Source organism: Paenibacillus sp. P4_A9 (assembly GCF_056402415.1).
Genome location: NZ_JBFUHL010000023.1, coordinates 1 through 83,234, shown reverse-complemented (window position 1 = coordinate 83,234; position 83,234 = coordinate 1). Strand labels below are relative to the sequence as shown.

68 protein-coding genes and 1 rRNA gene are annotated in these 83,234 nt (G+C 46.2%); 53 read left to right on the top strand and 16 right to left on the bottom strand.

The window, feature by feature from the left end; genetic code table 11:
* Positions 1–284: 284 nt before the first annotated feature.
* Positions 285–1,064 (top strand): TetR/AcrR family transcriptional regulator, encoded by a 780-nt coding sequence (locus AC1DVJ_RS16480; RefSeq protein ID WP_477592321.1) that lies wholly within the window; start codon positions 285–287, stop codon positions 1,062–1,064.
* A gap of 228 nt (positions 1,065–1,292) precedes the next feature.
* Here AC1DVJ_RS16480 and AC1DVJ_RS16475 read toward each other — a convergent pair whose 3' ends face one another.
* Entirely contained in the window at positions 1,293–2,060 is a 768-nt protein-coding gene (locus AC1DVJ_RS16475) for an ABC transporter permease (RefSeq protein ID WP_477592324.1), read from the bottom strand.
* Between the two features lie 62 nt (positions 2,061–2,122).
* A complete protein-coding gene (locus AC1DVJ_RS16470; RefSeq protein ID WP_477592320.1) occupies positions 2,123–3,013 on the bottom strand; it encodes an ATP-binding cassette domain-containing protein in 891 nt (296 codons plus the stop codon).
* Positions 3,014–3,343: 330 nt separating this feature from the next.
* On the opposite strand from AC1DVJ_RS16470, the gene AC1DVJ_RS16465 reads away from it, so the two are divergent.
* The 3 genes from AC1DVJ_RS16465 to AC1DVJ_RS16455 all read left to right on the top strand — a co-directional run bounded on the left by AC1DVJ_RS16465 (position 3,344) and on the right by AC1DVJ_RS16455 (position 6,849).
* Positions 3,344–4,273, top strand: coding sequence for an ABC transporter permease (locus AC1DVJ_RS16465; protein WP_477592319.1), 930 nt, complete (start codon positions 3,344–3,346; stop codon positions 4,271–4,273).
* Positions 4,274–4,287: 14 nt separating this feature from the next.
* Positions 4,288–5,175: a carbohydrate ABC transporter permease gene (locus AC1DVJ_RS16460; RefSeq protein ID WP_477592318.1), complete on the top strand. Its 888-nt coding sequence runs from the start codon at positions 4,288–4,290 to the stop codon at positions 5,173–5,175.
* 114 nt (positions 5,176–5,289) lie between these two features.
* Entirely contained in the window at positions 5,290–6,849 is a 1,560-nt protein-coding gene (locus tag AC1DVJ_RS16455; protein ID WP_477592317.1) for a DUF3502 domain-containing protein, read from the top strand.
* 60 nt (positions 6,850–6,909) lie between these two features.
* On the opposite strand, the gene AC1DVJ_RS16450 is transcribed toward AC1DVJ_RS16455, so the two are convergent.
* From AC1DVJ_RS16450 to AC1DVJ_RS16440, 3 genes are read right to left on the bottom strand one after another with little or no spacing between them, the layout of a single operon-like run.
* Entirely contained in the window at positions 6,910–8,286 is a 1,377-nt protein-coding gene (locus tag AC1DVJ_RS16450; protein WP_477592316.1) for a hypothetical protein, read from the bottom strand.
* The gene (locus AC1DVJ_RS16445; protein WP_477592315.1) at positions 8,264–10,132 is read right to left on the bottom strand and encodes a hypothetical protein; all 1,869 of its coding nucleotides are present in this window, start codon (positions 10,130–10,132) and stop codon (positions 8,264–8,266) included. The genes AC1DVJ_RS16450 and AC1DVJ_RS16445 overlap by 23 nt, the downstream gene beginning before the upstream one ends.
* Complete coding sequence (locus tag AC1DVJ_RS16440) at positions 10,116–10,856, bottom strand: formylglycine-generating enzyme family protein (protein WP_477592314.1); 741 nt, start codon at positions 10,854–10,856, stop codon at positions 10,116–10,118. Before AC1DVJ_RS16440 ends, AC1DVJ_RS16445 begins: the two co-directional genes overlap by 17 nt.
* Before the next feature lie 144 nt (positions 10,857–11,000).
* Here AC1DVJ_RS16440 and AC1DVJ_RS16435 point away from each other — a divergent pair, with 144 nt between their 5' ends.
* The 15 genes from AC1DVJ_RS16435 (at position 11,001) to AC1DVJ_RS16365 (ending at position 26,967) form a co-directional block, all read left to right on the top strand.
* The gene (locus AC1DVJ_RS16435) at positions 11,001–12,692 is read left to right on the top strand and encodes a dienelactone hydrolase family protein (RefSeq protein ID WP_477592313.1); all 1,692 of its coding nucleotides are present in this window, start codon (positions 11,001–11,003) and stop codon (positions 12,690–12,692) included.
* 161 nt (positions 12,693–12,853) lie between these two features.
* Entirely contained in the window at positions 12,854–13,750 is an 897-nt protein-coding gene (locus tag AC1DVJ_RS16430; RefSeq protein WP_477592312.1) for an ABC transporter permease, read from the top strand.
* Positions 13,751–13,762: 12 nt separating this feature from the next.
* A complete protein-coding gene (locus tag AC1DVJ_RS16425) occupies positions 13,763–14,647 on the top strand; it encodes a carbohydrate ABC transporter permease (protein WP_477592311.1) in 885 nt (294 codons plus the stop codon).
* A 78-nt stretch (positions 14,648–14,725) separates the two neighbouring features.
* Complete coding sequence (locus tag AC1DVJ_RS16420) at positions 14,726–16,201, top strand: extracellular solute-binding protein (protein ID WP_477592310.1); 1,476 nt, start codon at positions 14,726–14,728, stop codon at positions 16,199–16,201.
* Between the two features lie 87 nt (positions 16,202–16,288).
* The gene (locus tag AC1DVJ_RS16415) at positions 16,289–17,446 is read left to right on the top strand and encodes an ADP-ribosylglycohydrolase family protein (RefSeq protein ID WP_477592309.1); all 1,158 of its coding nucleotides are present in this window, start codon (positions 16,289–16,291) and stop codon (positions 17,444–17,446) included.
* Between the two features lie 8 nt (positions 17,447–17,454).
* Complete coding sequence (locus AC1DVJ_RS16410) at positions 17,455–19,569, top strand: ADP-ribosylglycohydrolase family protein (protein WP_477592308.1); 2,115 nt, start codon at positions 17,455–17,457, stop codon at positions 19,567–19,569.
* A 120-nt stretch (positions 19,570–19,689) separates the two neighbouring features.
* Positions 19,690–20,709 (top strand): LacI family DNA-binding transcriptional regulator, encoded by a 1,020-nt coding sequence (locus AC1DVJ_RS16405; protein ID WP_477592307.1) that lies wholly within the window; start codon positions 19,690–19,692, stop codon positions 20,707–20,709.
* 4 nt (positions 20,710–20,713) lie between these two features.
* The gene (locus tag AC1DVJ_RS16400) at positions 20,714–21,622 is read left to right on the top strand and encodes an HpcH/HpaI aldolase/citrate lyase family protein (RefSeq protein WP_477592306.1); all 909 of its coding nucleotides are present in this window, start codon (positions 20,714–20,716) and stop codon (positions 21,620–21,622) included.
* A gap of 7 nt (positions 21,623–21,629) precedes the next feature.
* Positions 21,630–23,780, top strand: a complete 2,151-nt coding sequence (locus AC1DVJ_RS16395; RefSeq protein ID WP_477592305.1) for an acetate--CoA ligase family protein — start codon at positions 21,630–21,632, stop codon at positions 23,778–23,780.
* 10 nt (positions 23,781–23,790) lie between these two features.
* Complete coding sequence (gene rbsK, locus AC1DVJ_RS16390; RefSeq protein ID WP_477592304.1) at positions 23,791–24,726, top strand: ribokinase; 936 nt, start codon at positions 23,791–23,793, stop codon at positions 24,724–24,726.
* Positions 24,727–24,939: 213 nt separating this feature from the next.
* The gene (locus AC1DVJ_RS16385; protein ID WP_477592303.1) at positions 24,940–25,218 is read left to right on the top strand and encodes a hypothetical protein; all 279 of its coding nucleotides are present in this window, start codon (positions 24,940–24,942) and stop codon (positions 25,216–25,218) included.
* Between the two features lie 12 nt (positions 25,219–25,230).
* Positions 25,231–25,389, top strand: a complete 159-nt coding sequence (locus tag AC1DVJ_RS16380) for a diguanylate cyclase domain-containing protein (RefSeq protein WP_477592323.1) — start codon at positions 25,231–25,233, stop codon at positions 25,387–25,389.
* A gap of 160 nt (positions 25,390–25,549) precedes the next feature.
* The gene (locus AC1DVJ_RS16375) at positions 25,550–26,065 is read left to right on the top strand and encodes a hypothetical protein (RefSeq protein WP_477592302.1); all 516 of its coding nucleotides are present in this window, start codon (positions 25,550–25,552) and stop codon (positions 26,063–26,065) included.
* Positions 26,066–26,077: 12 nt separating this feature from the next.
* Positions 26,078–26,584 (top strand): DUF402 domain-containing protein, encoded by a 507-nt coding sequence (locus AC1DVJ_RS16370; RefSeq protein WP_477592301.1) that lies wholly within the window; start codon positions 26,078–26,080, stop codon positions 26,582–26,584.
* Positions 26,585–26,763: 179 nt separating this feature from the next.
* A complete protein-coding gene (locus AC1DVJ_RS16365) occupies positions 26,764–26,967 on the top strand; it encodes a hypothetical protein (RefSeq protein WP_477592300.1) in 204 nt (67 codons plus the stop codon).
* A 90-nt stretch (positions 26,968–27,057) separates the two neighbouring features.
* On the opposite strand, the gene AC1DVJ_RS16360 is transcribed toward AC1DVJ_RS16365, so the two are convergent.
* The 3 genes from AC1DVJ_RS16360 to AC1DVJ_RS16350 form a co-directional block, all read right to left on the bottom strand.
* Positions 27,058–27,594, bottom strand: a complete 537-nt coding sequence (locus AC1DVJ_RS16360; protein ID WP_477592299.1) for a hypothetical protein — start codon at positions 27,592–27,594, stop codon at positions 27,058–27,060.
* Between the two features lie 102 nt (positions 27,595–27,696).
* Entirely contained in the window at positions 27,697–29,016 is a 1,320-nt protein-coding gene (locus tag AC1DVJ_RS16355; RefSeq protein ID WP_477592298.1) for an FtsW/RodA/SpoVE family cell cycle protein, read from the bottom strand.
* Positions 29,013–29,345 carry a PadR family transcriptional regulator gene (locus AC1DVJ_RS16350; RefSeq protein WP_477592297.1) on the bottom strand — a complete coding sequence of 111 codons (333 nt, stop codon included), beginning with the start codon at positions 29,343–29,345 and terminating at the stop codon, positions 29,013–29,015. The genes AC1DVJ_RS16355 and AC1DVJ_RS16350 overlap by 4 nt, the downstream gene beginning before the upstream one ends.
* Positions 29,346–29,660: 315 nt before the next feature.
* On the opposite strand from AC1DVJ_RS16350, the gene AC1DVJ_RS16345 reads away from it, so the two are divergent.
* A complete protein-coding gene (locus AC1DVJ_RS16345) occupies positions 29,661–31,520 on the top strand; it encodes a hypothetical protein (RefSeq protein ID WP_477592296.1) in 1,860 nt (619 codons plus the stop codon).
* Positions 31,521–31,592: 72 nt separating this feature from the next.
* Here AC1DVJ_RS16345 and AC1DVJ_RS16340 read toward each other — a convergent pair whose 3' ends face one another.
* Together AC1DVJ_RS16340 and AC1DVJ_RS16335 are read right to left on the bottom strand one after the other, a co-directional pair.
* On the bottom strand, positions 31,593–32,372 hold the full coding sequence (locus AC1DVJ_RS16340; RefSeq protein ID WP_477592295.1) for a sporulation protein: 780 nt from the start codon (positions 32,370–32,372) through the stop codon (positions 31,593–31,595).
* A gap of 107 nt (positions 32,373–32,479) precedes the next feature.
* Positions 32,480–32,893: a hypothetical protein gene (locus AC1DVJ_RS16335; protein WP_477592294.1), complete on the bottom strand. Its 414-nt coding sequence runs from the start codon at positions 32,891–32,893 to the stop codon at positions 32,480–32,482.
* A 157-nt stretch (positions 32,894–33,050) separates the two neighbouring features.
* On the opposite strand from AC1DVJ_RS16335, the gene AC1DVJ_RS16330 reads away from it, so the two are divergent.
* The 8 genes from AC1DVJ_RS16330 to AC1DVJ_RS16295 all read left to right on the top strand — a co-directional run bounded on the left by AC1DVJ_RS16330 (position 33,051) and on the right by AC1DVJ_RS16295 (position 40,849).
* A complete protein-coding gene (locus AC1DVJ_RS16330) occupies positions 33,051–33,422 on the top strand; it encodes an iron chaperone (protein WP_477592293.1) in 372 nt (123 codons plus the stop codon).
* Positions 33,423–33,570: 148 nt separating this feature from the next.
* Positions 33,571–34,380 (top strand): DUF2935 domain-containing protein, encoded by an 810-nt coding sequence (locus AC1DVJ_RS16325; RefSeq protein ID WP_477592322.1) that lies wholly within the window; start codon positions 33,571–33,573, stop codon positions 34,378–34,380.
* 289 nt (positions 34,381–34,669) lie between these two features.
* The gene (locus AC1DVJ_RS16320; protein ID WP_477592292.1) at positions 34,670–36,163 is read left to right on the top strand and encodes a glycoside hydrolase family 32 protein; all 1,494 of its coding nucleotides are present in this window, start codon (positions 34,670–34,672) and stop codon (positions 36,161–36,163) included.
* Positions 36,164–36,262: 99 nt separating this feature from the next.
* Positions 36,263–37,390 carry a glycoside hydrolase family 88 protein gene (locus AC1DVJ_RS16315; RefSeq protein WP_477592291.1) on the top strand — a complete coding sequence of 376 codons (1,128 nt, stop codon included), beginning with the start codon at positions 36,263–36,265 and terminating at the stop codon, positions 37,388–37,390.
* 526 nt (positions 37,391–37,916) lie between these two features.
* A complete protein-coding gene (locus AC1DVJ_RS16310; protein ID WP_477592290.1) occupies positions 37,917–38,087 on the top strand; it encodes a hypothetical protein in 171 nt (56 codons plus the stop codon).
* Positions 38,088–38,172: 85 nt separating this feature from the next.
* Complete coding sequence (locus tag AC1DVJ_RS16305) at positions 38,173–38,397, top strand: hypothetical protein (protein WP_477592289.1); 225 nt, start codon at positions 38,173–38,175, stop codon at positions 38,395–38,397.
* Between the two features lie 500 nt (positions 38,398–38,897).
* Entirely contained in the window at positions 38,898–39,611 is a 714-nt protein-coding gene (locus AC1DVJ_RS16300; protein WP_477592288.1) for an ABC transporter ATP-binding protein, read from the top strand.
* Between the two features lie 17 nt (positions 39,612–39,628).
* Complete coding sequence (locus AC1DVJ_RS16295; RefSeq protein ID WP_477592287.1) at positions 39,629–40,849, top strand: ABC transporter permease; 1,221 nt, start codon at positions 39,629–39,631, stop codon at positions 40,847–40,849.
* A gap of 51 nt (positions 40,850–40,900) precedes the next feature.
* Here AC1DVJ_RS16295 and AC1DVJ_RS16290 read toward each other — a convergent pair whose 3' ends face one another.
* On the bottom strand, positions 40,901–41,533 hold the full coding sequence (locus tag AC1DVJ_RS16290) for a DUF2306 domain-containing protein (RefSeq protein WP_477592286.1): 633 nt from the start codon (positions 41,531–41,533) through the stop codon (positions 40,901–40,903).
* Between the two features lie 373 nt (positions 41,534–41,906).
* On the opposite strand from AC1DVJ_RS16290, the gene AC1DVJ_RS16285 reads away from it, so the two are divergent.
* The 4 genes from AC1DVJ_RS16285 to AC1DVJ_RS16270 all read left to right on the top strand — a co-directional run bounded on the left by AC1DVJ_RS16285 (position 41,907) and on the right by AC1DVJ_RS16270 (position 46,714).
* Positions 41,907–43,193, top strand: a complete 1,287-nt coding sequence (locus AC1DVJ_RS16285; protein ID WP_477592285.1) for a hypothetical protein — start codon at positions 41,907–41,909, stop codon at positions 43,191–43,193.
* Positions 43,194–43,198: 5 nt separating this feature from the next.
* The gene (locus AC1DVJ_RS16280) at positions 43,199–44,074 is read left to right on the top strand and encodes a sugar phosphate isomerase/epimerase family protein (protein ID WP_477592284.1); all 876 of its coding nucleotides are present in this window, start codon (positions 43,199–43,201) and stop codon (positions 44,072–44,074) included.
* Between the two features lie 178 nt (positions 44,075–44,252).
* Positions 44,253–45,095 (top strand): copper amine oxidase N-terminal domain-containing protein, encoded by an 843-nt coding sequence (locus AC1DVJ_RS16275; protein ID WP_477592283.1) that lies wholly within the window; start codon positions 44,253–44,255, stop codon positions 45,093–45,095.
* Positions 45,096–45,238: 143 nt separating this feature from the next.
* The gene (locus AC1DVJ_RS16270) at positions 45,239–46,714 is read left to right on the top strand and encodes a protein adenylyltransferase SelO (RefSeq protein ID WP_477592282.1); all 1,476 of its coding nucleotides are present in this window, start codon (positions 45,239–45,241) and stop codon (positions 46,712–46,714) included.
* A 249-nt stretch (positions 46,715–46,963) separates the two neighbouring features.
* On the opposite strand, the gene AC1DVJ_RS16265 is transcribed toward AC1DVJ_RS16270, so the two are convergent.
* The gene (locus tag AC1DVJ_RS16265) at positions 46,964–48,442 is read right to left on the bottom strand and encodes an oligosaccharide flippase family protein (RefSeq protein WP_477592281.1); all 1,479 of its coding nucleotides are present in this window, start codon (positions 48,440–48,442) and stop codon (positions 46,964–46,966) included.
* 257 nt (positions 48,443–48,699) lie between these two features.
* On the opposite strand from AC1DVJ_RS16265, the gene AC1DVJ_RS16260 reads away from it, so the two are divergent.
* The gene (locus tag AC1DVJ_RS16260) at positions 48,700–49,566 is read left to right on the top strand and encodes a phosphotransferase (protein ID WP_477592280.1); all 867 of its coding nucleotides are present in this window, start codon (positions 48,700–48,702) and stop codon (positions 49,564–49,566) included.
* A gap of 51 nt (positions 49,567–49,617) precedes the next feature.
* Here AC1DVJ_RS16260 and AC1DVJ_RS16255 read toward each other — a convergent pair whose 3' ends face one another.
* Positions 49,618–51,978: an immune inhibitor A domain-containing protein gene (locus AC1DVJ_RS16255; RefSeq protein WP_477592279.1), complete on the bottom strand. Its 2,361-nt coding sequence runs from the start codon at positions 51,976–51,978 to the stop codon at positions 49,618–49,620.
* Positions 51,979–52,250: 272 nt separating this feature from the next.
* Between AC1DVJ_RS16255 and AC1DVJ_RS16250 the strand changes: the two genes are divergently transcribed.
* Together AC1DVJ_RS16250 and AC1DVJ_RS16245 are read left to right on the top strand one after the other, a co-directional pair.
* Entirely contained in the window at positions 52,251–52,388 is a 138-nt protein-coding gene (locus AC1DVJ_RS16250) for a hypothetical protein (protein ID WP_477592278.1), read from the top strand.
* Between the two features lie 160 nt (positions 52,389–52,548).
* Positions 52,549–55,419 (top strand): golvesin C-terminal-like domain-containing protein, encoded by a 2,871-nt coding sequence (locus tag AC1DVJ_RS16245; RefSeq protein ID WP_477592277.1) that lies wholly within the window; start codon positions 52,549–52,551, stop codon positions 55,417–55,419.
* A gap of 59 nt (positions 55,420–55,478) precedes the next feature.
* Here AC1DVJ_RS16245 and AC1DVJ_RS16240 read toward each other — a convergent pair whose 3' ends face one another.
* Positions 55,479–56,453: an aldo/keto reductase family protein gene (locus tag AC1DVJ_RS16240; RefSeq protein WP_477592276.1), complete on the bottom strand. Its 975-nt coding sequence runs from the start codon at positions 56,451–56,453 to the stop codon at positions 55,479–55,481.
* Between the two features lie 643 nt (positions 56,454–57,096).
* Between AC1DVJ_RS16240 and AC1DVJ_RS16235 the strand changes: the two genes are divergently transcribed.
* Positions 57,097–57,771, top strand: a complete 675-nt coding sequence (locus AC1DVJ_RS16235; RefSeq protein WP_477592275.1) for a PDDEXK family nuclease — start codon at positions 57,097–57,099, stop codon at positions 57,769–57,771.
* Positions 57,772–57,932: 161 nt separating this feature from the next.
* Here AC1DVJ_RS16235 and AC1DVJ_RS16230 read toward each other — a convergent pair whose 3' ends face one another.
* Both AC1DVJ_RS16230 and AC1DVJ_RS16225 read right to left on the bottom strand, forming a co-directional pair.
* Positions 57,933–58,544, bottom strand: coding sequence for an SGNH/GDSL hydrolase family protein (locus AC1DVJ_RS16230; RefSeq protein WP_477592274.1), 612 nt, complete (start codon positions 58,542–58,544; stop codon positions 57,933–57,935).
* A 20-nt stretch (positions 58,545–58,564) separates the two neighbouring features.
* Positions 58,565–59,977 carry an FAD-dependent oxidoreductase gene (locus AC1DVJ_RS16225; protein ID WP_477592273.1) on the bottom strand — a complete coding sequence of 471 codons (1,413 nt, stop codon included), beginning with the start codon at positions 59,975–59,977 and terminating at the stop codon, positions 58,565–58,567.
* Positions 59,978–60,205: 228 nt separating this feature from the next.
* Here AC1DVJ_RS16225 and AC1DVJ_RS16220 point away from each other — a divergent pair, with 228 nt between their 5' ends.
* From AC1DVJ_RS16220 to AC1DVJ_RS16140, 17 genes are all read left to right on the top strand, one after another.
* Complete coding sequence (locus tag AC1DVJ_RS16220; protein ID WP_477592272.1) at positions 60,206–61,246, top strand: LacI family DNA-binding transcriptional regulator; 1,041 nt, start codon at positions 60,206–60,208, stop codon at positions 61,244–61,246.
* A gap of 129 nt (positions 61,247–61,375) precedes the next feature.
* The gene (locus AC1DVJ_RS16215; RefSeq protein ID WP_477592271.1) at positions 61,376–62,992 is read left to right on the top strand and encodes a response regulator; all 1,617 of its coding nucleotides are present in this window, start codon (positions 61,376–61,378) and stop codon (positions 62,990–62,992) included.
* A gap of 17 nt (positions 62,993–63,009) precedes the next feature.
* Entirely contained in the window at positions 63,010–64,890 is a 1,881-nt protein-coding gene (locus AC1DVJ_RS16210; protein WP_477592270.1) for a sensor histidine kinase, read from the top strand.
* A 105-nt stretch (positions 64,891–64,995) separates the two neighbouring features.
* Entirely contained in the window at positions 64,996–65,862 is an 867-nt protein-coding gene (locus AC1DVJ_RS16205) for a helix-turn-helix domain-containing protein (RefSeq protein ID WP_477592269.1), read from the top strand.
* 111 nt (positions 65,863–65,973) lie between these two features.
* Positions 65,974–67,233 (top strand): hypothetical protein, encoded by a 1,260-nt coding sequence (locus tag AC1DVJ_RS16200; protein WP_477592268.1) that lies wholly within the window; start codon positions 65,974–65,976, stop codon positions 67,231–67,233.
* A gap of 241 nt (positions 67,234–67,474) precedes the next feature.
* A complete protein-coding gene (locus AC1DVJ_RS16195; RefSeq protein WP_477592267.1) occupies positions 67,475–68,749 on the top strand; it encodes an FAD-dependent oxidoreductase in 1,275 nt (424 codons plus the stop codon).
* Positions 68,750–68,905: 156 nt separating this feature from the next.
* Positions 68,906–69,871 carry an ABC transporter permease gene (locus AC1DVJ_RS16190; RefSeq protein ID WP_477592266.1) on the top strand — a complete coding sequence of 322 codons (966 nt, stop codon included), beginning with the start codon at positions 68,906–68,908 and terminating at the stop codon, positions 69,869–69,871.
* Positions 69,872–69,884: 13 nt separating this feature from the next.
* The gene (locus tag AC1DVJ_RS16185) at positions 69,885–70,760 is read left to right on the top strand and encodes a carbohydrate ABC transporter permease (RefSeq protein WP_477592265.1); all 876 of its coding nucleotides are present in this window, start codon (positions 69,885–69,887) and stop codon (positions 70,758–70,760) included.
* Between the two features lie 75 nt (positions 70,761–70,835).
* On the top strand, positions 70,836–72,389 hold the full coding sequence (locus AC1DVJ_RS16180) for an extracellular solute-binding protein (protein WP_477592264.1): 1,554 nt from the start codon (positions 70,836–70,838) through the stop codon (positions 72,387–72,389).
* 155 nt (positions 72,390–72,544) lie between these two features.
* Positions 72,545–73,096: a hypothetical protein gene (locus AC1DVJ_RS16175; protein ID WP_477592263.1), complete on the top strand. Its 552-nt coding sequence runs from the start codon at positions 72,545–72,547 to the stop codon at positions 73,094–73,096.
* A gap of 130 nt (positions 73,097–73,226) precedes the next feature.
* Positions 73,227–75,017 carry a cache domain-containing sensor histidine kinase gene (locus AC1DVJ_RS16170; RefSeq protein WP_477592262.1) on the top strand — a complete coding sequence of 597 codons (1,791 nt, stop codon included), beginning with the start codon at positions 73,227–73,229 and terminating at the stop codon, positions 75,015–75,017.
* Positions 75,014–76,516, top strand: coding sequence for a response regulator transcription factor (locus tag AC1DVJ_RS16165; protein WP_477592261.1), 1,503 nt, complete (start codon positions 75,014–75,016; stop codon positions 76,514–76,516). Before AC1DVJ_RS16170 ends, AC1DVJ_RS16165 begins: the two co-directional genes overlap by 4 nt.
* Before the next feature lie 160 nt (positions 76,517–76,676).
* Positions 76,677–77,636: an ABC transporter permease gene (locus tag AC1DVJ_RS16160; RefSeq protein ID WP_477592260.1), complete on the top strand. Its 960-nt coding sequence runs from the start codon at positions 76,677–76,679 to the stop codon at positions 77,634–77,636.
* 18 nt (positions 77,637–77,654) lie between these two features.
* Positions 77,655–78,524, top strand: a complete 870-nt coding sequence (locus tag AC1DVJ_RS16155) for a carbohydrate ABC transporter permease (RefSeq protein ID WP_477592259.1) — start codon at positions 77,655–77,657, stop codon at positions 78,522–78,524.
* Between the two features lie 64 nt (positions 78,525–78,588).
* Positions 78,589–80,307, top strand: coding sequence for an extracellular solute-binding protein (locus tag AC1DVJ_RS16150; RefSeq protein WP_477592258.1), 1,719 nt, complete (start codon positions 78,589–78,591; stop codon positions 80,305–80,307).
* Positions 80,308–80,360: 53 nt separating this feature from the next.
* Positions 80,361–82,610 (top strand): glycoside hydrolase family 30 protein, encoded by a 2,250-nt coding sequence (locus AC1DVJ_RS16145; RefSeq protein ID WP_477592257.1) that lies wholly within the window; start codon positions 80,361–80,363, stop codon positions 82,608–82,610.
* Between the two features lie 386 nt (positions 82,611–82,996).
* A 16S ribosomal RNA gene (locus tag AC1DVJ_RS16140) occupies positions 82,997–83,234 on the top strand; the annotation flags it as partial.

Sequence of the window (83,234 nt, the reverse complement as noted above, 5' to 3'; positions counted from 1 at the left end):
TGCACATACTTTACAGCTTCACGTTTGAAAGTTTCATTATATCGTTGTCTTGAATCGCTCATGGACAGACACCTCTTAGTTATAGTTATGATTATTATTACTTCTACACTAAGAGACGTCCACTATTAATTCTAAGAGCAGTTTTCCAGTTAAACAACTCTGTAACCTACCTCAGAACGGACTACCTTCCCGGCCTTCATCCGAGCAGTGTAAAAGTGATTATGATATACTGTATACGATGTATACAAATTCGGAATTGCTAGGATGATGGAGGATGGGACAACATGGAGATCGGCGACGAAATCGATGAAGCAACGATTCAAAGCTTACCGTCAGGGGTAGCTCTGAGCTGGGGAATTGTAAAGCCGTCCCGCAGGGGGCCGAAGGGCGAGCTTAGCATAAAAAAAATTGTCGATGCGGCGATTGTCATTGCCGACAGCGATGGACTTGCAGCCGTGTCGATGAGCAGAGTGGCTCAATCGTTGGGATATACGACGATGTCCTTGTATCGCTACATCACAAGTAAGGAAGATCTGCTCGTACTGATGCAGGAGGCCATCTGCGATATTCCGATTCCTCCTGAAGTGGCGCGTAAACCGTGGCGCGAGGAGATGAGGGAATACGTCTGGGCTTGCGTGGAGGTGTTCCGTAAACATGCTTGGTATGGCGATATTCCGATTACGAGCGTTCCACTCACGCCAAACAATCTTCAAGTGATCGATTGGGCGCTTAGAATTATGCGGGATTTCCCGCTGAACGATTTTGAAAAGATGTCATTCCTATTGCTCGTAAGCAGCTATTCAAGAGCATGTGGTCTTATAGCACGGGATATGGAAAAGGCCATCCGCGATGGTGCGAGTCCGGAAGCGTTTAGCGGCATTCCCTATGGTGCAGCGCTTAAGCAGCTGGTTAAGCCGGATCGGTTTCCCAGTTTGTATCCGATCTTGATGGCAGGTGCATATACGGACGAAGTAGAAAATCCCATCGGCAACGATCTGGATTTCGGACTCGAGCGGATATTGGACGGGATTGAGCATTATTTGAAGCAGAAAAAAGAGGGTTAGGGGTAAGGGGCAGCCCTTTCCTAGAAATAAAAACAGCGTCTAGGCAATAGCCGGGGCGCTGTTTTTATTTCTAGAAAGGTTGAAGGCTATTCCTGTGATTAGCGCTATGCGATAGCGTTATTCAGGTATATTCCGAGTTTTTCCACGGTATAAGATGATAGCATAACGCTATCTAACTGAACATGCTATACGTTGGTTCAACCCAGTTTATGTTTGTGTTGGCATTACTCATTTCCCGCCATTCCTGCGGAAGGCAAGGATGCACCAGCCAATCGCAATCACCAGCAAAGCTGAGCACCAGCCGATGGCCCACCAGCCGTTATCCATCACCGGCGTACCCGTTAAAAGTCCGCGAATCGTCTCAATGACCGGCGTGATTGGCTGATGGTTAGCGAACCCTTGCATCCAAGATGGCATTGTGTTCGTCGGGACGAAGGCGCTGGACAGATAAGGGAGGAACAGCAGCGCGAAACCGTATCCGCTGGCAGCGGAGGGGCTGCCCGTGACGAGGCCAATCGCGGCGAACAGCCAGGTAAACGTCAGAATGAACAAGATGATAATGCCGATAGCTCCGAGCCATTCTATGAAAGTAGCATTCGGCCGAAAGCCAACGAGCAGGGCCACGCCGATGACCATACACGTAGCTAGCAAGTTTCGAGCTAGGCTTGCGGCGACATGACCGGTGATGACGCTGATGCTGCTGATCGGCATAGTTCGAAACCGACTGATAATGCCATTTGTCATGTCCGTTGCAACATCAACAGCCGTGCTGGATGAGCCGAAGCCAGCGCACAATAGGATGATGCCCGGCACAACATAGTTCACGTAGTCGCCGCTCGGATCGAGTGCACCGCCGAATATATAGGTAAACAGCAGCATTAACATAATGGGAAGCATGATGGCCATCATGAGCGACTCAATGTTGCGCAAGCTATGACGGATGCTGCGTCCGATGAAGACGGTGTTGGTTGCTGCGAAAGTAGCGGGCTTTGGCATAGACTGGAGATTGTTGTTGTTCATAGATTGCAGATTGTTAATGTTCAATGGTTGCGTATCATTCATGCGAGCGAAACCTCCTTCTGATCCGTTGTGGTTAACGCAAGAAAAACATCATCCATACTAGGCTTTCGAATGAAAATACGTGTATCTGGCGGGCACAAGTGGCCGATCTCGTTCAACGTGTGGCGAACATCCTGCACACTGCCGCTCGTCGGTATGGATTGAATGACTTCGTCCCTGTGGTTCCTGAGCTCGATAACTTCACCCCCAACACGTGCTTTCAAGGACTCGGCGGAACCGGATGCGACGATTCGTCCGTGATTCAGCACGGCGATTTCGTCTGCAAGCTGATCGGCTTCTTCTAAATATTGCGTCGTCAACAGAATCGTCATACCTTGCTGCTTAAGTTTTAATATTGTCTCCCAAAGGGAACGTCGGCTAACCGTATCCAGACCCGTTGTCGGTTCGTCGAGGAAAAGAACCGGCCGACTGACGACAAGGCTGACGGCCAAATCCAATCTGCGGCGCATGCCGCCGGAGTAGGTTTTTACACGCTTGCCTGCCGCTTCTTCGAGCTCGAATTGTTTCAGCAGCTCCGCTGCACGTATGCGGGACTCGCCCGCAGATAGTCCGGATAACCGGCACATCATGATGATATTCTCGTGTCCCGTCAGCACTTCATCCACCGCAGCGAATTGCCCCGTGAGAGAGATCGAGCCCCGGACCGCCTTGCGGTCAGCGATCACGTCGTAACCCTCGATGCGTGCACCCCCTGCGTCCGGCTCGGAAAGCGTCGACAGGATGTTGATCAGTGTGGTTTTACCAGCGCCGTTGGGCCCGAGCAAAGCAAAAATCGTTCCTTTCGTCACCATCAAATCAATGCCGTCCAACACGGTCTGTTTGCCGAAGCTTTTCCGTAAGCCGTTAACTTCAATGGAATAGTTATTCATGGTTATCTCCCCGTCCTTTAAATTGTGGATCATATAAACAGTGTATTATATACTCAGTTATTTATGATCATTCTCCAGACGGATATTGCACTCAGTCGTCCGCACTATTCACTCAGCCTCATAACCCTCCTTCAATCCGGAAACCCCCATTCCATAAGGGTTTCCGCCACCTTCCACTTATAAAGTAAAGTAAAAATTCCCCTGTTTTTCAAATCGTACAGTACATTTTAACCCCAGCAAAAATGAGCAGTATCCAATTCCCTACCTACTTTCGTATGATGAAATCGCAAAGAGGACGCAAGGCAACACAGATAGAAGGAGGTAGCATACTTGGGAATCTTCTCAGCCATACGTAAGGAATCGAAGCATTTCAGGAAGGCAAGAAGCTTATTTTTGATCGGATTGCCGGCCGTCATTGTTGTGTTTATCTTTTACTATTTACCCATGTACGGCATTGTGATCGCATTCAAGGACATTAATTATGCCAAAGGCATTTGGGGAAGCGATTGGGTAGGTCTGAATAACTTCAAGTTTTTCTTCAACTCGCAAGACGCCTTCCGAATTACACGGAACACGTTACTACTCAATGGATTGTTTATCGTGGTGGGCATGTCCTGCGCTTTAGTCGTCGGATTATTGTTGGCTGAATTGGGTAGGAGATGGGTGAAACTGTTCCAGACCATTCTGTTCTTTCCTTATTTTCTTTCGTGGGTTGTTGTCGGTTTCGTCAGTTACATCTTGCTGAATCCATCCTTCGGCGTGATCAATAAGACGTTGGAACAGTTCCATTTTGCCCCGATCGACTGGTATAGTAAGCCGGGTTATTGGCCCGTTATTTTAACACTCACCTACTTATGGAAAAATGTCGGCTACACCGCCATCATCTTCTTCACGGGACTGTTGTCGATCGACAACAGCTATTATGAGGCTGCTTCCATAGACGGAGCTTCGCGATTACAACAAATTCGGAAGATCTCCATCCCGCTCATAACGCCATTAATAACGATGCTGTTCATGCTCAATGTGGGCCGTATATTCTACTCGGATTTCGGATTATTCTACTTCGTACCCCGGGATGCGGGAATGCTTTACGCGACGACAGACGTCGTGGATACGTATGTGTTCCGCTCACTACGCGTAGTCGGAGATTTGGGCATGGCGTCCGCCGCCAGCTTGTACCAAGCGGTTGTAGGTCTGGTTTTAGTCGTAACGACCAACTGGCTGGTCAGGAAATTTAATAAAGAGAATGCAATGTTCTAGGGAGGAGGGTGGCGGTGAATTCATCTATCAAGAAAAAGTCAGAAAATAACTGGCTAATCATTCTATTCTTTATTGTTCTATCCATCCTGTTCATCTATCCGATGCTATACGTCATTTCGGTCTCGCTCTCCTTCGATGGGGACATTGCCAAGTATGGCTACCAGCTGATTCCGGAACGCATTACGTTTATGGCGTATTCGTATATTTTCCAAACGCCGAAGGCGCTGATTCAATCCTATATGGTGACGATTTTTGTGACGGTAGTCGGAACCGTGTTAAGCTTGATACTCACTTCTTCCCTGGCGTATATTATGACTCGGAAGGATTACCGATATAGCAGAATCACAGGCTACTTCGTCTTCTTCACGCTGCTCTTTAATGTAGGATTGGTTCCGTCGTATATGGTTATGACCAGTGTTTTACACTTGCAGGATACGATTTGGGCCTTGATACTTCCTTATGGCGTCAGCGCTTGGTTTACGATGCTTATGAAGGGCTTTATGGATGGTTTACCTTTTGAAATTATTGAGTCGGCCAAAATCGATGGATCTTCCGAACTGAGCACCTTCGTGCGAATCGTTCTTCCGCTTTCTAAACCAGCCCTAGCTACAGTAGGCTTGTTCTATGCACTGGCTTACTGGAACGATTGGTGGCTTGCCATGCTGTATATCCAAGATGAGAATCTGATTCCGCTTCAATACTACTTGCAGCGAATCATGTCTAATATCGAGTTTTTGACGAAAAATATGCAAGCGGGTATCAGCATTGATATGAGTGCGATTCCAGCTGAATCTTCCCGTATGGGGATTGCCATTCTGGCAGCAGGCCCGATGTTGTTCGCTTTCCCTTTCTTCCAGAAATACTTGATCAAAGGATTGACAGTTGGCGCCGTTAAAGGCTAACTGAGTGTAAGTTCAATAATATTTGTCAATCCGAATCCGGATCGGATGATAATAAATGGCTTCATTTGTACCATTAGTACCATTTTGACCATGAAATCAGGAGGGTTCGATCATATGAAAAATAGAACAATTAAAGCGTTGTCCCCCGTTATTGTAAGTTGCGTGTCCCTTTCCATGCTGCTCAGCGCTTGCGGTTCCAGCAATAATAGTGCATCTCCTTCTCCAGCTAGTAGTGCGGCAGCAACACCTGCAAGCAGTGCAGCTGCAAGTCCAGCAGCAGCGGAGCTTAAGCCATATGAAATTACCTGGTATTTGCCGCAAGCCGTATTCCCGGATGCAAAGCTAGTTCAGGATGCGATGAGCAAAATCACCAAAGAGAAAATCAACGCAACCCTGAACATTCAACTGGTTGATTGGGGTACTTATGATCAGAAGATGCAAGCGATTGCAGCTTCTGGAGAGAAAGCGGATCTGATTTTCACATCCAACTGGACGAATGACTATTTGCAAAACGTAAATAAAGGGGCCTTCCTCGACATTACGGAACTGTTGCCTAAATACGGTCCAGACATTCTGAAGCAAGTTCCTCCATCTGCGTGGGATGCGGCGAAAGTAAAAGGCAAGCTGTACGGTATCATTAATACCCAAGTTCTGGCTCGTACACCAGGTCTGCTGATGAACAAAACGACCTTAGACAAATATGGATTTAAAGCCGATCAGTTCAAGACGTTGGCCGATTTGACGCCGTTTTTTGAAAAAGTAAAAGCGTCTGAGCCAGACAAATATCCATTCAGCTTAAAAGGTGATACGGATGTGATGGGTAACTACGGCAGTGCCATCGGGCTTGAATATTTTTCGCAAAAGAACCCGGGTGTAGTTCGCATCGACGATGCATCCTCCAAAGTTGTGAATTTGTATGAGACGAAGGAATTCACGGCCTTTTTGAAACAAATGCGCGAGTGGTACTCCAAAGGCATTATTCGCAAAGACGCAGCAACGATTAAAGATACGAACTCAGATGAATTGGCAGGCAAATACGTATCCTCCACGTTCACGGTTATCAATCCAGATTCGGCAGCCAACCAAGCACAACGCTTCGGTGGTGGTGAAGCGGCGAATGTAGCAGCTATCGAATTCTCTAAACCTTATATGAGCACAGGCTCCATTATAGCGACAATGACAGCGATCTCCCGCACATCCAAGGATCCAGCAAGAGCGATGATGTTCTACAACCTGATGTACTCCAATGCGGAACTATTCAATTTGATGAGCTTCGGTATTGAAGGTAAGCATTATACGAAGGTTTCTGATGGTTTGATCAAAAAAGTAGACAATGCCGGCTATTGGATGGATTCCGGTTGGGAATACGGCAACATGTTCAATTCGTTCCGTACAAGTGCAACGCAGCCGAAATGGTTCCCAGCAGGTCCTGATAAGAATGCAGCAGCGATTCCTTCTAAAATTCTTGGCTTCTCCTTTGATCCAAGTAACGTGAAGAGCGAATTGGCGCAAACCGTATCGGTTGTGGATGAATTCTACGCTGGATTGATCACGGGTATTGCTGATCCAGATGCTACACTGCCAACGATGAACGCGAAGTTGAAAAAAGCAGGCTTGGACAACATTCTTGCTGAAATGCAGAAACAAATTGATGCTTGGAAAGCTACGAAATAACCGATAGGGTTGAAATACAAAAATGGCGTGCAAACTGTCACCAGTTTGCACGCCATTACTTTATTCAGACGTAGAATTACTGCGATTCCGATCGCGGCCTGCGCGAATTTCCTCAAGAAATACGGGCCACCATTGTTGATGATCGGAGTTGGAATCCAGCTTAGGGAATTCCTCGCTGAGTTTATCCATGATTTCTTTGCCTTTTTTTCGCAAGTTATCCAAACTGCCGATTTCGGGAACAAGCCATTTCCTGCCGATTTGTGCATGCAGCACCTCATCAGCCCAATCGTAGTCTTGAACCATTTTGGCGAGCGCGTTGTCCGATTCCTTAGCAATGAACCATTCTAAACGCTTTCCTGTATCCTTGGGCATGAGTCCTTGTTCGATATACCAGAGCACAATATGGGCTTCCAATGGCTCAAATACCGTGTTGAGCAGCAGGCTTGTTTTGAAGGAAATCGGATAGGTATAAAAAGGAACCCCGTCTTGATAGAGGGCCACCTCGCCTAGCATAGAATGACGTGTTTCATCCCACAGCTGCCTGCTCATGTCTTGATAGTATTCCCAAGGTTTTCCTTTGGTTTTATAGATGATTGGCCCCATCCACTCGGGTACATCCATTTCCTTCAATCTTTTGTATAGAAGCGCGTAGGTCCTCTCGTCGGTTGGTCGATTTTCGTCTAAATAATACTTATCCAACTTGGCGCTCATATTGTCGGTATCCACGAATCGGGCATCGCGGCGTGGTTCGACCCTCATTTCGTAGTGCTGATCTGCATCAGTTCTAGGTATCGGAGGTGCCCAATCGTGAGGCTTTTCCAAATCACCAGCAATACCGCCTGCACCGTATAAAAAATACGTTAGATGCTGCTGCCACTTTTGAGCGGAAATACGATCATCTTCTGTTAAAGTCAATGCCTGAATCGCATGTTCACCCCAGACGAGCATTTCTTCTTCTTCCATCAGGATGATTCTGAGAACACGACAAGTAGGATGATCTACTAGAGGGTTAGTTTCCGCCAAGTGTTTACGAAGGGAGCGAATGAGTTCAGGTTTGGCTACGGCATAAATCCCTATTAGAAGTTCAAGCGTCGTCTCTGAACGAATGAGTTCGCCAAAGAAAGCTTCAAGCCTTTCATCAGGTACTGTATCGAGATGCAGTGGAGGTTCCCGCATTTCAATGATTCTTTTCCGCAGCATGCTGCTATGTTCGGCATCCAACCAAATATGCAGCCCGGAAGCACATTTCGCTTCCCACTCCGGAACATGAGCGATATGAGCAGCGTAAATTTGAGTCAATTGACTTTCAGCGTAAACATATCTCTTAAGCAAGCTTACATTGTGATCAACGTCATATCCGATTGTGCACGCCTTCTCATAGTCACAGATACCTGCTAATGGCAGCATCCCTAGGTTATTCATTTGTGTGCGTTCCATGTGAATGTACCCTCCCCGCTTTAATCATCACGAGCTCCTTAGGCTTCACTTCCCCAGAGATCTTCCCCGACTCCACTTGGAGATGAACAAGCTGCCCGTGCCATAATTCAGAGATACCTTTTAATTCCGGGTAACTATGGACCAACAATTCACCTTCTATGGTCTCACTCGTATCGTTGTAAAGTGTGTAAATCACACTCGACTCATCGTCGCTAGGAAACATGTTGCAGTGTAAGCCAGCTCTCAGCGTTGGATAAAGCGGCAGGGGCTTGCTGCTTTGGTAGTTGGCTTTATGCGCCTTCCAAATCTGTTTCCATTTTTTAATTAACGCTTTGTGCTCGGCATGATAAGGTAACCAACTACCGAATACATCCTGCCAGATCAGAATACCTGTCCCGTTGAAAATAGCCCGTTTAATCAGCAAATCCTTCCGAACGCCGACGTGCCAACGAGAAATGATGGGGGAGAAATGCTCCGTCATGACGTACCGGAAAGCATCCACCTCGGGCATGGATTCTCGGTTCTTGAATTGATTCCAGGAGCCGGTGATCAGCTTGATCTGATTCCTTTTCTTCGGACGGACTTCGGAACAGAAGACAAAGCTCGGCTTGACTTCGTTGATCGCTTCACGAAAACCGTCTGGCACGCTGTCCATCGTATCAAGGAAAACACCGTCGATGTCTGTTTCCCGAACCACTTCAACGATGCTGAAGGTAGACTGTTTAGGCGATTCGTCAAATCCAATGTCCCACGGCTTAAAAGGGAGGAACACTTTCACTCCACGACGGTGGAACTGCTCCACAAGTTCCTTTAGTCCTGTCATCCCACCCGGAAAGTCCTCGAAAAACTGCCACTGGTTACGGCGATCTACGCCTAGGCGCGGATATTGGTGCCACAGCAGAACGGAATCATAGCCGCCGAATGCCTCACCGTCCTCCAAAAACCGGTCAACCTCAATCTCATTCGTCTCGAAATTGTAGATTTCTTTGCTATATAAATAAGTGAAATGCTGAAGGAACGTGTCTTTGTACCAATACAGCTCAGGACGCTTATATTCCTCGAAGTTGATGGGTTCACGAGCTTCTTTGCGCCACTCACTGAAAAACTCCGTCCAACCATGATCAATAGCTGTAAATTTGATTTCCATCACATCAGCCAACACCTGATCGGGGCGAAGCAGGAATTGATGCTGCTGTAATTCCTTTAAAGTCGTCCAAGGCTTCATGTCCATGTTGCGATTCTGGACCCAGATGAACCAATTTTCGTTCAAATTGGGAAAAGCTAAGCTGAAGCCTTGCTGTTGGTTCGGGTGGAAGATGCCAAGGGGCATTGTGAATTCAACATGCATTTGAACAATGCTGCTGCCATCTCGCTTGGATTGTGGATTAGAAGGGAAGAAGTAATGATTGTCTTCGCCTTCTACCAGCTGAAGTTGAGCAAGATAAGGCATGCGCATGTAGATCTCGCGCGGACCCCATTCATCCCATTCGGCTGCGAGCTGAATCAAGAAACGGATCGATTGTTCCCCAAGATGATGCAGGAAAATCACTTTCGCGTATAGCGAGTTCTGACCGACCTCGGTCTTCAGCTCCACGGAAATCATCTCTTCCGTAAGATCGGAAACCGTATCAACCTTGCCAACCTTCCACTTGCTTGCGGGCAAGGAATGACCGCCCTCCACATCCATCACGAACAATTCACGTTGTTCAACTGACAACGACTCGCGGACAGGAATCGCATGATGCTTCACTGCACACAAGGTAAGGTGATCAGAAATCTGCAGCGTGAAGCCCATTTTTTCGTTTTCAATGGTGATGCGGCCAGTAGAATTATCTGTTCGTATCATGGTTAGCCTCCTTCACGCAGCGGAATCCGACCGTTTCACAGCGATTCAAGCCTTCGTTCAGCAATTGAAATTTCAAATGGAAATCGGTTGGATGAGGCCCGCCTTCAGCGTGCCAAGTATGCTGAGCTTTGTAATAGGAACCGCCGCGAAGGAAGGTGAATCGATGCTGCTCGTCATCCACGACATCGCTCACCCATTCCCATGTGTTGCCGCTCATGTCGAAGCAGCCGTACGGGCTAACGCCATCCGGATAAGCGTCAACAGGCTGCGTATCAATGCCCGCGGAATGACAGCGATCTGCAAGAAACGCCTTGCCCCACGGCCATTTCAATTTCTGATCTCCACCCGCCGCAAGCTGCCACTCGATCTCATTAGCAAGCCTGCTTCCGTAATGGGAAGCATAGGCCTCAGCATCACGCTGGCTTACCCAAATGACAGGGTGATGTTCTTTGCCAAAGGGAGGCACTTTGTCCACCCAATGCTTGAGAAAGTTGCTGTCATCCTCAGGCCAATAGCCGCTTTCTTCAAGAAACTTTTGAAATTGCAGATTGGTAACAGAGTATCGGTCTATATAAAAATCAGGTACGGTAACGAATCGAGGACCATGATCGCATTGGCAATCGCCTTCCATAATGCGGTGCTGTACGCGATATATGTAGGATGTGCCAGGGATGAATACTTGTTCACTGTACATCGAAGAATAAATCTGTGAAGCAGGTGCCATGGGAAGATTCTCTCCTTTAGGACATGAAATAATGATCAGCGGATAAATCATAAGTTGACAACAATCTTTAGAACCGTTTACAATCACAATCATATTTGATTAAACGGTTAACCACAAGGATAATTTTGGAGGATTGATGTTATGATGAGCACCTTTCAAGATTGGATAGATGCTGCCAGTCGGATGGGCACATACAAAGAAACCATTGTAGAGCGTGTGATCGAAGAGGATGCAGAATATTGGGCTATGTACATGGAAACGGAACTGCTGCCTGGTGAATGGGTGACAACGTATTTATGGTTAGGCTTCCCTAAGGGTGCGCATGCATATCCATCCGTTATGCACATTCATGGCGGGGGTGATCAGACCGTTAATCTTGATCATGTCCGGCATTGGGTGAATAGAGGCTATGTCGCATTAAGCTATGATTGGAAAGAAGAAATCAGCGGCCAGGAGAGATTTAGTGATTTAGCAAATATGCCACTTTCTGATATGGAAGATGAATATGACCCCTTGCAATCGGTCATGCTAACGAGAGTGTTACATGCTAAAAAAATGGTTACTTGGTTAAGCTTGCGTGAAGAGGTTGATTCTGAGCGGATTGGCGTATTTGGTATATCCAGAGGCGGCAGTATTACTTGGTTGCTGAATGCGTGGGACGATCGGCTGAAAGCTGTCGTTCCGATCTACGGCTGCGGTAAGCATTTGGCTCCCGGAAGGCTGAATCGTAACATCCGCAAATCGCATAGCTTAGAGGATACCTTCGAATGGAACCGCTTGTTGGATGGGGTGACGCTAGCGTCGCGCCAGCATGCACCTGTTCTGGCCATGACAGCTACCAATGATTATTGGGGTTGGATGGATGCTGTTTGYGAGGCAGCGGTACAAATACCGCAAGAAAACCGAGGCTTGTTTTTCGCGGCTAATCAGAATCATCAGCTCGACACATGGGCTGGGAAGACACTAGATCACTGGATGGATGTGCATGTAAGAGGTGGAGCACAGAAGCGGCAAACGCCGCGTGTCACATTCAGTCTGTCAACCACTTCAGGTTATGACAGATTACATGCGAATGTTATTTTAGATGCAGCATCAGAGCTTCCAGAAAAGCTCCGAATTTGTTGGTCTTGGTGGGACTTCAGCGAAGTACTTCCGCCGGGGAGATATTGGCATGTCGTGGAGATAGATGCTTCTGCAGAAGCCAGCACGGCGATTCCTGTCATCGATCTGCAAATAAGCGGTTACCTGTACGTAGATGCCATTTATGCCGATGGCGTCAAAATGAGTTCCTTCCCAGTTCGCTTCTCACCGGCTTATCTTGGTGTTAATCATACGATAGAGAAGACTAGCCATGTACTTGCCGATTTCTCCAAGGGGCTTGATGGGTGGAGTTGTCCTTTTATGCGGACAGAACCTTATGATGCTGATTTTCAATATACCATTGTTGAACATCCGCAAGGCGGCAAAGCCCTAGCTATGGATGAGCCTGAACTCCTATTTCAGCTTGCAACGAATAAACTTGTGGATCCGATGATGGCAAGGTTAAGTGATGCAAACAAACTTTGTATCCAGCTGTATAACGAGCAGCCTGGACAATGGAAAGTCACTTTGTTGTATCGTCCTGATCAAGCCGGGCAGCAAATTTGGACCCATGAGCTCACAGTGAATCCAGCAGGGTGGTCAGAATGCAAATTAGATCGCAACGCATTTCGCAGCGAGGAAGGCATGGAACTCCCCTATTGGGATAAGGCACATAGGATTGTTGTTTCCTTCCATGAAATGTCAGAGACAGCTCCATTCGGAAGCGCCGCAGTTGGGAAGACTTTATTCAATTAGGAAAAAAACATAGATTGACACCGTTTTCATATTAGGATATTCTAAGTTTACTAAATTGCTTAATCGGTTAATCACATTGGTTAATCGGTTAAGCAACGTAATGGCTCCGTAGATGCATTTGGAATCTTTGCAGGAGTTAGAAAGGGGTTGAATCCGATAGCATGAGTTCCAAATTGAAACAAATGTGGACTGACAAGGTACTTTACTTCATGCTTCTTCCTGGCTTGGTCTATTTTATTATCTTTCATGTATGGCCCATTATTGGGATGAAACTAGCCTTCTATGATTTTCGGATTATGGGGGATAACGTTTTTGTAGGATTCAAGTATTTCCGAGAATTATTCAGCACACCGATCTTTGCGCAAGTCATTCAAAATACATTAATCATCAGTGCGATGAAAATGTTTCTGATTTTTCCGATACCGATCATTTTCGCTTTAATGCTCAATGAGTTCATGAATGGTAAATTCCGTAAAACGGTGCAAGTCATCTCGTACTTGCCTCACTTTCTGTCTTGGGTCGTTATTGCGGGGATTTGGTTCGAGTTCCTTTCCAAGTCAACGGGTGCTGTCAATGCATTGATTCAAGCCTTTGGCTTCCCAGCACAAGACTTTCTAACCGACAAAGATTCGATCAGGTGGGTACTCGTCGCAAGTGAAGCTTGGCGCAACATTGGTTGGGATTCGATCATCTTCCTTGCTGCAATCCTTGGTATTAATCCAAGTCTTTATGAAGCCGCATATGTAGATGGCGCGAGTCGCTGGCATATAGTTACCCGCATCGTGCTTCCTCATCTCTTCGTTCCGATGGTGACCATCTTCATTCTTAACGTCGGTTTTATTATGAATGCGGGTCTCGATCAGGTGTTAAACTTCACCAACGATTCTGTTAATAGCAAGATCGATATCATCGATACCTATGTGTATCGGGTTGGTTTAATCAACGGCCAATACTCATTTGCCACTGCGGCGAATTTGTTCAAAAGTGCCATTGGCGTCACGCTAGTGCTCTCCACACATTTTATTTCCAAAAAACTCACCTCTAAAGGTGCTTGGTAAGGAGGCAGATTCATGGTAGGTAAAAAGTTTACCTTTCCCAAGTTGTTGATCGGGGCCATCCTATCCGTCCTCACGTTGACGATGTTTGTACCGATAATGAACATATTTGCAAGAGCATTCTCGAGCCCTGATAAAGTTCGCTTGATCCACGGCTATAACATTTGGCCAAAGGGCTTTTCCCTAATACACTTTGACGTCGTACTAAGCAATCCATTGATAGGCCGCGCGCTCTTGAATTCGTTGTTTATCACAATCGTAGGTGTATGTATCAGTGTATTCTTTACAACGATTACAGCCTATGTGTTGACTCGTAAGAACTTGGTCGGCAAAACACCACTTATGATCTTTCTCATTATTATCATGATTTTCGAGCCTGGGATCGTTCAGGAATATATGGTGATCAAAGACCTTCATTTGCTTGACAATATCTGGGTCATGGTCATTTATCGAACAATTAACGTGTTCTACCTCATCATTATGATGCGGTTCATTGAGGAGATTCCTGAAGCATTGTTGGAAGCAGCTAAGATTGACGGGGCTGGACATTTGCGGACGTTTACCCAGATTGTATTGCCGCTTTCCCGTGTCCCCCTGCTAACAATCGGCATGTTCTATTTCGTAGCTAGATGGAATGAATTTTTTAAATCGAGTATTTTCCTCTCCAGTCGTGATAATACGGTTCTACAGGTACTGCTCAGACAGTTCATTGTTGAAGGAGATACCTCAGCTTTGGTTGGCGCGGCCAATCTAATGAAGAATAACAACATTGCCCAACTCGATGTCTCTGCACTAAAGGCGGCTACAATTGTAATCGCGATGGTCCCGATTCTTTTGCTCTATCCCGTTATTCTGAGGCATTTCGCTAAAGGAGTAATGGAGGGCGGTATTAAAGAATAGATGCACTACAAGATCACCATTTAAGCTTATGCTTTCGATGCCATTTTTCTGGCGAAAAACTTTCTAGGAGGAATTACGATGAAAAAAGTGCTACTAACGTCCGTTGCGGCGCTCATGATGCTGACAACTGCATGCGGTACGAAGAAAGAACCTGTAGAAACAACTTCACCTGCGGCTACAAATGCAGCGGCTCAAGGCCCAGTCACACTTAATGTTGTGGCAAAAGATTTCCCAGCTGATGATCCTAACGCTCAGAAGCTAGTTAAAGGCATCGAAGAAGGTATGAAAGCAGAAGGCAAAAACATTAAGCTGAATATCGTGCCTGTGCAAAGCGGTACGTACTCCGAGAAACTGGGTCTTTTATTGCAAAGCGGGAACATTCCTGACTTGATCTATTTMCAAGGCGGAGACTATCAATTTGCAGTGACACAGAAGATTCTAACGGACTTGACGCCTTACATCGAGAAGTCCACGAATGTGAAAGCTTCTATGACTGATTTTAATAAAGAAAGAATGAAGAACTATCCGTACCTCCTATGGCTTTCACCGATTAACACGCCAGTTCCTGTGGTGCGTCAAGATTGGTTAGATAAAACAACATCAGGAAAAGAAGTGCTGGCGAATCCAACGATCGATAAATACTACGCGTTTTTGAAAGAAGTTAAAGATAAGAACGGTGCGAAATTTGCGTATACGACTGCTGGTAACCTAGACGAGCTAGATGTGATTTTTGCCCAAGCTTTCGGCTTGACATCCACATGGCTTAAAGGTGCAGACGGCAAGTATGCTTACAGCAGAACAACGGCTGCCGAGAAAGAGAAGTTGGCTTTCTATGCGAAGCTTTACAAAGAAGGCTTGCTTGATCCGGAATATTTGACGAAAAAGTTCGATACCAAAGAAAAAGCGTTCTATGACGGACAAGCTGCAGTTGTTGCAGGTACACAAGGTAAAGTCGTCGATATCTATAATACGAAAATGATAGGTCAAAATGGTGCGAATGCGAAAATTACGCCTCTTCCACCAGCAAAAGGGAAGGCGCAAGGCTACTTGCCGGTTGATATCAGCAAAGAAAGCCGCGGCTTCGCGATCTCCGCGAATTCCAAGAACAAAGATGCTGCTTTCTCCGTACTTGAGTTCATGGCTTCTACCAAAGGACAAATGCTGGACAAGCTTGGTGTAGAAGGTCAAGAGTACACAATCGTTGATAACAAAATCAAATTAACGGATAAATTTGCTTCTTGGTTCCCGCACTTCGTAGAGTCCACAGTTAATTTCAAACCGGACAAAGCGTTTGATCCAAGCACGCCTTACCTATCAGCTCCAGCTATGAAGTCTTTGGAAATGTTCACTTCCATGTCAACCAAAGATAATGCGTTCATTATGCCGGCGGAGTTGGCTGCGAAATGGGATGCAGCGCTTGCGTTGTACAAGGGCTTTGCTGCAGATGTGGTAACGGGTAAGAAAACAGTAGCTGATTTCGATAAATTTGTAGAGTCATGGAACGCTGCTGGCGGTAAAGAAGTAACCGAGTACGCAAATAAAACGGTTAAATAAAAGATTAGTAAATAGATGAAGTAAATAGAACTGCAAAGTGTGGGGCAGGGATGCCTCACACTCCCTGTAGAGGGAGTGGAGAGATAAATGATTTCTTTTGCTGAGAGAGTCAAAGGTGTCGTGTTCGGTACGGCTTATGGCGATGCCATGGGAGCTGTTGTTGAGAAGTTAACGTTTGGTGAAATTAAAAGCAGGTATGGCCGAGTAGATACAACGATGACAAAGTGGTGGAAAGCCGATTGGCCGGAAGCTGCGAGGCTTGGACGAATGAGAGGCGAAGGGATCGTCACAGACGATACATTAATGACGCTTGCTCTGATGAATGTTTATTGCACGGAACAGCGTCACTTGGACGCTTATGATCTTGCCAATGAATTCGTGAAGGAAATTGCCTTCCGACCTAGATATATTCCGGAGTTTGGTAAAGAGGCTTTAATTATGGATAGACTCTTCTATCCGGAGAAGCACATTTTCAACCGCCATGTATTAGCCAATTGCGAACCGCGCGAAGGCGGTTATGGCAATATGGTCAACTGCGGTGCAGCAATGTATATTGCGCCAATGGGTATTGTTAACGCATGTAATCCGAAGGCAGCTTATGATGAAGCGATTCTTTTTGCCTCGGGGCATCAAGTGAGTTATGGCTTAGAAGCAGCTGGCGTAATGGCTGCCTGTGTAGCCAAAGCGTTTGAGCCGGAAGCTACCGTCGAAGATATCGTAAATACAGCTCTGCTCTATGCCAAAGATGGCACTAAAAGGGCCATTCAAGATATCTGTGAAGCGGCTAATGAACTGAAACACGTGAAAGAAGATCGCGATAAAGTCGTAACCCGTTTCCATGAAGTTATTCGCAATTATTCACCTATGGGCGACGATGTGACGCGCAGCATTGATAAAGTGGGTATTCCATCCAATCATTATACACCTAGCCGTTTGTTCGCGATTGAAGAACTGCCGCTAGCATTAGCTTATATCGTTTTACATGATGGAAATTTATTGGAAGCCGTTAAAGATGGTGTCAGCTCTGGCCGCGATACAGATTCGATTGGTGTCATGATCGGTGCCATACTCGGCGGTATGCAAGGCGTTGCAGCGATCCCTGAGACGGAGATTGCCGTACTGGAATCCGCGAATAAGCAAGACATCGCGCAGAATTGCGATCGATTTGCAGAGGCAGCTAGAACCATTATCGTTCAAGATTTAGAAATGAATGCACGTAGACAAGAACAATTAATGTTGAAATAAGAAAGGCGGTGTTTAGTTTGATTCCATCAAATTATTTGGAGAAGTTGTATGCTGGTTACCTAGGCATGAACATTGGCATCAGGCTGGGTGCACCGGTTGAGCCAACGATTTGGACATATGAAAGAATTAAAAATACGTATGGTGAAATTACGGATTATGTGAAGGATTTCATTAATTTCGCAGCTGATGATGATGCGAATGGTCCTTATTATTTTCTAAGAGCACTTTATGATGATGCCAAAGATCGCGATATTACACCGAATGATGTAGCTCGTGCTTGGTTGAACTATACACGTGAAGGCATCGGTATGTTCTGGTGGGGCGGTTATGGGATCAGTACCGAGCATACGGCTTATATCAATTTGAAAAAAGGCGTTCCAGCTCCTCAGTCAGGTTCCATCGAGCAAAATGGCCAACTCATGGCTGAACAAATCGGCGGTCAAATTTTCATTGATACGTGGGGCTTGGTTAACCCAGGCAATCCAAAGAAAGCGGCTGATTTCGGAGAAGCTGCAGCACGCGTTTCCCATGATGGCGAAGGCGTATATGGAGCTAGATTTTTCTGTGCGGCAATTGCTGCCGCTTTTGAAACAAATGATGTTAATGCGATTATCGAGGCAGGGCTGGCTCAAGTTCCAGCAGAGTCTACGTATAACAGAGTAGCGAGAGCTGTGTTGAAATTCCATGCTGAAAAGCCAGGCGATTTCAGAGCTTGCCGCGATATGCTTGAGCGTGATTGGGGCTACGATAAATATAGAGGCGTCTGCCACATGATTCCGAACGCGGGCGTATGTATTTTGTCTATGATTTATGGTCAAGGGGACTTCAACCATACCGTTGAAATTGCTACCATGTGCGGCTGGGATACGGACTGTAATGCAGGTAATGTAGGTACGGTTCTAGGGGTAGCTGCCGGGATCGCGGGGATTGCGGATAAATATCGGAAGCCCATCAATGATTCCATTGTGATGTCAGGTATTTCTGGCTACTTAAACATCTTGGATATTCCAACGTATGCGAAAGAGCTTGCCATTCTTGGTTATCGTCTAGCGGGTGAGCCTTGTCCGCAGGATTTAAAAGATAGCTTCATCGAAGATGAAATCTATTTCGATTTCGAGCTGCCAGGTTCCACGCATAATATTCGGATTTCGGATCCGTTCTTATGTCAGGCTAAGCATTCAACAGAGAAAGCTTTTCAAGGAACGGGCTCTCTCGAAGTGGTGTTTGACCGCATGACGCGCGGCGAGAAATCGAAAATTTTCTATAAACCATTTTATACACGTCAAGATTTTAGTGATGAGCGATATTCGCCAGTGTTCTCGCCGAAAGCTTTCTCTGGTCAAACGGTTTCTATGGAAATCTTTCTTGATCAATGGGGCGGGAATGAAACGATGGGGATTGCCCCCTATATTCGACTTGCTAACAGCAAGAAGGAAATTCTGCAAGGCTATGTGAAGCTTGTGAATGAAGAATGGCTTCACGTTGAATTCCAGATTCCTGACTCTGAAGGTGAACTGATCGACGAAGTAGGTATCGTATTGGAAGCTTATTCGACACGCAAACCGAAAAGTCTAGGACGTATTTTCATTGATCAGTTTAGAATTCATGGCAAATCCGACTATTCAATTGACTTTAGAAAGCAATCGATCGATTTTGGCTGCATCACACCGTTTGCTCACAACTTGGGAGCTTGGAGTATTGAGAATGGCGCGATGTATCTGATGACGGCAGAAACGGCTGAAGCGTATACGGGCGCGTACTTCTCCAAGGATTATAGCTTTAGCGTAAATATGAAACCTCATGCGGGTGATTCCCATTTGGCAGCCGTTCGTGTGCAAGGTGCAATGCGCGGTTATCACGTTGGATTCGACGGCGAGAATGAAGTTTCATTCTATATCAATGATTTTGGGTACAAAAAGGTAACGAGCGTTTCTTATCCTTGGAAGCATGATCAAGATTATGTTTTCAAAGTGACTGTACAAGGAAGTACAATTACACTATATATTAATGAAAAAGAAGTGTTAAAGCATACCGATAACACGTTTGAATATGGTATGTTTGGTGTTAGTGCAATTACTGCGGCAAGGACATCTTATAGCAACATGAGATTAACAGAGATTTAGTAAGATGACACCGCTGAGATGGTTGCTGATAGAAGCCCATTTCAGCGGTTTCCCTTATGCTGTCAGCCAATTGATAAATAATTGAGAAATTCGGTTGCGAATTGGGGATGGGATGAGAACATGGTTCGAGAGAAAAAGCCTACATTAAAAGAAATTGCCGAGCTAGCGGGTGTAACCAAAGCGACGGTTTCCATGGTGCTGAATAATACAGGAAGAGTCAGTCAAGAGCTGCGGGAAAAAGTGAAGCGAATTGCCGATGAGCTTGATTACCGTCCCAATGTTATTGCTCAAGGCTTGGCTCGTCAGCACATGAAGCTGATTGGCATGGTCATCCCTTCCTTTCATGATGACTTTAGTCATGAGGTGTTTTTGGGTATAGAAAATTACGCCAAAGAGCGTGGCTATAAAATTTTGGTAGGTCTCACGAACAATGAAGGCGAAGCAGAAGACAGCATTATTGAAGAATTTTTGCAGCTGAATAGTGCGGGTCTGATTATCCATCCTTCTCCGAATGTTGATAGTAATGAGCGCATGTATCGTAAGCTTCAGCAAGAGAAGGTTCCTTTTGCTTTCTATACGCGCTATCCCATAGATGGAAATACCGATTATAACCGCGTACTCTGTGACGATGTTCTTGGAGGCCGATTAGCTACTCAGCATTTAGTTGAAAAAGGTCACAGGCGGATTGCCTTTTATACCAATCGCTATGTGAAAAATACGAATGACTCCATCAATAAGAAAAAGGGTTATGAATTGGCGCATCAAGATGCTGGGCTGCCCGTTGATCCTCAGCTTGCGGTAAGCTCAGAGATGTTCTCGGACGAGCGTCCGATCAGCGACTGGGTGCGCGAGCAACAAGTAACCGCCATCTTCGTTTCAACGGATTATTCAGCGATAAATATCATGGAGAAGCTTCAAAATAGCGGCATTCGGATTCCAGAGGATGTTGCGATTGTAGGTTACGATGATATTCGCATGGCTAAATTATGTACACCTAAGCTGACAACGGTCCGAGTGCCCAAGAAGGAAATCGGAATGAAGACAGCGGAGATGGTATTGTCCATGATTGAGCATCCGATATTGCGGCACAAACATGAAATGATCGAGACGCCAGAGCTCGTGGTCAGAAGGAGCAGTTAAGCTTATGGAAACGAAATTTGTACGAAACCGCGTTGAAAAGGTTAGACGTTCTACGCTCATTGTTCCTGGCAATGTGGAACGGTTTATTCAGAAAGCAGTAACGCGCGGTGCGGACACGGTACAGCTTGATTTAGAAGATAGTGTTCCTTACGATCAGAAGGAGATTGGCCGTCAGATGGTGCGTGAGGCACTGAACACGCTGCCGTTATCTTCGACACAAATCAATGTTCGTATGAACAATGAGCCGGAGATGTGGTTGAAGGATTTAACCTGTTGTGTAGCCCCGCGGCTGCACAGTGTGACCATTCCTAAAGTTGAAGATGTCGATATCATTCGTGACGTTGAAGCGAAGCTGACGGATTTGGAGCGGGAACGCGGCTTGTCCGAAGGCCATACAGAAATATCAATCCTGATTGAATCAGCATTAGGACTGTCTCGATTAGGTGAATTGCTTGCTGCAAGTGATCGCATTAGCACGGTGACGCTTGGCAATGAAGATTTCTGTCTGGATTTGGGGATTGAGGCCTCATCGACAGGAGAGGAGCTCTTTCCCTATTATGCTCAGGTTGTTTTACAAGCACGAATTCATCAGGTGATGCCGCTTGGTTTCGTATCCTCGATTGCAGATTTTCGTAATTTAGATAACTTCAGGCGCTTAGCTGAGAAGAGTAAGCAACTCGGATTTATGGGCAGCTCCTGTATTCATCCAGATCAAGTGGCGATTCTGAACGAGGTATACACCCCGAGGCAGGAAGAGTTAGATAAGGCTATGGGAATTGTACAAGCTTATGAAGAAGCACAGCAGCAGGGCAGATCGTCCTGTTCTTATATGGGTAAAATGATTGATCCACCCGTTTATTTGCGGGCGCAATTCTTACTGAAACGCAAAACGATTCTGGTAGGCAAGGAGTGAATAGCAGATGAACAAAGCTCTTCATCGTATGTTGAATCCGATCTCAATCGCCGTCGTCGGTGCCAGCGAGAAAATGAATTACGGCGGCAGATTAATGAAAAATTTGCTGACGCAAGGTTATGCGGGGAAATTATTTCCCGTTAATCCAACGAGCAAAGAAATATTCGGTGTACCTTGTTACGCTTCTATTAGTGAGATTACTGCAGATATCGATCTAGCCGTCATTATTGTAAAAGCCGAGGCGATCGCGTCCTTGTTAGCGCAATGTGAGGCTAAGCAAGTTGGTTCTGTCTTAATTATCAGTGCCGGATTTAGAGAGGCAGGAACAGAGGAGGGCGAAAAGCGCGAGCGTTTGCTAACCGCATGGTCGGATCGCACAGGCATTCCAATCTGCGGACCTAACTGCTTGGGAATCAGCTCTAGCACAGCTCACATGTGGGCGAGCTCTGCTTCCTCCATTGGTGAAAAGAAGCGTGTCGGCGGATCTGTCGGACTAATTTCGCATAGCGGAGCTACGGCATTCGGTCCATTGCTCAATCGTGCTAATGATTACGGTGTTGGTTACCGCTACATCGTTTCGACTGGTAATGAAGCAAGTGTCTCGATGACACAGTTTGCAGATTTCATGCTGGACGATCCCGATGTGAAGGCAGTCGGACTGTTTATTGAAGGCATCAAAGACGGGAAAGCCTTCGCTAAGCTGGCTGATAAAGCGCTTAAGCTGAAGAAACCGATTATTACCTTGAAGATCGGTGAATCGGCTGTCGGACAAAAAGCAGCAGCTAGTCACACCGCGTCGATGACAGGTGACCAGCAAGTGTTTGATGCGTTCTGCCGTCAAAAAGGCATCCTGGCCGCGAAGGATTACGAAGAGTTTATCGCGCTTGTGAAAAGCAGTGAATATAGCAAACCGCTTACTGGGCGCCGATTCGCGGTATTATCGCATTCCGGCGGCATTGGCGGGTTCGTTGGCGACAAAATGGGCGCCGAGGGGCTCAGCGTACCACAACTTCAGGCGGATACAGTTTCGCGCATTGATACGCTTCTTACTGGATTCGGGACGGCGAATAATCCGCTCGATTTGTCGGGTACGATGCAAACCGAACAAATTCTCGACATTCATGCTGCACTTGAAGGTGAGGCGGATTTGAACGGGATTGTGTACGCCACGCATGGTAAAGCTCCGTTAACAGAACGTCTAGGTGCACTAGACCGTTCATCGAATAAGCCGTTGTACTGGTTGTGGACAGGAAGTCTAGAAGATCCAGAATTGCAAGCTGTTAAGAAGCTTCCAATTCCGCTCTTCTTTAATCCGAAGCAATTAGCGTCCACGTTAACGCGATTAGTCGAGTTTTACGAACGTTCCCGTGATGCTGAGTTAAGTGGTAGTAAAACTGTTAATAGCCGTACGACAACGGATGGCGCGGCGCAATTGCAGGAATTTGCGAAGCAGACAAGTTCTTTAACGCTGACCGAGATCGAAGGTAAGCAGGTGCTTCAATCGGTCGGTATTTCCGTTCCAGAGAATTACTTCTTAGCAGTTGATGGCGATATTGCTTCCTTCTTAACCACAATTCCATTCGATGGCAAACGCTATGTGGCGAAGCTAGTGTCACGAACGATTACACATAAAAGCGATAGCGGTGGCGTAGCTTTGAACCTGAAGCAGCCGGAACAAGTACGGGAATTCTTTGAACGCCGTATTCAGCACAGTACTGATGACGCAGCTGATGTGGATGGGATGCTTTTAGAGGAAATGGTCGGAGATAAAGTGGAATTGATCTTAGGGTCGACCAATGACCCGATCTTCGGACCCGTCGTTCTGATCGGACTTGGCGGTGTGCTTACTGAGCTATTCCAGCTCGTGACCTGGCGTGTGGCTCCGTTCGACAAAGAAGAAGCTAAGCGAATGCTCGGCGAGATTAAGGGACTTCTGACGTATCTGCAAGGCTTCCGCAACATGCCAGAGACAGATATGGATGCCTTACTTCAAACCTTGGAAACCTTCTCTTACTGGGTATATGATCAGCAGGATACGATTGAAAGTGTAGAGATTAATCCGCTTGCTGTTTTACCAAAAGGTGAAGGTGTGAACGCACTCGACTGTGTCATTACCTTGAAGTCCGGGGCGGAGCAAGAGATATACAGCGAAATCTAGGGGGTGTAACATGCAGACAAAAACTGCGAAAATCGTCGTGGTCGGCAGCATTAATATCGATCTCGTCGTGAAGTCTGAACACATTCCGGTCGCCGGTGAGACCGTGACGGGGCAGGAATTCGTCATGATCCCTGGTGGAAAAGGTGCGAACCAAGCAGTTGCTGCCGCGAGACTAGGAGCACACGTTGAAATGGTTGGCTGTGTGGGCGGCGACCCGTTCGGGAAACAAATGCTGGAGCAATTAGCCAATGAAGGCGTAGGAACTTCGTACGTTTTGACAGATTCTCAGCAAACGACTGGTGTGGCGCTCATTCAAGTACAAGATGGGGAAAACCGGATTACGGTTGTCCCTGGCGCAAATGCCAGTGTGACACCTGAGCATGTGGAGCGTGCAAAAGATGTGTTTATTGGCGCGGATATCTTGCTTGTTCAACTCGAGATTCCGCAAGAGACGGTAATGCGAGCAGTTCAACTTGCCAAAAGCCATGGCGTGAAGGTGATCTTGAACCCTGCTCCAGCGGCAGTGCTGCCGGATGAGATTTGGCCGTTTGTCGATTTGGTTACCCCCAATGAGACAGAGGCCGCGATTCTGACTTCTGGACAGGCAGCGGGTGCAGATCAGGAATCCTTGGCAATTATGGACGTCCTGCGGAGCCTGACGAAGACCGATGTCATCATTACTCAAGGGGAAAAAGGAGTTTCCTATTACCTGAATGATGCGGCAGGATCCTATCCTGCCTATCGTGTGAACGTGGTAGACACAACGGCCGCTGGTGATTCCTTCAATGCCGCCTTAGCGGTATGGCATGGAGAAGGTTACACCCTAGAGCAATCGATCGCCTATGCGGCGAAAGTAGGCGCACTGACCGTATCTCGTTTCGGCGCTCAAACCTCACTGCCGACACGACAAGATGTGGAGTCATTTGAGGGCAGCTTTAACAAGTAGATTAAACAAGTAAAATGAAACGAACTGAACCAGCAGACCTCGCGTTTGCTGGTTTTTTGTACTGGAAGTGGGGTGGTAATGGGTTGGAGGTTAGTTATGGAATGTGAAATAGTTGTTAATGGTTGTGTAGTTAGATGGTCCAGATTCCCTATATATACAACTTAAATAATGGGGACAGCGTCAAATTAGTATGAAAAGTAGGAGGTACACCCTATGTTCCGAAAAAGAAAGATATGGCTCATAATCATCATGTCAGTCTTGTTGATCTATCTGTTGTTTTTTCCTTTTCCAACGGCTGAATTAACCGTTAGAAGGCATATTTTCTTTTCGTTACATCCTATCAAGGCTATTAATGCACAGGTAACAAAGACTGGCAGCACTTCGTTTGGCGGGGCCAACTTGTATGACGTTAGCGAAGTATCGCGATCCTTTATTTGGGTGAAGAAGAATTGGTTAGGCTATCGTGTGATTGCGGACGGAACTGGACCATAGCGTGTAGAGGGGATTCAAAAACCCGTGTACTATGAAGAGAAAGAACTTCATGTATCGGTTAGTATAGGCGTTAGTATCTATCCACAAGATGGGGATGACATCCAAAGCTTGACGAAGCATGCGGATACCGCGATGTACAATGCGAAAGAGAGCGGCAGAAATAATCATTAGCCTGAAATTTAAAGCAGCCCTCCCCGACAAGGGAAGGACTGCTTTTTTCGTTAGCTTGATAGGCATTTCACGATGCGAACGTGATAGAATAGAATGGATTCGTATTGTGAAAAGCATGAAATCCGAGGAATTATAAGGAGAACCAAACGTGAATATAGATATGAAGAACTTAGTAGCAGTAACAGAAAAATTGGAGCAATCCGGCATTAGTTACTCCTTAGGTGGAAGTGGATTAATGCTAAGCTTGGGTTTAACAAACACGGTAGGTGACTGGGATGTCATGGTTGAAGACCCGAAAGATCGTGTGATGAATGCTTTACAGTACGATAAAGTGGAAGAAATCATCAGTGGGGACTATCCATTTGGAACTGCATATAAGCTCGTCGTTCATAGTCATGCACCTCAAGTGGAAATCATCGGCGGGCTCTCGATCTATACCAATAAAGGTCTGTGCAGGCTGCCTTCCATTCCTAGCACCACTTGGAACGGCATTCACGTTGGCAGTCCTGAAGTCTGGTATGTTGCTTATTCGCTTATGAAAAGGATGGAAAAGGCAGCCTTATTGCTTTCTTATTTGAAAGAAGCCGGTGTTAAGAGAGAAATTATTAACATACTGATGAATGAGCCGCTCCMTGATGAATTATTGGTTGAAATCAGGTCGCTTATTGAAACTTAAAAGGACGAAACCATGGAAAATAAAATCACAATACAGGCGTTAAAGTATGGAAATCTCCTACATTATGAATGGGACACAACCTTATTAGAAAAGACGGATTCACACATCGTTGTGTTGGGTGAATACGGCAGGCAGCTTCATCATTATACGAAGCAAAAAATATTTACGGTCGAAAATTGGACCCTTGAATTTTTCTCGTTTGATTCTTGGTTTACGGTTAGTGCTGATGTCGTTGACGGTAAATTCGAACAATTTTATTGCAACATTAACCAGCCAGCAGTGATGAGGGGGAACACGGTTTCTTTTGTAGATTTGGATCTAGATTATGTGCAGAGGAACGGTGTTTGGCAGGTTGTTGATGAAGATGAGTTCGTGACCCATGCGATTAAATTTGGATATCCAGATGATCTCATCCATCAAGCCGAGCAAGAGTTAGTGGCCTTAAAGGACAAGGTTAGGTCGAAGGAATTCCCATTTGATGGCTATCTCGAAAAGTTTATGGATTGTATTCCAAGGTAATGAAAGCAGTAAGGCAATGGGAGACGAACGAATAAGTGAGAGATGCCGCGGATATGAGGTTTTCAAAGGCACTGATCGTAACCGGTTGAACAAACCACAAAATGGCATAATTAGGTCTTTATTTGGCAAGGGATCGGTTATAATGGATATATACTGACTTGCTTGGAGGTTACTGCGATATGACAATTCTGACTTTTCTTATTGTTGGATGGATATTAAGTTGGTTTAAATTCGAAAGATTGATCATTCAAGCTTTTAAGGAGCTATTTAATAAAGAAATAACCAAGGCATCTTACTATTTTTTGTTTTTTGCTGTAGGCGTATTTGGAGATGTGGTATTACTGATCCAAGGTGCGTACTATGACTATTTTTTACATAAATAATGCAGCGTACGAAGTTGCTTGAGCTTAATACTTGACGTAAAAGGAAGAAAGCCATCCTCAAAAGGATGGCTTTTTCCACGTGCGCTGATACTACTTCGTTTTCTTCTTCAGCTTGCTAACCAGTTTATTCGAAGCCTTTCCATTCCCACCGACAGCGTGTTGCTGTTTAGTTCCAGGGCTTTCGATAGCAGAGTTAGTCCCACTCGTGCTGTACTTTCCAGCGCCACTGGCCACTTGAGTGGCTGAAGCGTTAGCTGCACGCTTAGGGAGCTTAACGATTTGTTCATTAATGACGACGATGATCTCTTTGCCCTTACGACGAATTTCGGATAGGTTTTTGCTATCATGAAATCTGCCCTTGGTGCTCTTTACTAATTTGTTCTTCGCTTTACCGCCTGCCCCGACGCTTTGCTGTTGCTGACTATGCGGCGATTTAATAGCGGCGTTACTGCCAGCTGCGCTGCTCCGGCCTGCACCACTAGCGAGCTGCGTCGTGTTAGGGGCATTCGTAAATTGATGGTTGATGACGAAAACCAGTCTATCAATGCCATGAAGCGGCGATTGCGTAATGATGCGTTTTTTCCCTTTTTCAATAATAATTGTGAGACGGTCTGATTTCATAGCCATACAGAACCTCCCCATAGGTGATTTCTCTTAAGTATATGTCTGTTGGACAAATTGGTAAGGGATAGCGGCTGAGTGGGTGGAAAAGATGTGTGAGCTATACGCCTATGTAAACTGCCAAGTGCCGAGGTCTTTACGTCGATACACACTGAGCATGAGACCGATGGCTATGAAGTGAAAAATGACGAGCGTACCGTTAAAGCTTATAAAAGGAAGTTGGAACGTGCTATATGGAGCTAGTCCCATAGACATGAGCATGCTCCACACATACTGTGTAGCAAGCATGGTCAGCAGGCAAGAGACTAACGCTTTTCCATATGGATCTCTCACCTTTCGAGAAATGCCAAGCATTTGCTGGACGAATAGTGATACGACGATCACTATCGCAATACCAGCCCCCCAGCCGAAACAATAGATAAGAAAAGGGAACATCATTTCAGATTGCAATACAGGTAACGTGTTAAAGGGCGCTCCAAAGCCATGACCCCACCAACCAGCGGAGTGCATCGCTATTTTGGACTGTGCGAGTAGATAATTCATACCTTGCTGATCATCATTTGGATTGAGAAAAGCGAGTAGACGTTTTATTTTATATAGACTATATAGGAACCAACCAACGGTAGCGATAAGCAGACTACAATGGGCAACGAGGATGGTTCGCTTCATTTTCAAAACGAGTAACAAGGTCATAGATCCCATAAAGAATAGAACGAAATTCGCTATAGAATGTGTTTTTAAAATGAAGAAACTGGGCAACCAGATGGTTCCTACGTTGATCCAACTCCTACGAGCGAATGCACGGAGGAAGGATTCGTTAGCAACGATCCGAGGTGGTGTGCTCCAAATACCAGCTAATGCGATGAGAAGAAAGTAGGGGGAGATCGCAGGGATATTTATTTGAAAGCCCCCCACTCTCACATATCCGCCAATTCCATTCATCGTGTTATTCCCAGTTAATAAAACGTAGCTAAGTAACATTATTGTAGCCACATAGAGTCCCCACGAGTACCTTGCTAACTTGCTATAGTTATTAAAGCCAATCATCAGCATCAAGCATGAGCCTATGCACAAATAAACGATCTGTTTCTGCCCTATGGTATTGGATAAAGCAGCTTGAACAGAAAATATGGCTACCAAACCGAGTGACATAAGAAGAACGACTATGACAAGCAATCCCCAGTTAAATCGAGGCCGATGGGCCTGATGAAACTGCTGCCCGATGACATCAGGAGTTCCCATTTGAGCGATCGACTCCTTAACAGCCGCATCCAAATCAATTCCAGCACCCAGCTTCTCCTCAATTAACTCCTGCAAATGACTTTCCAGCTCCAGACGAACTTCTGCATGCACTTCTTTCGCTTTAATTTCACGACAAACTTGTTTTAAGAACGTAGTGACCTCCTCATGCTGACGAAAGTTACTCATACGCCACCCTCCCCTAGAACACGATCAACGGTATTGCGAAAGAGAGACCATTCTTGTTTCTTCACCTTGAGCTCGCCTTTGCCGGCCTTCGTTAGGCGATAATTCTTACGCTTCCGTCCCTCTTTCTCATTCCAATAAGCTTCAACAAAACCCTCAGATTCCAATGTGTGCAAAATAGGATAGAGCGTACCCTCCTTCAACGTGAACACGCCATCGGAGTGTTTTTCCATCTCTTTGGTCATCTCGTACCCGTACATGTCCTTACGATCCAAAAGGGTAAGAATCAGGATGACTGTACTTCCTTTCATGAGTTCTTTACTGATTTTCATGGATACATGGGGCTCCTTTCATAACTATAGAATTACGATGCATCGATTATCTATGTATAGTATAAAACAAAAGGAAGGAATTTACAATATTTTGCTGTTATCTAAAAATAGCGCTGCGACATCACTTTATTTATCTCTGAATCCGATTCATAAGGGGATTAAGGTGATGGCACAACTCTATTTTCTTCACGGAGAAAGTTGACGTTACCACGCAAAAACTAAGCACCTCATAGCCTTCAATGAAAATGAGTGTTAAAAAATGTAAAATAATAGTATATTGATTAGTACCTTAACACGGATTACTAGGAGGTAACGATGGCCTACACACGTTTGATTGTTTTGGTGATGGTGTTTGAAGTACTCATCACGGCTGTAATTGGTCTTGGCATTTATGCTGGATTTTCCGTATTTCCATATTCTCAGTCGCCATTAACGTCTACTGGTTCGTCAATGGGGACTGGCGGGTTTAACGCAACGATTCCATTATATATGCCGTCACTCACGGATCTGAAAATCCCATACACGTATCTTCAGGTCGGGGCACAGGTATGGGGAATCTTGGCATTCCTAGTATCGGCGGCTTTAATGGGATTACAAAGTTTTGTCCGAGGAATGTACCTCGGCGGTCTGAAAGGGTGGGTTCTGAATCGAAAAATAGTTCCGTTGATCGCTTGTGGACGCAGGTATTTCGGCGATATGATCGCATGGTCGATCTTTCAAAGCGTGGCAGGCGTGTTGACTGTTTTCCTCGCGGCAGCCTTTTTTCCGTTAGGGCTCATACTGATAATTGCTATCATGTTTTACTCACTTACGCCGTATCTGATGGTCCTCCAAGATATCAATTTCAGTGATGCATTGGCGAAGGCGCCTCGCATGTTTCGGCGCTATTTCGGCACATTGCTGCCGCTTGCACTGTTTGCCATGCTCTGCACGCTAGTCGTCAGCCTACTACGGTCACTGTCACCTCCTTGGGGATATGCGGTACCTTTACTTGCTTACGCTTGCATGGGGACCTTGCTGATTGGCGAGCTAATGAGACAGCTGTCAGTGAAGCTAAGACTGGACGGCGAACAGGCCCCAGATCTGCCATTCGGCGAGGTCCGCACTCGTAGATGGGTAAACGCGATGACTTTGCTGCTCGTGCCGGTACTCGTCGCTTCAGGTATTTTTGCAGCTAATGGCAGGCACTTAAATGCATTTGAATTTGGTAGTAAAAAGCAGCTAGATGGTATCTTTTACATGAATAATTTCTCGGACGTATTTTATGCATCAGAACATATGTATACAACTTATGAGTGGCAGACCAAAGATTACCGTATGGATATAAGGCTCCCCGATTTATCCGAACGGATGCCTGATGAACTGCGTGGGATAGCCGACATTACGTGGCAGGTGAATGAGGAAATCAGCACTCGAAATGGGAATTCGATCCATACTGATGTGCAGCCGATCCTGCACAAAAGCCAGTTGATGTATCGACTTGTCAAAGAGACAGCTAAGGATGGCAGCATCTACTACTCCAGTTTAAATGGCTCTTCTTCGATCTTGCCTGGAGGGGAGCGGTCGCGCGAGCCATTGTCCATTCAAATCATGGTCAGTGAGAAAGGTAAGCATATATTTGTCATGCAATACCCATCGCGCTTTGATATCGCAAAGGTATTCCGTGTATCGGATGATGGAAGGTATTTGATCCCGGGAACAAGCCAGATAAACCCAATGGATTTTCACTCGTATTGGTTCACCGAAAATCAGCGTGCGGAGAATCTGTTCGAATTGCTGGCCGCCAAAAACAAAACAAACTACATTACAACACTTAACCGAGCTTACCTCGCGCTTGCTTGTGCCTTACAGGAAGGAGATGGCCAGATGGTCGTTAAACTTCTAGAGACGATGCGACAGGCTGGCGTTAGCGTGGAAGCTCCTGACTGGGACGACGTGACGTGGACCAACAACTTGCGTGACCGATATCAAGGTACCAGCTTGCAGAAGACCCTAGAGCTGCTGTCGAAAGCTGGCGTTCAGGGGGGTTATGAAAGCAAAGAACTCGTGGACCAAAGCGACGACAAGTTCCGTGTTCACCGGCTCGAGGTGCAGTTTCCGGACGGAATGCTGTCAATAACCTATAAAGAATCTAAGAAAGAAGGCAAGTTGCTGTCCATCCATGTAGGGGACTAATTAAAGTAATAAAACTCCACCTATCGGTGAAGTTTTATGAGCCTCTCCTCATTGGGAAAGGCTTCTGAAGTCTTATATATAATTGCGGATCAATTCAGCCAGTTCACCGGCGACGTAGTTAGTTCCGGAAGCTAGTTGATTGCGGTCGAATCGTACCTTTACAAAGTTCTCATCCATACCCGTCGCTTCTGCGAACAGGCCGGCTAGCCCACGCGCTTTGCGATCGATCTGCAGCAGCAACTCGACACCGTTCTCGTCTGGGAAGAAGATAATTTCCAATTCATCCAGTTGGCCCCGGAATTGCGAAGTGGGAACAAATTCGAATTCTTGAACGAAGGGCAATCCGTTCATTCTGCCATATGTTGGTGCGTGTTGGCATGTCACCTCGCGGAGACGGAATCCAAGTTCCTCGACAGCCTCCAGTATAACCGCGGAATGTGGGTGTGGACTTACTTGAAGCTGATCAGTATCCTTCGGATCAATTGCTTCTTTAATATCAAGTCCTGTTTGTATCCAAACAGGGGTTCTTCCCCTCGTAACTGGCGTAATGGCTGGCAGCTCGAACGAGACGGGGAACTCATAAACCTGCTCCGCCTCAACAGTAAATTTCCCCGTAAGCTGGAATTTGGCCACGGCGGCTTCCACTTGTATTTTTGTATCGTTTTGTTCCTTCAAGTAACGTGTCATGACGAAGGCGTAAACATCATCGATCTGCTGATCCACGCGTCCCCCCTGAATCCGGACGACGCCGCTGATCATATCCCCCGCGTTCACCTCATCTTGATGGAGCATTAGGTCTACTTGGGCTGCGCCGATCCCGACACTCGCGAGCATTCGTTTAAACATGGTCATGTGTAAATTTCCTCCTTGTCATCATATATGTACTGATACGATGAGAAGCACAAGTGGTTTCATGTGTTTAATTGAAATGGGGATAATTGGATAATATTCCAACTAGTTTACTTGCCTGTAATTACATTTTTGTCTGTTAAGAAGTCTTTGTAAAATAGTCTTAGTTCCTCATTTATGTTGCTTGTAGACTTATATCTTTTTCCGTTGATATCGAAGGCTCCGTGGGGATTTTCTGTGATTGTGTATAGATTGCCTTTTAAATCGTATAGTTTTAGTTCTGAAGATCCCACCCACCAGCCCACGGTGAATGTTCGCCTAAACTTTACTTTTTGCATTGTCTGTGTGAAACGTCCGATGAGCTCTTGATCTTGAGTCTCATAAAATAAACCTGATCCGCCATGTCGCATAGTTATTTTTACAATCTTATTTCCTTCAACGAAGTATGCAAAAGGTTTAGCGGAAAACCACCAAAACCCTAGCAGTATCAATAAACATCCGCTGACAAGCCTCCATTTCTTCATATGAAATACCTCCTGAAGCAGTTGTTTGTACTTTATAATTAGTATCATACCATGGTGAGAGCTTGCTTAGCGGCGGCTCTGTCGTTCTTTTATAGGCGCTTTAAATCATCTTTCTGTGTGTGGTAAAATAAGGGATAAACTTTTAGGAGGAAGTAACATGCAAGTTTTCGAAGAATTTTTAGCGCGTATTGATAACCCGCAACATCGGGACCGAACGGAAGAAGTTTTGGCGTGGGTAGCTAAGAAATTTCCAAGTTTAGAGCCGAAAATTGCGTGGAATCAGCCTATGTTTTCCGATCACGGCACATTTATTATTGGCTTTAGCGTAGCCAAACAACATATGGCTGTTGCCCCTGAGAAGGCAGGCATTAATCGTTTTTCTGATGACATTGTACAAGCCGGCTATGATCACACCAAGGAATTGGTACGTATCCAGTGGAAGAGTCCAGTTGATTTCTCCTTACTTGAGAAAATGATCGAGTTCAACATGTTAGATAAGGCAGATTGTTCGACGTTTTGGCGGAAATAGACGAAATAGAGCCTGAATCCAATCAACTGGACTCAGGCTTTTCTTCTATGATCCTCGAAGCATGCATATATACGGTCTTCACTCACTATAAATGGGATAGGAGAACACCATGGTGAGGAGAGTGCCTGAATTGTCAAATGAGTTCGTGATGCGTTCATTGGATGAGGTCCGATTCTGGTCACGTATTATGAAGGAACATTCGTTATTTCTCAAATTGGGCTTTCGATGTGAGGACACGCAGCTTATTCAAGAAGCGAATCATTATTATCATATTTTTGAGCATATCGAGGGTCGGTCCCATGCATATAACGCGTTGACGGATCCAGAACAAATCCGACGCTTCAATACGGAAGTGTCTGCGGCCGTCGCGCACATTTGGGCGTTCAAAAGAAAAGTTCTTGGACTCATCATTCAATGTAAGCTCCCAGGTGGTAACAATTTTCCGTTATTGGTCGACCACACGAGTCGTGAGGCTAACTATTTTAGGAATCGATTACACGAACTAAATTCAGGACGATTAGAGCCATTACCCGACGCGATTATTGATGAAAATGTGTTCTTTTTACGCATCATGGCGGATCACGCCAAGTTTATCGGTCACCTGCTAGACCCATCCGAACGTCAGTTGGTGGAACAGGCGCGGAATTTTAGCCATGATTTTGACCAACTCCTCTTTCAAGCCATTGATTTGAGCGGGATGAGGCCTCAATCCCAAACAGACCCGCTCTTGGACCAGTTCCTCGACCAGAATCGTGTCTCCGTCGTTGCTCTTCGTGATTTCAAAAAGACAGCGCGCGATTTAATTGAGGCATGCAAAATCAAGAGCATTATCCATCCCTTGCTGGCGGATCACGTCTTCCGCGAGGCAGAACGCTTCCTAGCTATCATTGATATGTTCGAGCAGTGCTTAACAGGCAATCAAGTCATTGGGATGCGGGATGAGCATGTGGGTCACTGAAGGAATGTGAGATATAGAAGGCCACTTGCAGACGCAAGTGGTTTTTTTGCTCAAGATTTGACAAGGTATCGAATATATTAGTTTCCAGTATTACCCTACCTTAGCTCCATGGGAAATGGCCAGCAAGACAGATTGCTCTCGATCCATTCTCATACCTTTGAGGGGTCGAAGTTCATATTGGTATAAGACCAATCTCCTTTGAAAATCAAGCATCTTATTTTCGGTCATGATATAGTTTTGCTTTAGAAGTACTTTACGGTGGATGAAATCAGAGGGAGGCAGTTCTGTGATGAGTCATCAGCTAGAAATGGAAAGGAATAAGCGCCACATGGAACGTGTGGAACAAGCGAATCAAGCGTTGGGGCATGCCGCCAAGCCAGTCATGGAGGATGGATACAGGCTTGGCTATCACCTCATGCCACCTGCTGGCTGGATGAATGATCCGAACGGGCTCATTTATTGGAATGGGGAGTATCATGTGTTTTATCAGCACTATCCGTTTGAGCCGAAATGGGGGCCGATGCACTGGGGGCATGCCAAAAGCAAGGATTTGGTGCACTGGGAGCATCTGCCTATCGCGTTAGCGCCTTCGGAAGATTATGACTGTGGAGGAACCGGTGGCTATGGCTGTTGGTCGGGCAGTGCAGTCGACGATAACGGGGTACTGACGGTCGTCTACACAGGTCATGTGGATGGGCGCACGCCGACGGAGGTTCAGTGTCTTGCGACTAGCACGGATGGGGTGACTTTTTATAAATCAGGGGCTAATCCTATAATTGGGGGCGCGCCGGAGGAAGGTGGGGTCGGCTTCCGCGATCCGAAAGTTTGGCAGCATGACGGTCAGTGGTACATGGTTGTTGGTTACGGAAAAGATGGCTTGGGCAAAGCGCTGATGTACACGTCTTCTGATTTGCTGGTATGGCGTTATCTCAATGTTGCGGCGGAGAGCAATGGAGCGATGGGGGATATGTGGGAGTGTCCCGATTTATTCCGGCTGGGTGATGAGCATGTGTTGATTATTTCCCCGATGAATATGGGATCTACTAAGACAATGTACCTCACGGGAACATTAAACTATGAGACGGGGAAATTCGATTACCGTTACGCGGAGCGGTTGGACTATGGGTTCGATTTCTATGCACCGCAAACATTGGTAGACGGACAGGGACGGCGTATCCTCATGGGGTGGATGAACATTTGGGGAGCCCAAATGCCGGAGCAGGCAGAAGGTTGGATGGGGGCTTTTACTTTGCCTCGTGAGCTGACACTGGCAGAGGATGGCACGCTGCGGATGCAGCCTGTGGCAGAACTGGCAGTGCTGCGGAAGGGCATGGAGAGCGTCGATCGACAGGTCGTTCCAGCTGACTCGATCGTTTCAATAGAGAATATTCAAGGTGACAAGCTAGAGTTAATTGCCGTGTTTAACACGAAGGAGTCTGGCGCTAAGGCTGTGTTCGGACTTCTTGTTCGATGCGCAGAGGATGGCTCCGAGTACACGGAACTTGCTTACTCGGTTGAAGAGCGTTTACTCCGCGTTGATCGTACGCGCGCCGGTTCAGGTGAAGCGGGTGTGAGTGAAGTACAGGTGGAACCGCTGGAGGATGGGAGCATCAGGCTGCATCTGTTCTTGGATCGAACTTCGGTGGAGCTGTTCGCGAATAACGGGCTCAAGACGTTAACGAATCGGATCTATCCAAAGGGAGGCAGTCTTGGTATCAAGCTTTTTGCACGGAATGGGGAAGCGAAGTTGGAAAGCTTGGAAGCGTGGAAATTGTCATTGTAGATATAACAGGATAACCAATTTTAAACAGATCGAGCATTTCTCAAAGTCAGGTGATATAATAGGTTAAACGTTCAACTTACCTGATGAGGAGTGTCTCAGATGACAATTCAGAAAGATTGGGCTCATGAAGCTTGGGCACAAACGGTAGCAAAAGTAGGCAAAACCAGCAAGCGTATTGGTGATGGCTTCCCGCATGCAAGTGTGGGCGGCGAATATAAGTTGGAGCCTGCTTATTGGTGGACGGCTGGTTTCTGGCCAGGGTTGCTGTGGCTATTGTACCGAGACACGAAGGACGAGGGGCTAAAGCAATTAGCAGAGTCTTGTGAGCAGCAACTCGATCAAGTTGTAACCGACTACTATCGTCTGGATCATGATATCGGCTTTATGTGGACACTGACAAGCGTTGCCCGATACAAGCTGCTTGGTTCAGATGACTCCAAGCGCCGCGCCTTGTTAGCTGCGAATCTGTTAGCTGCTCGATTCAATGTAAAGGGAAGCTACATTCGTGCTTGGAATCCATGGCGCGAAGGTGATGATAATGCTGGCTGGGCCATCATTGACTGCATGATGAACCTGCCCTTGCTGCACTGGGCTGCGCTGACCACAGGCGACCCGCGCTTCAAAGAAATCGCCGTCAGGCATGCCGACATGGCGGTTGATCACTTTATCCGTCCGGATGGATCGGTGAACCATATCGTGATTTTTGATCCTGCCACGGGAGAGAAGCTTTCGGTGAACGGTGGGCAAGGCTTTGCACCGGAATCGGCCTGGTCGCGCGGAACCGCGTGGGCGATTTACGGGATGAGCCTGAGCTATAAGTACACAGGCGATGAGAAGTATTTGCAGGCAGCGAAGCGTGCCGCGCACTTCTTTTTGGCGAACCTGCCGGAAGACCATGTGCCACATTGGGATTTCCGATTGCCAGATGGCATTCCGGCGTACCGCGACTCCTCGGCAGGCGCGTGTGCGGCTTGCGGATTGTTGCTGATCGCTGAGCAAGTGAGCAGCCAAGAGGCGTCACTCTACCGCGAAGCGGGTGAGCGGATTCTGCACTCGCTTTACACCAACTACGGCGCGTGGGATTCCGAATTCGAAGAAGGTCTGGTTACGCACGGTACAAGCCACTACCCAGAAGGTAAGAACGTCGACGTTCCGCTCATCTATGGCGATTACTATTTCGTAGAGGGTCTTTCCAGGTTGCTCGGGCATGGTGAGTTGTTCTGGTAGGCTTGGATATTGTAAATTTGTAAAAAGAGTTGTCCTAAGAAGCATCGCGCTGCTTGAGGACAGCTCTTTTTTTGCTAAGTACTTTGCTCTTGCTCTGCTACGTACTTTGCTCTGCTACGCACTTTGCTCTTGCTTTGCTCTCTCATTGCTACTCCCCCCCCTGCTCAAAAACCTTTAAATGGATTTCCTACATCTAATTTCACTGAATTCTCGCTTCTAAGCTGAATAACGGGATTTCCTCCAGTTAAATCTGACTCCTTCTGCCGAAACGATCAAATTTGGCGAAATTAGCTACATATTTTCCAGTTATATGGCATTTTTTGCTTAATGAGATAGAAATAGATGCGCTTTTTCCAGTTATTAGGCTTGGGGGGAGGCGTTATTCGTTATTGACACAGGGGAACTGTTCTTCCTCCCACAATAAGACTTTTACTGCAGTAAATCGACACCCGCCCTCATTGTTGGTCCCACACCCTGAAACCTATAATAAACACATAAGACAAATAGATTGTGTAGGTGAGAGCAGATGAAGTCCGCTACTGTGAATGAGGTTGTCCAGCGGTCAACCCAAGCAACAAAGAAAAAAGGTTGGTGGAAATACGTCCTAAAGCATCGAGCGTTTTATATCATGCTCATTCCTGGACTTCTGTATTTCCTAGTGCCTGGGGAATCGGTATCCAGCTATTCAGAGTTCTAAGTGAGCTCGGTACACTAGTTTAATTTTTGGTAGATTTGGGCATTCTTTTACTAGATTGAAAGATTCTAGTGAATGGAGTGGGAATATGACAACAATCCTGAAACCAGTCATCCCTAATAGAATTGCGGAATCCATCGAAAGCCTGAGGAGTGAAGGTTGGGTCGACGACGATTTTTTCAACTTTGCGAGTTATGACGAAGAGTCCCCTGAAGCTCGCAGGTTGTATCACTTTTTTCGGAACAACCGCGTAAACTTTGCAGCAGCCATTATTAATAGTTACAGTGTCCAGGAGAATAGCGTCGTGCAGTGAAATATCATATTTTGGTTAAATTTTAAGAAATTATGAGAAATCATATTTATAATGTTAGGTTACATGACGTTAATTTTAGATTATCAGCTGTGAGCAGCGAAAATTAATATGCATGTCACTATAGTTGACACATCTGCGATCACCTCGTATAATAAGATTAACCGCACGACGATGTGCAACTAATATTCGAGGCAATGGCGCCTATCCTACCACAGGATAGGCGTTTTCTGTCTTTTTGAAAGGGTGAATACGATGATGAAACGCTTAACGAACCTTGTTTTGTTTATCCAAGTTCTGCCTGTCGCTTTGAGATGGTACTAATCGTTTCATGTTAGGTTTCACCCATACGAACCCATAGATATCTCTATACGCTGTCGCCTATTTGCAGGTGACCGCGATAGAGGTTTTTTATTTTTTATCTTACCTTCATACTTTGGGCAAACTTTCATGATACGATGTTGGCAAAGCAATGCACGATAAGAATGGAAGGAAGTCACGGAATGGTAGAGGAACAATTAGCCGTATTAGATATTCATATTGAACAGGCCGGTTACGATGAGGTGCCGGATATTATTAAGGGGATTCATTTTACGGTGAGGCAAGGCGAGCTTGTGGGACTGTTAGGCCCGAACGGCGCTGGAAAAAGCACGACAATCAAGAGCATCCTCGGGTTACTGAAGGATTTTAAAGGCAAAATCTCATTCATGGGTGAAAGCAAAAGCTACGCGTATATTCCCGAGCATCCGATTTTATATGATGAATTGACGCTGTGGGAGCATATGGAATTTGCAGCTTCGGTTTATGAACTGGATCGAACAGTATTCCTGGAGAGAGCAGATGACCTGCTGCATCGTTTCCGTTTACTAGATGAGAAGCATCAATTGCCTGGGAAATTCTCCAAAGGCATGCAGCAGAAGATCATGCTCATTCTCGGATTTTTGAATAAACCAGATGTGTATATTGTGGACGAGCCCTTCATTGGCCTAGATCCGAAGGCGATCAAGGATTTCTTAGGGATGCTGGAAGAGGAGCGTAAGCGTGGCGCAGGCATTCTGATGAGTACCCACGTTTTAGATACAGCGGAGCGGATTTGCAGTTCGTTTGTGCTGCTTTCAGGTGGCAGATTGGTTGCGAACGGAACCCTGCAAGACATTCAAAATCAATGCGACATGCCAGAAGCTACCTTGTTCGACTGCTTCCATTCCTTATTATGAGAGGGGGCGACAGCGGTTTGAACAGCAGCTATAAGGTTTTTGCGCGAAGAGTTCGTTCGGATATCAAATTTCAATATCGAGCTTTACGTATGGCCGTAGATTGGGTTATTGCGATTTATTTTGTCATCCCACTGCTGATCGTGGCAGGTTATCACTATTATGCGTGGTATATGACGCCGCCTGCGTGGTTAAGCGGGATTTCCATACATACGGTGGCTTCACTTTTCTACATATTCACATGGATGGGTACCCTGCGTTACTTTGTTGAAGAGGGCGATCAGCTATTTCTCCGTCAAAATGAAGGCTGGTTCCGACATCTCATGCATCTCGGTTACCGATATTCCGTGGTATTACAGGGCGTCACTACGCTGCTGGCAACGCTCCTTTTTCTACCATTACTAGTATCCGTTTATTCCTATAGCATCACGCAGGTCGTGTGCTTCTGGTTGCTGACTTATGTGGTGAAGCTGAATATTGGCCTAATCCGCCAACTGCTTGCACTTCGCTTTCAGAGATTCATGCTCTGGGTACTACGAATAGTGGTATTTGCGGGCGGGTTCTTCCTATTCCAACTGTTAGTCACGGAAATCGCAGATCAAGCTTTCATTAGCTGGGCTGCCATTGGGCTAGGGCTGCTTACATTTGTGTTCTTAACCCGAACGCGGCTGCGTGAAAAAGGTGCCTTCTTCGCGGATATCGTGCGAGAGCGAGATGCGCGGATGCGTATCGTTTCCTTAATGTTAATTCGTGTGATGGAGCGTAAAAGAAAGCCGACACGCAGATACCCGCTTTTATTCAGTCGATCACAACGGTTGATCAAGGGCAAAGGAGCCGGCAATGGGATCGCTGAGCTGTTAGTGAAATCCTATTTCCGTAATGGTCTGCAATGGCGACAATCGATACAGTTCGTTGTTGTGATTAGCGGAGCTGTGTTTATTTTGCCAGGCGCGATTAAAATTCTCGTCTGGATTCTTGCGGCAGTCCTGCTGGTCTTCTGGCGAAAATCGTTTTGTAAGGATGAGCTTTCGACGCCGTTTCTTACACTATTCCCGATTCAAGATACGAAGAAGCACCAAGCGATTCAGACAGCGATGCCCATCCTTGTCCTACCTGCGATGATCCTCATTAGCCTAGTTGCGGGTGTCTCGCTATTTACTTGGTGGGGGCCAATTGTGATGATTGGTGCGGCAATCCCGCTGGCGTATGGAACTTCGTCGGTGTTTACAAGCTGGTACTGAGCAGCACAAAACAAATAAGGTCAGCCGGAGCAATCTGGCTGGCCTTTTATATCATTTCCGAGGTCGCAGCACATACCACTCCACAACTAATAGATTAAGCAGCAAACCGATCCAAACATTGATGTTCAGGATGTCTGTCACCATCTGCTCCCTACCACCTTCGGGAAGCTTGAATCCATGAAATGCCAGATACAGTAATATACAAACCGGTACAATCAATCTCGAAGAGATTGCGACTAAAGTGACCGCATAGCTGCGGATCATCCAGATGCGATGCTGGGGGAGTTTCCCTTTGACCGCGTAACGGAAGCCATTCCACGTCGTGATTAGCCAGAGCACACTTAGTGCTAGGAACGCCATGCTTTTCGTAAAATTCTCTGCGTAGAAAGTTAAGACAAGGCCTAAGACACCGCTGGCCATAACGCTGATTACATAAATGCGCCCGAGAATCCGATGCCATGCTGGATAGCTGGCACGAAAGCGTGCATGAAACTGAAACAAGCCGCTGATCAGTGCAACCAACGCAAGTGCAATATGAAGCGTGAGCACCGTGTAATGTAAAGGGAAACTCGTATCAAGCGTTAGTCGGCTATTCGCAGTATTTAAGGAAACATAAGGGAATATCGCGGCTATCGCTACCCCAACAATGATGATGATCGAAATTATACCAAGCTTTTTACTCATACGTGACCCCCGATTATTTACTCGCTCCTCTCCTATTATAAGTCCTATATGTAAATAGGCACTTACCCAAGTATTAAAAAAATCTAAACAATCGAGCGAGCAACAGTGCMACGCCAGAATCGGATCAACCATACCAAACAGAGAATCGCCACTACGGCCAAAATAGTCTCACTCCCTTATTTTCAAATCGACGATAGTACGAATAAGAGGGGGAAATCGTTCATGCACTGCAAAGTAACCCTAAGTGGATCTAGATGATTATGTGCTTTAGTGCAAATTTTTATGTTGTTCAATGCATGTATCTTAATAGAAAATAGCACTATGATTACCTTATGAGTAAACAAAATAGTGCAAAGTTACTGGAGGGGTACTTATGTTGCATCCATTCATGGGAATTAAGGATTGGGATCGTATCGGAATGTCAGTGGAAGAGTCAGCGAAAACATTACAACGAATAGCCTATGTAGATCGCCAATTGATGCGGATTGAAGCTGGTCATATGGCGGCTAGACCTGAATATGAAATAAAAGGAGCACTTGCGCGCTTAAGCTCGCAGGATGCGGAGCACCATGATCAATTCCGCAATCGGATTAAGCAGCTTCGGATGAGCACCGTGGCCTTCGACAAATGCCCAGATGCGTCACTGAATGAGCTCATGCAAACGGTGCTGAACTCAGCGACAACAATAAACTTGTTGACTGCGCTCTTTGACGTGTTGAAACCGGCACAAATTGCTGCGATTCATGCCTATAAGGGCAAGGCTCAGCCGCTCGTGGATGAGCCTACGCTGTATATTTTGAAGCATCAGCTCATCGATCGCGAAGAGCAAATGGATTGGGGGCGCGGGGCGCTGCAGTATCTTTTGCTAACTGCATCGGAAGCTGAGAAGGAACAAGCGAGGCGCTGGAGAATGTATGTGGAACAACTGTTAGCAGCAGCTGGCGGTATCACGGGATGGGAAGAAAGGGTCCCTGTAGATCCAGGTGTTCGGATCTGGGCGGAGCCGTTTGTCATGCCGCAAACGAGTGTACGAGACAGTCGTTTTCAGTCACAAGTCGTGAAAATGCAAGGTTTTGAAATTCCAGACAATGAGGAAGGACGATTCTTGACGATGATGCTGGCTAGATATTTCGAGATGTCTCCAGCGGAAGGCGTTGCTTATGTCCATTTCACAACAGAAGGCAAGCCATGGCATTTCTATCGCGATACGGCTAGACATATGTGGGATGAAGTCCGCCATAGCTGGTTTGGTGAGGCAGCGCTTCGTTCAAAAGGGTACGATGTGTATCAATTTCCCAACTGGACGGGGTGGTACGATATGACGGCACAGCTGTTTGAGGGCACCGAAGCATACTCGCATTTGACGATCGCCATTGAGAAAGCGGCGATGAAGTATCCGCCAGGCAAGCGCGAGGAGTGGGAGTTTTGCCGTGATATCGCGAAGGATCCACTGATGACGACGTTTCAAGATTTTGACTGGGCAGATGAAGTTGTGCATGCAGGCTTCGGACAGCGTTGGATGATTGAAGATGTCCATGGCGGCGATGCGCGTGCGGCACAGGAAGAGGCGGATCGAACGATGAAGAAACGCGCTGTGTACATGGGGGCGCATGGCGATCTTGCTAAAAACAAACCGGCGGGAAGCCTAGGAGGCTATTAATACGAATGATGGGAAAATTCGATATGACCAGGATCAATGATGGCTCTAATCGCCCTCCACGGCTCGAAGTTCATCAATCGATGTGGGCAATGATGGGGCTGGGGGAAGAGGGAACAGAGCTCCCGCTAGAGGCAAAGTTTGAGCGTATCGCAGGTGCGGGCTTTACTGGCATCCTTGCTAGAGTACCTGAGGTAGATATGAGAGATGAATGGAAAAGGTTACTGGAGCAATACGGTCTCAGCTTTGGCTCTCATTGTTTCCCATTCAGCGCGAGTGACTTAGCAAGTCATTTTCAGAATGCAACTGACATGGAAATGCTTTACGTGAACGGGCAGGTGGCAGACTCTTTTGTGATTGATGAAGAGGCAAGGGACCTGTTGCATGGACTCGTTGCTGTGTCTGCAACACATAGGATCCCATTTTATGTAGAGACGCATCGCGGCAAAATTACACAAGACCTAATCCGCACCGTACAATACGCGCAAGCACTGCCTGATTTAAGGTTCACACTGGATATCTCGCATTATGTGTTGGCAGGAGAGATGACGTTGGAGCAGGAAAAGGCGGAGCTTTTATTCAAAACCGTACTGCAACGAACGTCCGCGATTCATAGCCGCATTTCTTCAGGTGAGCAAATTCAAGTGGATGCTGGCTACTCGGATGCGATTCTTGAGCGCTTTGAAAAATGGTGGACCCAAGCGATGCGCTATTGGCTACAGGGAGCTAAACCGGGTGATGTGCTGCCTTTCGTCTGCGAGCTGGGGCCTGCGCCTTATGCGCTCACAGGGGCGGACGGCAAGGAGCTATCCAGTCGGTGGGAACAGGCTTTGGTATTGAAAAATATTGCGGAGGCATGCTGGAAACGTGCTACAGCTGAATAAGTGAGTACACGCGATGGTTGAGCGAGGAGAGATCCTTGTTCAACTTTTTTTTGATTGAGTACTTAAAACATTTTTCGATTTTTTTTGCTACAACCCATCCAAAATCAGGAAGTCTATCGAATAACTATGAGAGTGAGAAAGTTACATAAAAAGATACATAAAAAAAGGAGTCGTTATTATGAAAATGAAAAAAACCTGGATGATTACAGCTTCCTGCATCGTTGCAACTAGCCTTATGGCTGGATCGGCATTCGCCAAATCCGAGAATGGCAACAACCCTGATAAGCCCGATACGTCAAAAGCAGGCGTAGAAATCAATGTGAATGTTGATGGAACGGATGCAACTGTTACTTCCAATACGTATGGTCATGGCAAAAACGGTTATAAAGGTCTTCTAAATGCGTTAGAAAATGTAAAGGATAAGCCTGCTGGGGCTGTGATTGCTGAGCTTCTTTTGACTAACTACGGTGCCCATATTAGTGATGAATTGAAAGCTGAACTTGATTTAATTAAGGATAGAGATGCTGCGCTATCTGCTGTCGCTGACGTATTGGACGAGCAGGGAAGTGTAACGGATGCGGTTTATGTTCAAAAAGAAGCAGTGAAAGTAAACCTTAAAAACATCAATTCCTATAAAAAGCTAACTAAGCTTTATCACAAGCTAGGGAAAAAAGGTGTTTTCTTATACGTAAATGGTGAGGAGCCAGCTTTGGAAGTTAATCCATTCATTAAAGATGGCAGCACTTTGGTGCCATTCCGTGCCATTTCGGAGGCGTTAAAAGCTGAAGTGAAGTGGGACGCGGAAGAGCGTTCGGTAACAGTTACACGTGACGGTGTTAGTGTAAAGCTATTTATCGATAGCACGAAGGCTTTGGTAAACGGTAAAGAAGTTATTTTAGAGGTTCCAGCAACGATCGTTGAAGGCAATACGGTCGTACCGGTTCGTTTCATTAGCGAATCTTTGAAAGCAACAGTTAAATGGGAAGACGAGACAAAATCAGTCGTTATTTACGAAGAATAATAAACTTTCGTTCCAAATTAGGAGCCTACGATGAGTAGGCTCTTTTTGGCATGTAATTGGTGTCCATCGATGTGAAAAGGGTATAATATAGGTGTATTATGTAAAAAAAGAAGATGAAAATGAGTATACAAAGAGGAGATACCATGACAGAAAAGCCAGCCATACAAGATACAGGATGGAACTTTGACAATAGTTATGCACGTTTGCCGGAATCTTTCTTTACGAAGGTTAACCCAACACCTGGACGCTCACCGAAGCTGGTCATACTTAATGGTCAATTGGCAGCAAGTCTGGGGCTTAACGCAGATGCGTTACAAAGCGATGAAGGTGTGGCCAATCTTGCTGGCAACCAGATTCCTGAAGGCGCATTACCGCTTGCTCAGGCATATGCAGCTCATCAATTCGGACATTTTAACATGTTAGGGGACGGCCGGGCTATCCTACTTGGCGAACAGATTACACCCAATGGAGAGCGATTGGATATTCAGCTGAAGGGCTCAGGCAGAACGCCATACTCCCGGCGAGGCGATGGCCGAGCGGCACTCGGGCCGATGCTGCGTGAATACATCATCAGCGAAGCGATGGTCGGTCTTGGTATTCCTACCACTCGCAGTTTAGCGGTGGTTACGACCGGTGATATCATTTACCGTGAAACCGAACTGCCAGGTGCCGTCCTAACCCGCATAGCTGCCAGTCATATACGTGTGGGCACCTTTCAATATGCTGCGCAATATGGCACAGCAGAGGATATCCAAGCCCTTGCGGATTACACACTGCAAAGACACTATCCAGAAGTGGCCGCAAGTGAGAATCGCTACCTTCATTTCCTTCAGGAAGTGATCAAGCGTCAGGCTAATCTCATTGCCAAGTGGCAGCTCGTTGGCTTTATACACGGGGTGATGAACACAGACAATATGGCCATTAGCGGAGAAACCATTGATTATGGTCCTTGCGCTTTCATGGATGCCTATGACCCCGCCACGGTGTTCAGCTCCATCGACACTCATGGCCGCTATGCTTATGCCAATCAGCCGCGTATTGCCGTATGGAATCTCGCGAGATTTGCGGAGACCCTATTGCCGTTGCTGCATACTGACCAAGAGCAGGCAATTAAGTTAGCCGAAGGTGTACTGTCCGAGTTCTCCACGACCTATCAGCAAACATGGCTCGGGGGGATGAGAGCGAAGCTGGGGATCTTTAACGAAGAGCGAGAGGATCTTGCCCTTGTCGATGCCTTGCTTAGCATGATGGAGAAGAACAGCGCGGACTACACGAATACATTCGTAGCCTTCACTTCCAATAAGCTGGAAGACACCATTCTGTTTGGTACGCCGGAGTTTGCCCCATGGCAGGAATTATGGCAGGCGAGACTTGGCAGACAGCAGGAAGACCAAACAGCTTCACAACAGTTGATGCGCAGCAACAATCCTGCGATCATCCCGCGTAATCACCGAGTAGAGGAAGCATTGGAAGCCGCGGTGGAACATGGCGACTATAGCGTGATGGAGCGGCTTCTAGCTGTGCTTTCGAACCCCTTCACACACACAGATGAACAGACTGAATACGCTACATTGCCTGCGCCATCAGCCTGTGGGTATCAAACCTTTTGCGGGACCTGAGGAAGCGTTGCTAGTCCAACATCATGTCAGGCCCGAAGTAAATGCCAATTGCCATGAGGCGGTTGGCATTTATTATTTAGCCAACTGACTTACTAGTGTAATAAAACCTAGTAATCTAATCTGAATAATTATATGTCGACAGGGCCGCCGGAGTCACAAGTTAAACTCCCAATTAGGGGTATATTTCCGCAGAAAAAAGCACTTCAAGGCGGTAAGGCTGCCTTAGAAGTGCTTTTTCTATTTCCCTGCCTACATTTGACCGGCTTCAGCCGTATGAACATCTGTCCTTGGATGTTTTTCAATCACGATGGTTAGAATGAGTAAACATAACAGACCGGCCACGATGAATACGGGATACCAAGCTCTCATCAACGCGCCGGCTTCCATGAGCGCCATCATCCCTACAGTAGGTAAAAGTGGCTCTCCATAAGCCTTCCACCAATCAAGCGGGAATTTTTCATAATAGAAGAATCCAATCATGGCTATTGCGGAGACAGCCCATCCACCCGTATAAATACAAACTGCCAAGACAGGGCTTTCAGCCGCAATGAAGGGTACGATCGCAACGACGAAAATGCCGGCAACGATCATGACCCAGAAGTTCGCTTTCGTTTTTCCTATTCCGGCAAGGATACTCCCGCCAAGCCGACCCACGGAGGAGAATAAGACACCTAACGCCATCAACCGAATATACGCTGCAGAGTCCCCAGTTGAGAAGCTCGCCCCGAATAGAAAGCTGTTGATTTGGTCTGGGTATAAACAAATGATCGCTGTCAGCGGGTACAGAAAAATATTGTTATACCGAATACAGCTTGTCCCACGGTGCTTGCTTTCCTTTACATCCTGTGAGCTCTCGGCCACAAAAGGAAAAGTAACGATCATAAACGCCCACGTAATGATGCCAATAAATCCCGTTATACGAAACCCATTTGATAAATAACCGACAGCCACAACGGAACTGGAACCGACCATCATAACCAGAAAGGGTTGTTGAAATGCTTTTGCAATGTTCCCTGCCCAGGAAGGGAGACCATACGCCATCATGGTTCGCACCTCTTGCAAAGGGATGCCCCCAAACCATTTTGGTTTATGCACACGTTCAACTTTCCAAGCAATAAAAAGAGCTGTCAGGATCGCTCCCACGCTCATCCATACCGATATATTTTCTAAAAGGTTCAACTTGCCGATTGGCCACAAGACGCCGAGTACCGTACCCGAGGTAGCAAGGGTTGTGGTAATGACCATGAAGAAGGCTTGAACGCCGAAATCACGATTGCCAGAGAAGGATGCAACGCCTATATTGATGATCGAGTTGAACATGAACATGATTGAGCTTAGGATCAGGGCTCCTTTTAGCTCAGGTAAATGATAAAAATTCGCTAGGAATGGAGCAAGTAGGGCTACAATTAGCCCGAAGAAGAACCCGAACAGAGAGCTTCCGAACAAAGCCACACGGAAATTAGTTTGTACCGCCTGCTCCGGTTTTCTTGAAAATGTATAAATCAAGGAGGAGTTAAAGCCCACATTGAGAAATAAGGAGGCCATACCGAAAATTTGCAGCAATAGATTCACTTGACCGAATTTGGTGGGATCGTCCAGTACACGAGCTAGAACGATGCTTCCGCCTGTTTGCAGCATTTGGTTAATGAAAAGACCGAGCACAATGATGGAGACATTCCGAAGTAAAAAACGCTGTGTATCCGTTAACATAACACTCCGATTCAGCATGGGGGTTGCCCCTTTTCCCGTTTATAGGTCTTGTTATCCAAAGAGTAGCAGACCCTTACGGTGTTGACAAGCTAAGAAATGGAAGGGAAACGGAGAAAAATGGAGATATTGGAAGATTACTTGTCGCCTCGAATGGGTGAAAGAGTAATACGGGGATTGCAAATATCAATTAAGTAAATCCATTTTATACCTAGTATTAAAATCACCTGAGAAACTATAATTGAGCTATCTAAGGTAATTTTCAGGAGGCAGTAAACATGCTACTTAGTCAAGACGTTAACGATATAATGAAGGACCTTCTTCAGCAAGGTGTAATTGATTCCTCATCTAAGCTTACAACTAAAATGAACGGAACAACGGATGGACTCGTCTATACGCTTACTGTTAATGAAGTACCAACATATGTTTTAAAACTGGATCGTCCAGAAAATATTACATGGGTGGAACTTTTACATCAATCTTATAAAAAAAGCAAACTATTACCTGAACTTCTCTACACAGCACCAACGAAAACATACTTTGTGTACGCCTATTTGGAGGGTACAACCCACTATCATCGTGGTTCAAAAATAAACTGGCTAACCCTTTTGGTCGAAGAATTCTTAAATTATTATGAAATTTATGAACAAACAGAAATGTGGGGAATGTTGGTAAAACCGCGTGATTCTTGGCGTGAATTCAATGAGCGGGGTTTGGAAGGCGCGCGAAATAATGTGGGGAGTCTTCTACCTATTGAAGACTATCATAAAGTGAAATCACTACTCGACGGTATTTCAGAGGTCGGCAGGAAATATTTGTTACATGGCGATACTGGCGTCCATAATTTCGTGTTTCATGATTCTAGATTAACAGGTGTCATCGATCCATCGCCAATAGTTGGTCCTGTCAGTTATGATTTTACTTATGCATTTTGTTCCTCGCCAGATGATTTGAACTTAGAAACGTTATTTGTTGCATATGATTTGCTTCGCCATGAGCCTATGGATAAAGAACGGCTGATTGCGGAAGTCATTCTTCAACTCTATTGCCGAATCGGCATCTGTGTGAAATTCCATCCACATGATTTAGCGGGTTACTTAAAGGCATGGGATTATTGGAAAATTCTCATTCCTTCATCTAATTGAGACAAGTAAAGGAGCCACGCATTATTGCGGGCTCCTCTTACTACTTCCGAATTACTTATGGATCCAAACCAATCCGGCGGAATTATCCTTGGCTTCACCAACGACTCTGAACTTCAATCCGTAATTCGGAACTAGACGTCCGGCATCAGGGATTAATGTATTCATATAGCTGTTGGCATCGGAGAATTCCTCGACACCTTTCAGGGATTTATAATTATATTCGCCTCTTGTTGGGTTGTTGATGTACCATGCTGGTGTTTTATCCAAAGAGAAGGCAGCATCCGCTACTTGATAACGTGTCGTTTGCGCGACAGAATCCTGTCCATCTTTCTTGAATACTAAAGCATCAGCGTGAGAATCGACGACACCGAGGAAACCTTGTCCTGGATGGATACCAGTCCAGTTGTCTAAATAACTATCATCTGCATACCAAACGACAAGTCCAGTATTGTATTTGACACCACGGCTGAATTCCAAAGCTTTATCGGATCCAGCGTAATTTCTCCACTCGAGGTAGTAATAGTGCTTCTTCATTTCAATCCCATTCGAGACGACAAAGCCGTCTAAAGTAAATTGTGATGCACCTTCGGCATCGTCAGAGAATACGACTTGGCCATTTACGGTTAATTTCGCATTATCCATAGCAAAACCATTTAACGCGAGCCCGCCATCCGTGACGTAGTCGAAGTGGAGGGTTACTTTTTTACCTGCAAATTGGCTTAAATCATAGGACTTATCTACCCAAGCTCCTTTAGTAGATTCTGCGCGAGCGTCGCCGTCCGTGTCGTTGTCACCAATAATATCAAGCGTTACTTGTTCGTTATAGGTTGAAGCTGTAACGGTTAAGTAGTCATAATCAAACTCGATATCATAGAGGGTTTTAAAATCAAAACTTGCCGTCTGTGCTTGGGTTAAATCAAACTCAGGCGTTGAAAGCGAGGTATGAAGATTATCGCCTTTCGTGCTGTAATAATACTTAGCTCCGAATGCTGGTTGAATACCTGCTACGGCTTTATCCGGCAAATTCACTTTTACGATGCCTGGATTTTTGGACTTCGTTACACTCTGATCAATGATGGCAGACTTACCTAGTTTCGTAATGTCGGATGCATCAATTTCAGTCACGTTGGCCCAGTTGCCGCCCATGGTATTCTGGAAGAACTCTTTATTTTGAGGTGAAAAAGAGCTTGGCGTTGTACCAGCAATTTTACCGTTCCAGCTGCCGCCACTCATGATGGACCAAGAAGCAACAGGCTCACCTTGTCCGGTATACTGAGTATCATATTCATCTGGCAATCCTAAGTCATGACCGTACTCATGAGCAAATACCCCTACAGCGCCATCTTCAGGCTGAATCGTATAATCATAAGCCGCCATTCGGCCACCCCAATAGCCAACTCCTGCCGTCGTGCCAGGAACAGCATACACACCATTTAGTGTCCAACGATGAGACCAAATCGCATTATCGCCTAATTGTCCGCCGCCAGCTTCTTGACCCGAACCCGCATGAATAATCATGAGGTGGTCGACCAGACCATCGGGTTCATTTTGATCGCCATCGCCATCCAAATCATATAAATCGAACTTGTCATAGTCAGCTAAATTGAGGCCAGTTGCAACTGCTGCATTCAGTGCATCCTTTACAAGATCCCGAGGTCCTTTAGGGGCTAGGTTATCATGACCTCCTGCAGGGCTGTCATCACCGTATTCCACGGCTTTACCTGGAACGGTTAACCAATTGGAGACATAGCCATCTACCGTATAGCTGCCACCGGACTGTTCTTCATAGTATTGTTTGAAGGTTTTGATCTTGGAACCATCGAATAAATTGAAATCTGTATTTCCAAACATGAGTTTCTGATAGTGTTCACGGTTGAAATCGTTGGCGTACATGAAACCAGGTTCTTGTACGACATTGTTATGTTTAAAGTCCGAGAATTCGGTTAAAAGAACAAGGACTTTATCCTCACGAACAGGACCATCATAGGCATCTTGCTTAGCATTTGGAACAGGTACATTTGGTAGTCCATTCTTCAAGTCCTGTTGGCCTTTGTTCAACTTCGATAACAGCTCGACCTTTTGCTTGGCAATAAACTCCTTCGACCGCTTATCGATCTCACTATGCTGCTTGTCAACTTTGGATTGAACCGTTTTAATGCTCTTTGCGGCAACGTACGATTTGACAGCCTTAGAGATTTGTTCGGGTGTTGCCGTTTTACTTAATAGACCCCTGTCCATCAATCCTTTTGCTAACAGATCATCATTTACAAGGTTAAAATCTACCGGAGGCGCCTCGAGTGCTTCGGCGTAGTCGGGTCCAGCAGCGAATGCCGTTGTTGCTGTTGAGAATAGTCCTGCGGTTAAACTCGTTGCCAGTAAAACTCTAGTAATCTTCGAGGTGTAGTTTTTCAATAGGAAACCTCCTGCAAATAGAGTATGTAACCAACCTATGTTTTTAACCAGTGGTTATTTCAATTAAATACTAGATTCGACCCTTCTAGTAAGTGCTTTTGGTCCTGCTTAGATAGACCCATATATTTCCTGATCTGACACTGACATAAAGGGGGTTCTTGTCGCCTTAACAATGATTTTGTCGCAAGATACAAAAAAGAAAAAACTGGCATACCTCTCGAAATTGTAATGCTATCTATTATTTTTCTGGTTTTTGAAAAGGAGGGCTCGTTATGTATATATGTAAACCTGCAAGTACGGATGATTTCAGCGTAATCAGTTCATTTCCCCGAAATGCCGAAGAGCTATATTTTATGTCACCGCTGCTGCAATTTCCCCAGGTAACGGAAGGGGAAATAGATGCTATATAAAATGATAATGCATGAGTAAACAGTTAACTAAAGGTCGAACAAGGACAATTCCTTGTTCGACCTTTTTTTATTTCGACAAGCGTATTCAATTGCGGAAATCCGTCATATGACTAGGTGGAGAAGGGATTACAAGCCTATAGGAGGTGTTAGTATTTTGCCAATGTTGAGTAGAAAGGTTAAAGCGTATCTGATCTTGTTCAGCTTAGTTACTTTACTTCTCGGAGTCTTTCCGGTAGGTAAGGGAGCTTATGCCGCTTCGATTTTTAGTGACAATTTCGAAGATGGGAATGCTGCAGGCTGGACGGCGTCAAGTGGGACATGGGCAGTAGTAAGCGACGGATCTTACACGTACAAACAGTCGAATACGAATTCAACCGCAGAAGGTGTCGCGTTTGCGGGAAGCACGAGCTGGTCGAATTATTCGGTTTCAGTCAGTATGAAGTTGAATACGATGAATGCTACTGGTGCATCAGGTGTTATTGCTCGCTATATGGATGCCAATAATTATTATTTACTCCGAATCCACGGAACTAGCGGGTTGCAGCTCTATCGCAAAAGCGGAGGAACCTTCACACTCCTGGGTACATATGGATTCACGATGGCTTTGAATACGTGGTATACGTTGAAGCTAGAAGTGAACGGGTCAGCACTGAAAGGCTACTTAGATGATATGACAACGGCTAAGATCACAACAACCGACACTACAATTACCGCAGGTGCAGTAGGACTTCGTACTTATGGACAAAGTGCGAGCTTCGACTCACTCAATGTCGATGACGGCACGACAGTTTCACCTATCATCATCACGAACGGAGATGCAGGTTACACGGAGACCGGCACGTGGCTCAATAGCTCACTTACAGGCTATAATGGAACCGCTTCCAGATATTCGACGACAGCGGATAGTACAGCAACATGGAGCCAGTACGCCCCAGTTACGGGGAATTACAATGTTTATGCTTGGTATCCTAGCAGCAATAATACGACAAGTGCCGATTATACGATCACCTCTTTGAACGGAACGTGGGTGAAGGCAGTGAATCAGACCCTCAATCCGAATATGTGGAACAAAATTGCTACCGTTAGTGCGACTGTCGATGCGGCGCTCTCTGTATCGCTGAAAGTGAAATCAGGCAATACACGCGCGAACGCAGTGAAATTTGAAGCGACAGCCGACGCGGCAGAGCCTACCTCACCGCCGGGCTCGGGTTCAGATACGACGACGATTGCGATTTTCGTCAATCAGAGCGGCTATGATCTTGATAAGCCGAAGCGGGCAACAGTCACCAATGTAGCAAATGGCACGCCTTTTTATATCAAAAAAGCTTCCGATAACAGCACCGTCTTCACCGGCTCGGTCAATGGGAATATTGCTGACTTCACCAGCTTCAATCCCTCAAGCATTGGTGAGTACTATGTACAAAGCAGCGGGCAAAATTCCTACAATTTCGCGATAGGGAAGTATTGGATGCAGCGAGTTTCGATTCTTCCAGCCCTTCGCTTTATGGATCAATCCCGTCAGGATACGTTCGATGTGGGTGGCAACGTTGGGTATGCGTGGCGTGACAGTGCTCAGTTTTCTTTTGAATTAAACTCCTTGGTACTGCAGTATATGGCTAACCCAAGTGCGTATGATCGGATGCCGTATGGCATTTCCAATTTATCGACAAGTCAATATCCGGAGCTTCGTGTGCAAAATGAACCCGATATTATTTGGCTCATGAAATTCGCTGCACTGCGATATTACGACCTAAAAACGAATAACGCCAAAGATCTGCATGCGCTGGTCAAAGGCCAGCTCCCGTATTTCCTCTACATTTATCCGCAGATCAGCAATTATGTCAGCAGCAGCTTTTATACGCAAATTAGGGATTTTACGATCCAGCAGTGGTCGAATCCCAATTCTAATATGCAATGGTATGATGTGGGAGGTTCGAGTGATAACAATCTTTTCGCGACGCAGTCGGTCATCGGAGCAGTAAAAGGTTCGCAGCCGCCTGGGTATGCCATCGTGCCGAATCTGCTCATGTATGAAGTTGCAAAACGAGACGGTCTGGCCAATTATCAGGCGTATTTTGATGCTGCGTATAACAATTGTCTATGGTTAATCAATAGTGTTGATTTGAACAATCCTGCCAATACCAAAGGGCAGCGCATGAGCGAGCATATTACAATGGAAGCACTGGCGTATTTCCAAGAAGTGTATCCAAGCCTTGCCCCGCCAGGACTATCCGCTAAAATTAATGCTTGGTCGGATCTTATGATCAAACGTTCGAATAATCTCTGGGATCTAAGGAAATATGCTGATCCATCGGATGGTTCGGGAACGCTGGATCAATGGACGGGTGGATTGACCGCGTATAACGAACCGGGCAGTCCTGCAGGCTTCTTAGCTTCGGCTTATGCGGCACGAAGGGTGCTAACGAATACCACAATGAAGGATAGACTAGAACAGATTGGTATTGCACAGATCGACGATGTGTTTGGGCGCAATCCTTTTGGCAGACACTTCAGTTATGATGCGGTTACGGAAATTGCAGGCGTGGATAAAGGCTGGTTTAGCTTCTATAATGGCGGCTACGGTCATCTGATGAGTGTGCCCGGAGTCCTAGATGGAGCGCCGAAAGAAACGGCTTATCCATTCTCCCCTACAGCAGCCTATGGGTATACGGAGGGGTGGGTTGCTTTTAACACAGCATGGAATGACTCCCTCGCGTACTCCGCGGCGGATGATTTGGAGATCAAAGCATTCAATTCCACATTCAGCTCTGAGGTTAGCACAGCGGCAGCGGGGACAACAATCGGTATCCGACTGAAAGCGCCGCTTAATTTTAACGAGAGTACGGCCGAAACAGGGCAGGTAGTGATTACAACAAATACAGGAAGTCAGAGTAAAGTCACAGTGACAGAGGCAAGCAGTAATGACTATTTCTTCAGGGCTAATTACACGATTCCTAGCGGCGTAACGTATCTCGATATTTCCTACGGAATTGGTTTCTTTAAGAAAACAGTGCGAGTGAACGTGAATTAGGGATGGTTTAACATGAAATAAGGACTGAGCCTATTCAGCTCTGTCCTTATTTATTTCTATTAGCGTGCCGGCGAGAAGTCCGCGACTTTCTTTAAAGTAGCTTCTATTTGTTCCAACGCTTCAGATCCCAGCTCAACATCCACTGCTTTCACGTTTTCTTCGATCTGCTCAGGCTTAGTCGCACCAATCAGTGCTGAGCTTACGCCTGGTTGACGGAGCACCCATGCGAGCGCGAGTTGTGCGATCGAGATATCCAACCCCTGCGCAAGTTGCTCCAGCTCATGAACCGTCTGCAGAACTTGGTCATTCAGATAGCTATTGATGACGCCATTAACGGCGTTGTTCGCAGCACGACTATCGGTAGGCAGAGGCTGCCCTAGCTTATATTTGCCAGTCAAAATCCCTTGTGCAAGCGGCGAGAAGACAACTTGCCCAAGCCCTTTTTGCTCGGAGACAGGAAGAACCTCACGTTCAATGTAGCGCTCAAACATATTATAGATTGGCTGATTGGAAATCAGCGGACGCAAGTGCAGCCGCTCAGCAATGCTAACCGCTTCGGTAATTTGCGCGCCGTTCCATTCGCTGACGGCGGGGTAAATGATTTTGCCTTGCGTGACTAAATCGTCCAACGCGCGAAGCGTCTCTTCCAATGGCGTGTTCGTGTCATAGCGATGGCAGAAATAGATATCGATGTAGTCGACGCCTAATCGTTTCAAGCTAGCATCACATTGTTCCATGATGTGTTTGCGGGATAATCCGCGATCGTTCGGCCCATCGCCCATCGGGAAGTAGACCTTCGTCGAGAGTACATAGCTCGAGCGTTCATACCCTTTTAGCGCGGCGCCCATCGCTTTCTCGCCTTCGCCACGATTATAAGCATTAGCGGTATCGAAGAAATTAATGCCGCTTTCAAAAGCTTTTGCGATACAAACATCCGCGGCCTTTTGCTCGGCGGCTGTTCCGTAAGTAAGCCAGCTTCCTAAGGCGATTTCACTTACTTTTAATCCGCTGCGTCCCATGTTTCTGTATTTCATTAGCAACAATCATCCTCTCATTTACACTCATTGCAGTAAGTATAAGGGTGGCGGGGATGGCCGACAAGAAGGCACTATTAGTTCACTTAGTTACATGGAGTTAAGTAGTGTGCGGCTAGGATTTTTGGTGGACAAGGGACGATCAACGTCAACTCATGGTCACCAGATAGCAAGGTAGTGGAGCGTGCGCAACTTAATCGATTTAATCAAACTAAGCAGCCAATTCGACTCAATCGACCTGTGCTAGCTAGATCAAATTACACCTGCCGCGCAATAAATGGAAAAAATACATTTAATTTCTGGGTAAATTGCAATTTCAACCAAATAAATGGAAAATATGTAGCTAATTATTGAGTTTGAACGCGATATCCTTGTTTCTGCCGATATTAGCTGTAGAATTTCCATCTATTCGCATAAAACGTATGAATGGAGCGGAATTAGCTACAGAAAATCCAGTTATTTTAAAAAATATCTCTTGCACCTGCCTCATATGTCCTCGTACGCCTCAGAATCTGAACAAGCAGCACTAGTCATTTTCCAAAGTTTCCCTTATAATGGCTAATAAGTGACGAAGAACGTCCCGTTCCATTCAATTGAGTGGATGCGGGGCGTTTTTCGCGTTTTTCTAGAAGGGGATGAGAATATGAATATTACGGAAGCACATGAAGCTTTTATCCGTGCACATGTGGACAATCGGAGCGGGGAACGGAGAGGCAGGTTGGGGAGGGGCCATGGGCATGGAGAATCACTCTTTTTGAAGCAGATATGGTGGATTTTACGAGGGAACTTTGACGATCTTCACCCTGAATATGAGGTTCTCGATTGGCGTGGGCGCTCTTATTTTGCGGATTTGGCGTGGTTGCCGGGTTTTGTGAAATTGCTTATAGAAATAAAAGGCTACGCTTCACATGTTCGTGATCTGGACAGGCAGAAATTTTGCAATGAATTGAATCGAGAGACGTTTCTTCATGCAATGGGATATCAGGTGATTTCCTTTGCATATGACGATGTTGAACAAAGACCTGAGTTGTGCATTGCCTTACTGCGTATGGTGCTAGCGAGATATCAAGCGAGTCCAACGCCTGTACTGCGCGCCCACATGGCCGAAAAAGAAGTCCTTCGTCTCGCGGTTCAGCTTGCGGAGCCTATTCGACCGAAGGATGTGGAACTGCATTTTGACATCGATCATCGGACTGCGGTTATGATGCTTAAGAAGCTTTGCTCGAAAGGCATGCTTACACCTACATTCAGTGGGAAGGGGCAGCGTGTCGGCAAGTATACATTAGTAGGCGGTGGCCTGCTCGTTAACATAGAATGAATGGCTGCGTATTTGCACAGCCAACAAATCTAGTCACTCAACAAACGACACGCACCAACAGAACACTCACCCACCATCAACTCGACAGACAAATCTCTCCAACTCAACAAACAAAACAGCCGCCCCAGGCCTTACCCTGTAAGCGGCTGTTCATATTCACCTCACAAACCTAACAAAAACGGTACAACCATATCGGCCACGCGCTGATGGCCAGCCTCATTCGGATGCAGGCCATCCGAAGTGAAGTGAGGCAGTGTCAGCTTATTCAGCCCACTCTGCGCATATAGATTCAGAACAGGCAGCGCGTACCGCTGCCCAATTTCACCAATCGCCTCAACGTAGTCGATGAGTCGATGTCCTGCGGCATTCACATAGAAGATGTCGTAGCCATCTTTGTCACGTTGCAGCGGGGTCCACAAACTTAAGCGGCACGCCCAATTTTTAGTCAATATATCCTCGATTAACGTGGCATATGCACCATGAAATGTACACACATCCGTGCTGCCTAGCTCGCCAATGGGCTTATCCAAACGAAAATCGTTCACCCCCGCGAAGATGGTAACGCAATCCAAAGCTGTATCAATCGCTCGCCCCACATGCGTCGTCGCACCATAATCACGATCACCTCCAGCTGTCATCGGACAGCCGCTTTTGCCATAGTTGATCACACTCGCGAAGCCAAGAGCTTCCTGAACAAGCGGCTGATATCCGCCAGCTTCGGTAATGCTGTCGCCGAGGGTTCCCCAGGTTTTTCCCACCCATTTGTTAAGCATGCTGGGGAGTCCCCTTCCAATTAATTCTCATCATCATACCGAACAGCCCCAACAGCAACTTCACGTTCTGCATCCGCAATACCAGGATTATCGCCAAGGTAAGCGCCTTGTTCAATCAACTTGCGTTGCAGCTCAGGAATAGATACCTCGCGGAAACCAACGCCGTCGTAGCTCGCCATCGCGGCAGCAACCCCCGCCGCTTCACCCATCGCAAAGCAGTTCGGCATCACGCGAAGCGAACCCTGTACGGGGCGATCGGATGATACGGATCTCCCTGCGACGATGAGATTTGATTTACCTTGCGGAAGCATACAGCGATAAGGCACGCCGTGGGATTTTCCTTTTGGCAAATGCTTAATAGTCATCGTGGAACCGGCATTCGCCAAATGGATATCAATAAAGTAGGAATTGCGGGCAATATCATCCTCGAAGGTACGCATGGAAAGGAAATCTTCCACAACGAGTGTATAGTCGCCTTGAATGCGGCGTGTTTCACGAATACCGATCTGGTCACCGGAATGGACAAGGAAAACATTCTCGAAACCAGGTACGTATTTCTTTAAGAAACGAATCTGTGTATCGATCAATTGACGTCCTTCAATAGCAGCACGAGTGAGGTCCTCCGCTTTGGTGCCATCAATATTGAAAATATGGCCAAAGTTAAAGCCAACCACCGAATTTGAAATCCAAGCCATACCTGAGATACGCTTGCGGCTTTCTGGGAGATCACCATTTTGCTGCGCCAAAGTAACCAGGCCTTCGAGCTGCCCATGCTGACCGGTTTCAGCGAGAAATTGATCGAAGCGCCCCTTATCTGCACCGGTCACGACGTAGCACATCGTGCCTGGCTGCAGCTCGCCATTTTCACCGCCAACTTGAAAAGGAACCCCGGCTAATGCCGCTAGATCCGCATCGCCAGATGCATCGATGTACAGCTTCGCTTGCACGACCGAGCGGCCTGATTTATTACTAATAACAAGTCCGCTAATGCGATCGCCATCGAGCAGTACTTGATCCGCAACGGTGTGGAACAGTACTTGTGCGCCGCTAGCTAACACTTCGGCATCATAGACGCGTTTGAGTGTTTCCACATCAATGGGTACCCAGTCCAACAGTTGTTCATAACGGTTAAGAAAATCCTCCCCGGCCGCATGCTTCATTTTCTCAAGCAAATCCAGACCGATGCCTCGAATAACAGGTTTTTCTCCATCCGTATAGGGGCAAAACGCAGGTACTAATGCAGCAGTTCCCATGCCGCCTAGATAGCCCCGTTGCTCAATTAAGAGTGTGCTTGCACCATTACGTGCTGCGGCAATCGCAGCGGCGATTCCTGTGGCACCGCCGCCAACTACGACGACATCAGGGGTATGACTGACAGATAGCTTTTGAGCAGGTATGGTTACGGTTCGGGTGTTTTTGGATGCGTTTGTCATTCGGATATTCCTCCTAATGGGTAGACATTGGCCAATCTAAGCTACATTAAGCTTTACGCGCTTCCACACGTTGGCTGTCTTTGTTTTTATTATAGATCGCTGTTCGCAAGGAACTAGTTTAATTTTTGTTTCATCAAAAAAGTAAGCGTGATATGATGAATGCGAAAATCCATGTTTCATAAATGATCAAGTATCCTTTCGCAACATCCTGGAGGTGCCGCCATCCCCATGCCCACCCGCAAATCAGTCACACTCAAAACCATCGCGAATGAACTCGGCTTAACCGTACAAACCGTAAACAAAGCGCTGAAAGGCAAACACGGTATGTCGGAAGCGACCCGTCAGCTCATTGTCCAAACAGCCGAGAAGCTCGGCTATTATACGATGGATCAGATCCGCAGCCTGCGGCTGGATCATATTGCACCGTATCCGAATGAACGGCTGCGCTTCTTGTTAGTACAAACTGCTGATTCGGTTTCGTATAACCAGCTTTTGCTGCAAGGGCTGCAGGACCGTTTCTTCTCGTTTGGTCATCGCATCGAACTGCTCAGACTGCCGACACGCTTGAAACCAGCGAAGATGAACGTATGGTTAGAGGAGCGGGGCATCACATTTGCAGATGGCATTTTTATAGCACCAAGCATATTGCCTTTGGAATGGGAGACGGCGTTGTTCAATCTGCCAATTCCAAGAATTTTGTTGAATTTCCCGCCATCTGGCGTGAAGATCGATAGCGTAATCTGGGATGTGTATGAAGCGACTTGTCAGTCTGTTGCCCACCTGCGCTCTCAAGGACACTCGAACATCCTGTATGTCGGCGATATTCAGATGCAGCGAGGATCCATTCTACGTTGGCAAGCGTTTAACTATGCCATGCAGGCATCGGGCATAAGCGTAACGCCCTCCGAACATGGCATCGGAAAACACGACAATCCAATTCAATCACGGCAAGAGCTCGTTCGCCTCATTCAGCAGCATCAACCAAGTGCGATACTGTGTGGTATAGACCAAGAAGTGTCCATCGTTTACAACGTATGCTTGGAACTTGGTCTTCGGGTCCCTGAGGATATTTCTATTGTTGGTATCCTTAACGAACAACTGGATACTTTGCCGCTTTTCACACGTCCAATGCTCTCAATCGCACAAACGGGATATCGTGCTGCGGATCGGATGCTATGGCGAATGGCCAATCCGACATTGCCTTTTGAGCATATTCGTATTCAAGGTGAATTCCACGTAGGCCTGACAACGGCAGCGATCTCATCCTAAGATCAGCGCGACTGTTCCTCCCGTTGCTACCTTAAGATCGCACCAGAAATCATAAAATCCTCCTATGTCTCAAGGTTGTGTCCAAGTTATAATAATGAAGAGAACTGCTACGAGGGAGGCCGACATCCGATGTATAAACTTGTCATTGTAGACGATGAACCGACAGTTCGGTTCGGGTTGAGTAATTATTTTGACTGGAAAGCTTACGGGATCGAAGTTGTAGGTGAGGCGGATGATGGTGACGTCGCCTTAGAGGTGATTGAGCGTGAGAAGCCGGATATCGTGCTAACAGACGTACGAATGCCCAATATGGATGGGATTCAGATGTCCAACCAATTAAGTGAACGGTTTCCTCATATCAAAATAGTGTTTGTCAGCGGTCATGATGATGCTGAATACTTGAAATCTGCGCTGAAGGTTAAAGCGGTTGATTATATGTTTAAGCCCGTCAATTTAGGGGAGCTAGAGATCGTTATTGAACGCTTGGTAAGCTCTCTAAATTCTGAGCAGCAGGAGAGAAAACATATTGAGGACATGCAGGTAAAACTTATTCAGAGTATGCCCCTGCTGCGTGAGAAATTCCTCATGTCGTTGATCCGGGAGGGCGTTGTTTACCCATCGCGTGTGCAGGATCGTATTGATTTCCTTGGTTTGAACCTGCCTATGGAGGGAGCCTACTGGGTCATTGTAATTCGCATCGATGATGCAACTGAGGTAGCGCAAACCCGTTCTGAGAGAGACCAGCAACTGCTTTCCTATTCGGTTCTAAATATTGTGCAGGAGCTTATTGAACGAGATATTGGCGGTTATGTGTTTGAGAATCAGATCGGCGAATTCGTAGGCATACTCCGTTTGTCCCAGGAAGATGATCAGGAAAGCCTGCTGTTCACCTTAGCGGAGGAAGTGCGCGAAAGCCTTCATAACTATTTGAAAATCAGCGTGACGATCGGTGTAGGTGAACGGATTTACAGACTTGCCAGCTTGCCGCAATCGTACTCACAAGCGAAGGAAGCCGCCGACCAACGATGGTTTCTTGGGAAAAATCAGATCATTTCTATGGATAATTTAGAGCAAGATGAGGAAAGCGTGTATCGCTTTGATGCCTCGCAACAAGAGCGGATGGTCTCGTCATTGAAGTCTGCAGATATCTTGAAAGTGCAGGAGGAGCTGCGCGAGATGTACAATGCGCTATCACATAATCGGTCAGAAGGTATTGCCTATGCGCGTAACATCAGTCTACAGCTGCTGCTTCTTGCCAGCCGAATTTTACTTGAGCTGCATGTTCAGAAGCAAGAACTCGAAAGTAAAGAGAACGAGCTTATGGCGAAAGTGTTTCAACGAGAAACGCTGGGCGACTTACACAGCCTTGTTGAGGCTCATTTGCTTGAGGTATGTGGACGTATTGGTGAGAAGCGTAACGGAAAGTCCAAGAATGTGATCGAACGTACACGAGCCATTATTGAAAAACGTTACGCAGAGAATTTGCAGGTAGGGGATATTGCAACGGAAGTGTTCCTGTCTACGACATATTTGTGCTTGCTGTTTAAACAGGAGACTGGCGAAACCATTAACGAATATGTGACCAAGGTACGCGTGGATCATGCCAAACTACTTCTAAAGGATCCTGCCAATAAGTTTTATGATGTGTGCTATGCGGTGGGGTATTCGGATCCAAGTTATTTCAGCAAAATATTCAAAAAATACACGGGATACACACCGAGCTCCTTCCGCGAGCAAGTCATGTAAAGAGAGTAGGGCTCATTATGCATGTCAAGAACAGAGGCTGGCTGTTTATTACGATGATTTTCAAAAGTCTTCTGGCAGCTAGGCTTTGGTTGATCGCCTATGTCGTGTTGATTATAATTCCAGCTTCCATTTTCCTATATGCCTATTCCCAACGATACTCGCACATTCTGGAAGAAGAAGTGACGCGTTCGATGCTTCAAACGCTGAAGCAGGCTGAAATTAATTTGGATCATCAGTTCGATTACTTGCGGGATACGTCGAATACGTTGTTTACAAATCCCAAGCTAGTGGAGTATTTAAATAACTCGTCCTCCTACAGCGAACAAATCGATGCGTTAAAAGAAATGCGTTATTTAATTGATAATATCCAGACAAATGCGAATGTGTTCCGTGTTCGGATATATGTGAATGAGTCGAAGCTATTCTCTCATGAGAAAATAAACTTTTTCCCAATGGATACGCTCAAGAGCCGTCCTTGGTATTCTGATGTTGTGAATGCAAGTGGGAAAATAGTCTGGACAGGTGCGTATAATGAGAATTTCATAGATATTATAGACAGAAACGACACCTATATTTTCTCTGGCATTCGTCTCCTTCGGGATCCGGAGCATTATGATGCCTTATCAGGCTTTTTATCGATTGATGTGGATGTTAAGTCACTGGAGAACACGGTGTCCAGTATCACTTTCGACAAGGATCAGCAAGTGTACATGGTTTCGCCAGATGGCTACATTGCTTTTAATAAGGATAAATCCTTATTAGGGACTCAACTGAAATCCGAAGCGGTTTTGCAAGCTATTTCTGGCAGTAAAGAAGGCGTATCGCCGATTGTCGATATGAATGAATCCAAATATGTTGTATTTACAACGATTAATGCCACTGGTTGGAAGCTCGTCGCTGAAGTTCCTAAGCAAGGGATTAGCTCGCGTGCGAACACGCTAAACCAACTCTCGAGTGTTGCAACATTGACGGGGGTGACTGTGCTATTTCTGATTCTTGTATTCATTTTAGTCGCGTTTATCGTTCGTGGGATGAATCGCCGCGTGCAAACCGTCATTAAGGTGATTAAGCGTGAAGGTGTGGCTGGTCTGGATGAAAGGTCGAATTACCAGGATGGTGACTTTAATCTTCTAGAAAAAAGTGTCGATCATCTCATCCATCGTGTTAGGGATTTAATGGAGGAGACGTATAGATCGAAGGTGCAGGAACGCGAGGCACAGCTTCGTGCTCTACAGGCGCAGATTAATCCGCACTTCCTTTACAATACCTTAGATACGATTAATTGGATTGCTATAGGACATAAGGCACACGATATCAGCCAAATGATTGATGGTCTTGCTAAGTATTTCCGACTAAGCTTGAATAAGGGAAAAGATGTCGTAACCGTTACGGATGAGCTGGAGCTTGCGAAGGTGTATTTGGAAATTCAGCAGACGCGTTTTCCAAAAAGCTTTGAATTCGTGTTTGAGTTAATTGGTGGGGCTGAAGCAGAGAATGTTGAAGAAGCTAGAACTTCGCTGGAGTCCTATGTGATACCGAAGCTCACCTTGCAGCCAATTGTAGAAAATGCCCTTCTTCACGGTATAAGGAAGTCCAAAGGGAAGACAGGTAAGATTACCATTCGCGCAGCAATAGAAGGGGATGAACTCATTTTATCCGTGACGGATGATGGTATTGGTATGGACCCCGAATTTGCTCAAAATCTGTTGACAGAGCCACGACCAGCCATGCGCACTGATGGATCTGGAAGCTCTTATGGATTGTACAATGTGAATGAACGAATTCGTTTGTTTTCTGGTGAAGACTATGGCCTTAGTATACATTCACAGCTGGGTGAAGGGACGACGATCATTGCCAAATTCCAATGTCAACGTCCGACCACTGATTCTATAAGCTAGTCTCTATCGAGCGTCATAGTTTAAGAAACCAACCTTAATTTCTGTATGAAACAGAGATTAAGGTTTTCCGTGTCATATCAGGTGGTTTGAAAGGAATGAAATCAATTGGCAGCTGAATCTATCCTCAATCAAGATTTGAGACCGCACATCATTTACGCCGATCATTTGCATTTCAAACAGTGGAATACCCACGCCAGAATCATAACCGATTATTTGCTGCTTTACGTACAGGATGGTTCAGCAGAATTAACAATTGACGAGAATACGTATCTTTTGAAGTCAGGGCAGTTCAGTTTTATTCAACCTGGTATCGTGCATCAAATCGAATCGGCGTCGCCGCTGACGATTTTGGCGCTCCACTTCGCACTGCTTCCGTCTGTAGGTGAAGAGCGGCCTCCTATGCTTGTGCCGGTCGAGCGTGGCTCTTACCCTGTATTGGCAAATATGCAGCCCAATCTAGCGATTTTTGCTGACATTGCCGTACCTGTTGTGTTTAATTCTTCTAGAAACGAGTGGATGGTAGATGTCTTCCAGCAAATCATCGAGCACTGGAATCGGAAAAATGCCATCGATCTGCTGCAAGCCCATGTGTATGCGGCATCCATTATTTTGGATTTATTGAAAGAATATACGTCCCAAGACAGCTCTGAACATAAAAGTGCAGCCTCCTTAAATTGGGTGCCAGCTTACATGCAGTATCGATTATCCGAGCCGCTTTCCGTGGAGGAAATGGCCCGTAAAGCGTATATGTCCCGTTCTTATTTCTCTCTGTTATTTCGAAATCAATTTGGTATGGCACCCCATCAATATTTACTGAAGCTGCGGCTCGAGTATGCGACCGACTTGCTGCGAAGCACCTCGATGCCGCTTCAAAACATCTCCGACAGTTGTGGGTTTTCGAGTGTGCATCATTTTTCAAAAATGTATAAACTCCGTTTTGGATATCCGCCAAGTCATCAGAGACATGAATAAGGAAAAAGACGTTTTGATAAATTTATAATGTATTTTGACAAAGCCAAATGACGCCTTCGCCCCCTATAATGAGGCCATATACCATATTACTGCAAGATTAGGGAGGCCACTATGATCTCATATGCAGGCATTACAAATCCGTTCGGTACTGGCGCATTTAGTGTAGAGCATAACTCGAAAGTATTACGAAGATACAGGTACATCCATGAGCAGTTGTTCCGCCTATCAGCAGGACAGCTTCCAGCAAGATCTCACTGGCATCTGAAGGCAGCGCTAGGCAAGCATCTTTTTGAGGATGCAGAGGCGGCAGGTTCACTCCGTCGACGAGTTCTGGAATTGAGAACTTCCCCCAATCTCTTGCAAAAAGAGCCGAATGTAACACTTACCTTGCTTTTTGAAGAGTTGATTCATGCGGAGAATGATCTAGAGCTGCTTGTAGGTGTTTACAGAGTGATCAAACCAGCTTTACTGAATGCATATACACAACATATGACCGATACGCAGCAACTCGTCGATTATCCGACGGTTCGCCTGCTAAAGGCGCTTTCCTCCGATTTACGCGAACAGATCGAGTGGGGCGAAGACATGATTGCGGAGCTGCAGCAAGAAGGGGAATCCTTGGAGATGGCGGCGGAATTCGAAAGCAGAATCAAAGGCTATTTAGAGATAGCAGGAGGCATCGGCGGTGAAAAAGGCACTTCCACACATGTTCCCTCACGTTGGCGGTCCGGCAAAGTTTATGAGATGCCAAAAAAAGCAATTCGGGATGCGAAAAGGATGGGCCCGCCTGCAATGATACGTACGGCCGTGCCGAACCTGCCTGATGATCCTGTGAAAATCCGATTGGTCGAAATGATGAAGTCCAGACAAGAGGAAATGTCAGCTGTGGAAAATCTGGCGAGCGTCATTTATGACCTGAAGCTTATGCCGTGGGAGTTTTACCAAGATTTGGCCCGGCATCTGTGGGATGAAGTGCGGCACGCATTGTTCGGTCAAGCGGCGCTAGAAGCAGAAGGAATCGATTGGATGTCGTTGCGGCAATATGTGGGAGGCTATGATCCATTTATCGAAAAGCTTCCCGCTCAGCGGTATGCGCTCTTGAGTATTGGTTTTGAGGAAAAAGCGATGAGGCGTCCTGGTAAAATCGCGGAGTACGAGTTCTGCCGTGACGATGCCAAACACCCGTTGATGGAGCGGTTCCAGGATTACGATTGGGCCGACGAAGTTACGCATGCTGCATTTGGTCGCAAGTGGACGCCTGAATTGTTCGGTGAGGACCTGGATTATGTCCGACAGGTTGCAGATATTGAGATGGAAGAGCGGGAGAAATTTTTCCAAGCGTGGGCGAAGCTACAAGAGGCTGAGGGTTAACGTATGCTTGATACATCAGCCCTGTTGGCTTGACGCGCAACATCTTACACTGGGGGAGTGTAAACGTATGCAGGTATTTTGGGGACATTAAGTTATTTTAATATGAACACCTTAAGATCACACCAGAAATAGAAATATTGCCATCTACATTCCAAGAAGGCTCCTCGATATAATTGTTCTGATAGAGGTGCCAGAAGTTTACGTCATGGGGTTCCACTAATTTAATGAGAGAAGGATGACAATGAGCAACCAACCAACCCAAACATATGATTTTCAAAGGAAGATTGAAACGTACGATTCAGCGGATGTCGTTGTTATTGGCGGGGGGCCAGCTGGAACGGCGGCTGCCATTAGTGCGGCGAGACTAGGGAAGAAAGTCACTTTGTTGGAAAAATCGGGCCAATTAGGCGGCATGGGGACGCTCGGAAACGTCAGTATTTTTATGCCGATTGGTAACGTAACCGGCATTTACAGAGAGATGATCGCGGAAGCTCTAGCCGACCACTTGCCTAAGGATCACGACGTGTCGATAGCCCCGCAATATTCGCCTTTCGTATTGAGACAGTATTTAAATGAGAAAATGAAGAAGGAAGGGGTCCAGGTCATCTATCATGCGGAGTTTATCGGTACGGTGAAGGAAGACAGAAGCGTGAAGGCCGTCATCGTATCGACGCGTGAAGGATTGAAAGCTTTCGAAGGCAAGCAGTTCATCGACTGTACGGGAGACGCAAGAGCCGCTCTTGATGCAGGAGTACCCTATACGTCTGGTAGAGATGAAGACGGCATGACCCAGCCCATGACATTGATGTTTATGATGCAAAATACAGGCAAGCCAGTAGCACAAATATTGCCTGAAGGTTGCTACCGTTACGAAGAAATATCCGATTTACCCCAAGGGCGCCGGTTATTTTGGGAACAGAACAATGACGGCACACTGCTTGTGAATATGACGCGTGTCAAAGGCAATGGGGCCAAAATCGAAGACGTCAACTATGCGGAGACGGAGGCGTTGAGACAAGTGTTTTCCGTCGTCAATTACTTACAGCGGAACGGATTTGAAACCTACGCCCTCTCGCATGTCGCGAATCAGGTCGGCGTCCGGGAAACCAACCAGATTCATGGTCTTTACACGCTAACAGAGCAGGACGTTGTAAGCGGAACACGCTTTGCGGACGTGGTCGCCCAAACAAACTACGAAATTGATATCCATAGTCCTGATGGCCAAAAAACGACGGATGAGCGTAAGGTCGATGGATATGACATTCCTTACCGATGCATGGTGACAGAACAGCTGGATAATCTGTTGGTAGCGGGACGATCGATTTCAGCTACGCATGTGGCGATGTCTTCGATGCGGGTGCAGGCGACTTGTTACGCATTGGGTCAAGCGGCTGGAATCGCAGCATCCCTCGCTGCGGACGACTCGTGCCCAGTCCGGGAGATTTCGATCGAAGCGCTGCATAGTGCGCTGAGCAATCAGAATGTTGTCTTGTATAAGCAAGCTTCCTATCAATAAATAGCCATGAGTCAAGCCACCTCTTCCATGAAAGAGGTCGGCTTTTTTTTATGGCAAAGACCATAAGATAGTACCAGAAACAGAAATATTACCATCTACAAGTCGCCTCTGATGGCCTATATAATTGTCTTATAAGAACACGGAGGTGAGCCATTCATGAGTGTAACGCTTACAGAGCCTGAACGAACAACAGCTCACGCCAAGCCCAAGACAAAAGGCAGCGGCCGATGGAAGCTGATTGTAACCAATTATGATTTATACCTATTATTAGTGCCTGGGATACTATTTCTGTTTTTATTCAAATATGCGCCTATGTATGGGATTATCATTGCTTTTCAAGACTTCAATATTTTCGATGGTTTTACCGGAAGTAAATTTGTAGGATTGGATCAATTTGAAAAGCTCATTCATTCGGAAGAGTTTTATCAGGTTTTCGTGAATACCTTATTGATCAGCCTTTACAAAATTGTGCTTCTTTTCCCGATACCGATCATCATTGCGCTGTTCTTAAATGAGGTTCGGAAGGCTTTCTTCAAGAAGACGATTCAAACCATTATCTTTCTTCCGCATTTCTTATCATGGGTCATCATATCAGGGCTATTTATTAATATCCTGTCTCCATCAGGCGGTCTAGTGAACAATGTGATTCAGTGGTTCGGAGGGACGCCGATCTCCTTCTTTCTAGACAACCAGTTCTTCCGCAGTGTGGTCGTTTTTACAGCAGGTTGGAAGGAATCGGGTTGGAACGCCATTATTTTTATCGCTGCCATTGCAGGTATCGAGCAAGAACAGTATGAAGCTGCTTCCATTGATGGTGCAGGGCGTATCAGACAAATGATCCACATTACGTTACCAGGTATTATGCCAACGATCATTCTGATCTTAATTTTACGCATGGGGTACTTGCTTGAAGCGGGCACGGAACAGATTCTGACCATGTACAACTCTGTCGTATATCAATCCGGGGATGTAATCGGTACTTTCGTTTATCGACAAGGGCTTGGCCAACAGGATTATAGCTTTAGTACAGCGGTCGGGTTGTTCAACTCTCTCGTTGGGTTCATCCTGATTATAGCTGGAAATGAACTCAGCAAAAAACTAATCAAACGCAGTATCTGGTAGGGGGTGGAAGAGCATGCATAAGAAAACACTTAGTGATTGGACCTTTGACATTGGTATTTATCTTGTTCTACTGCTTTGCGGCTTAGCTACTTTGCTGCCCCTAGCGAATATTTTATCCAAAGCGATTAGTGATGAATCGGCTGTAGTATCCGGAAAAGTAGGGATTTTCCCAGTCGGCTTCCAGTTAGATACGATGAAGTACGTGGTGTCCTCCAGCCAGTTTCTCCACTCGATAGGGATATCTCTACTAATTACAGTTGTGGGTACAGTGCTTGCGATTGTTGTAACGGCACTTACAGCGTATCCATTGTCCAAAAGGCATCTTCCCGGCATTTCCATTATTATGGTGCTGTTTATCTTCACGATGATGTTTAATGGCGGTATTATTCCGAACTACTTGCTAATGAAGAAACTACATTTAATCAATAGCTTATGGTCGCTGATGCTGCCGGCACTGATTAGTGTGTTCAATATGCTAGTAATCAAAAGTTATTATGAATCATTGCCAGAGGCGCTTGAAGAATCCGCCAAAATGGATGGTGCTCGTAATTTTACGATTCTTACTCGAATCRTTCTTCCCTTAAGTGTACCGGTTATCGCAACGATAGCACTTTTCTATGCGGTCTACTTCTGGAATGACTTTTTCAATCCCATGCTTTACATCAATGACGCAGGCCTTAAGCCATTGCAGCTCTACTTGCGTGATATCGTCATGGATGCTGATAGCTCGAGTGCGGTAACCAAAAGTGTTGACGATATGATGAACGTATCACCGGAAGGTATTCGCGCTGCAACTGTCATTGCTTCCATCATTCCGATGCTGCTCGTGTATCCGTATTTGCAAAAGCATTTTGTCAAAGGTGTACTTATTGGTTCTGTAAAAGGATAAATCTGCATTAACGCCTATGATGCGAGCATCAATGGTTTAATGATATATTAAACACAATACTAGGGAGGTTTACACATGTTAAAAAACAAAAAGAAAGTAATGCTTTTAGCTGTTGCAGCAAGCTTATCCGTAACATCACTTGTCGGTTGCGCTTCCAAAAGTTCAGATACAGGAAGCAGCACACCAGCCCCAGCTAGTACAACAGCCGCAGCTACAGCTTCTGCTGGACCAAAACCTGAATTGAAATCGCTTCAAATATGGCAAAAGGATGACTATAACACATATCCAGTTGCGAAATTCTTAGAACAAGCAACAGGTTATAAAGTGCAATACGATATGTTGCCGCAAGACAAGCCGCAAGACAAGTTGAACATCTTGATTGCTTCCGGTGAACCCTATGATTCCGTAACAACTGCCGGTGGAACAGATTTCAAAGCGTTATATGCTGATTATGCGAAAAAAGGTGCTTTAACAGATTTAGGTCCGCTGATCGACAAATATGGACCGAATATTAAAGCAGCGATAAGTCCTGCTGCTTTCGAAGCAGCAAAAGTAGATGGGAAAATTTATGCAATACCAACTACAACGATCCCAACTGTTGGTGAAAGTCTCTTCATTCGTCAAGATTGGCTCGATAAAGTAGGAATGAAAGCGCCAACAACAACAGACGAGCTTGTTGCTGTTCTTAAAGCCTTCAAAGAGAAAGATCCTGGTGGAAATGGAGATAAAAACATTCCATTTACAGTAAAAGGCGATGCTCCACTTATTCCTAATATTATCGGTGCGTTCGGTATTCCGAATGTGTGGAATGATCTGAACGGCAAGTTAACACCTCGAATTCTAGACCCAGGATACAAAGATTATGTGAACTTTACTGCTGATTTATTTAAACAGGGCTTGCTGGATAAAGAGTTTGCAGCTAATAAAGATGCAACTGCTAAAGAGAAATTCACAAGCGGAAGAGCAGGCATGATCATGATTCACTGGGCTGATATCCCTACGATTATGGATGCGTTGAACAAAAATATTCCTACAGCTAAAGCTAACTATATTCCAGGATTAAAAGGGAAAGACGGTAAAATTGGTCTAGGTGCTTCACAAGGTTTTGACCGTATTACTTTCATTCCTAAAGCTTCCAAACATCCTGAAGATGCAATCAAATGGATGAACGCCAAACTTGAAAAAGATACCTTCAGAACAATGGCTATTGGTGAGGAAAATAAACATTTCACGTTAAAAGATGGTTCTTATACGCCGATTCAACCTATCTTTACAGATGAGCGCAACCAAGCTAATAACTTCCTGACGGGAACAGATGATAAAGTGTATCCGACTTATTGGCAAGCGCGTGTACGTAAAGATATGCGTTTATTCGATGGTTGGAACTTCTTGAATACCACTCAAGTGACTACTAGAGTTCCAGATCCGTTAGGTTTTGCTCCTTACTTACCTGAGTTCTCGAAGAATTTCGCACAACTGAACACAATGGTTGGAGACTACACGACGAAGCTAATCTTTGGAGCTGAACCTATTTCTGGTATTGAAGCTTTCCAACAAAAATTCAAAACATCTGGTGGAGACGCAAGTTATAAAGAAGTAAACGATTGGTACGCGACTGCTAAGAAGTAATGTGAAGGAAGAACATATGTATTAATCTCAGTAAAATGTGGCAATACTCCTATGTGTTATTGGAGTGTTGCCACATTCTTTTATTTTTACTTCTCCCATAGGAATGTTACTCTAAGTACATAGCATGATGACATTCATTATGGGAGGTAGATCACATGGAAGTGTCTACGCGAACCAATATCGAGAACCTCAAAACGACAGACAGAGCCGTACAAACAGAAGCTTACTCCGCCATGATGGCAGCAACAAATGAGAAAGTGGAGTGGGCTTATGACATCTGGGACGAGCTTAAGCAAAACCTAACAGATAAAGATAACCATCTCCGTTCCATCGCTGGACAGCTTCTCAGTAATCTCGCGAAGAGTGATCCAGAGCACAGAATCCTGCGCGATTTCCCCGCACTTCTTGAAGTAACGAAGGATAAAAAGTTCGTCACGGCGAGGCACGTACTGCAATCCCTTTGGCGGATTGGCATTGCTGGCAGTGAGCAGAAAGCGATGCTTTTGAAAGGTCTCACAACGCGTTATCAGGAATGTATCGAAGAGAAGAATTGGACGTTGATTCGTTACGACATCATCCAAGTACTTCGTAGACTTTACGATCAAGATCCCGATGAAGCCGTGAAGCAATTGGCATTATCACTCATTGAAACGGAAGAAGATGTGAAGTATCGCAAAAAGTACGCAACGCTGTGGCGTAAGGTGTAATATATTCCGAATAGATAACTGCTGGGTAAATGCACCAGCGGTTTTTTTGCATAATTTTCGAGAGAAATCGTATGATTTTCAAGGCATCCGAACCTCCTGTAAGCTATAATACGTGTACGGGGGTGTGGAAATGTTCAAGAAGAAGCTGTCGTTTAAACTCATAGCCTCGTTATCCATATTAATTATGGTCATCTTCCTCGTATCTGGTTACGCCACTTATACCGTCTATCTCAAGTTGTTTACGACGGAAATTAGCAAGCAATTTGCTAAAGCCAATGAGCAGGCGACCGCGCGCGTTGAAACGCAAATTCAGAATTTATATAAAGCAACTAATTATATTGTGTTCCATCCTTACATTGAGGAGATTCTTCGGCGCTCAGCCGAACGGGCAGATGATACCTTTTATAACCGCTTACTAGATCAGGACGAGCTCACGAAGCTGCTGAATCAGATCTCGATTGACGAACCCAAGCTTTCCAGCATGTATGTGTACAACACGAAGGGCTCTGGTTACTTTTTTGAAAATAATGCCGGCACCGTCATCCCGCTTAGTGATGCTAACTATTCAGCGGTTCTTCGTTCTTTAGATGGCTCCAATGGTGAGCTAGTGTGGCAGCCTTTACGAATTTCGAGCATCGAAAGCTCCGGTTATCGCAACGTCATTTCAGCGGCACGCTATATGAAGAATAAGAAGCAGGAGCTCTATGGCAACCTGATTTTATTTTACGATCAATCCATCTTCGGCTCGATTCTGGATGAATTGGCAAAGGGCGAGAACGCGCAAGTGATCCTGCTCGATAGTAATGGCAAGGTCGTCTACACGAACGCTAGGCCAGACAGTGGTTTTGATCTCGATGAGCTACTGCAGGTGCCCAATTCACAGATTGTGAAAGCCGGTGGCGAGTCGATTCTCGTCAGCCGTAACCGAACACCAGATTCGGGCATGACACTCATCAGCACCTTGTCTTTGAAATCGATTAATGAGAAGAGCCAGGTGATTTTCCAAATCGCCCTCTATTCGGGTCTTGTCAGTATTTTATTAGCCTCGTTGCTTATTTTCTTCACGGGAAAAAGATTGCTCAAACCCCTGCACTCGCTAGTTACAGGGATGAAAAAGCTCCGTGGCGGCCGCTTCGATACGCGAATCCGCATATCTACGCAGGATGAGCTAGCCTTTCTAGGCCACAGCTTCAACGAAATGGCAGCGAATATTGAATCGCTCGTTGAAGAAGTGTATGAGCGTAAGCTGAATGAACGGGAAGCCGAGCTCACCGCACTGCAAGCGCAATTGAATCCGCATTTCCTCTATAACACACTGGATACGATTCATATGAAGCTATATCTCGGTGAGAATGATGAAGAGGCGGCTCAGTTGGTGCTTTCCTTATCCGGTCTGCTACGCTATGCTTTGCAAAGTCCGAGTGCACATACAACCGTGAAGGACGAGATTGAGCATATTACGAAGTATATCAATATCCAAAGTGTTCGGATCGGCGGCAGACTGGAGACGTTCATCCAAGTGGATGAGGATGCCGAGCAGCTTCCGGTGATTAGGCTCATTTTGCAGCCACTAGTCGAGAACGCTTTCGTGCATGCTTTTGCCCAAATGTCCAGGATCTGCATACTGCGCATCAAGGTGTCCATCGATATCGAACAATCGCTCTTATGTATTGAGATTAGCGATAATGGGAAAGGCATGACACAAGAGCAGATCGATACAATCATGCAATTACAGCATCGCAGGTTAGAGGAACCTACCAGTGACACTGGTGGAATCGGTCTGAAAACGGTCATAAGACGTGTGAGTCTCATGTACGGTCCCCCATATGGCTTAGTCATTACTAGTGAGCCTAATGCTGGAACAACGATGAAATTAGTTCTACCCGTGCAAACACAGATGGAAGGAAGTCGGCTGCTATGAAAGGGAAACTGTTGATTGTAGATGACGAGCATCTAATTCGCAGGGGCTTGTCCAAAATGATAGAAGCGAGTCATGCCGGCTGGACCGTTATTGGGGAAGCAGAGAATGGTGTGCAAGCCTTGTCCCATATCGATGAGCTTAAGCCCGATCTGGTCATTACCGATATTCGTATGCCCGAAATGGACGGCGTCGAACTCTGTCGGCGTATCTCTGAGCTAGGCTGCCCAATCGACGTGATGGTGTTGACGGCGCATAAAGATTTTGAATTTGCGCAGGCTGCGCTGCGATATGGGGCAATTGATTTCCTGCTGAAGCCAATTTCAGCACAAGAATTGGCTCCTCCGCTTGAGAAAGCTTATCGCTTATATGCGGAGCGCCAGGAGCAAGCGGAACGCAGTCAGCTGGAACAGAATCGACTGCTCGAGCATCATATCCAGTCGTGGCTGCTTGGCCTTCCAATGGATGAAGAGGCAATGGCACGTTTGCAGATGACTTGCGATGACCAAAGACTTCTGGTGCTTACAGTTGATTCCTATACACCGCCAACGAAGAGCTACCGGCGAGAGGATGCCCGCCTGCTGCAATTTGCACTTTTGAATATGATGAAGGAATGGCTGGCCATCTCGCGATTGTCGGGCAGCATGACAAATGTGAAGCATGATGTTTTCGCTGTTTTAATAGATAAATCATCTTCGTTCGCCTCCTTTGAGCTTGGACTAATAGATTCTACACAAGCGCTGCTGGGGCTAACGATTCAGACAGAAGCATACGAAAGCATACGGCCCTTATATGGACGATTCGCGTCTTACGGTCACGAGTCAAGCAATAGAAGCGAGCTGAACATCCCCGATCATGCGGCTAGGAGTAAAAGCATTCAAACCGAAGTCATGTCCTTCATCGTCCAAGGGAAAACGGAACAACTGCGTGAATACTTGGAAGCCCTGCTTAGGCAAGTGCAGGACATGAACGTGAATGATGCCAAAATCGAAGGACTCAGCACAGCCCTAGCTTTGGCAGCCGCAAGCAAGCGAGCTTTCGATGGCGAAGACGCTGAGGAGAAGGGGCTTGGCGAGTGGATTGAGACGCTGCAGCCGATTCGTTTATCTGCGGAAGTCGCGGAATGGCTTTCCAAGCAGATACAGCCCTTTATGTGGCAGTTGAATTCGTGGCTAGCTGGTAAAAATGTAAATTTACTGGATAAGGCCATCAGCTACATGGAGCGGAATTACGAGGGAGCCTGCTCCATACATGATGTCGCCCAGCATGTACATCTCAGCGTGAGCTACTTCAGCAACCTTTTCAAGAAAGAAACAGGGGAAAGCTACACGAATTACTTAACAAAATTCCGCTTGGAGAAGGCGAAGATCCTACTGAGCAATACGAAAATGAAAATATCCGAAATCGCCGAATCGGTCGGTTACGAGGATCCGAACTATTTTACTACGGTATTCCGAACTTGGGTGCATTGCTCGCCGAGTGAATTTCGGAAGATGGGCTAGTTCGGCAAGTGCCTAGGGCATGTAGCGAAACACCGCTGCGTGCCTTTTCTATTGTCACCGTGGCTCCCTAACTCCGTATAATTTTCGAGGTAATGCTTATCAGATTCAAGGTAGGTTTGAAAATTTCCTTCTATAATAGGAAGTAGAAAGGAGAGATACGATGAACCCAAATTCGGATGTACATCCTACAGTCATGCCGAATCAACTGCGTAAAGTGAAAGCCAAATCTAGGCTTCGATGGAAGGAAAGTCTACCGCTTATTCTCATGTTGATTCCCGGCATATTGTTCTATGTGCTGTTTAGATATTTGCCGATGGGAGGGCTAGTCATTGCCTTCAAGGATTACAATTTCACGGATGGTATTCTTCATAGCCCTTGGGTCGGGATGAACAACTTCGAAACTCTGTTTAAGCAAGACCAGACGTTAGACATTATCCGCAATACACTCGTGCTGAGCGGTCTAACGATTATTTGCGGGTTCCCCGTTCCGATTGCGCTAGCGATTATGCTAAATGAAGCTCGCCGAATGTGGTTTAAGCGAATCGTTCAAACCATCCTCTATATGCCTCACTTTTTCTCATGGGTCATCGTTGGCGGCTTGATCATCTCGATCCTGTCGATTGAATCAGGCACCGTGAACAACTGGATCAAGCTTTCGGGCGGTGAACCCTTCGCTTTCTTGTACAACACCAAGAGTTGGATGGCTGTTTTTATCTCCTCAGGGGTATGGAAGGAAATGGGGTTTAACGCGATCATCTACTTGGCTGCATTAACGGCCATTGATCCGTCCCTGTATGAATCAGCTAACATCGATGGAGCAAACAAATGGCAGCAGATTCGTCATATCACGATACCGGGTATTAGCACAACGATCGTTCTTCTGCTCATTTTACAATTGGGTAAGGTGATGGAGATTGGCTTCGATCATGTGTATGTCCTGCAAAATTCATTAAACGCCAGTGTCTCCGAGGTTATCTCGACCTATATGTATCGCGTGGGCCTTCAAGGTGGGCAATTCAGCCTGACGGCAGCAATGGGATTTTTCGAATCCGTTGTCGGCTTTGTGCTTGTCTTTTCCGCCAATGCGCTAGCGCGCCGCTTCGGACACGGGTTATTTTAAAGAGAGGAGGGTGAGCAGATGAGAACGTCCTTTGGAGACCGCCTCTTTTTCGGACTTAATTATGGCTTGCTGGCACTGATTGCCTTGACGTGCTTGCTGCCCTTGCTGCATATCGCTTCTTTATCACTTAGTCATACGCAGGATATTCTTTCAGGAAGAGTGACCCTGTGGCCGGTTGGTTGGAACACGGACGCCTTCACTTCGATGATTGAAGGTACACGGATGCTATCCGCCTTTCGAAATAGTGTCGTGATCACCGTTGTTGGTGTAGCGCTGAGCATGCTGGTTACCATACTGACCGCTTACCCATTGTCGCGCAAATTATTTCCTGGCAGGCGTTATGTGACCTTGGCCTTGATTTTTACCATGATGTTTACCGGGGGAATGATTCCTACCTATCTCATCGTAAAAATGTTTGGCCTAGTGAACAGCTACTGGGCACTATGGATTCCCGCTTTGGTGAATACCTACAATATGCTGGTCATGAAGACGTACTTTGAGAACATTCCAGATGAGCTGGAAGAAGCGGGTAAAATGGACGGCTGTGGGCAATGGCGTCAGCTGCTGCAAATTATATTGCCATTATCCAAGCCAGTGCTGGCGACGATTACGCTATTTTATGCGGTAAGCTACTGGAATTCATTTTTCAATGTGATGCTCTATATCAATGAATCCGCGAAATATAATTTGGCTGTTCTTGTGCAAAATATGATTCAAAATCAACAGCTTCTGCAGGAGCTTGTGTTAACAGGTGCCCAAGTCGAAGTTGTGCCGGAATCCTTGAAGGCGGCAAGTGTGATGATCATGATGCTGCCGATGATCGTGATCTACCCTTTTCTCCAAAAGTATTTCGTGAAGGGCGTCATGCTCGGTGCTGTAAAAGGATAGTTTCATTTCAAGCCGGATTCACCATGCTTTCCAAGCTGTTCATATATGAAAGGGGTAAATATTCATGAGAAATATGAAGGTTAAGCTTGCATTAGCGGGGACGGCCGTGCTCGCACTAACCGTAATCGGCTGCTCCAAGGAAGATGAAAGCACCTCTACTGCATCGCCAACGGCATCAGCTGCGGCAACCGCAGCAGCAACCAAAGCGCCTGAGGTACGCAAGGACATTACCGTAACCGCTTACGACACCGGACGTGTTTCCCAAGAAGAAGGGACGAATGAGTCCAATCGCTGGACCAAATGGATCAACGAGAAAGGGCCTGAGAATGTTAAATTCACAGCGGTTTCTTTTGCCCAAATTAAAGAAAAAACGAATGTCATGTTCGCTTCTGGGTCTGCACCTGACCTACTGATGGTATTCGATCCAACGATCAGAAATCCATTGTACGAGCAGAAGCAGCTGTTGCCTCTAGATGATTTGATTGCTAAGAACTCTACTGAATATAAAAAGCTGCTAGAACAAAATCCGTTACTGCGCAAAGCAGGCACCAAGCCAGACGGGAAATTGTATGAAGTCGGACATATTCAATGGGTGAATCCGCTGCGTGGCGTGATTATTCGTACAGACTGGCTGAAGAAGCTTGGCCTTGAAATGCCGAAGACAACGGATGAACTATACAAGGTTGCGAAAGCTTTTGCGGAACAGGATCCGGATGGCAACGGTAAAAAGGATACGTTTGGTATCGCCTTGGCAGGCTCGATGGAATACACGATTAACCAAATGTTCTATGCGATTAAGCCTTGGGTTGTCAAAGACGGCAAGCTCACCTACAGCTGGGAGAATATTAAGGCAGCCACCGATTTCAAGAAAAAGCTGTACAGTGAAGGCATTGTAGATAAGGACTTTTTCAACGATAAAAATATGGCGAAAGCCAAACAGGACTTTATCACAGGCAAAGTAGGGATCATTTCACCGAACTTTAATACGCCGCAGGATATCGTGTCGCAATTCCTAGATCCACTTCAAAAGAACGTGCCGACAGCGACCATGACGCTGATGCCGTTCCCTACAAGTCCATTTGGACGCTTCACACCGTCACTGGAAAATCCGGTGCAAATGACAGGTGCTGTTGCAGCTTCATCCAAAAATCCGGACGCAGTAATGAAATATATTGATTTCATGGCGAAGGATTCCACAGCGGATGTTCTGGATAATGGAACAGAAGGCGTTCACACGAAAACGGTTGACGGTTGTGCGCAGATTATTGATGCCGATAAGTTTAAGAAAGAAGTTAGCGATATCACGGTTTATATGAAAATGCTAACGAATACAGGCTTGCGCTTTAATAAATGTTCCACGCCAGCTGTTCAGTATAAGAGTGACCCGCGTGTGCAGGATTACTACCAGCTGCTTCGCGATACGTATCTGACATTCGATCTGCCATACGCAGAGCTGACGCACTCCGAGCATATGCCGCAGCTGCCGAAAGACCTGGCAACGATTGTGACGAACACAGATAAACAAGTGAATAGCATGGTTGGTGCCGGCAACGGAACGGTTTGGGCGAAATCGATCGTGGAAGGTGATAAATATTCCACAGAAGATGCAATGAAGGAAGCCATCGCGATTTGGGAAAAAGCAGACGGCAAAAAGGTCGAAGAATGGATGGCCAACTGGTACGCGACGCAGAAAGACAATGCTTTCCTAGCGAAGGATATGTATGAAATCGCGAAGCAGCAGGACCAGAAGTATAAACAAATTATGAGTGAAATTAAAAAATAATCCTTAGGGGGGCAGACGGATGAGAGCGTTCTGCCAAGTAGAGGGGAACTACGATGGAAGATCAGGCGCATGTAATTAAATGTGCGGATGCCAAGCCAGGCCGTGCATTTGAAGGCATTGGCGGCATTACGAGCAATGGTATGTCGAAGCTGCTCATGGATTATCCCGAGCAGCAGCGTAACGAAATCATGGACTTATTGTTTAAGCCGATGTATGGGGTTAGTTTGCAGCATTTGAAGGTCGAGCTAGGCTCCGATGTGAATACATCGGCGGGCACGGAGCCTTCGCACATGCGGAGTCGCGAGGATTTTGATATTACGCGAGGCTATGGACTTCCCATTGCCAAGCTGGCTAAAGCAATTAACCCAGCGCTGCTGCTAGACGCGTTGCGCTGGGGGACACCGCTCTGGATTAAGAACGATGAAGATAAGTTAGCGTATTACTTGAATTTCTTACGCGGGGCGAGGGAGGAATACGGACTCGAATTTGATTTCCTCGGTCCGGACATCAATGAGGGTGCTTTCAGTCGCGATTGGACGGTGAACAGACTCGTGCCTGGCCTCAAGCGAGAAGGATTCGGCCACATCAAGCTGGTCGCCGATGACAGCGATCATGGCTGGGATATCGCCGATCATGCGGCAGCAGATACGGAGCTGTTCGAGGCGGTGCACGCGTATGGCGTGCATTACCGCCAGGATAGCACGGAGACGGCCAAGGTCAGCGGGAAATCGCTGTGGCTGAGCGAAGATTTGGCGCCATTCCGCCACAGCTTTAGCCGAGGAGCCCTGCATATCGGCAAGCGCATCATCGACATGTATGTCGATGGCAAGATGGTAAAGTACGAGCTGCATCCTTTATTGGAAGCAGAGTACGAGAACACGCCGTTCAATTACAAAGGCATCTTAGTTGCGACTTGGCCGTGGTCTGGACATTACCGTATTGATCCTGGTTTCTGGGTGATCGCGCATTTTACGCAGTTTATGCAGCCTGGCTGGATCTATCTCGATGACGCTTGCGGACAATCGGAGAATGGTGGGTTTGTGACTTTAGAAGACCCCAACACGAAGGATATCTCCATCGTCGTTCTCAACAATGGACCTGAGCCATGCAGCTACCAGTTCGATACAGGGAATGCGGATCGGAAGCTGTTTATTTGGAAAACGACCGAACAGGCTCATTTTCGATTAGTTGCAACGCATCTTGAGTCTGAAGGACCTTACCAGCTCACTGCTGAGCCGTATGCCATCTACACGATTTCAACGACGACAGGCCAACACAAAGCTGACGAAGAGCTAAGCATTGCAGCGGAAACGACCTTCCCACTTCCGTACAGGGATAACCTCTCTAGCGGCAATCCAAAGTACTTGTCCGATCAAGGCGGCGCCTTTGAATTTATGCCGAATACCGACGGCGGTCTGATCCTCCGCCAGCAAGTAACGGAAGATCAAATTCCGATCGACTGGACGTATCGCAGAACACCAGAGCCGTATACACTCTTCGGCAGCCTAGAGTGGACCAACTACCGTGTGTCCGTGGAGGTACAACTGGACCAGTCAGCAGGCTACATTGGCCTAGCCGGTCGCGTTAACTATACCGCGAAAAGCAATGAGCCTCCGGAAGGCTACTGGTTGCGCATGCGTTATACGGGGCGCTATGAGCTGATGAAAGGGAAATACCCCCTTTTGCAGGGTGATACGAACGCTTTAGAATCTCTCGCATGGAACGCTTTGGCGCTTTCCTTTGAAGGCAAAACCATCACAGCACATTGGAATGGTGTGCAATTGCTTGAATTCACAGATAGCGAGATTCCCAGCGGGCATGCTGCTCTGCTAAGCAGCTACGATCGTCATGCTTTCCGTAACTTGCGGATCGAGCCCATTCGTGAATCCGCCCCTGTGAACTGTATTCGCTATATCGATACCAACGCAGCGCTTCACTATGCAGGTGATTGGGGCAGAGCCGATGGTGATTGGAACGTATATGCACGCACACTGACGAAATCAGGCACAGCTGGTGCAGAATTGACATTCCGATTCAAGGGTGAAGCCGCAAGTATAGTTGGGAAGAAATGTGCCGATGGTGGATTTTTTGATGTATTCCTAAATGGAGACTACCAAGGAACAGTTGATACGTATCGGCCGCAAACTGGTTATCGCAAATCACTTTTCAGCGTGAATGGCCTAGATCCAGACGCCGTGACGGAGATCAAATTAATTGTCAAAGGAAAGAAACATCCAGAATCCTTAGATACGCATGTGTACATTAATGCCGTTGAGGTTGTTGCAGGACAATTGCTTCGATAATGGATCATGCACCAAAACGTGGCATAAGCGTTGAGTTTGATGTTTATGTCACGTTTTTTCGTGCGTATAAATTATTTTGTAATTGGGAAAATAAAACATTGCTATGTGTTTGTGATCCATGCTATATTATCAATCCGGCCGCAAGACAGACAGGCTGGCAACGAAAAAAGAATTATTAAATAAAGCTTGCAATTAAAATGTCAGCGTGGTATATTACTTTTCGCTGCTTCGGTAACACGGTAGTGAGCGAAAGAAATTGATCTTTGAAAACTGAACAACGAGTGAGTAAGCACGAACGAGCAATCGTTCAAAAAAGAGATTGCAAAATCTCGCTAGCATCAAAATGAGCATTTCAGCTTTCACAATAGGACGAGCAATCGTCCACTATTATGGAGAGTTTGATCCTGGCTCAGGACGAACGCTGGCGGCGTGCCTAATACATGCAAGTCGAGCGGGTTTAYCCTTCGGGRTAAGCTAGCGGCGGACGGGTGAGTAACACGTAGGTAACCTGCCTTTAAGACTGGGATAACTATCGGAAACGATAGCTAAGACCGGATAACTGGTTTTCTCGCATGAGAGAATCATAAAACACGGAGCAATCTGTGGCTTGAAGATGGGCCTGCG

Coding starts and splice junctions, on each gene's coding strand:
- AC1DVJ_RS16240 (WP_477592276.1), bottom strand. CDS start 56,453: ATGAAATACAGAAACATGGGACGCAGCGGATTAAAAGTAAGTGAAATC.
- AC1DVJ_RS16365 (WP_477592300.1), top strand. CDS start 26,764: ATGACAATTCTGACTTTTCTTATTGTTGGATGGATATTAAGTTGGTTT.
- AC1DVJ_RS16280 (WP_477592284.1), top strand. CDS start 43,199: ATGATGGGAAAATTCGATATGACCAGGATCAATGATGGCTCTAATCGC.
- AC1DVJ_RS16260 (WP_477592280.1), top strand. CDS start 48,700: ATGCTACTTAGTCAAGACGTTAACGATATAATGAAGGACCTTCTTCAG.
- AC1DVJ_RS16245 (WP_477592277.1), top strand. CDS start 52,549: ATGTTGAGTAGAAAGGTTAAAGCGTATCTGATCTTGTTCAGCTTAGTT.
- AC1DVJ_RS16430 (WP_477592312.1), top strand. CDS start 12,854: ATGAGTTCCAAATTGAAACAAATGTGGACTGACAAGGTACTTTACTTC.
- AC1DVJ_RS16355 (WP_477592298.1), bottom strand. CDS start 29,016: ATGAGTAACTTTCGTCAGCATGAGGAGGTCACTACGTTCTTAAAACAA.
- AC1DVJ_RS16400 (WP_477592306.1), top strand. CDS start 20,714: ATGGAAACGAAATTTGTACGAAACCGCGTTGAAAAGGTTAGACGTTCT.
- AC1DVJ_RS16190 (WP_477592266.1), top strand. CDS start 68,906: ATGAGTGTAACGCTTACAGAGCCTGAACGAACAACAGCTCACGCCAAG.
- AC1DVJ_RS16475 (WP_477592324.1), bottom strand. CDS start 2,060: ATGCCAAAGCCCGCTACTTTCGCAGCAACCAACACCGTCTTCATCGGA.
- AC1DVJ_RS16480 (WP_477592321.1), top strand. CDS start 285: ATGGAGATCGGCGACGAAATCGATGAAGCAACGATTCAAAGCTTACCG.
- AC1DVJ_RS16230 (WP_477592274.1), bottom strand. CDS start 58,544: ATGCTTAACAAATGGGTGGGAAAAACCTGGGGAACCCTCGGCGACAGC.
- AC1DVJ_RS16405 (WP_477592307.1), top strand. CDS start 19,690: ATGGTTCGAGAGAAAAAGCCTACATTAAAAGAAATTGCCGAGCTAGCG.
- AC1DVJ_RS16470 (WP_477592320.1), bottom strand. CDS start 3,013: ATGAATAACTATTCCATTGAAGTTAACGGCTTACGGAAAAGCTTCGGC.
- AC1DVJ_RS16150 (WP_477592258.1), top strand. CDS start 78,589: ATGAGAAATATGAAGGTTAAGCTTGCATTAGCGGGGACGGCCGTGCTC.
- AC1DVJ_RS16320 (WP_477592292.1), top strand. CDS start 34,670: ATGAGTCATCAGCTAGAAATGGAAAGGAATAAGCGCCACATGGAACGT.
- AC1DVJ_RS16265 (WP_477592281.1), bottom strand. CDS start 48,442: ATGCTGAATCGGAGTGTTATGTTAACGGATACACAGCGTTTTTTACTT.
- AC1DVJ_RS16450 (WP_477592316.1), bottom strand. CDS start 8,286: ATGGAACGCACACAAATGAATAACCTAGGGATGCTGCCATTAGCAGGT.
- AC1DVJ_RS16440 (WP_477592314.1), bottom strand. CDS start 10,856: ATGGCACCTGCTTCACAGATTTATTCTTCGATGTACAGTGAACAAGTA.
- AC1DVJ_RS16415 (WP_477592309.1), top strand. CDS start 16,289: ATGATTTCTTTTGCTGAGAGAGTCAAAGGTGTCGTGTTCGGTACGGCT.
- AC1DVJ_RS16175 (WP_477592263.1), top strand. CDS start 72,545: ATGGAAGTGTCTACGCGAACCAATATCGAGAACCTCAAAACGACAGAC.
- AC1DVJ_RS16250 (WP_477592278.1), top strand. CDS start 52,251: ATGTATATATGTAAACCTGCAAGTACGGATGATTTCAGCGTAATCAGT.
- AC1DVJ_RS16225 (WP_477592273.1), bottom strand. CDS start 59,977: ATGACAAACGCATCCAAAAACACCCGAACCGTAACCATACCTGCTCAA.
- AC1DVJ_RS16335 (WP_477592294.1), bottom strand. CDS start 32,893: ATGAAGAAATGGAGGCTTGTCAGCGGATGTTTATTGATACTGCTAGGG.
- rbsK (WP_477592304.1), top strand. CDS start 23,791: ATGCAGACAAAAACTGCGAAAATCGTCGTGGTCGGCAGCATTAATATC.
- AC1DVJ_RS16235 (WP_477592275.1), top strand. CDS start 57,097: ATGAATATTACGGAAGCACATGAAGCTTTTATCCGTGCACATGTGGAC.
- AC1DVJ_RS16350 (WP_477592297.1), bottom strand. CDS start 29,345: ATGAAAATCAGTAAAGAACTCATGAAAGGAAGTACAGTCATCCTGATT.
- AC1DVJ_RS16220 (WP_477592272.1), top strand. CDS start 60,206: ATGCCCACCCGCAAATCAGTCACACTCAAAACCATCGCGAATGAACTC.
- AC1DVJ_RS16445 (WP_477592315.1), bottom strand. CDS start 10,132: ATGATACGAACAGATAATTCTACTGGCCGCATCACCATTGAAAACGAA.
- AC1DVJ_RS16305 (WP_477592289.1), top strand. CDS start 38,173: ATGACAACAATCCTGAAACCAGTCATCCCTAATAGAATTGCGGAATCC.
- AC1DVJ_RS16270 (WP_477592282.1), top strand. CDS start 45,239: ATGACAGAAAAGCCAGCCATACAAGATACAGGATGGAACTTTGACAAT.
- AC1DVJ_RS16160 (WP_477592260.1), top strand. CDS start 76,677: ATGAACCCAAATTCGGATGTACATCCTACAGTCATGCCGAATCAACTG.
- AC1DVJ_RS16145 (WP_477592257.1), top strand. CDS start 80,361: ATGGAAGATCAGGCGCATGTAATTAAATGTGCGGATGCCAAGCCAGGC.
- AC1DVJ_RS16340 (WP_477592295.1), bottom strand. CDS start 32,372: ATGACCATGTTTAAACGAATGCTCGCGAGTGTCGGGATCGGCGCAGCC.
- AC1DVJ_RS16195 (WP_477592267.1), top strand. CDS start 67,475: ATGAGCAACCAACCAACCCAAACATATGATTTTCAAAGGAAGATTGAA.
- AC1DVJ_RS16360 (WP_477592299.1), bottom strand. CDS start 27,594: ATGGCTATGAAATCAGACCGTCTCACAATTATTATTGAAAAAGGGAAA.
- AC1DVJ_RS16385 (WP_477592303.1), top strand. CDS start 24,940: ATGTTCCGAAAAAGAAAGATATGGCTCATAATCATCATGTCAGTCTTG.
- AC1DVJ_RS16325 (WP_477592322.1), top strand. CDS start 33,571: ATGCGTTCATTGGATGAGGTCCGATTCTGGTCACGTATTATGAAGGAA.
- AC1DVJ_RS16310 (WP_477592290.1), top strand. CDS start 37,917: ATGAAGTCCGCTACTGTGAATGAGGTTGTCCAGCGGTCAACCCAAGCA.
- AC1DVJ_RS16200 (WP_477592268.1), top strand. CDS start 65,974: ATGATCTCATATGCAGGCATTACAAATCCGTTCGGTACTGGCGCATTT.
- AC1DVJ_RS16345 (WP_477592296.1), top strand. CDS start 29,661: ATGGCCTACACACGTTTGATTGTTTTGGTGATGGTGTTTGAAGTACTC.
- AC1DVJ_RS16395 (WP_477592305.1), top strand. CDS start 21,630: ATGAACAAAGCTCTTCATCGTATGTTGAATCCGATCTCAATCGCCGTC.
- AC1DVJ_RS16155 (WP_477592259.1), top strand. CDS start 77,655: ATGAGAACGTCCTTTGGAGACCGCCTCTTTTTCGGACTTAATTATGGC.
- AC1DVJ_RS16300 (WP_477592288.1), top strand. CDS start 38,898: ATGGTAGAGGAACAATTAGCCGTATTAGATATTCATATTGAACAGGCC.
- AC1DVJ_RS16215 (WP_477592271.1), top strand. CDS start 61,376: ATGTATAAACTTGTCATTGTAGACGATGAACCGACAGTTCGGTTCGGG.
- AC1DVJ_RS16425 (WP_477592311.1), top strand. CDS start 13,763: ATGGTAGGTAAAAAGTTTACCTTTCCCAAGTTGTTGATCGGGGCCATC.
- AC1DVJ_RS16370 (WP_477592301.1), top strand. CDS start 26,078: ATGGAAAATAAAATCACAATACAGGCGTTAAAGTATGGAAATCTCCTA.
- AC1DVJ_RS16285 (WP_477592285.1), top strand. CDS start 41,907: ATGTTGCATCCATTCATGGGAATTAAGGATTGGGATCGTATCGGAATG.
- AC1DVJ_RS16290 (WP_477592286.1), bottom strand. CDS start 41,533: ATGAGTAAAAAGCTTGGTATAATTTCGATCATCATCATTGTTGGGGTA.
- AC1DVJ_RS16315 (WP_477592291.1), top strand. CDS start 36,263: ATGACAATTCAGAAAGATTGGGCTCATGAAGCTTGGGCACAAACGGTA.
- AC1DVJ_RS16170 (WP_477592262.1), top strand. CDS start 73,227: ATGTTCAAGAAGAAGCTGTCGTTTAAACTCATAGCCTCGTTATCCATA.
- AC1DVJ_RS16455 (WP_477592317.1), top strand. CDS start 5,290: ATGAAAAATAGAACAATTAAAGCGTTGTCCCCCGTTATTGTAAGTTGC.
- AC1DVJ_RS16275 (WP_477592283.1), top strand. CDS start 44,253: ATGAAAATGAAAAAAACCTGGATGATTACAGCTTCCTGCATCGTTGCA.
- AC1DVJ_RS16210 (WP_477592270.1), top strand. CDS start 63,010: ATGCATGTCAAGAACAGAGGCTGGCTGTTTATTACGATGATTTTCAAA.
- AC1DVJ_RS16180 (WP_477592264.1), top strand. CDS start 70,836: ATGTTAAAAAACAAAAAGAAAGTAATGCTTTTAGCTGTTGCAGCAAGC.
- AC1DVJ_RS16330 (WP_477592293.1), top strand. CDS start 33,051: ATGCAAGTTTTCGAAGAATTTTTAGCGCGTATTGATAACCCGCAACAT.
- AC1DVJ_RS16165 (WP_477592261.1), top strand. CDS start 75,014: ATGAAAGGGAAACTGTTGATTGTAGATGACGAGCATCTAATTCGCAGG.